Raw genomic sequence first — 115,343 nt, 5'->3', positions numbered from 1 at the left:
TGATGCGAATCTGGCAAGCGCTGGGCTTGAGCTGAAACACTATTAGGGCGGGGAGGCATAAGCCTCCCCGCATCGTTTGTGGAAACTACATGAATATTCTGATCGTTGGGCCCAGTTGGGTCGGTGACATGGTGATGGCACAGACACTGTTTCAGTGCCTGCGCCTGCGCTATCCAGACTGCCAGATCGACGTGCTCGCCCCTGAGTGGAGCCGGCCGATCCTTGAGCGTATGCCAGAGGTGCGCAAGGCCTTGAGCTTCCCGCTCGGCCACGGCGCCCTGGAGCTGGCGACCCGCCGACGCATCGGCAAATCCATGGCCGGCCAGTACGACCAGGCGATCCTGCTGCCTAACTCGCTGAAGTCGGCGCTGGTGCCGTATTTTGCCGGTATCCCCAAGCGCACCGGCTGGCGCGGCGAGTTTCGCTATGTGCTGCTCAATGACGTACGCACCCTGGATAAAGCCCGCTACCCGTTGATGATCGAACGCTTTATGGCGTTGGCCTACGAGCCGGGCGCTGAACTGCCCAAGCCGTACCCGCGCCCCAGCTTGCAGATCGACCCGGTGACCCGCGACGCGGCGTTGGCCAAGTTTGGCCTGACCCTGGATCGGCCCGTATTGGCTCTGTGCCCTGGCGCCGAGTTTGGCGAGTCCAAGCGCTGGCCGTCGGAGCATTACGCCAAAGTTGCCGAGACGAAGATCCGCGAAGGCTGGCAGGTGTGGCTGTTCGGTTCCAAGAACGATCATTCGGTGGGTGAAGACATCCGCCAGCGCCTGATTCCCGGCCTGCGTGAAGAGGCGGTGAATCTCAGTGGTGACACGTCCCTGGCCGAGGCCATCGACCTGTTGTCGTGCGCCGACTCGGTGGTGTCCAACGACTCCGGCCTGATGCATGTGGCGGCGGCGCTGAACCGTCCGCTGGTGGCCGTGTACGGCTCCACATCTCCAGGCTTCACTCCGCCGTTGGCCGACAAGGTCGAAGTGGTGCGCCTGGGTCTGGATTGCAGCCCGTGCTTTGAGCGTACCTGCCGTTTCGGCCACTACAACTGCCTGCGCCAGTTGCTGCCCCAGCCGGTCACCGATGCCTTGCAGCGTTTGCAGGGCGACGTGGTCGAGGTTCATTGAGTTGCGGGTTCTGGTAATCAAGACCTCATCCCTGGGCGACGTGATCCATGCCTTGCCGGCCCTCACCGACGCAGCGCGGGCGATTCCCGGCATTCGGTTCGATTGGGTGGTGGAAGAAGGCTTTGCCGAAATCCCCACCTGGCACCCGGCGGTGGACAAGGTCATCCCGGTGGCGATTCGCCGCTGGCGCAAGAACCTCTGGCAAACCGTCAAGAGCGGTGAATGGCGGCGCTTCAAGCAGGCGGTGCAGTCGACCAAATATGACCTGGTGATCGACGCCCAGGGCTTGCTTAAAAGTGCCTGGCTGACCCGTTATGTGCGGGCGCCCATCGCCGGCTTCGATAAAGATTCTGCGCGAGAACCTCTGGCTGCGCGCTTTTACTCCCGGCGCCTGGCTGTGGCCCGTGGGCAGCATGCGGTGGAGCGCTTGCGCCAGCTGTTCGCCGTGGCGCTGGGCTACGACCTGCCCCAACGCCTGGGTGACTACGGCCTGAGCGTTGAAAAACTGCTCGGCCTGCCGCCAAAAAAGCCGTTTGTATTGCTGCTGCACGGCACCACCTGGGACACCAAGCACTGGCCCGAAGCCTATTGGCGCGAGCTGGCCGAACGCATGGGCCGTCTGGGCGTGGATGTAAAGCTGCCGTGGGGCAACGCCGCCGAAAAGGCGCGGGCCGAACGCCTGGCCCTGGGCCTGCCCAACGCCGAAGTGTTGCCCAAGCTCAACCTGGCGGGCGTGGCCCGCATATTGGCAAGCGCCCGTGCCTGCGTGGCCGTCGACACTGGCCTCGGCCACTTGGCGGCGGCATTGGACGTGCCGACCATTTCCCTGTTCGGCCCCACCAACCCAGGCCTCACCGGCGCCTACGGCAAGGGCCAGATTCACTTGGCCAGCGACTGGCCATGTGCGCCTTGCCTGCAAAAACAGTGCACTTATCAACCCACTGCCGACGACCTGCGGCGGTTCGACATCGCGCGCGAGTCGCCCCTGTGCTTCACGCGCTTGAACCCTGAGCGTGTCGCAAGCCGGCTGAGCACGTTGTTACTGGCCGAGGAGCAGCACTGATGCAACTGGCTTTTGTTCTGTACAAGTACTTCCCTTTCGGTGGCCTGCAGCGCGACTTCATGCGCATCGCCCTGGAGTGCCAGCAGCGCGGCCACAGCATTCGGGTGTACACCCTGATCTGGGAAGGCGACATCCCGCCAGGCTTTGAGGTGCTGGTAGCGCCGGTCAAGGCCTTGGTCAACCACCGCCGCAACGAAAAGCTCTACGCCTGGATTCAGGCCGACCTGGCCAAGCGCCCGGTGGACCGTGTGGTGGGGTTCAACAAGATGCCGGGGCTGGACCTGTACTTTGCCGCCGACGGCGTGTTCGAGGACAAGGCCCAGACCCTGCGCAACCCGATGTACCGCTGGTTCGGGCGCTACAAGCACTTTGCCGAATACGAGCGCGCCGTGTTCGATAAGAACGCCAAGACGCAGATCATGGTGTTGTCCGAGCATCAGCAGCAGTTGTTCACCCAGTATTACGGCACCCAGGCCGAGCGTTTTCACCTGTTGCCACCGGGGATCGCCCGCGACCGCCGAGCGCCGCCGAACGCCGCCGAGATCCGCGCCGAGTTCCGCGCTGAATTTCGCTTGGCTGAAGATGATTTGCTGTTGGTGCAGATCGGTTCGGGGTTCAAGACCAAGGGCGTCGACCGCAGCCTCAAGGCGCTGACCGCACTGCCTTCGCGCCTGAAGAAACGCACCCGGCTATTTGTAATCGGCCAGGACGACCCCAAAGTATTCCAATTGCAGAGCGCGGCGCTGGGCCTGGGCGACCAGGTGCAGTTCTTCAAGGGCCGCAATGATATTCCGCGCTTCCTGCTGGGGGCCGACCTGTTGATTCACCCCGCGTACAACGAGGCGGCCGGCATGGTGCTGGTCGAAGCGGTGGTCGCCGGCCTCCCGGTACTGGTGAGCCAGGTGTGCGGCTATGCGTTCTACATCGACAAGGCCCAGAGCGGCCGGGTGTTGGACGAGCCGTTCGAGCAAACCCAGCTCAACCAGTATCTGGTCGATATGCTCGACGACCCACAAGCGCGTGCGACCTGGAGTCGCAATGGTCTGGCCTTCGCAGAAACGGCCGACCTCTTTAGCATGCCGCAGTACGCTGCGGACCTGATTCTGGCGGAGCCAAACCGATGAAGTTGATTCTAGCCGAACCCTTCAAGACCCTCTGGGCCGGGCGCGATGCGTTCGCCGAGGTCGAGAAGCTGGAAGGCCAGGTGTTCCGCGAGCTGGCCGCTCGCCGTACGTTGCGTACGGTGGTCGAGGGCCAGCCTTATTTTGTGAAGATCCACCGTGGGATTGGCTGGGGCGAAATCCTCAAGAACCTGGTCACTGCCAAATTGCCGGTATTGGGCGCGGGCCAGGAGTGGGTGGCGATCCAGCGCTTGCAGGCGCTTGGCGTACCGACCATGACCGCCGTGGCGTTCGGTGAAAAAGGCAGCAACCCGGCCGACCAGCACTCGTTCATCATCACCCAGGAACTGACCCCCATCATCAGCCTGGAAGACCTGACCCTGGACTGGGTCAAGCAACCGCCCGTGCCGGCCATCAAGCATGCCTTGACCCTTGAGCTGGCGCGTACCGTGGGCGCGATGCACCGCGGCGGCGTCAACCACCGTGACTGCTACCTGTGCCATTTTCTGCTGCACACCGACCGGCCCATCAGCGTCGACAATCTCAAGCTGTCGGTGATCGACCTGCACCGCGCCCAGGTGCGTGCGACGATCCCCGTGCGCTGGCGCAACAAAGACTTGGCCGGCCTGTATTACTCCGCGTTGGAGATCGGCTTGACCCAGCGTGACAAGCTGCGTTTTCTCAAGGCGTATTTCCAGCAGCCGCTGCGCCAGATCCTGGCGGAGCAAACCGCGCTGCTGTCTGCGCTGGAACGCATGGCAGCAAAGCTGTATGCGCGTAAACAACGATACGGGGATGCGATCTGATGGCGGGTTGGAACCTGGAACCTGCCTACGCCGCCCTGGCGGATGACTTTGGAAGCCTGGACGCGGTGTTCGCCCTGCAAGGCGAGCGGCTGACCCGCGACCCGTTGTCGGAAGTGATCCGGGTGGAACGTGGCGGGGTCAATTATTACGTCAAGCGCTACGTAGGCGCCGGCAAGGGCCTGCGTCGTTACCTGGGCCGGCCACGGGTGAAATCCGAATGGCAGAACCTCAAGCGCTTCGCCAAGTGGGGCATCCCCACTGCCGATGTGGTGGCCTGGGGCCTGGACCGCAAGGGCCTGGCCTATAACCGTGGCGCGATGATCACCCGCGAATTGCCCAAGACCGAAGATCTGTCGGTGCTGGCCGAGCGTCACGATGAGCGCCTCAAAGACCCCCGGTGGGTCGATGGCATCAGCCGCCAGCTCGCCGAATACACGCGCACCATGCACGATCACCGCTTCACCCATAACGACTTGAAGTGGCGCAACCTGCTGGTGGACGACCAGCGCACGCTGTACCTGATCGACTGCCCCAACGGTGATTTCTGGCGCGGTTTCTGGCTCAAGTACCGCATCACCAAAGACCTGGCCTGCCTGGACAAAGTCGCCAAGTATCACTTGTCGGCCACCCAGCGCCTGCGCTTCTACCTGCAATATCGCCAGCGCGCGCACCTGACCGCGTCGGACAAACAGCGAATTCGCCATGTGGTGAAGTTTTTCGAGGGACGCGAATGAGTGACTTCCTGGCGGCCGAAGACCGCGCTCTGCTTGAGCGCAACGGCCTGGCGACCTTCGACGCCCTGTGGGCCAAGCAACTGGATGCGGTGGACGAGCCGAACACCAGCGGCGACGGTTGGAGCAGCGTGTATCGCCTGGAGCTTGAGGGGCAGGGTTACTACCTCAAGCGTCAGAGCAACTACCTCACGCGCACCTTGCACCGCCCGTTTGGCGAGCCGAGTTTTGCCCGCGAGTTTCGCAACATCAGCCTGTATCGAAAGCTCGGCATCCCGGCCCTGCAAGCGGCGTTCTTCGGTGAGCGCAAGGTCAAGGGCGAGCGCCGGGCGATGCTGCTCACCCGTGCGCTGGATGGCTGGAATGACCTGGACTCGTTGCTGGAGCAGTGGTCGCAATTGAGCGCAGCCCAGCACAGTGCGATCCTGTTGGCGTGCGGCAAGCTGGCGCGTCATCTGCACAGCGTCGGGCAGGTGCATGGCTGTTTTTACCCCAAGCATATTTTCCTGCAGCCTGCCGGTGTGGGGTATGCCGCGCAGTTGATCGACCTGGAGAAAACCCGCCCGCTGCTGTTTGGCTGGCGTGACCGGGTCAAGGACCTGGAACCGCTGCTGCGCCGCGCGCCGCAATGGTCGGATGCGCAGGTGCGCCAACTGCTGGCGGCGTACCTTGAGCAGCCCGAGGACAGCGCCTTGGTCGCCACTTGGCACCAGCGCCTGACCGCACGCCGCAGCCACAAGGAGAACCGCTGATGCGCTTATCCGAGCTGAAAACGGCTGGGCGTACCCCCAGCCTGCCGCTGACCCTCGACCTGGCGGATGCCGCCGGCCCTGGGCAATTGCAATTGCTGAGCCTTTTGCGGGTGTTGCCGGGGCAGCGCTATGTGGGCGCCGCCGTGTGGCGTGGTCGCCCGGTGTTGGCCAAGTTGTTGGTGGGCAGCAAGGCGGCGCGGCATTTTCAGCGTGAGCTCACAGGTGTACGCCTGTTGGCTGAGCAAGGCCTGACCACGCCGTTGCTGTTGGCCGATGGCTTGCAGGACGGCGAGGGCGGTTGGCTGCTGTTTGAATTTATCGAGGGGGCCCAAAGCCTGTCCGGCGCTTGGCTCGCCGTCGAAAACCTGCCGCCATTGGCGGACGAACAAACCGCCGTGCTCGCCGAAGCGCTGGGCGCGATTGCCCAGATGCATGCCAAGGGCCTGTGGCAAGAAGACCTGCACCTGGACAACCTGCTGCGCAAAGACGGCAAGCTGTACTTGATCGATGGCGCCGGCATTCGTGTCGAAGAGGCGGGCAAGCCGCTGTCGCGCAATCGCGTGCTGGAGAACCTCGGGGTGTTCTTCGCCCAACTGCCGAAGAACCTTGAGCCGTTTACCGAAGAGTTGCTGGTGTATTACCTGCTGGCCAACGGCGAACACGCCTTGCCAATGCAAGCCCTGGAAAAGCAGGTGCATAAAGTCAGCGCCTGGCGCTTGAGAGACTACCTGGACAAGACCGGCCGCGAGTGCACGCTGTTCAGTGTGGTGCGCGGCGCTTTTGGCCTGCGTGCGATCCGCCGCGAAGAAGAAGCCGCCATGGTGCCGGTGCTGGAGCAAGCCGATGCGTTGCTCGACCAGGGTCACCTGTATAAGACCGGTGGCGCGGCGAGCGTGGCCAAGGTCGACGTGGCCGGCCGACCGCTGGTGATCAAGCGCTACAACATCAAGGGCTTTACCCACTGGCTCAAACGCTTCTGGCGCCCAAGCCGCGCCTGGCACTCCTGGCGCGAAGGCAACCGCCTAGCTTTCCTGGGTTTTGCCACACCCAAGCCGTTGGCGGTGCTGGAGAAACGGTTCCTGTGGTTGCGCAGCCGTGCCTACTTGGTCACCGAGTACCTGCCGGGGCCGGACATCATCGAGCGCTTTGCGCCGTATGTGGAAAGCGGCGATGCGCCCGAGAGCGAATTGCAGGCGCTGGACCAGTTGTTTGCCGACTTGATCCGCGAGCGCATCAGCCATGGGGATTTCAAAGGCCATAACCTGTTCTGGAACGACGGGCGCTGGGCGATGATTGACCTGGATGCCATGTGCCAGCACGCCTCGCTGTCCAGCTTCGCCCCTGCGTATGCCAAAGACCGTGCGCGATTTATGCGTAACTGGCCGCAGGGCAGTGCGCTGTACCAGGTGATTGACCAGCGCTTGCCCAAAGAGGCGGATGTCGGCAGTTAAACCTATCGCGGGCAAGCCCGCTCCCACACTTGATCTGTGAACGCAGTCAAAATGTGGGAGCGGGCTTGCCCGCGATGGCGCCCGTCCAGGCGCTGCATTCAGAACTGGTACTGCGCCCCAGCCCCCGCATACCACGAGCGCCCCGGCGCGGCTTCGTAATAGCGGCCATTGCCGTCGCCCACAATTACCGACCCTACGTACTGACGGTCCAGCAGGTTATCCAGGCGCAAGGTCTGGTGAAAGGTCCAGTGCTCGACCTTCTGCTCAAACCGTGCGCGCCAGTTGAAGACGCTGTAGGCCGGTGCGGCGTGTTGCTGGTTGGTGTCTTCCACGTAGACCTTGCTGCGGTACAGGCCTTCGATGGCCGTGCTGACCCAGTCCCGTGGTTTCCAGTTCAGTTCGGCGAACAGGGTGGTTTGTGGCACGCCGGGGAGGTAGTTGCCTTTGTCGATGGTGTTGGCGCCGCTGGCAAAATCGCTGTCGTAGGTGGCGTGCAGGCGGGTGTAGGCGAGGCTGGTGCTCCAGTGGTCGCTCAGTTGGCTTTCAACACCTAGTTCGAAGCCGCGGCGCAATGTGCGACCGGCGTTCTGGTAGCTGGTACGGCCACCGATGGATTGCTGCACCACCAGTTCGTCCTCGGTGGTGATCTGGAAAACGGCGGCGTTGATCCGTGTGTTGTTCAGTTGCGCTTTCACACCCATTTCATATTGCGTACTTTCAGACGGCTTCAAGCCGAAGTTGAAGCCCTCGGCGTTGCCCGGTGCATAGGCCAGCTCGGCCTGGGTCGGGGTTTCAAAGCCTTTGCCTGCGCTGATGTAGCCATGCAGGTCGGGGGTGAACGCATACATCACGCTCATCGATGGCGTGTTCTTCTGGTAGGTCTTGTTGCCGCTGGCGTCGCCATTGCTGAGGAACTGATCTTCAACGTCCATCTGCATCGTGCTGTGGCGCACGCCGGCTTGCAGGGTCCAGCGGTCGAGGGCCCAGTTGGCTTGGATATACGGGTCGAGGCTGCGAGCCGTGTCGATTTCGTCGCGGCGTAGTTGGCCTTTCACGCCGAGGGTGTTGCCGCTGTAGTTCTGATAACCATGGCGGCTGTCTTCGCTTTGATCGAAGTCCAGGCCGGTAATGATCATCAGCTCGCCAGGCGCGCTTTCGATGGGCTGCATCCAGCGTACGCTGCCGCCGTAGAACTTACGGTCAAATTGCACCACGCCACCGCCGCGTTCGTTGGCGGGCGTGCCCTTGGGGATCGACAGGTACTGAATCACACTACGGCGCCCGGTATAGGCATTGACCTGCAAGGTCGCGCCACCGAAGTACCGCTCGTAATTCATCCCCAATTGCTGATGATCGATACTTTTGCGCGTGTTGTAGTTCAGCGCATTGGCGCTTACCGAACGCGGGTCGGCCTTGTACGCTGCCCAGGTCTGCCCCAGTGGATCTTGCGTACCGTTCTGCTCCAGGCTGCTGTAGATCAAGGCCAGCTTGCTGTCGTCATCGGGCTGGAAATTGAGCTTGGCGAAGGTCTGGTCGCGGCGCGCGCTGCTGTGGTCGCGGTAGCCGTTGGTGTCCATGCGCGAGGCGTCGAGCACAAACCCGGCGCCGTTCGCCGCACCCTCGGCGCTCAGGTGGTTCTTGTTCAGCCCGTCGCTGCCCACCAGGGTTTCGGCGCCGATACGCGGCGGGCCTTCGCCGTCGCGGGAGAACATCTGGATCACGCCGCCGGCGTTGCTGCCATACAGCGTCGCCGCCGGACCGCGCAGCACTTCGATGCGCTCGGCGGTGTCGAGGTTGAAGGTGGCGGCCTGGCCCTGGCCGTCCGGGGTACTGGCGGGGATGCCGTCGGCGATCAGCTTGATGCCGCGCACGCCAAATGCCGAACGGGCGCCGAAGCCGCGGGAAGAAATCTGCAGGTCCTGCGCGTAGTTCTGGCGGTTCTGCACCACCAGGCCGGGTACGCGGGACAGGGCTTCGGAGGCGTTAATGCCCAGTTGGCCGTCACTGATCTGCTCGCGGCTGATGCCATCCACGGAATAGGGTAAATCAAACGTTGGGCTAGCGCTGCGCGAACCGCTGACGACGGTGGGGGCGAGGGTCAGTGGCGAATCATCGCCCTGCACGGTGCTGCTCAAGGCCAGCAGGCCAGGCAGCAAGAGGGAAAAACGAGCGTGCATTTTTTTCATAAGGCAGCCAGAGTCTTGGGCACGCATAGCGAAGGCGCGCAAAAAGTGCGCAAGTTTAAACAGTCAGGCAGGTTTTACCATTTCGGATTTTTCCTACGCAATGCAGCGGCGTCTCTCGGGTGAATGAGCCAATCTCTCGGTGCTAGCGTGGCTGATCGTTTGCGAGGCTAGGATATGACAAGAAAAATAATGGCTGCACTGGGTGTAAGTGTCGCTGTGCTGTTATTAAGCGGCTGTGGAACTGTTAATAGCGTCATGCGCAAAGAGGGCGACACGGCGCGTGAGCTCAGGCTCGCAAAAACCTATTGCCAATCCATTCCCCGCGCTTACAGCGGCGTGGCCTTTGATTTCTGCATGCTGCACGCGGCCCCGGACCCCACCGGGTTCCTCATACCCTTAGTGCTCGTAGATATTGCGGTGTCCGCGGTTGCCGATACGGTGGTTTTGCCCTATACGATTTATCGACAATCGGCCGACGGTAATATCAGCATCTATTGGCGTCCGGGCCGTTCATAAGCCTATGGGTATAAAAGCACCTGCCCAGCTCATCTACTGGGCGAAAGGAGTTGTCCGTGAGTCGTGGTTTCAAAATCCTGCTGGTTTCAACCTTGTTATTGGCCTCCGGCTGCGGAACGATCAATACCGTCTTTCGTCCGGATGCCGTGGCCAGCCAGAACCTCAAGGAGTCACGCAGCCACTGCGAAAACGTGCCGCGTATCTACAGTGGGGTGATTTACGGCTTTTGTACCCTCAATGGCGAGCCTGCACCGGACAAAAGCCTGAAGGACCAAAGCCTGCTGGATCGCCAAGGCAATGCCTTCCCGATCATCGCAATTGAATTTGTCGCCTCTGGTGTCATGGACACCCTGATGCTGCCTTATACGATCTACCGCCAGAACAAGGACGGCAGCATCGAGATCTTCCGCTAGCCCCTCTCGGCGCTTGCCGCTAACAGCTTCCCACTGCTTTTAAGCTATAATCCCGCCCTTTAGCTGTTTCCCGCCCGTGCGGGAAGCACACTTTTTTCAGGCGCGATGCGCCTGCATGCAGACTAAAAGAGGCTAGACCCCAGTGGCATTGACGATTCTTGGCCTGTCCGGCGCCCTTAGCCATGATCCTTCCGCAGCCCTGTATATCGACGGCAAGCTGATTGCGGCCGCCGAAGAAGAGCGCTTCGTACGCGACAAACATGCAAAGAACCGCATGCCCTACGAGTCGGCGAAGTTCTGCCTGGAGCAGGCCGGCATCAAGCCTTCGGACGTTGACGTGGTGGCGATCCCGTTCGCCCCGATCAGCCTGTTCGGCGAGGCGCGCTGGCACTACGCCAAGCGTTACTGGTACGCCCCGGACCGCGCCCTCGACGCGATCCTGATGGGCAACCGTCGCTACAAGCGCTATCGCAACAAGATCGTCTGGTGCCTGGAACAACTGGGCTTCGATCCGAAGAAAATCAAGATCGAACCGGTTGAACACCACCTGGCTCACGCCTCCAGTGCCTACCACTGCTCGGGCTTCCAGGAAAAAACCGCGATTCTGGGCATTGACGGCAAGGGCGAGTACGCCACCACCTTCTTCGGCTACGGCGAAAACGGCAAGATCCACAAGATCAAAGAATTCTACGATCCGGACTCCCTCGGCGGCCTGTACGGTGCTATCACCGAGTTCCTCGGTTTCGAGATGCTCGACGGTGAGTTCAAGGTCATGGGCATGGCGCCGTACGGCGATGCCAGCAAATATGACTTCTCGCGCCTGGCCTCCTTTGAGAACGGCGAGTTGGTGATCAACACCGACTACGCCAACGTCATCGGCCTGCGCCGCTACAAAGAGAAGGGCAAAGGTTTCTACTTCTCGCCAAAACTGATCGAGTGGCTGGGCCCCAAGCGCGAAGGCGACATCGCCGACGAGCCGTACATCCACTACGCGGCCAGCATGCAGGCGCTGTTCGAAAAACTGGCCTTGCAGATGATCGACCATTACCTGGGCGACATCCTCAAGGACACCGGCAAGCTGGCCTTCGCCGGCGGCTGTGCGCTGAACGTCAAGCTGAACCAGAAAATCATTGCCCGTGACGACGTCAAAGAGCTGTTCGTGCAACCGGCCTCCGGCGATGCCGGTACCGCTGTTGGCGCGGCTGCCTATGTGTCCCACGCCCGTGGCGTACCGGTCGAGAAGATGGAGCACGTTTACCTCGGCCCGTCCTACAGCAACGAAGACGTGATTGCCGCGTGCGCCAAGCACGAGAGCAAGCCGAACTGGCGCAAGATCGAGAACATGCCTAAGCGCATTGCCAAGATCATGGTCGACGGCAACCCGGTGGCCTGGTTCCAGGGCCGCATGGAGTTTGGCCCGCGTGCGTTGGGCGGTCGTTCGATCATTGGTTGCCCAAGTGCGACCGGCGTTGCAGATCGCATCAACCACCAGATCAAGTTCCGCGAGCGCTGGAGGCCTTTCTGCCCGTCGATGCTGGACACCGTGGCCCCGCAGATGATCAAGGTCGATCACCCAGCGCCGTTCATGACCTTCACCTTTGAAGTTGCCGAAGAGTGGAAGACCCGCGTACCGGAAGTGGTGCACGAAGACGGTACTTCCCGCGCCCAGGTGCTCAAGCGCGAATACAACCCGCGCTACTACGACATGATGAAAGAGCTGGAAGTGCTGACCGGCAACGGCGTGTCCCTGAACACCTCGCTCAACCGTCGTGGCGAAGCGATGATCTGCTCGCCGACCGACGCGCTGAACATGTTCTTCGGTTCGGACCTGCAGTACCTGATCATGGAAGACATCCTCGTGGTCAAAGACGGCGTAGACCCTTATGACGCCGTGGTTTAAATGCTGAACCGCTTCCAGGGCTGGCGTGAACGTGGCTGGGCGCCTGTCGAGGCCGAGGTTTACGCCCAGGCCTGGCAGCGTTACGGCGGCAGCGTGGCGACCCATCCCCAGGTGATCGAACGGCTGGCCGGCCTGGCGCAGATACCCGTGCGTTACCTGGGCTGGGAGCAAGGTGGTGAGCTCAAGGGGGCAATCGCCACCTGGGGCCGCGACCTGGCGCTGTCCAAGGACGTACTCAAGCGCAGCGGCAAGAAAGGCCTGTTTGACCTGGGCAACGCCGAGATCATCCTGCCGATTGCCGCCGATGCGCAGGTGCCGTTGCGGCATCGTGCGCGCTACCTCTCGGCGCTGAACGAGGGGCGCGTGAGCACCCTCAAGCCCCAGGCCGAGCAGTTGGCCATGGCGCGTACTCCTGAAGACCTGTCGAAGAAGTTTCGCTACAACCAGCGGCGTGAACTGCGCCTGTTGGAAGAGGCGGGCGGCGTGGTACGGGCGGTCAGTGAGTTCTCGAGCGTAGAACTGGCGGCGATTTATTGCGATCTGTTCCAGCGCCGTTGGGGCTTCCCGGCGGCGGGCGCGGCGCGCCTGGCCGAGGTGCTGGAGTTGCTCAAGGAGTTTTTGTTCGGCTCGGTGCTGTTTCTGAACGACGCGCCGATTGCGGTGCAATTGGTGTATCAGGTGCAGTCCAACGAGTGGTTCAGCGCCGAGTATGTCAACGGCGGCGTCGACCCTGAAACCCGTGCGTTCAGCCCCGGCAGCGTGCTGAGTTTTCTCAATACCCAAAGTGCCTGGGAACAGGCGCGGGCGGCGAACAAGTCGCTGCGCTTCTCCTTCGGGCGTTCCGACCGCGAATACAAAGAGCGCTGGTGCAACCCGGTGCCGGTGTTCAGTGTATGAGCCGTAAACAGCAATTGCTCAAGCGTCATCGGCGTAACAAGCGTATTGCGCTGTTGATCGGCGTGCTGGTGCTGGTCGCGACCGGCGTACTGGTGGCCTGGTGGTTGCCGCTGATCCTTGCGGTGCTGCTGTGGGCCGCCCATGAGGCCTGGTTTGCCGATCACCTGTTTTACTCGCCCAAAGACAGCTATGAGTACGCGTTCCCGGCCGGCAGCGAACAGCCCGGCTTGCGTCTGGAGGCGGGCCTGCTGCTGCTGGATGCGCCGCTGGCGGCGGATGAAACGCTGATCGTCGGCGTTGAGTTGAAAAGTACCTGGCTGGGGCGTTTCTTCGACCCTGCGGTGGACCTGTTGGGCCTGGCAAGCCCGGACCGCCAAGCCTTCGAGCGCGGCGTCGCTGGGCGGCGTTATCTGAACCTGACCGGCGCCGCCGAAGCCTTGGCCGCGGGCAAGCTCCAATTGCGCGGGCGTTTTTGCCGGATCAAGGGCCAGCCGACGCTGTGGCGCTTTCGCCAGCCGGACTATCGCCAGCAACGTGTGATGGTGATCGCGCCCCATGCCGACGATGCCGAACTGGCTGCGTTCAGCCTTTACAGCCAGGCGACTGAAAGTTGGATCGTCACGCTGACGGCCGGTGAAATCGAGGCCGAGCATTATCAGCATATGGGCCTGCCCAAGGCTGAAGCTGCGCGCCTAAAGGGCCGTTTGCGCGCCTGGGACAGCGTCGCCGTGCCGCGCTGGGCGGGCGTACCCGAGGCGCAATGCGTACAGTTGGGCTACTTCTGCATGCAGTTGCAAGCCATGCAAGCCGCGCCGGATCAGCCGCAAGCCTCCCGCGAAGCGGATTTGGCCGATACGCGGCTGTTTCGCCAGTTCAATGGTTTTGCCCTGCCTGGCGATGCTGATGGCGCGCCGACCTGGCACAACCTGATCGCCGACCTGCGGGCGCTGCTGCTCAAGGCGCGGCCCCAGGTCATCGTCTTGCCCACGCCGTTGCTGGACCCCCACGCCGACCATATCTGCGCCCACGCGGCAGTGCTGGAAGCCTTGCAGGGGCTGGCGTGGCAGCCCGACACATTGCTCGGCTACGCCAATCACCTGCATGATAACGACCGTTGGCCCATGGGCGATTCCGGCGCTGGCGTGGCGTTGCCGCCGCGTTTCGATAGCGCTGTGGAGCTGGTGCCGTGCAGTTTCGCCCTCGCCTTGAGCCAGCAGCAGGACAAGGCCATGGCCCTGGGCATGATGCACGACCTGCAGCCGCCAGCGCCGTTCAAGCGTCGAGTGCGTAGGTGGTTGCAGCAACTGCTGGCGGGCCGTAGGCCGTCGCCCTATGGCGAGAACGAATTCTTTCGCAAGGCCGTGCGCCGTCACGAGCTGTTGTGGGTCCTGAAGCAGGACTGAGAGCCGATTGAAGGCAGGCCGGTATGCGCCTGTCGCCCTTTTTACCGGGCTGCGTGCCCGTAGCCAGATCGCTGCATGGAGAGTTATGAAGCCTCGTTTCAAGGTTTTGCAGTTACAGCCGGACTACAACGTCAAGACCCATGACTTCGCGGACTTGGGTGAGCAAATCGTCAAATCCCTGCCGGCTGAGCGCTTTGAGGTGACCTCCGGATTTCTCAGCGGGCGCCCGCTGCCCGGCCAGCCCCTGAGCGTGGCCGAGCACTCGCATTATTTCGAGCTGCCGGAGAAGTCCCTCAAGGGCATTCGCTTTGGCGCCATGTGGCAGATCTACAAGTACTGCCGCGAGCAGAAGTTCGACGTGGTCATCTGTAACCGCTTCAAGTCGGTGAACATGATGCTGTCGCTCAACCGCTGGTTGAAGATCCCGCTGTGCATCGGCATCTCCCACGGCTTTGGCGAGTACGCCCGTGGTTACCGTCGACGTCAGACCCAGCGCTGGGTCAGCCCGGCGTGGCGCTTTGTCGGTGTGTCCGAAGCGGTCAAGGACTACCTGGTAGATCTCAATTGCGGCTTCACCCGTGAGAACACTACCTACGTCACCAACGCGATCGACATTCCCCAGGCAGAGGCTTTGCAACTGTCCCGCGAGGACGCGCGCAAGGCCCTGGGCCTGCCCATGGATGCACGGATGATCGGCGCACTGGGGCGCCTTGTGCCGATCAAAGGCCATACCCATCTGCTGCAAGCCTTCGCCACGCTCAAGGACAAATACCCTGAGGCGCAGGTGGGCATCATTGGTTCCGGCCGTGCCGAAGCCGACCTGCGCGCCGACATCGAGCGCCTGGGCCTGACCGGCCGTGCGCACTTGCTGGGCTTTCGCGAAGACGGCATGAAGTACGTGCGCGGCTTCGATATCTGGACCATGCCATCGCTGTTCGAAGGCCTGGGCCTGGCCCTGCTGGAAGGCATGAGCGGCCATCTGCCGGTGATTGCCTCCAACGGCCCGGCGATGCTGCCGCTGGTGCAGGGCGCGGGCGGCTTGTCCCACGACCCGGGCAACGTCGAACAACTGGCTGCAGCCCTGGACACTTACCTGGCGCTGAGCGATGAACAATTACGTGCCAAGGGTGAAGAGGTGTTCCGCTATCTGGAGGCCAACCACACCCTCGACGAGTTCAAGCACAAGTACCTGACCCTGATTGAAACCGGTTTGCGTGAAGTAGGTAGAGCATGAATCAGCCACAACCCCTGGTCTCGGTGATCATCGCCTCCTACAACCATGGCCAGTACATCGAGCAAAGCATTCTCAGCGTGTTGGGGCAGACCTACCCCAATATCGAGCTGCTGGTGGTCGACGACGGCTCCAAGGATGACAGCGTCGAACGCATCCGGCGTTTGCAGGCCGAGCACGGCTTTGATTTCCAGGTGCAGCAGAACCAAGGGCTCAGCGCCACCTTGAACGGTGCGATTGCTCGCGCCAAGGGCAGCCTGATCGCACCGTTCGGCTCGGATGACATCATGTTGCCGGACCGTCTCGCCACCCAGGTGGCGTATATGGACGGCAAGCCGAAGGTGGGCATGTGTGCCGGCAATATCGAGCTGATCGACGGGGACGGCAACCTGCACCCGGAGAAGAAACAGCGTCGCGACGTGCCGTTTCGCCGTCTGGACTTCGACGACCTGTTCCTGGACCGCAAGCCGTTCCCGCCGGCGCCGACCATGCTGATTCGTCGGGAAGTGCTGGAGGAGGTCGGCGGTTTCGATCCGCAGATTCCCCTTGAAGACCTGCTGATCCAGCTGAAGATTACCGCTGCGGGCTACACTATCGACGCCCTTGACGTGGTGATGGCCCAGTATCGCCAGCACGCCAGCAACACGTACAAGAACCACCGCTACATGATCCAGAACATCCTCAAGACCTACGCCAAGTTCAGCGAGCACCCGGCCTATGACGCGGTTCGCTACAACTTCCTGAACTCGATGTTCCTCAAGACCGCTGACCGCGACCGCCCGTTGGCGCGGGAGATTCTCAAGCAGATCCCGTTGAAGTTCTGGGGGCGCAAGACCTTGCGTGGGCTGGTGCGGTTGTATCTGGCACCGCTCAAAAACTGAATCGCCACCACACCCTGTAGGAGCGAGCTTGCTCGCGAAGAACCTCAACGATAACGCGTGATTCCTGAATAAACGCGGTGCCGGTGAGTTTTTCGCGAGCAAGCTCGCTCCTACAGAGGGTGTTTACAGGCTTTGGACCTGTTCGCGGATTTTCGCGGTGGCGGCTGGGCTTGCCACCGAGGCGTAACCCTTGACCAGTTGTTCGAAGTGCGTTTCGAACAGCCAGTTGCGGTCCTGGGGATAACGCTGCATGTGGCGCAGGTTACGCTGGCGCAGGGCGTGGCGCAGTGAAGACGGGTAGATGCGCAAGTCAGCCACGTCGATCAGGGCGAATTCACCATCGTCCATCAACAACACGTTACCCAGGTGCAGCGAACGGAAGTACACGCCGCGCTCGTGCAGTTGCGCCATGAACCGGCCAAAGCGCTCCACCAATGATTCACGCAGGCTGCTGTCCAGGCTTTGCAACGCTTGGCGCAACGTCAGGCCGGGCAATGGCGTGTAGCGCACTGCGCTGCTGGCGTCGCTCAGGCGGTAGAGCCCGAGAATGTGCGGCGTAGGAATGCCCAGGGTGCGCAATTGCTCGCTGTTGCTGGCAAAGCGCTCGGAGTACGGGTTGAAGCTGCCGGAGGTGTACCAGCGGCGTGGGCGGAACAGCTTGAGGAAGCTGCCGTCCTCCAGGCGCAGGACTTTGGGCCCCAGGCCATCGGCTTCAATCACATGGGCGTTGCTGCACAGCTGTTCAAGCGCCGCGGGCTTGAGGTTCTGCACCGGCATGCGCAGCAGGCTGCGATGGCGCTGGGCGAGGCTCAGGCCGGTGATAATTGCCAGGGGGATCCACAGCAGGAACCAATGCTCCTTGGGCCGTGACAAGATGCCGCCGCCTTCGGTCAGGCCGGCACCGATGCCATAGGCCAGCAGTGACGAAGCCAGGATGAACAGCGGCTGGGCGCGTTGCTGCAGGCCTTTATACAAGCCCCAGCCGAGCATGAAGGCCCATGGAATGAAACCGATGATGCCGACGTAATAGAGCACGCCGAGGGCGAAGCTGTGAGGTTCGCGCAGTTGATAGCCGTCTGCCAAGGTCAGGAACAACTCGGAGTCGTAACTATGGCCGATCCACGGATGCTCGGCGATAAGCTGCAAAGACATGCTCCACAGTTCCAGGCGGAACGAGCTGCCACGCATAATGATTGATTCAGGATAGAACAGGATCAGCCCGACGATGCCCAAGGCGCTGCCGGCGAGCAGTAGCATTGAGCGTCGGTTACGGCTGATAAAGCTCATCCAAAGTATGGCCAGCGTCAGCGCCACCAGCGGCGTGCGTGAGCCGGTCGCCAGCACCGCAGCGGTCATGATTGCCAGGGCCGGTACGCTGAACCACAGCACGTTGAGACGCTGGGTGGTCATGCAGACGTACAGCCAGTACACCGTGAAAAAACCGAACAGGTGCGAGCTGAGCAGCGGGTTGTCGAGGGCGCCCAGCCCGCCGATCATGCGCATGCCAGGTTGATAGCCCTTCGCGAACGCCACCAGGTTACCCAGGCTGACCACCAGCGCAATCACCGCAGCGCTGAAGAAGATCGGTTTGAACAACTCATTGCGGTAATGCAGCAACAGCCCGCAGCCACCAAACAGCATGAAGGTATTCAACGGCCGCTTGAACAGGTCGGTATCGGAACTGGGTTCAGGGCTCCAGAGCAGGCTGGTCAACGCCCAGGCGGAGAACGCCAGGAACGCGATCGCCAGGGGCTCGCGCAGCAGGTCCTTGAACTCCCGAGGGCGCATGCACAACAGAAACAAGGTTGGTACGCTGAACAGGATGTAGACAATGCGGTGCAGTACATTGCGATTGCCGACAAAGAACAGTGCACTCAGGAGCAGCAGCAAGCCAACAGGCAAAATCCATAGGACCAGGAAGTCGAAAACGCGATTTGAGCCATAGGTAAGGCGCTTGGAGTGCATACAGTAAAGCCATTCCAGAAAGAGAAAGCCGACCATCTTAAGCTAGTGGCTAAGTAATGTCGCCGGTAGGATCCAACCGGGCCGCGGCTTACGCCGGGTGCAAGTACAACAGAGAAGCTGTGCTAAAGTCAGCCTCCTTTTTCAAAACGCCGCGTGATATGACCGACTCCAGTCCGAGCGCAAGCCCTTCGAGCTTGAAAATATACTTCCGCCTGCTCAGTTACGTTAAGCCCTATATGGGCTTGTTCGCGTTGAGTATCCTTGGATTTCTGATTTTCGCGTCGACCCAACCGATGCTGGGTTACATCCTCAAGTACTTTGTCGACGGTCTCTCCAATCCGGAAGCCGTGCTGTTCCCGACCGTGCCTTTTTTGCGCGACCTGCAATTGCTGCAGGCGGTGCCGTTGCTGATCATCCTGATCGCGGCCTGGCAAGGCCTGGGCTCGTTCCTGGGCAACTACCTGTTGGCCAAGGTCTCCCTGGGGCTGGTCCACGATTTGCGGGTGCAGCTGTTCAACAACCTGCTGACGCTGCCCAACCGCTACTTCGATAACCACAACTCCGGGCATCTGATTTCCCGCATCACCTTCAACGTGACCATGGTCACGGGTGCCGCGACCGATGCCATCAAGGTGGTGATTCGCGAAGGCATGACGGTGATTTTCCTGTTCGCCTCCTTGCTGTTCATGAACTGGCGCCTCACGTTGGTGATGATCGCGATCCTGCCGTTGATTGCTGTGATGGTCAGTACCGCCAGCAAGAAATTCCGCAAGCAGAGCAAGAAGATCCAGGTGGCCATGGGCGACGTGACCCACGTGGCCTCGGAGACCATTCAGGGCTACCGCGTGGTGCGCAGCTTCGGCGGCGAAGTCTATGAACAGAAGCGCTTCTTCAAGGCCAGCCAGAGCAACACCAACAAGCAACTGCGCATGACCCGCACCGGGGCGATCTACACCCCGGCGCTGCAATTGGTGATCTACTCCGCCATGGCCGTGCTGATGTTTCTGGTGCTGTACCTGCGTGGCGACGCCTCGGCGGGTGATATGGTGGCCTACATCACCCTGGCGGGCTTGTTACCCAAGCCGATCCGCCAACTCTCGGAGGTCAGCTCGACCATCCAGAAAGGTGTGGCGGGCGCCGAAAGCATCTTCGAACAGCTGGACGAAGACGTTGAGGTCGACCATGGCACTCTCGAACGCGAAAAGGTCAGCGGTCGCCTGGAAGTGCGTCACCTGAACTTCACCTACCCTGGCACCGAACGCCATGTGCTCAAGGACATCAGCTTTACCGCCGAGCCTGGGCAGATGATTGCGCTGGTGGGGCGTTCGGGCAGTGGCAAGTCGACCCTGGCCAGCCTGATCCCGCGCTTTTACCACCATGAAAGCGGTGAAATCCTGCTCGATGGCATCGAGATCGAAGACTACAAGCTGCTCAACCTGCGCAAGCACATTGCTCAGGTTACCCAGCATGTCACTCTGTTCAGCGATACCGTGACCAACAACATCGCCTACGGCGACCTGGCCGGTGCGCCGCGTGCCGACGTTGAGGCGGCGGCGGCGGATGCCAATGCCAAGGACTTCATCGATCAGTTGCCCAAGGGCTTTGATACTCAGGTGGGCGAGAACGGTGTGTTGTTGTCCGGCGGCCAGCGTCAGCGCTTGGCGATTGCCCGTGCATTGCTCAAGAATGCGCCGTTGCTGATCCTCGATGAGGCCACCTCGGCTCTCGATACCGAGTCCGAGCGGCATATCCAGGCGGCACTCGATAAGGTCATGCAAGGTCGCACGACCCTGGTGATCGCGCACCGTTTGTCCACCATCGAGAAGGCGGACCTGATCTTGGTGATGGACGACGGGCGGATTGTTGAGCGTGGCACCCATGGCGAGTTGTTGGCGCAGAACGGTTACTACGCTCGCCTGCATGCCATGGGCCTGGATGCGCCGGTGCAGGCCGATATCACCTGATCCAACAGGTGTACACAATGCTGCTGTGGGGGAGGGGGCTTTCTACCTGACACCCCACGATCCAAATGTGGGAGCTGGCTTGCCTGCGATAGCGGCCTGACAGCCGACACTTCTCTACCTGCCACCCCGCGATCCAACTGTGGGAGCGGGCTTGCTCGCGAAGGCGGCCTGGCAGGCAACACAGTTGGATGGTGTACATATCCATTCCTGCGGTAACGGCCGCTTAGGGTTCCGCTCTGACAGCGGGTCACTTTTGGAAAAGAGCCCCAAAAGTAACCAAAAGGGCTCTTGCCCCACCACTCGGCACCTCGCCTAGGCTCGGTGTGCCCGTAATCCGCCAGTGATTTTGGGGGCCGCCGCCACGCGCCATCCATGGCGCGGGGCGGCTAAACCGGCATCCCTGCCGGTTTACCCCCCAAATCCCTGTCGAATTCCGGCCAGCGTGGTTTAACGGGGCGCCTAAGATCAAAAGCAGATCAAGATCAAGAGCGGCTCGCTTCGCATCGTGGAGTGTGTGGCCGGGCGCGGACAACTGTGGGAGCTGGCTTGCCTGCGATAGCGATGGATCAGCAGTAGAAGTGCAAGCTGATCGGCCGCTATCGCAGGCAAGCCGGCTCCCACATTTTGAGCTCGGTGCTTCAGGTAGATAGGCTTCGGCTGGAAGGCCGTCACGGGAGCAAGCGCCCTCGCCACAGATCAGTTTCGCAAGCCCCTTCCATATTTGGCCTGTGTGGATTCGACATCGCGCCAGTCGCAAGCCATCGCAAACCCTGTGCTAATATCGCGCCCCTGTTCATTTTGTATGTGGGTTGCTCCATGAAGTTGTCCATGCCGCGATTCAATCAAGCCGCTGTCTTGGTGGTCGGCGATGTCATGCTCGACCGTTACTGGCATGGTGGTACCTCACGGATTTCCCCTGAGGCTCCGGTGCCGGTCGTTAAGGTCGAGCAAATCGAAGACCGCCCAGGTGGCGCTGCCAACGTCGCGCTCAATATTGCCGCGCTCGGCGCCCCGGCTTCCCTGGTGGGGGTGACCGGTGACGACGAAGCGGCCGAAAGTCTGGCCAACAGCCTGCAGGGCGCTGGCGTGCGTGCGTTGTTCCAGCGCATTGCCCATCAGCCGACCATCGTCAAGCTGCGGGTCATGAGCCGTCACCAGCAGTTGCTGCGTATCGATTTTGAAGAACCCTTCGCCACCGACGCCCTGGCCCTCGGCGACCAGGTCGAGGCACTGCTCGAAGGTATCAAGGTGCTGGTGTTGTCCGACTACGGCAAAGGCGCCTTGCAGAATCACCAGGTGTTGATCCAGGCCGCCAAGGCTCGCAACATTCCGGTGCTGGCCGATCCCAAGGGCAAGGACTTCTCGGTTTACCGAGGCGCCAGCCTGCTCACGCCAAACCTCAGTGAGTTCGAGACCATCGTCGGCGGGTGTGCCGATGAGCACGAGTTGGTGAGCAAGGGCGCAGCATTGATGGCCGATCTCGACTTGGGCGCCTTGCTGGTGACCCGTGGCGAGCACGGCATGACCCTGTTGCGTCCGGGCCACCCGGCCATGCACCTGCCGGCGCGTGCCCGTGAAGTGTTTGACGTCACCGGTGCCGGTGACACTGTGATTTCCACCCTGGCAGCTTCCATTGCTGCTGGTGAAGAACTGCCCCACGCCGTGGCCCTGGCCAACCTGGCGGCGGGCATTGTGGTGGGCAAGCTGGGCACCGCTGCTATCAGCGCACCGGAATTGCGCCGTGCGATCCAGCGCTCCGAAGGCTCGGAGCGCGGTGTGCTGGGCCTGGAGCAATTGCTGCTGGCGATTGACGATGCCCGGGCTCACAACGAAAGCATTGTGTTCACCAACGGCTGCTTTGACATCCTGCACGCCGGGCATGTGACGTACCTGGAACAGGCCAGCGCCCAAGGTGACCGCCTGATCGTTGCGGTCAACGATGACGCGTCGGTCAGCCGCTTGAAAGGCCCGGGCCGCCCGATCAACAGTGTTGACCGGCGCATGACGGTACTCGCAGGTCTGGGCGCGGTGGACTGGGTGATCAGCTTCTCTGAAGGCACCCCGGAAAACCTGCTGGCCCAGGTCAAGCCCGACGTGCTGGTCAAGGGCGGTGACTACAGCGTCGACCAGGTGGTCGGTGCGGACATCGTCAGCGCCTACGGCGGTACGGTCAAAGTGCTGGGGCTGGTTGAAAACAGCTCGACCACGGCGATTGTCGAGAAGATCCGCAACAACGAGTGATACCCCGTGGGGCGAGCCTGCTCGCCCCTAGCTTTTCTTCGGCACGATCTTGCGCAGCATCTGCCGTGCCTTGCCGGTCAAGCGCTTGAGCTTGGAGTCTTTTTCCGGTTCTGCCAGGCCCTGCTGCCTGAGCCAGTCCTTCCAACGAATGCGCTCATCGCGCACCAGCCAGCCCTCTTGCTGGGCAAAGCTTTCCGCCAGGTACAAGCCGCGTGTGCTGGCCGGGTATAGCTGATCCTTCTTGACGGTATACAACTCTGCCAGTGGCTCGCCGTCTTTGAGCGGCATCAAGTACAGGTCCGGGCGCTGACGATCCAGGCGCGCCACCAGTTGGTCACCCTCCAAACGCTCATCCACATGAAACAAGCTGAGGGACTTGGCTTCCTTCGGCACTTCCAGGCGCAGGTCATAAATCAATTGCAGCGAGGCGGTCGGCAGGTGCACGTAGGCCCGTGGGCGCTCGATCAGTTGCATGGTGGCGCAGCGCACCGGGCGCGCGGCGCCGGACAATGGGCTGAGGCGAAACGGCAGGGCCTCGCGGTAATGCAGGGCAGCGGAGTAGGGCGCCGGCAGCCAGGTGTCGTTGAAGCGCCCGCCCAGCCAGCCTTCGGGGGTTTCGAGCAGGCACTCTTCGGCGATTTCCTGGATGGCGGTGTGCAGTGGCAGGTTCAGTTCATGGGCCGGGACGTAGCCGGAGATCAGCTTGAGCACAACGTCGCCACGGTCCTGGCGGCGTTGGCGCACCAGCACCCAGTAGTCCTTGTTTTGCCAGTGCAGGGTCAGGCGTACCGAGACGCCGAGGTTCGCCAGTTCCAGAGCGAAGCGTTCGGCATCTGGCACCTCGACCGGCTTGCGCCGTTGCAGGGTCTGGGCGAAGTTGAGCGGCATGCCGACGCTCTGGTAGCTCAGGCCTTCGGGGGTGGCTTCGACGTGCAGCGGCAGTGTCTTGAAGTTGCTGGGGTTCTTTCTTATGAGCGTTCGCGGCATGTCGGCTCCTTCTTGCGACGGGGTCGGCCGCGTGGGCGGCATCAGAGTTGACGAATGACCCGGGCAGCAGTTGCTACGTTATGGGCCAGGTGCAGCGGATTAATGGTCCCGACAATAGCACTGGCGACGCCCGTTTGCGCAAACAACAAGGTGAAACTGGCCTGAATTGGATCCATTCCCGGTTCCAGGCACACATGGCCGCTGGCCAGGGCCTTTTTCACCAGGATGCCCTTGCCGTGGGCGGCGGCATAGTCGATCACGGCCTTCTCGGCCTGTTCGTTGAGGTTGTAGGTGACCATCGCGCAATCGCCCTGTTCCAGTGCTTTCACACCGCCCTCGACGGTTTTGCCGGAGAAGCCGAAACCACGGATCTTGCCGTCTTTCTTCAACTGCTCCAGGGTCTGGTAAACCTCGCAATCATTGAGGATATGCAAGTCGTTGCCATCGGAATGCACCAGCACCAGGTCGATAAAATCCGTTTCAAGTCGTTTCAGGCTGCGTTCAATCGACATCCGCGTGTGGGCCGCGCTGAAATCGTGATGGGACACGCCGTTGGCAAACTCTTCGCCCACCTTGCTGACGATCACCCAGTCCTTGCGCTGATCACGCAGCAGTGGCCCCAGGCGCTCTTCGCTCATGCCATAGGCCGGCGCGGTGTCGATCAGGTTGATGCCCAGCTCGCGGGCCTGGCGCAACAGCATGCGCGCCTCGTCGTCGCCAGGGATCTGAAAGCCGCTGGGGTATTTAACTCCTTGGTCGCGGCCCAACTTGACGGTGCCCAGGCCCAGGGGCGACACCAGCAGGCCGGTGCTGCCCAGCGGGCGATGCAGGTCGTGCAGGGTTGGCAGGCTCATGGCAACAGTTGCTCCCAGGCGGGTTGGCCGATTGCCGGTTTTGGCAGCTCGGGCAGAGGGGCGCTGGCGCTTGGGCGGATGCCGTCGCGCTCCAGGGCGTGGAGTACGCGGTCGGCGAAGTCCGGCGCCAGGGCCAGTTTGGTCGGCCAGCCCACCAGCAGGCGGCCATCTTCGGCAAGGAACGCGTTATCGGGACGGCTCAGCCCCGATTGCAGCGGCTCGGCGCGATCCACCCGCAGGGTGGCCCACTGGGTCTGGCTCATGTCGATCCAGGGCAGCAGTTGCGCCAGCTCTTTCTGCGCGGTGGCGATCTGTTCTTCAGGCGTACGTGCCACGCCGTCAGCCTCGGCGATATCGCCGCCCATGTACCACACCCAGTTGCCATCGGCGGCCGGGTGGGTGGTGACGGTGATCCGTGGCTTGGTGCCACCCCCCAGGCAATGGGCGTACAGCGGCTTGAGGCCGGGGCCCTTGGCGATGATCATGTGCAGCGGGCGTTTTTGCATGGCCGGTTGGCTCAGGCCCAGGGCCGCGAGCAAGTCCGCCGTGCCGCCGCCAGCGCTCAGGACGATGCGCTGGGCGCGGATCTCACGGCCATCGACCTTCAAGCCCACCAGGGTGTCACCTTCCAGCAGCGGTTCGATGTGCACACCTGCGAGCAGACCGTCACCGGCCAATTGCGCCAGGCGGTTGATCAGGCTGGGCACGTCTACCACCAGCTCGGCCAGGCGGTAGACCTTGCCTTTGAAGCGAGGGTTCTGCAGCGCCAGGGGCAGTTCGTCGCCCTTGACCTGATCGACGCGGCCACGCACGGCCTTGCTGGCGAAAAAACTGGTGAGGTTGCCGGCAATCGTGCCGGGCGACCACAAGTAGTGCGCCTGGGACAGCACGCGCACGCCGGACAGGTCCAGCTCGCCGTTGCCGGCCAGGGCGTCACGCCAGCGGCGCGGCATATCGGCAATGGCTTCGGAGGCGCCGGTGAGGGCGCCGTGCAGGGCGTATTTCGCACCGCCGTGAATGATGCCCTGGGACTTCAGGCTTTGCCCGCCGCCCAGGGTGGCGCTTTCCACCAGTACCGTGGAAAACCCCTGGCTGCGCAGGCGCGCATTGAGCCAGAGGCCGGCAACCCCGGCGCCGACAATCAGAACGTCGGTGGAAATAACGGATGGCATCGGCGACCTCAGTGTTCAAGACAAGAGGCGCAGTATACAGGCTGTTGAGTGGCGGTCAGTGCCCGGCGGTTTTCGAGAACAGCTGAATCACCACCACGCCCAGCACAATCAGGCCCATCCCCAGCATCGCCGGCACATCCAGCTTCTGCCCGTAGATGAACAGCGCCGCGATGCTGACCATCACGATGCCCAACCCAGCCCATACCGCGTACGCCACACCGACCGGCACGGTACGCACCACAAGGGTCAGCATCCAGAACGCCACGCCGTAACCGACGATCACCAGCAACAACGGAATAGGGGTGCTCCAGCCTTTGATGGCTTTCATGGAAACGGTGGCGATCACTTCCGAGCAGATGGCGATGGCCAAGTAGTAGTAGGCGGCATTCATAGGGCAATCCTCGGTGTGATTTCATGAACTGTAGGAGCGAGCTTGCTCGCGAAAAACGTCAACGATAACCCGCGCTTTCTGAATGCACGCGGCGCCTGTGAGTTTTTCGCGAGCAAGCTCGCTCCTACAGTGGTCGGCATTCTAGTCGTCTGCCAGATGGGGTAAAGTCATTACCTATCGGAAATAGAGATAGGTTGAGCCATGAGCGTGCAATGGGATCTGGAGCAGATGCGCCTGTTTGTCAGCGTCGCCGAGCAGCGTTCGTTTTCTGCCGTGGCCCGTGGGCAGCGCAAGGCGCAATCGGCGGTCAGCAATGGTATTGCCATGCTGGAGGCCGACCTGGGCGTTGTCCTGTTCGAACGTAGCAGCGGCCGGCAACCGCGCCTCACCGAAGCCGGCAGTGTGTTGCTGGAGGAAGCGCGTGAGGTACTGCGCCAGTGCGAACGCCTGACGGGGCGGGCCTTGTCGTTGACCCGCGGCGAGGAAGCCTGCCTGCGCCTGGCCCAGGATGAGGCGATGTTGTTCCAGCCAGTACTCGATAGCCTGGAGGCGCTGGCTGTGCACTACCCGTTGCTGGAGGTGCAGTTGTCCAGCGCGGCCCAGGGCGATGTGGCGCGCAAGTTGGTGGAGCGCAAGGCAGACCTGGGGCTGTTGTTCTATCACGACCAGATTCCCGAAGCCCTGGAGCGTCGGGTGGTGGGCAGTGTGGAAATGGTCACGGTATGCGGTGTTAACCACCCGTTGGCCAAGGAGCAGTACGTAACGTGCCAGCACCTGGCCCAGTTTCGGCAGTTGCTGATGTCGACCCAGACCAGCGTCTACCCCGGCAGCGAGGCGGCCAGCCCCCTGGTGTGGCGCGCCGACAGCTTCTACGTATTGGCCGAATGGCTGATGAGTGGCCTGGGCTGGGCCTGGTTGCCTCGGCACATCGTGCAATACCCGACCTACCAGCAACAGATGGTCGAATTGGCCAGCGAATGGACCCCGCCCGCCCTGGTGGTGGAACTGGTGTGGCGCCGCGACGAGCACCTGGGGCCCGCCGCGCGCTTTTTGGCTAAACGTTTTGCCGAGTGCTTGCAGGCGATCGACTGAAAAAGCCGATAAACTCCGCCGCCATGAATAGAACTCTCTACAGCTGTCTGTTTTACCTGGCGCTGCCGTTGGTGGCCTTACGCTTGTGGTTGCGCGCGCGCAAGGCGCCAGCCTACGCCAAGCGTGTGGGCGAGCGGTTTTCCTATGGCTTGCCGGTGATGCGGCCCGGCGGGATCTGGGTGCACGCGGTGTCGGTGGGCGAAAGCATTGCCGCCGCTCCGATGATTCGCGGCTTGTTGGAGCGTTATCCACAGCTGCCGATCACCGTCACCTGCATGACGCCCACCGGTTCCGAGCGTATCCAGGCGTTGTTCGCCAACGAATCGCGCATCCAACACTGCTACTTGCCGTACGACTTGCCCTGCGCCGCCAAGCGTTTTCTCGACCGCGTGCAGCCCACGCTGGCGGTGATCATGGAAACCGAGCTGTGGCCCAACCATATCCATGCCTGCGCCCAGCGCGGTATCCCGGTGGCGCTGGCCAATGCACGGTTGTCGGCGCGTTCGGCCAAGGGGTACGCGCGATTTGCCAAGCTGACGGCACCGATGCTGGCAGAAATGAGCTTGTTCGCCGTACAGACCGAGACTGAGGCCGAACGTTTCCGCAGCCTGGGCGCACGCCCTGAAACCGTGGAAGTGACCGGCTCGATCAAGTTCGACCTGAGCATCGACCCCCAGCTAACGGCTCGCGCCGCCGCCCTGCGTGAACAATGGGGCGCCAGCGAGCGTCCGGTCTGGATCGCCGCCAGTACCCACGAAGGTGAAGACGAGGTGGTGCTGGCAGCCCATCGCCAGTTGTTGGCGAACTACCCCAATGCCCTGCTGATTCTGGTGCCCCGTCATCAGGAGCGCTTTGGCCCGACGTTTGAGCGCTGTGTGCAGCAAGGCTTTGCCACCGTGCGTCGCTCCAGTGGTGAGCCGGTCACCGGGCAAACCTCGGTGCTGCTTGGCGACACCATGGGCGAGTTGCTGTTTCTTTATGCCTTGGCCGACAGCGCATTCGTCGGCGGCAGCCTGGTGCCGACCGGCGGGCACAACCCGCTGGAACCGGCGGCGCTGGGTAAGCCGGTGATCATGGGCCCGCATGTCTTCAACTTCCTCGACATCACCGCGATGATGCGCGACGCCGGAGCGTTGCGCGAGGTGGACGATGCCGATGGGCTGGCCGAGGCGGTGCGACAGTTGTTTGAGTTGCCCCAGGACGCACGCAGGATGGCGCAGGCGGGGCTCAAGGTGATGCAGGCCAACCAGGGCGCGTTAAAGCGGTTGTTGGATGGTTTGGACAGACTGATCAAACACTGACAACACCCACCCAATGTAGGAGCGAGCTTGCTCGCGAAAAACGTCAACGATAACGCGTGTTTGCTGAATGAACGCGGCGCCTGTAAGTTTTTCGCGAGCAAGCTCGCTCCTACAGAGGCAAGCCAGCTCCCACATTTTAATAGCCGGGGCGGGCCTTGAGCTGTTCGGCAGCGGCTTTGGCCAAGTCCGGCGGCAGGAAGTCTTTGTCCGGGTTGTAGTCGGCCTTGAGATAGCGCGCCAGATCCTGCAAATCCCCTGGGTTGAGCGTGCCCGCCGCCTGCTTCAAACGCAGGTTGTCGAGGATGTAATCGTAGCGGCTGTTGTTGTAGTTGCGCACCGACGCGTACAGCTGGCGCTGTGAGTCCAGCACGTCGACGATGTTGCGCGTGCCCACCTGATAGCCGATTTCCGTGGCTTCCACCGCGCTCTGGTTGGAGATGATCGACTGGCGGCGTGCTTGCACCTGCTCCACATCGGTGTTGACTGCACGGTGCAGGTTGCGGGTGTTTTCCACCACCTGGCGGCGCAGGCCTTCGCGCTGTTGCTCGGTCTGGTCGAGGCGCGAATAGGATTCGCGCACTTGCGAACTGGTGAGGCCGCCGCTGTAGATCGGGATGTTCAAGCGCAGGCCGACGGTGCGTTGCGACACATCGCCGCCGTACGGGATAGGCAACTGATTCGGGTTGCTGAAGCCCAGGGCGTCGTTGTCGCCTTTTTCGTATTGCGCAACCGCGTCGAGGGTCGGCAAGTGGCCGGCCTTGCGCTGCCGAAGGGTTTCTTCGGCGGCGGTGACCGCGTAATTGCTGGCGAGCAGGTTGAGGTTCTGGCGCCCGGCGGTTTCGACCCAGGCCTTGGCGTCGTTCGGTGCCGGCGGCAGCACCGGCAGCGTGTGGACGATGCCCTGGATCGAGTTGTACTGGCGGTTGGTCAGGGTGATCAGCGCTTCGAACGCGTCGTCCACCTGGCGCTGGGCCAGGATGCGATTGGCTCGGGCGGTGTCGTAGCTGGCCTGGGATTGCAGCACATCGGTCTTGTCCGACAGGCCCACATCGAAGCGTTCGTTGGACTGGTCGAGCTGGCGCTTGAAGGCGTTTTCTTCGGCCTTGGTCGACGCCAGGTTGTCCTGGGCGCGCAGCACGGCGAAGTAGCTTTCGGCGCTTTGCAAAATCAGGTTCTGCTCGGAGGCCGACAGTTGCAGCGAGGCTTGCTCGTTGACGGCTTGGGCAGCTTGCAGCTGGAACCAGCGGTCGGCGCGGAACAGTGGCTGGCTCAAGGTGGCCCGCCAGGAGTGGGCGTCACGGTTGGCCGTGGCGGCCGGCTGGTCGATCTGGGTGCGCACGTTGTTGCTGTCGGCGCCGGCGGACAGGTTCGGCAGCAACCCTGCGCGAGCCTGGGGTACCACTTCTTTTTGCGCGCCGTATTGGGCACGGGCAGCGGCCAGGTCGGCGTTGTTGTTCGCCGCTTCCTGATACACGCTGACCAGGTCGGTGTTGGCGGACAAGGGCGCTTCAGCTGCCCAGACCAGTCCGTTGGTCGCACAAGACACGGCAACAGCCAGTGAGAGTTTGCGCAGCATGAGGCGATCCCTAGTATGAATATTACGGTGATAATTCAGCGCCCAAGGCTAAGGCTGGCCATGCCTGGCGTCAAGCCTTGAGGCCGTGCCCGAGTGTAGTGGCGGGACCTGCGCACAACAATCCCACGATCACGCCATTCATCACGCTGAATAAACCGCTATTGGCAATTTGCCCACGCCATGGTCTAGACTGGCCGCGTTCTTGTCGGGGTGCCTTGTTGGAAGGCTGAGATCGGTAAATACCGGATCCCGTTGAACCTGATCAGGTTAGCGCCTGCGTAGGGAACAAGATTTCTCGTCACCCGGCGAGTCCTCTTGTGCTTCGTCCGGGATGTTGTTCGACAATCGAACAGCCCTCGTGCGCCAAGCACAGCACTGGTTCCAGTGCGTCCGTCCGTCACAGGTTCGCTCCGACAAAAATCCACCGCCTGGATAAGTTGGAGAGCCTGTGATGAGCACTGAAATAAAAAGTACAAAACTAAAAAATACCGTGCACCTGAGTGAATCGGCCAAGGTCGACTCCGGCTCCGTGCAGCCGTTTACCCGCTCGCAAAAAATCTACGTGCAGGGCTCCCGCCCGGACATTCGCGTGCCGATGCGCGAGATCAGCCTGGACGTGACCCCTACGGAGTTTGGTGGCGAAATCAACGCCCCTGTAGTGGTCTACGACACCTCGGGCCCCTATACCGACCCCAATGTCATCATCGACGTGCGCAAAGGCTTGGCCGATGTGCGCTCGCCGTGGATCGAAGAACGTGGTGATACCGAGCGGCTGGCCTGCTTGAGTTCACGCTACGGCCAGGAACGTCTGGATAACCCCGAACTGGCCTACCTGCGCTTTGCCCACCTGCAAAACCCGCGTCGGGCCAAGGCTGGCGCCAACGTCAGCCAGATGCACTACGCGCGCAGAGGCATCATCACGCCAGAAATGGAATACGTGGCGATCCGCGAAAACATGAAGCTTGAAGAGGCCCGCGCCAGCGGCCTGCTCAAGCAACAACATGCCGGGCACAGCTTCGGCGCCAGTATTCCGAAAATCATCACCCCCGAGTTCGTGCGCGAAGAAATCGCCCGCGGCCGTGCAATCATCCCCGCCAACATCAACCACACCGAGTTGGAACCGATGATTATCGGCCGTAACTTCCTGGTGAAGATCAACGGCAACATCGGCAACAGCGCCCTGGGTTCGTCCATTGAAGAAGAAGTGGCGAAGATGACCTGGGGCATTCGCTGGGGCTCGGACAACATCATGGACCTGTCCACTGGCAAGCATATCCATGAAACCCGCGAGTGGATCATCCGTAACTCGCCCGTGCCGATCGGCACCGTGCCTATCTACCAGGCCCTGGAAAAAGTCGACGGCGTTGCCGAAGACCTGACCTGGGAGCTGTTCCGCGACACCCTGATCGAACAGGCCGAGCAAGGCGTGGACTACTTCACCATTCACGCCGGCGTACTGCTGCGCTACGTGCCGCTGACCGCCAATCGCGTCACCGGCATTGTCAGCCGTGGCGGCGCGATCATGGCCAAGTGGTGCCTGGCCCACCACAAGGAAAACTTTGCCTACACGCACTTTGAAGAAATCTGCGAAATCATGAAGGCCTATGACGTCAGCTTCTCCCTGGGAGATGGCCTGCGTCCGGGGTCGGTGGCCGATGCCAACGACGCAGCGCAATTCGGTGAACTGGAAACCCTGGGCGAGCTGACCAAGATCGCCTGGAAGCACGACGTGCAAACCATGATCGAAGGCCCTGGCCATGTGCCGATGCAACTGATCAAGGAGAACATGGACAAGCAACTGGAGTGCTGCGACGAGGCGCCGTTCTACACCCTCGGCCCGCTGACCACCGACATTGCACCAGGCTACGACCACATCACGTCGGGTATCGGTGCGGCGATGATCGGCTGGTTCGGTTGCGCCATGCTCTGCTACGTCACGCCCAAGGAACACCTGGGCCTGCCGAACAAGGATGACGTGAAGACCGGGATCATCACCTACAAGATCGCGGCCCACGCGGCCGACCTTGCCAAAGGCCACCCTGGCGCGCAGATTCGCGATAACGCCTTGAGCAAGGCACGCTTCGAATTCCGCTGGGAAGACCAGTTCAACCTCGGCCTGGACCCGGATACCGCGCGGGCCTTCCACGATGAGACGCTGCCCAAGGAGTCGGCCAAGGTCGCGCACTTCTGCTCCATGTGCGGGCCGAAATTCTGCTCGATGAAAGTTACCCACGAGGTGCGTGAGTACGCAGCCAACCAGCGCATTGATGCGGTGGATGTGGATGTGGCAAAGGGCTTGGCCGAGCAGGCTGAGCGGTTCAAGCAGGAAGGTAGCCAGCTCTACAAGAAGGTCTGATCCGGGATCGTCGGCGCTTGTACTGGCCTCTTCGCGAGCAAGCCCGCTCCCACAGTTGGAATGCATTGCAACTGTGGGAGCGGGCTTGCTCGCGAAGGCGATCGCCTAAACAACCACTACCCCTCAGAGATCACGCCGTTGCGATACCCGACTGTTAGCGGCGTGCTGGCACCAGCTCAGGCTTGATCACACCGGTGAGGCGCGTATAGGGCAGGGTGATTTCGATCAGCCCCTGTGCGTAAGGGGCGATGGTGCTGACGTTGTACTTGAGCACCACGCCGCCGCTGGTCAGGGCCACGTTCGGGGTTTTCTGGAACGGCCAGCTCTTCACGAACTCCGGATCGCGGTCCATCTTGGTGCTGATCAACCAACTGTTGTGGGCGACTTTCGCAGTATTCCAGAAGGCCTGCTCCTGGCCGGGCAGCAGCATGTCGGCCAGGGTCAGTTCCTTATGCAGAATCCGTGAATAGTTGATAAACCCGCGGCCTGGCTCGCCGTGGGCGACACCGGTGTCCAGGTAGCTGGACACTTCAACGATCACCAGTCCGTCATGCTGGTCACGTACCTTGGCTTGCAAGTACATGCCGTGGCGGTCCGGCGACTCACGCAGGAAGGTGTTGCGGTAGGCGTTCAGGCTCGCCGGTACACTGGCGCCAGGCGTGGTGCGGGTCATTTGCAGCAGGCGCTGTTCCACCAGGCTGTCCAGTTGTGGCTCGGCGGGGAAATGCACGGTGTCGATGTTCACCAGCGGGCAGGCCGGGCTGTCACAGCCGGGCTTGATCTGCTCCGATTTGTCGGTGGTAACGTCCAGCGGCTTGAGATAGGCCGGTTGGAACAGGCTCTGGCAAGCACCCAGGGTCAAGGCAATACAGGCCACGGAGGCGATTTTTAAAAGCGACATGTGTGTCCTTCGTAAATCGATGGAAAGCGAAAAGAGTAGCGCTTGGACTGCCAACGTGGCCGCCAGTTCGCCACTAAACTGATTGCAGTGAGTTTGACGCTCGCCGCCTCTGCCGGCAACCGCAAAGGGGCTGCATCAACGGGCGTCGGCGCGTTAGGATGGCGCCCATTGCACGAGCTTAACGAGGGACACCATGACGGACATCGCGAAGTCGACGCCGAACAAAATCGAGATTGTTCAGCGTGACAATGCCTATAAAGGCTTCTACAAGCTCGATCGCGTGCAACTGCGCCACGAGAAATTCGACGGCGGCATGAGCCGGGTGATCAACCGCGAAGTGTTCGTGCGTCATGACGCGGTGTGCGTGCTGCCCTACGACCCGCTGCGCGATGAGGTGGTGCTGATCGAACAGTTCCGCGTCGGCGCCATGGGCCGTGCCGATAACCCCTGGCTGGTGGAGATGGTCGCCGGCCTGATTGACAAGGATGAGCAACCCGAGGAGGTTGCACACCGCGAGGCCGAGGAGGAAGCTGGGCTGACGTTCTCCGCGCTGTGGCCGATCACCAAGTATTTCCCGTCACCTGGCGGCAGTACCGAATTTGTCCACCTGTACCTGGGCCGGTGCGACAGCTCGGGGGCGGGTGGGGTCCATGGATTGGAAGAAGAAGCAGAAGATATCCGCGTCACCGCTTGGGCCTTCGAAGATGCCTTGCAGGCGGTGCGCGACGGCAAGATTTCCAACGCAGCCAGCATTATCGCCCTGCAATGGCTTGCGCTTAATCGCGCGGAAGTGAGGGGGTTATGGCAGTAAAGGCACGGGAACGTTATCGAGTTGACCTGATCGGGCTGCAAGCGGCCTGCGAGGCCAACTATGCGCGGCTGATGCGCCTGCTCCCAGACATGCGCCACGCTCCCCAGGCGCGGCGCATCGCTGTCACCCATGGCGACCAGATGCTCGGCGTGCTGACCCTGGAAGTCATTCTCACTTGCCCGTACACCACTACCCTGCGGGTACGCCAGGAGCACAGCCTGCCGTGGTTGCCGGTGCCGCAATTGGAAGTGCAGGTGTACCACGACGCGCGTATGGCCGAAGTGATCAGCGCCGAACATGCGCGACGCTTTCGCAGCATCTATCCTTACCCGAATGTGTTCATGCACCAGCCCGATGAGAAAGCACAGCTCAATGTGTTCCTCGGCGAATGGCTCAGCCACTGCCTGGCCTTGGGCCATGAGTTTGAAGTGGTGCGGTAGATGTGAACTGCGTCTGCTTCCTTGGGTTTCCTCTTTGTGTTCTGCCCCAGCATAATCGCGCCAACTATCCATTCCTGTGATTGCCAGGGAGAGCGCCTTGCCGAGCGTATCCGCCGTGAATCCTGATGCCGTGTTGCTGGTGCAGTTGTCCGACAGCCATCTGTTTGCCGACGCTGACGCCACATTGTTGGGCATGAACACCCGTGAAAGCCTGCAACGGGTAGTCGAGCTGGTGCGCGCGCAACAGCCGGCCATCGACTTGATACTGGCGACCGGCGACCTGTCCCAGGATGGCACGCTTGAGTCCTATCAGCAGTTTCGCGATTTGACCGCCTCCCTTGGCGCTCCGGCGCGTTGGATTCCTGGCAACCACGACGAGCCGCAGGTCATGGCCCAGGCTGCCATGCACAGTGATTTGCTCGAGCCGGTGGTGGATATCGGCAACTGGCGTATCACTCTGTTGGATTCGGCGGTACCTGGTTCGGTGCCGGGCTACCTGCAAGACGCGCAACTGCAACTGCTGGCGCAGGCCTTGAGCGAAGCGCCGGGCCGCCATCACCTGGTGTGTTTCCACCATCATCCGGTGCCCATCGGCTGTGAATGGATGGAGCCAATTGGTCTGCGCAATCCCGAAGCGCTGTTTGCCGTGCTTGAGCGTTTCCCGCAGACCAAGGCATTGCTGTGGGGGCATGTGCATCAGGAGATCGACAGCGAGCGCGACGGTGTGCGGCTGCTGGCTTCGCCGTCTACCTGTATCCAGTTTGCGCCGGGGAGTGAGGACTTTCAGGTCAGCGAGCAGGCGCCGGGGTATCGCTGGTTGCGTTTGCATGGCGACGGACGGTTGGAGACGGGGGTGGAGCGTTTGGTTGGCTTTGCATTCACCATCGATTACGGCAGCAACGGCTATTAGGACCTGTTAACACTGATCAAAATGTGGGAGCTGGCTTGCCTGCGATGGCAGCCTGACAGCCGACGCCTATCTACCTGACACCCCGCACTCCAAATGTGGGAGCGGGCTTGCTCGCGAAGGCGGCCTGGCAGGCAACACAGTTGGATGGTGTACATATCCATTGCTGCGGTAACGGCCGCTTAGGGTTCCGCCCTGACGGCGGCTCACTTTCGAAAAGCGCGAAAGTAAGCAAAGCGCTCTTGCCCCACCACTCGGCACCTCGCCTAGGCTCGGTGTGCCCGTAATCCGCCAGTGATTTGGGGGGCCGCCGCCACGCGCCATCCATGGCGCGGGGCGGCTAAACCGGCATCCCTGCCGGTTTACCCCCCAAATCACTGTCGAATTCCGGCCAGCGTGGTTTGACGGGGCGCCTAAGATCAAGATCAAAAGCAGATCAAGAGCGGCTCGCTTCGCATCGTGGTTACCGTCTGCGGCTACAGCCCACAAAGTTATGTAGATACCTATGGTGATCGCAGGCAAGCCAGCTCCCACAATGGGTCCGCTTCTGCCTGCATTCCCTGTAAACTGCGCCTCTTTGGCCCCCGCACGGAGAGCCCGGCATGTCCGCTTCGATCCTGTATATCCACGGTTTCAACAGTGCGCCGGCTTCCAACAAGGCCAGCCAGTTGACTACTGTGATGGATGCCCTTGGCCTGTCCGACCAGTTGCGTGTGCCGGCGCTGCATCACCACCCTCGTCAGGCGATTCTTCAATTGGAGCAAGCGATTGCGCAACTGGGCCGGCCACTGCTGGTCGGCAGCTCACTCGGCGGCTACTATGCAACCCATCTTGCCGAACGCCATGGCCTCAAGGCGCTGCTGGTCAACCCGGCGGTCAGCCCCCATCGGATGTTTGACGGTTATCTGGGCACCCAGAAGAACCTCTACACCGATGAGACCTGGGAATTGACACAGGACCACGTCACGGCGCTGGCCGAGCTGGAAGTACCGGCGCCCCAGGATGCCGGGCGTTATCAGGTGTGGTTGCAGACCGGGGACGAAACCCTGGATTATCGCCTGGCCCAACAGTATTACCGGGCCTGTGCCTTGCGCATCCAGGCCGGTGGCGACCATGGTTACCAGGGGTTCGCCCAGCAATTGCCGGCACTGTTGTGCTTTGCCGGTATTGGCGCAGATCAGTTTCAATCCTTCGATTTTTCGTCACTGTAGAAAATCGCAGGTCACTTTTTAATCGAACGACTCACGACGAGACCCCATGGCCACTCCCAGCGCTAGCTCTTATAACGCCGACGCCATCGAAGTCCTCTCGGGCCTCGACCCGGTGCGCAAACGCCCCGGCATGTATACCGACACCAGTCGGCCGAACCACCTTGCCCAGGAAGTCATCGACAACAGCGTCGACGAAGCCTTGGCCGGGCACGCCAAGTCGGTGCAAGTCATCCTTCACGCCGACCATTCCCTGGAAGTGTCCGACGATGGTCGTGGCATGCCGGTGGACATTCACCCCGAAGAGGGTGTGCCGGGCGTTGAGCTGATCCTCACCAAGCTGCACGCCGGCGGCAAGTTCTCCAACAAGAACTACCAGTTCTCCGGCGGTTTGCACGGCGTGGGTATTTCTGTGGTCAACGCGCTGTCGACCCTGGTGCGGGTCAAGGTCAAGCGCGACGGCAACGAGTACCAGATGACCTTCGCCGATGGCTACAAAGCCACCGATCTGGAAGTGATCGGCACCGTGGGCAAGCGCAACACCGGCACCAGCGTGTACTTTGCGCCGGACCCCAAGTATTTCGATTCGCCCAAATTCTCCATCAGCCGTCTCAAGCACGTGCTCAAGGCCAAGGCGGTGCTGTGCCCGGGGCTGCTGGTCAGCTTTGAAGACAAAGGCACCGGCGAGAAGGTCGAGTGGCACTACGAAGACGGCCTTCGCTCTTACTTGGAGGATTCGGTCAGCGACTTCGAACGCCTGCCCAACGAGCCGTTCTGCGGCAGCCTGTCGGGTAATAAAGAAGCGGTGGACTGGGCGCTGCTGTGGTTGCCCGAAGGTGGCGACAGTGTGCAGGAAAGCTACGTCAACCTGATTCCTACGGCCCAGGGCGGTACCCACGTCAACGGTTTGCGCCAAGGCTTGCTGGATGCCATGCGTGAATTCTGCGAATACCGCAGCCTGTTGCCGCGCGGCGTGAAGCTGGCGCCGGAAGACGTGTGGGAGCGCATCGCGTTCGTGCTGTCGATGAAGATGCAGGAACCGCAATTCTCCGGCCAGACCAAAGAGCGCCTGTCGTCCCGCGAGGCGGCGGCGTTTGTCTCTGGCGTGGTCAAGGACGCTTTCAGCCTGTGGCTCAACGAGCACCCCGAGCTGGGCCTGGCCCTGGCGGAGCTGGCGATCAACAACGCCGGCCGTCGCTTGAAAGCCAGCAAGAAGGTCGAGCGCAAGCGCATCACCCAGGGCCCGGCATTGCCCGGCAAACTGGCCGATTGCGCCGGGCAAGACCCGATGCGTTCCGAGCTGTTCCTGGTGGAGGGTGACTCCGCAGGCGGTTCCGCCAAACAAGCGCGGGACAAGGAGTTCCAAGCGATCCTGCCGTTGCGCGGCAAGATCCTCAACACCTGGGAAGTCGATGGCAGCGAAGTGCTCGCCAGCCAGGAAGTGCACAACATCGCCGTGGCCATTGGCGTAGACCCAGGCGCGGCGGACATGAGCCAGTTGCGCTACGGCAAGATCTGCATCCTCGCCGACGCCGACTCCGACGGCCTGCACATCGCCACCTTGCTGTGCGCGTTGTTCGTCCAGCATTTCCGCCCGTTGGTGGACGCCGGTCACGTCTACGTCGCCATGCCGCCGCTGTACCGCATCGACTTGGGCAAGGAAATTTTCTATGCCCTGGACGAAGCCGAGCGCGATGGCATCCTCGACCGCCTGGTGGCCGAGAAGAAACGCGGCAAGCCACAGGTCACGCGATTCAAGGGCCTGGGTGAAATGAACCCGCCGCAACTGCGCGAAACGACCATGGACCCGAACACCCGGCGCCTGGTGCAGTTGACCCTGGAAGACTTCGCCGCCACCTCGGAAATGATGGACATGCTGCTGGCGAAGAAACGCGCCGGCGACCGTAAGACCTGGTTGGAATCCAAAGGCAACCTGGCCGAGGTGCTGGGCTGATGCGCACAGGCTTCGCCCTGGCGATCCTGATGTTGAGCGGGCTGGCGGTCACCCAGGTGGCTGCCGCCAGCGTGGCAGAGCTCAAGCTGGTCTCGGAACACCCGGTGGACGGCATGCGCGGTGGGAACCTGTCGGGCCTGGCGTTGTGTGGCAACGAGCTGTGGACGGTTTCGGACCGCGATGACGACCAGATCTACCGCCTGGATACCCGTGCGCCGACCTGGAGCGCCGAGGCGCTGAAGATCGACGTGCCGCCCGTGCCCGAGTCCGGCCTGCCTTGGGGCTTGCGTTCGCGTACCAAGGCCGCTTCGTTCATACGCGGCGGTGACCTGGACTTTGAAGGCATCAGCTGTGATGCCGCAGGCAACCGCTACATTGTCAGCGAAGCCCATGCCGCGGTGTTGCAGGTGCCGGCGGCGGGCGCGCCTGAATGGTTGAAAATCGCGCCAGGCATGGTGCGTGAAGCCAGGGCCAGTGGCATGTTGCTGCACTTTAATGCCTTGTTCGAAGGCCTGGCGGTAAACCCTGAAGGCAATCAGATCTGGCTGGCTGCCGAGCGCGAACGCCGTGGCCTGGTCTCGATCAAGCGTGGGCAGAGCGTATGGGATTGCGATGGGCGTTGTGTATTGTTGAGCGAGGCCGGCCAGGAAGTGCAACCGGCGCAGTTCCCCAATGCCAAGGCCGTGTCCAAGGACTTTGCCGACTTGTCGCTGTTCAACGGCAAGCTGTTTACCCTGGAGCGCAATGCGTTCCAGATCTGCCGGCGCGACCCGCTCACGGCCAAGGTTGAGCGGTGCTGGTCGTTTGCCGACGAAGCCTTGACGCCGCAGCGACGTTACCCACAGTCGTATGGCCTGGCTGAAGCCCTGTTGGTGGATGCCGACGGTGCCTGGGTCGGGATCGACAACAATTTCGGCCCGCGTGCCGATGGTGAAAAGCGTCCGATGGTCTATCGTTTCGCCGCCCCGGACGGCGGTTGGAGTGCCCAGCCATGAAACGAGATTTTTTTGAATTGAATCAGCGCAGCGGCAGTTCCACTGCGCCTTACCCCATGATGAGGCCCGCATGAGTGACATCCTCGCAGACAGTTTAGATGGCGTAGAACGCCGGTCGCTGGCTGAATTCACCGAAAATGCCTACCTCAACTACTCCATGTACGTGATCATGGACCGTGCCTTGCCGCATATCGGCGACGGCCTGAAACCCGTGCAACGGCGCATCATCTACGCCATGAGTGAGTTGGGCCTGGACGCCGATTCCAAGCACAAGAAATCGGCGCGTACCGTCGGTGACGTGCTGGGTAAATTCCACCCCCACGGCGATTCGGCGTGCTATGAAGCCATGGTGCTGATGGCCCAGCCGTTCAGCTACCGCTACACCCTGGTGGACGGCCAGGGTAACTGGGGTGCCCCGGATGACCCCAAATCCTTCGCCGCCATGCGTTACACCGAGGCGCGGCTGTCGCGTTATTCCGAAGTGCTGCTCAGCGAGCTGGGCCAGGGCACGGCCGACTGGGGGCCGAACTTTGACGGCACCCTCGACGAACCCCTGGTGTTGCCGGCACGTTTGCCGAATATCCTGCTCAATGGCACCACCGGTATTGCGGTCGGCATGGCCACTGACGTGCCGCCGCATAACCTGCGCGAAGTCGCCACCGCCTGCGTGCGCTTGCTCGATGAGCCCAAGGCTACGGTCGAGCAGCTGTGCGAGCATATCCAGGGCCCGGATTACCCGACCGAAGCAGAAATCATCACGCCGCGCGCTGACCTGCTGAAGATGTACGAAACCGGCAAGGGCTCGGTGCGTATGCGCGCCGTGTACCACATCGAAGACGGCGACATTATTGTGACCGCGCTGCCGCACCAGGTATCAGGTGCCAAGGTGCTGGAGCAAATCGCCGCGTTGATGCAGGCCAAGCCGTCAAAGTTGCCGCAAGTGGCCGACCTGCGTGACGAGTCCGACCACGAGAACCCGTGCCGCATCGTGATCATCCCGACCAACAGCCGGGTGGATCATGAAGTGCTGATGCAGCACTTGTTTGCCAGCACCGACCTGGAGTCCAGCTACCGGGTCAACGTCAACATCATCGGCCTGGACGGCAAGCCGCAGCTCAAGAACCTGCGCAACCTGCTGGTGGAATGGCTGGAGTTCCGCGTACAGACCGTGCGCCGCCGCCTGCAATTCCGCCTCGACAAGGTTGAGCGCCGCTTGCACCTGTTGGATGGCTTGCTGATCGCCTACCTCAACCTGGATGAAGTGATCCATATCATCCGTACTGCCGAGCATCCGAAGGCCGAGCTGATCGCGCGTTTCGAGCTGAGCGAGATCCAGGCGGACTACATCCTCGACACCCGCTTGCGCCAGTTGGCACGCCTGGAAGAAATGAAGCTGCGCGACGAGCAGGATGCGCTGCTCAAGGAACAAGCCAAGCTGCAAGCCCTGCTGGGCAGCGAAGCCAAGCTCAAGAAGCTGGTGCGCAGCGAACTGATCAAAGACGCCGAAACCTATGGCGATGACCGTCGCTCGCCTATCGTCGAGCGCGCTGAAGCCAAGGCTTTGACCGAAACCGAGCTGTTGCCCAACGAGAAAATTACCGTCGTTCTGTCGGAAAAGGGTTGGGTTCGCTCCGCCAAAGGGCATGATATTGACGCCACCGGCCTTTCGTACAAAGCCGGTGATGGCTTCAAGACCGCTGCCGCCGGGCGTTCCAATCAGTTTGCGGTGTTTATCGACTCGACCGGGCGCAGTTATTCGGTGCCGGCCCACACCCTGCCGTCTGCACGGGGGCAGGGCGAGCCGTTGACCGGGCGCCTTACGCCGCCACCGGGGGCTAACTTCGAGTGCGTGCTGTTGCCGGATGACGATTCGCTGTATGTCATCGCCTCCGACGCCGGTTACGGCTTCGTGGTCAAGGGTGAAGACCTGCAGGCCAAGAACAAGGCGGGCAAGGCGCTGTTGAGCCTGCCGAACAACGCCAAGGTGATTTTGCCAAGGCCGGTGGAGGATCGTGAAAGCAACTGGCTGGCGTCGGTGACCACCGAAGGGCGCTTGCTGGTGTTCAAGATCAGCGACTTGCCGCAGTTGGGCAAGGGCAAAGGCAACAAGATTATCGGGATTCCCGGTGACCGGGTGGCCAGTCGCGAGGAGTATGTGACTGACATCGCCGTGGTCCCGGAAGGCTCTACCCTGGTGCTCCAGGCCGGCAAGCGCACGTTGTCATTGCGTCCTGACGACCTTGAACACTACAAGGGTGAGCGTGGCCGGCGGGGTAACAAACTGCCGCGAGGCTTCCAGCGAGTGGATGCCTTGCTGGTCGAAACGCCGGTTTAAGCGGTACTAGAGGCCTCGATCTACGATTTAACGCGTAGATCGATGCTTTCGCGCTGGAGTCATGGCGCATATTCACGGATGATATGGCCTTTCCAGCGCCGGCGTGGCCGAGCGTGTTCAGGTTATTTTTAGTATTACATTGTGGTTCGCCTTGTGGCAGCCACTTGGATGGGATGATGACTGCTCCACGCCTTCCTCTATTTTTGATGCTCGCTGGCCTTTTGGGGTTGGCGGGTTGCAGCACACACCAACCGGTGTCGCTGTACCAGCTGGACAGCGGAAGTCCGGCTCAGCCAGCTCAAACCGCTGGCATGGCAGTATTGCTGGGGCCGGTAGTCGTTGCCGACTACCTGCAACGCGAAACCCTGCTTCAACGTCAGAACGACGGTAGCCTGCAAGGTTCCACTGATGGTCGTTGGGCGGGTAGCCTGTCGTCGGATATCAACCAGTTGATGTTGCGTCAGGTCGCCGGCCAGCTAGACAGCCAGCGTGTGGTCCTGGCACCGGGACCGTCCGGGTTCACCCCGGATGTACAGGTGTTGCTGACTATCACGCGGTTGGACTCCGGCAAGTCGCAACCGGCGATCCTGGACGCACAGTGGCGCCTGATCGACCGTCGCGGGCAAGTGCGGGACAACCGCATTGTGCACCTGCAGGAAGAACATGCCGGCACCACCGCGTCCCAGGTCCAGGCCCAGGGTGTGCTGTTGCAGCACCTGGCACAGCAGTTGTCGGTGGCGCTCAAGCCATTGGCCAACCAGCCGCCGATTGCCGAAGCGCAGCCGCGTAAGCAAGCCCCGGCCCAGGCCAAGCCTGCGGCCCCGGAAAAACCGAAGATGCCGATGGCCACGCCGATTCGCACGGACTTGGAAGTGTTCAGGTTCTGATCTGAATAGCGCACAAACAAAAGGCCCGCTGAATAAGCGGGCCTTTTTATTGGGCTGTTCTGTAGGAGCGAGCTTGCTCGCGAAAAGCGTCAACGATAACGCGTGCTTTCTGAATAAACGCGGCGTCTGTGAGTTTTTCGCGAGCAAGCTCGCTCCTACAAAAAGCCTTAGCCTTAGGGCTTGCGGGTCTCATGCATCCGCGCCAACTGCCGTTCCAGCATCGACGGATACGGCTCCATCAACCGCTCCACACAGCTGGCCCCTTCAGGGCTGGCAATCGGGCGGATACGTGCGCGTTGGCGGATCAGCGTGTCTTCACTGATCTTGCGCTCCACCAGCAGCAGGTTGCGGCTGTGCTGGGACAGGGCCAGGGCATCCTGGGCGATTTCGGTGAGCAGCAGGTCGATCTGGCTCATGCCAAACAGGTCGTCACCCACGGTTAGGCCCAGCTGCAGTTGCAGGGTAATGCCGCTGTCGGCCACTTCGATCTGCAGGGCGTGGCCCAGGGCGCGCAACAGCTCGCCGCAGCAGATGGCATTGGTCAGGTAGTCTTCGCCGCTGTCTTCGCTGTGGAACAGCATCAACGTGCTGCCATCGTTCAGGGTATGCAGTTCGCTCTGGTAGAGCGAGGCGGCCTGGTCGAGGCAGTCGCGGTAGCGTTCGAGCAGTTCGGTCAGGCGGGCACGGGGCAGGCGGCGCAGTTGCTCCTGGGCACCCAGTTGCACGGCGAGTACGGCGCTGTGCTGCGGCTCGGCGTTCTTGACCGCAACCGGTTTCGGTGCGGCAGCCGGTGCTACTGCCGAGGTGTCGCGCAGGTCGGCGAACGGGTCTTCGTCGTCCAGCTCGTCTTCCTCGGCCTTGATCACATGGCGCGGCGCAGGCTTGAGGCCGGCCACCGGGGCGCTGTCGTCGAAGCCTGGGTCGCGCAGGTCGCGCACTTCAAACTCAGGCTCGTCGGTGTAGTCCTCGGTGTCGTCGTACTCAGGCTCGGGCTCGACTTCAGGCGCTTTGGGCTCCGGGGCAAAGCTGGCGTGGAGCTGGCGCGCGAGGTCGCCGATTTCGTCCTGGCGATCGGTAGCCGGGGTGTGTTCGTCGATATCCCGCAGCCAGATGCGCAGTTGCATCAACGGCGTGGAGATATGCCGACCCAGGCGCAGGCTCAAGGCCAGGGCCAAAGCCAGCAGAATCGCGCTCAGGATGCCCATGCTTTGCAGGCTGATGGTCATCGGCTGCTGGAACTGCTGCATGTCGAGGCTGATACGCAGTTGGCCGGCCTTCACGTCCTGGAACGTAATATTGCTCTGGTACAGGCCTTCGGCCTCACCGAGCAGGCCGTTTTTCGGGCGCTGCCCGGCCTCGGCCATGATCCGGTTGTCCACGCTATAGATAGCGGCGTGGGCCACCAGCGGGTTCTTGGTCAGGTTGTTGAGCAGCACGTTGAGGCTGAGGATGTCGTTGGACACCAGCAACTCAGTCGCCGAAGTGGCAGTCTGGGTTGTCAGGCTCGCGCCCAGGGCATCAGCTTGCTCGTGCATGGCCTGCTTGAACTGCAAACCCATCACGCAGGCGTAGATCACCAGGGCCAGAGCGACCAGGATCACGTTATGGCTGGCAATGCGCAATGCAATCGGTACACGGCGATAGCGCAGTGCCCGGAAGATCAGCAGGAAGAAGTTATCGGTTTTTACTGGCGTGGGCCGGTTCACTTGCGCTCGGCTCTTGGTCCGTGAAGTTGACGCGCAGTATAGCGACAGGCCCATGGCCGGCAAAGCGCTGGCTGTGCCCGATGGTCACTGAAAGTGGGTAGAATGCGGTTTTTTTCCAGCCTGGGGGTGCGCTTTGCGCGAAATTGTCCTGATCAACATCACGGGTGAAGACCGACCGGGTCTCACCGCAGCCATTACCGGCGTCCTGGCCCAGGGTGGTGTGAACATTCTCGACATCGGCCAGGCGGTGATCCACGACACCTTGTCGTTCGGCATCCTGGTGGAAATCCCCAGCACCGAACAGGCCTCCTCGGTACTCAAGGACATCCTGTTTACGGCGTATAAGCTCGATCAACAGGTACGTTTCACCCCGGTGTCCGAAGCCGATTACCAACATTGGGTCGAAGGCCAGGGCAAAAAGCGCCATATCGTCACCCTGTTGACCCGCAAGGTAACGGCTGAACAGTTGCAGCGCGTCAGCTCCATTACCGCGCAGTACGGATTGAATATCGACCATATCGACCGTCTGTCGGGTCGCATGCCATTAGACACTCCGGCCGACAAGGGCAAGGGCTGCATCGAGTTCTCCGTGCGCGGCGAACCGGCTGACGCGCAAGCGCTGCGCGCCGACTTCCTGAGCGTGGCCCAGGAACTGAATGTCGATATCGCCTTCCAGGAAGACTCCCTGTTCCGTCGCAACCGCCGCTTGGCGGTGTTCGACATGGACTCCACCTTGATCGAAGCCGAAGTCATCGACGAGCTGGCCAAGGCGGCCGGTGTGGGCGAGCAAGTGTCTGAGATTACCGAGCGGGCGATGGCCGGCGAGCTGGATTTTCGTGCCAGCTTCAAGGAACGTCTGGCGTTGCTCAAGGGCCTGGACGTGGGCGTGCTGGATTCGATCGGCGCGTCGTTGCGCCTGACGGAAGGCGCCGAAACCCTGTTCGCCGAACTCAAGCGCCTGGGCTACAAGACCGCCATCCTGTCCGGCGGCTTCACTTACTTCGCCAAGCAGTTGCAGGCCAAGCTGGGCATTGACTATGTATTCGCCAACGAGCTGGAAGTGGTGGATGGCAAAGTGACTGGCGTGGCGGTGGAGCCAATTGTCGACGCGCAACGCAAGGCCGACCTGCTCAAGGAGTTGGCCCACAAGGAAGGCTTGCGCCTGGAGCAGACCATCGCGGTCGGCGACGGCGCCAATGACCTACCGATGCTGGCGATTGCCGGGTTGGGCGTGGCGTTCCGTGCCAAGCCGTTGGTCAAGCAATCGGCCAAGCAGGCGATTTCGACCTTGGGGTTGGATGGCGTGCTGTATCTGCTGGGCTTACGTGACCGCGACGGTCAGCTATAACCCCACAGCTGATCGTTCCCACGCTCCGCGTGGGAACGATCAACTGCAATATCAGGCTTTAGGCAAGGCGATACCCTGGCCCATCTGCACCGGTGTACCCGCTGCCAATTCTTCAGCCCACTTCACCTGGTCTGGCCCGAACAGCACGATGGCGGTGGAGCCCAGTTTGAAACGACCCAGTTCCGCACCTTTTTCCAGATGAATCGGCGCGCGGGCCGCTTCGTCGTAGCGGAAGGTTTTCAGCTCGCGCTTGGGCGGCGTTACCAAACCGGCCCACACGGTTTCAATCGACGCAACGATCATCGCACCCACCAACACCACGGCCATCGGGCCGCGTTCGGTGTCGAACAGGCAGACAGCGCGCTCGTTACGGGCGAACAACTCCGGCACGTTTTCGGCGGTGGTCTGGTTGACCGAGAAAATCCGACCCGGCACATACACCATCTCGCGCAGGGTACCGGCCAATGGCATGTGCACCCGGTGGTAGTCCTTGGGCGACAGGTAAATAGTCGCGAACTCGCCGCCCATGAACGGCGCAGCCATTGCCGCATCGCCACCGAGCAGTTCCAGTACGCTGAAACTGTGGCCCTTGGCCTGGAAGATACGACCATGTTCGATCGGGCCCAGTTGGCTGACCGCGCCATCGGCGGGGCTCAGTACTGCGCCTGGGGTTGGATCCAACGGGCGGGCGCCGTCTTTCAGCGCGCGGGTGAAGAAGGCGTTGAAGTGCTCGTAGGCGCTCAGGTCTTCCACCAGGGCCTGGGACATGTCCACCTGGTAGCGCTTGGCGAACCAGGCAGTGAAGGCGTTCTTGAACCAGCGCACGCGGCACTCGGCGATACAGCCGGCCAGGCGCGACAGCAAGTGGTGCGGCAGCAAGTACTGGCTGAGGATAAACAACTGCTTTTTCATAACTGTCCTTAAACCTTAAATCTCAACGGGGGTGTCGGGGTGGTTGCCCCATTCGCCCCAGGAACCGGCATAACCTTTGACTCGCGGATAACCGAGCGCCTTGGCCACCAGGTAGGTGAAGCCAGAGCGGTGGTGAGTCTGGCAGTGGGTGATGATTTCTTTGTCTTTGGTCAGCCCGAGGTCTTCGAGGATCTGCGGCATGTCACGGCGGATACGCAGGTTGCGCGCCTTGTCCATGCCGGCGGTCCATTCGAAGTTCACCGCGCCGGGAATGTGGCCGCCCTTGGCTGCGAGCACTTTCTCGCCGGAATACTCCAGCGGGCCACGGGCGTCCCAGATCCCCAGGTCGGCCGCGCCGAGACGGCTTTGCAGGTATTCGCGGGTGGCGGTAGGGCCATCGTGCAGCGTGAGGCTGACCGGGCCGCCGGCTGCTGGGGGTGCATCGGTGGAAAGCGGGCGCTTTTCCTCCAGCCATGCCAGCAGGCCGCCGTCGAGGTAGTGGTATTTCTGGTGGCCGATCACGTCGAGCATCCAGATAAAACGCCCAGCCCAACCGCCGCCTTCGTCGTCATAGACCACATAGGTAGCGTCCGGGGTGTGGCCCAGTTCGCCGAACAGTTTTTCCAGGTCGGCCTTGCTCGGCAGCAGGCCGGGTGCCGGAGGCTGGCCCAGTTGAGTGCGCTTGGGGTCAACGAAATGCGCGCCGGGGATATGCCCTTCGGCGTAGCGGGCAGCACTGGTGAGGTCCACCAGTATCAAGTGCTTGGAATCGAGGCGACTCGACAGGTCGGCGGATTCGATCACCAGCGGCAAGCCAGAGAAGTCAGGCATGTGAGGTCTCCTGGGCACAAATGTTGGCGATAAAGGCCGGTGATTGTAGCGCAAGCATCAGGCGCTGCGGTTGGTAAAGCTGTGCAGGGCTTTCTCGATGCATTGGGCGGTTTTGCCGAACGCTTGCACGGTGGTTTCCGAGAACGGCCCGCCGCCCTGGTCCGCCACGATCAGCATGACCACGCGGCCGTTGCAGCTCAGTGAGCGCAGCAGCAGGTGCTCGCCAATAAACAGACGACGCAGGATCGGTGGCAGCAAGGCGGAAAACTGCGCATGGTTGTCGGGGTTCAGGCGTACCTGGGCGGACTTTTCCAGCAGGCGTTGCAGCAACGTGCTGTTGACCACATCCAGGCTCAGGTGAGCCGCGTCCTTGGGCAGACCGTCGGCCTGGTGCACACGCAAGGTGCTCAAGGCGCGATCGGCCATGAATATCAGTACCCGCTGCATGCCACTGGCCACCAGGGCTTCCTTGGCGCAAGTGGTCAGGTGCATGGCGTTGGCAAAGCGGCTCGGTTCCACCAGCAACTCGGTGCAACGCGTGCGCCACACGGCCAAGGCTTCGGCAGTCGGAGGCGGTGCAGGCAGCAAACCGCGATGGACTTTCTGCACATGCCACGGCCAGATCAGTGACAGCGCCGGGTGCCAGAGGTCGGGCATCAAGGTGGTGCGAGCGCTGGTCACCGCTTGCTGGTGGGCTTGCTGTTGCACATCGCTCAATGGCGTTTGCAGGTACAGCGCCGTCAGGTATTGCCAGCGCTCGGTGTGCGGGCAGGTCCAGGATTCCTGGGCCGACATCGCCAGGCCATTGGCCAGCAGCACGGTGTTGGCCGGCTGGTTCAGCCAGCGCCGCAGGTTGGGCTCGGCATCGAGCAATTGCTGGTGGCGCAGGGCGTCGTCTTGACGGGCAATGTGCAGCGCCTTGACCAGCAGGCGTTGCTCGGCCAGCAGCAACTTGTAGCCCTGTGAAACCCAGATCGGCAAATGCCAGGCTTCGGTCAGGCCCAGGCACAGGTCGAGCAAGCGCACGCCGAACAGCTGTTGCTCGACCTGGCGCGCCGATTGGCCTTTATGGATTACCCGCAATTCCCATTCTTCCAGGAGCTTGGGGTAGGCGACGGCCATTGGCCACAGTGGCGACAAAAACAGCAGGCTGCCCCAGTGGATGTCCTGCCATAACCGCGCCAGGCGACTGCCGAACAAACCGTTGGCTTGCTGGGATGCGTGCTGGCTGATCAGCAGCAGCTGACGCAAGGCCACGGGGATTTCGCGGGCGGGTACCGAAGGCAGGCGCGCCAACAACTCCTCGGCACGTTTGAGGCCCAGGCGGTTAAGCGCGACTTCAAGGTTTTCCGCAGGTTCGGCCAGGCTGCCGTGGGCTTGGCTGTTGGCTTCGCGCATCACGCTCAACACCAGGGCCGGGCTGTTGTGCATCAGCTCAGCAATATCTCGCAATGAACTGCGGCTATCGCGAATGGCTTTGCACACGCGCTCATGACTGGCCTGGGGCACGGGCAGCAGCACATCGTCCAGGCACTTGATCCAAGCGGCGAGGGTAGTGGGGCGGTTCGTTGGGACTGTCGGTTCAATTGCCATGATTGGGGCGCGATCATCACTTGCGTTCAACACGCCCGGAACGGGCCTAATTGGCTTTTCGCCTTAACGGGCTATAGTCTGGCGCAGTTTTGCCGATAAGTAGAACAAGAGTTTTGTGCAACACCCCCCTATGTCCATGAACCCGACGGCGCAAGTACCCCTCTCCTATGGCTAAAATTATCGGCATCATTGTCGTCATCGCAAGTGTGCTCGGAGGGTACGTCCTCTCCCACGGTAAAATCGCCGCACTGATCCAGCCTTTCGAAGTGCTGATTATCGGCGGTGCCGCGTTCGGCGCATTTTTGCAGGCCAACCCAGGCTATATGACCATGCACGTGGTCAAGAAGTCCCTGGGCATGTTCAGCTCGCGCTTCTCCCACACGTTTTATCTGGAAGTGCTGGGGCTGATCTACGAGATCCTCAACAAGAGCCGCCGTGAAGGCATGATGGCGATCGAGGGTGATATCGAAGACGCCGCAGCCAGCCCGATTTTTGCCAAGTACCCGGCCGTGCTCAAAGACGAGCGCATGACGGCGTATATCTGCGATTACCTGCGCATCATGTCCTCCGGCAACATGGCACCCCACGAACTGGAAGGCCTGTTCGACATGGAATTGTTCAGCCTCAAGGAAGAGCTGGAGCATCCGTCCCACGCCGTGACCGGCATCGCCGACGGCATGCCCGGTTTCGGTATTGTCGCGGCGGTACTGGGCATCGTGGTGACCATGGCGTCCCTGGGCGAGGGCGATCAGGCGGCCATCGGCATGCACGTAGGTGCGGCGCTGGTGGGCACCTTCTTCGGTATTCTCGCCGCCTATGGTTTCTTCGGCCCGCTCGCCACTTCCCTGGCCCACGATGCCAAGGAAGAGATCAACCTCTACGAAGCGATCAAGGCGTGCCTGGTGGCATCGGCGTCGGGCATGCCGCCGTCGTTGGCCGTGGAGTTCGGGCGCAAGGTGCTGTACCCGAAACATCGCCCGAGTTTCTCCGAGCTGGAACAAGCGGTTCGCGGTCGCTAAGCCATGGAAAACAACCAGCCGATCATCATCAAGCGCGTCAAGCGCTTCGCTGCGGGGCACCATGGCGGTGCCTGGAAAATCGCCTTCGCCGACTTTGCCACGGCGATGATGGCGTTCTTTCTGGTGCTGTGGCTGATGTCCACCGCTACGCCAGAACAGAAGATCGCCATCGCCGGCTACTTCAAAGACCCGATTGGCTTTTCGGAAAGCGGCACGCCGTTTGTCATTGACCTGGGCGGCTCGCCGGAACTGGCGCCCGAGCGCACCATCAACCCGGAAGTGCAAACGGAGTCGCCCCAGGAAAAAATTCCGATTGAGCGCGACACTGTCGAGTCCATGGCCGAACAGGTCGAACAGGAGCGTCTGGAACTGTTGCTGCAGGAATTGCAGAACAAGGTGGAAGAAAACCCACAGTTGCTGAAGTTCAAGGACCAGATTTCCTTCGAAATCACCCCCGAAGGGCTGCGCATCCAGATTACCGATGCGGCCAACCGGCCGATGTTCGACTCTGGCAGTGCGCGCTTGAAGCCGTACTTTGAAGACATCCTGCTGGCCATGGCTGACACCATCAAGGCGGTGCCGAACAAGATCAGCATCAGCGGGCATACCGACGCCAAGCCCTACGCGGGCCAGGGCGATTTTGGCAACTGGGAACTCTCGGCCAACCGCGCCAACGCCGCCCGGCGTGCGCTGGTGGCCGGCAGCTACCCGGACCCGCAAGTAGCGCGCGTGGTGGGCTTTGCCTCCTCGCAGCTGTTTGATCCCAAAGACCCGTTCAACCCGGTCAACCGCCGTATCGACATCGTGGTGCTGACCAAAAAAGCCCAGCGTGCGATTGAAGGCGATCAACCACCGCCACCGGCACCGACCCAGGGCGAGGGCGCGCCTGGCGAAGTGCCGGCCGACCCGAACGCGCTGCCGCCGGAGCAGGAACCGCTGCCGGCCCATGAGCTGCGCCAGAAGCTGAACCTGTTTGATGATGGGGGCGTCAAGGACCCTACGGCGCCTGCGCCGAAGCCGTAAGCTCCAGATACAACAAGGCCGCGATGATCGCGGCCTTGTTGTATCTGCATTGTAGGAGCGAGCTTGCTCGCGAAAAACGTCAACGATAACGCGTGTATCAAGGATGCCCGCGTTGCGCTTGAGGCCTTCGCGAGCAAGCTCGCTCCTACAGAGGTGGGGGCAGCTTAGTAGCTGCTCTCAGGCAAGCTCGCAATAATCGACCGATAGCTGTTCATCCGCTGCTGCTGCACGCGCCCATCTTCCAGTGCCTTGAGCAACGCACAACCCGGCTCGCGGTCGTGTTTGCAGTCACGGAAGCGGCAGGTGCCGATCAGGTCGTTGAACTCGATGAAGCCCGCTTCCACATCGCTGCGGCTGACGTGGCCCAAGCCGAATTCACGAATACCCGGTGAGTCGATCAACTCGCCGCCGCCCGGGAAGTGGAACAACCGCGCGGTGGTGGTGGTGTGGGTGCCCTGGCCGGACAGCTCCGACAGCGGGCCCACGCGAGTTTCGACTTCCGGCAACAGGCTGTTGACCAGCGACGACTTGCCCACGCCAGACTGGCCGACGAACACGCTGATCCGCCCGTCCAACTGCTGTTGCAGCTGTTCCATGCCGTTGCCGTGGTGAGCCGACACTTCCAGCACCGGGTAGCCCAGGGTGCGGTAGACCGCCAGCAACGCATTGAGCGCCGGGGCGTTCTGCTCGTCGATCAGGTCGAATTTGTTCAGCAGCAGCAACGGGCGGATACCAGCATGCTCAGCCGCGACCAGGTAACGGTCGATCAGGTTGGCATGGGGCTCGGGCAGCGGCGCGAACACGATTACGATCATGTCGACGTTGGCCGCCACCGGCTTGAGCTGGCCACGGCTGTCGGGGCGGCGCAGTTCGGTGCTGCGCGGCAACTGGGCGACGATGACGCCGATGCCCTGGTTGCCGGCACGCCACACCACCTTGTCGCCGGTGACCAGCGCAGGCAGGTTGGCGCGCAGGTGGCAACGGAACACCTGGCCTGCGAGTTCGCCTTCGAGCGCCTCGACTTCGACCTGCACACCAAAGTGCGCGATCACCAGGCCCGTTTGTTCGGGGCCCAGGTCGCCGCCCTCGAGCGCTTCCACGGCGGAGGATTCACGTTTGGCGGCGCGGGCGGCGCGTTCACCTTGAATCTTTTCGATGCGCCAGTTTTGGCGACGGTTGAGCTGGCGTTTGGCCATTGGTGTTCCGTGTCGATAATGCAAAAGTTGGGTAAAACGGTCGCGAGTCTAGCACGCCCCCGCCTGCTAAACTGCCCGGCTACGCCAAGGTGCCAAGAGAATCAAGCCATGCAAAACCCACAGAACCTGATTTGGATCGATCTGGAAATGACCGGTCTGAACCCCGACACCGACGTCATCATCGAGATGGCGACCATTGTCACCGACAGCAACCTCAACACCTTGGCCGAAGGCCCGGTGATCGCCATCCACCACAGCGACGCCGTACTCGCCACCATGGACGAGTGGAACACCCGCACCCACGGTAACTCCGGGCTGACCCAGCGCGTGCGCGACAGCCGCATCAGCATGGCCGAAGCCGAAGCCCAAACCATCGCCTTCCTGGAAAAATGGGTGCCCAAGGGCAAGTCGCCGATCTGCGGCAACAGCATCTGCCAGGACCGTCGCTTCCTTTATACGCACATGAAGGGGCTGGAAAGCTACTTCCACTACCGCAACCTCGACGTGTCGACCTTGAAAGAACTGGCGGCGCGCTGGGCGCCGGAAGTCAAAGACAGCTTCCATAAAGGCAGCACGCACCTGGCGCTGGATGATATTCGCGAGTCGATTGCCGAGTTGCAGCATTACCGCAAGCATTTCATCAAGGCTTGATTCTGCGGCGGCATTGGAGGCGCCATCGCAGGCGACGCGGTTTATCGCTAAGTGCCCCCTTTTGGTGCCCTCGGCAAATGATTAGACTGCCGGCCTCTCTGTCAGGATCGCCATCATGTTGCTGATGCTCTACCTCGTCGCCATCACCGCCGAAGCCATGACTGGCGCCCTATCCGCGGGTCGGCGTGGCATGGACTGGTTCGGCGTGGTGCTGATCGCTTGCGTGACGGCCTTGGGCGGCGGTTCGGTGCGCGATGTGTTGCTCGGCCACTACCCGCTGACCTGGGTCAAGCACCCGGAGTACCTGGTGCTGACCTCTGTTGCGGCGTTGGTGACGATCTTTATCGCACCCTTGATGCGCCACCTGCGCTCGCTGTTCCTGGCGCTGGATGCGGTGGGGCTGGTGGCCTTTACCCTGATCGGCTGCATGACCGCCCTGGAAATGGGCCACGGCATGTTGGTGGCGTCGGTCAGCGGGGTCATCACTGGGGTATTCGGCGGTATCCTGCGGGATATCTTCTGTAACGACATCCCGCTGATCTTCCGCCGCGAGCTATATGCCAGCGTGTCTTTCCTGGCCGCGTGGTTCTACCTGCTGTGCCTATATCTGGAGCTGCCCAGCGAGCAAGCGATTCTGTTGACGCTGTTCAGTGGCTTCCTGTTGCGTCTGCTGGCGATCCGTTTTCACTGGGAAATGCCCAAGTTCGTCTACAACGACGACGTTCACTAGCGCGCAGCGTGTTGCTCCAGCGCCCATTCCACGTGTTCGCGCACCAACTCAGACGGGTAGTCCCGCCGCGCCTTCAAGGCTTCCAACACTGGAATGCTGGAGGGCGCATTGCCCAGGCCCACCGCCAGGTTGCGTAACCAGCGCTCATAACCGGCGCGGCGCAGGGGCGAGCCCTCGGTGCTGCTGAGGAATTTATCCTCGTCCCACATAAACAATTCGGCCAGTTCAGCGTTATCCAGATTGTGCCGTGGCTTGAAATCGCTTTCGGCGGTGGGGCGGGCGAAACGATTCCACGGGCAAACGATCTGACAGTCATCGCAGCCAAACACGCGGTTGCCGATCAGTGGACGCAGGTCTTCGGGGATGGCGCTCTTGAGTTCGATGGTCAGGTACGAAATGCAGCGTCGCGCGTCCAGCACGTAAGGGCCGACGAAAGCGTTGGTGGGGCAGATGTCCAGGCACGCCGTGCAACGGCCGCAGTGTTCGGTGGTGTGAGGTGGGTCGACCGGCAACGGCAAATCCACAAACAGTTCGCTCAAGAAGAAGTAACTGCCGGCCTTGCGGTTGAGGACCAGGGTGTTTTTACCGATCCAGCCCAGGCCCGCTTGTTCGGCGATGGCTTTTTCCAGAACGGGCGCGCTGTCGACGAAGGCGCGAAAGCCGAATGGCCCGATCTGCGTCTGGATACGGTCGGCCAGTTGCTGCACGCGCTTGCGGATCAGCTTGTGGTAATCGCGGCCCAGGGCGTAGCGCGAGATGTAGGCTTTTTCTGGCTCGGCCAGCAATTGCGCCATTTGGGTGTCGCCGGGCAGGTAGTCCATGCGCAGTGACACCACGCGCAAGGTACCGGGCACCAGCTCGTCCGGGTGCGAGCGTTTGCTGCCGTGGGCGCCCATGTATTCCATCTCGCCGTGGTAGCCCGCGTCGAGCCAGCGTTGCAGGTGCTGTTCATGCTCAGCCAGGTCGAGGCCGCTGATGCCCACTTGTTGAAAGCCCAGCTCGCGGCCCCAGTCTTTGATCGATTGGGCGAGGGCGGGCAGATCGGAGGTAATAGCAGGCATGAGACACGGGAAACCACAGGTTAGATGCGTATAATTCTGCCAGACATCGGAGCTTGAAGACGCATGCCTCAGACAAAACACCCAATTACCGACGTTCAGCTGTTGTTGCCCGGCCATTTGCCGCAACTGGCTGCGCGTTCCCCGGACGCCCATAAGGGCCAGTTCGGCCACTTGCTGGTCATCGGTGGTGACCGTGGCTTTGGCGGCGCGGCGTTGCTGAGCAGCGAAAGTGCCCTGCGCAGCGGCGCCGGCATGGTCTCGCTGGCGACGCGGCCGGACCATGTGCCGGCCGCCCTGGCTCGGCTGCCGGAGGTCATGGCCGTTGGCGTGAGCTCGGCCAACCAGTTGATGGGCCTGCTGGAAAAAATCTCGGTGATCGTCATCGGCCCAGGCCTGGGCGATGCCGCCTGGGGCAAGAGCCTGTTGTCGGTCGCGGCCAATGCCAGCCAGCCGCAGGTGTGGGATGCCGATGCGCTCAATCAGCTCGCCACCGGCAGCGTCAGCCTTCCGGCCAATAGTGTGATTACCCCGCATCCGGGCGAAGCTGCGCGTTTGTTGGGGTTATCGACAGCCGAGGTTCAGGCTGATCGCCTTAAGGTGGCGCGCGCGTTGAGCCAGAAATTCAATGCAGTGGCTATCCTCAAGGGTGCTGGCAGTTTGATTGCCAGCCCAGATGGGCGCGTGTCGCGGTGTGATCAAGGCCACCCGGCGATGGCAGCAGCGGGGCTCGGCGATGTGTTGGCCGGCCTGGTCGGCGCACTATTGGCTCAGGGTATGCCCGCGTACGAAGCAAGCTGCCTGGCCGTGTGGTTGCACGCGACCGCCGGAGACCGCCAGGGCAGTTTTGGTCGCGGCTTGGCTGCCAGCGACCTGATCCCCGCCATTCGTCAATTGCTGGAGGAGCAGTCGCCGTGCCTGAAGTAATTCTTTTTTTGGCAGATGAAGAGGCCATGGTCGCGTTGGGTCAGCGTATTTCGCAGGTCACGCAAGGGGCCGGGTTGATCTTTCTCGAGGGCGACCTGGGCGCAGGTAAAACCACACTGTCCCGGGGGATTATTCGCGGCCTGGGCCATACTGGCGCGGTAAAAAGCCCGACGTTCACGCTGGTCGAGCCCTACGAGATCGGGGATGTGCGCGCCTTCCACTTCGACCTCTATCGCCTGGTCGATCCGGAAGAGCTGGAGTTCATGGGCATCCGTGATTACTTCGACGAGGATGCGTTATGTCTGATCGAGTGGCCAAATAAAGGCACAGGCTTTTTGCCAAAGCCGGACCTGACCATTACCATTACGCCGCATGAGCACGGACGTCAGCTGAAGTTGTTGCCCCAGAGCCCACGCGCTGAGTCGTGGTGTGCTGCTCTGGCATTGGAATTCAAATAATTGGTGGGGTTAGGTATGCGCTTTCGCGCGTTGGTTGCTGTCGTGGGGGTGTTGCTTGCGGCAATGACTGTCAATGCTCTGGCTGCTTCACAGGTGAAAAGTGTTCGCCTGTGGCGAGCGCCGGATAACACGCGACTGGTGTTCGACCTGTCTGGCCCGGTCCAGCACAGCGTCTTTACCTTGACGGCGCCTGATCGCCTGGTGATCGACATCAACGGTGCCAGCCTGGCCGCGCCGCTGAAAGTCTCCACCGCCAACACGCCCATTACCGCCATGCGCTCGGCCCAACGTACGCCGACCGACCTGCGTGTGGTCATCGACCTGAAAAAGGCCGTGACCCCCAAAAGCTTCTCCCTGGCCCCCAACGCCCAGTACGGCAACCGCCTGGTGGTCGACCTGTTCGACAACCCCGCCGACGCCGCACCGCCGCCTGCGCCAACGCCGAGCGTGGCGACGGTGCCTGCGGTGCCGGTCAACCCTTCGCAGCCCCAGGTCAAGCTGCCACCGCCACCGCCCGCCCCGGCAGGCAAGCGCGACATCATCGTGGTGATCGACGCCGGCCACGGTGGCGAAGACCCAGGGGCTTCCGGCTCCCGCGGCCAGCATGAGAAAGACGTGGTGCTCGCCATTGCCCGTGAACTGCAGCGCCAGGTCAACGGTATGAAAGGCTACCGCGCCGAACTGACTCGCACCGGTGACTACTTCATTCCGTTGCGTGGCCGTACCGAAATTGCCCGCAAGAAGGGCGCCGACCTGTTCGTATCCATTCACGCCGACGCCGCGCCTTCAACCGCTGCGTTTGGCGCCTCGGTATTTGCCCTGTCGGATCGCGGCGCTACCTCCGAGACCGCGCGCTGGCTGGCCGACAGCGAAAACCGTTCCGACTTGATCGGTGGCGCGGGCAACGTGTCTCTTGATGACAAGGACAAGATGCTCGCAGGCGTACTGCTCGACCTGTCGATGACCGCCTCGTTGACCTCCAGCCTCAACGTGGGCCAGAAAGTCCTGAGCAATATCGGCCGTGTGACCTCGCTGCACAAACAGCGCGTGGAACAAGCCGGGTTCATGGTGTTGAAGTCGCCGGATATTCCGTCGATCCTGGTGGAAACCGGGTTTATCTCCAACGCCAACGAAGCGTCGAAACTGGCCAGCGCCAGCCACCAGCAAGCGTTGGCGCGCTCGATCAGCGCCGGTGTGCGCCAGTTCTTCCAGCAGAACCCGCCGCCGGGCACCTATATCGCCTGGCTGCGCGACTCCGGCAAAATCGCTCAGGGCCCGCGTGACCATCGTGTGCAGCCCGGTGACACCGTTGCCATGCTGGCGGTACGTTTCCAGGTCACGCCTGCAGCGTTGCGCAGCGCCAATAACCTGAAAACCGATGAGTTGAAGATTGGCCAGGTGTTGACCATCCCCGGAACTTCATTGGCGGCGCAGTGATGAGCGAATCCACCTTGAACAGCGGCTCGCGCATTGAATTGCTCAGCCCGCGCCTTGCCAACCAGATCGCCGCGGGTGAGGTGGTTGAGCGCCCGGCGTCGGTGATCAAGGAATTGCTGGAAAACAGCATCGACTCGGGTGCCAAACGCATCGATGTCGACGTAGAGCAGGGCGGCGTCAAGCTGCTGCGGGTACGTGACGATGGCAGCGGCATCTCTTCGGATGACCTGCCCCTGGCCCTGGCCCGTCACGCCACCAGCAAGATCCGCGACCTGGAAGACCTGGAGCGGGTCATGAGCCTGGGCTTTCGCGGTGAGGCCCTGGCCTCCATCAGCTCCGTGGCCCGTCTGACCTTGACCTCCCGCACCCGTAGCGCCGAGCAAGCCTGGCAAGTGGAAACCGAAGGCCGCGACATGGCGCCTCGAGTCCAGCCGGCGGCGCATCCGGTGGGTACCTCGGTGGAAGTGCGCGACCTGTTCTTCAATACCCCGGCGCGGCGCAAGTTCCTCAAGGCCGAGAAAACCGAATTCGATCACCTGCAAGAAGTCATCAAGCGCCTGGCCTTGGCGCGTTTCGATGTGGCCTTTCACCTGCGCCACAATGGCAAGACCATCCTCAGCCTGCACGAAGCCAACGACGACGCCGCGCGTGCTCGGCGGGTGGCGGCGGTGTGTGGCAGCGGGTTCCTGGAGCAGGCGCTGCCGATTGAGATCGAGCGCAATGGCTTGAGGCTGTGGGGCTGGGTCGGGTTGCCGACGTTCTCCCGCAGCCAGGCCGACTTGCAGTATTTCTTTGTAAACGGCCGGGCAGTACGCGACAAACTGGTGGCCCACGCGGTACGCCAGGCTTATCGCGATGTGTTGTTTAACGGGCGCCACCCGACGTTTGTGTTGTTCTTTGAGGTTGACCCTTCGGTGGTCGACGTCAACGTGCACCCGACCAAGCATGAAGTGCGCTTCCGTGACGGGCGCATGGTGCATGACTTCCTCTATGGCACACTGCACCGCGCCCTGGGCGACGTGCGTCCGGATGATCAACTGTCCGCGCCGATTGTCACAGCGGTGGTGCGGCCGAGCGGTCCGGAAGCCGGCGAGTTCGGCCCCCAGGGTGAGATGAGCCTGGCGGCCAACCTGCTGCAATCGCCACAGGCGCAGCCAGCCTACACCGCGCCAAACTCGGGTGCCGGTGCGGGTTATCAGTATCAATACACGCCGCGCCCGCAATCGACGGTGCCGGTGGCCGAGGCCCAGGCGGCGTACCGTGAGTTTTTTGCGCCGCTGCCGGGTGCCGAGCCGGGCGCTGCTGTGGCGTTGCCCGAAGGCGGTGGTGATATTCCGCCGCTGGGCTATGCCCTGGCGCAGCTCAAAGGCATTTATATCCTCGCCGAAAACGCCCATGGCCTGGTGCTGGTGGACATGCACGCCGCCCATGAGCGGATCATGTACGAGCGCCTGAAGATCGCCATGGCCAGCGAAGGCCTCAGCGGCCAGCCGCTGCTGGTGCCTGAATCCCTGGCGGTGAGCCAGCGTGAAGCCGACTGCGCAGAAGAACATCACAGTGTGTTCCAGAAGCTGGGCTTCGAGCTGCAACGCCTGGGCCCGGAAACCCTGGCGATCCGCCAGATTCCCGCGTTGCTCAAGCAGGCCGAGGCCAACCGCCTGGTGGCCGACGTGCTGGCAGACCTGATGGAGTACGGCACCAGTGACCGTATCCAGGCGCATATCAACGAATTGCTTGGCACCATGGCCTGCCACGGCGCCATCCGCGCCAACCGCCGCCTGGCCCTGCCGGAAATGAACGGCCTGCTGCGCGACATGGAAAACACCGAGCGCAGCGGCCAATGCAACCATGGCCGACCGACCTGGACCCAGATGGGCCTGGACGATCTGGACAAACTGTTCTTGCGCGGCCGCTGATGAGCGCCTTGCCCCCCGCCATCTTCCTGATGGGCCCCACGGCCGCCGGCAAGACCGACCTGGCCATCGAGCTGACCAAGGTGCTGCCCTGCGAGCTGATCAGCGTCGACTCTGCCCTGGTTTACCGGGACATGGATATCGGCACCGCCAAACCGTCGAAAGCGCTATTGGCCCAATATCCGCACCAGTTGATCGACATTATCGACCCGGCGCAGAGCTATTCGGCGGCGGATTTTCGCACCGACGCCCTGGCGGCCATGGCCGAGATCACCGCACGGGGCAATATCCCGCTGCTGGTGGGCGGCACCATGCTCTACTACAAGGCGTTGCAGGAAGGCCTGGCCGATATGCCGCCTGCCGATGCCCAGGTGCGCGCCGAACTTGAAGAAGAGGCTGCGCGCCTTGGCTGGCAGGCCCTGCACGACCAGTTGGCGGCGGTAGACCCGGTGTCTGCGGCACGTATTCACCCCAATGACCCCCAGCGGCTCACCCGCGCGCTGGAAGTCTGGCGTGTCAGCGGCCAGACCATGACTGAACATCGGCTGAAACAAAGTGCGCAAAGTGCTGATGCAGGCGCATCTGGACAGTCACAATTGCCCTATACTGTGGCGAATCTGGCCATCGCTCCGGCAAACCGCCAGGTGTTGCATGAACGAATTGCACAAAGATTCACACTAATGTTGGAACAGGGGTTTGTGGACGAGGTCGTAGCATTGCGTTCAAGAGGTGGCCTGCATGCAGGGCTGCCTTCGATACGTGCTGTAGGCTACCGCCAAGTCTGGGATCATCTGGATGGCAAGCTGACGTCAGCCGAAATGCAGGAGCGCGGCATCATTGCCACGCGCCAATTGGCGAAGCGCCAGTTCACCTGGTTGCGCAGCTGGAGCGAGTTGCACTGGTTGGACAGCCTGGACAGCGACAATCTGTCACGCGCCTTGAAATACTTGGGAACGGTCTCCATATTGAGCTGAGTCCTTGCAATTGCCGTCTATCCTTGGGGGTGTGACGGCCATAAGCTATCTATTTTCCGATTTTTATTATTGATCCTTAAAGGAGTGCGGCACATGTCAAAAGGGCATTCGCTACAAGACCCTTACTTGAATACTTTACGTAAAGAGAAAGTTGGGGTTTCCATCTATCTGGTCAACGGCATCAAACTGCAAGGTACGATCGAGTCGTTTGACCAATTCGTTATCCTGCTGAAAAACACCGTCAGCCAGATGGTTTACAAGCACGCTATCTCGACAGTCGTTCCAGTTCGTCCAATCCGTCTGCCTAGCGCAGCAGGTGATGAACAGGGTGACGCTGAGCCAGGTAACGCCTGATAGGAGTCTCCTTTGTTCTTTGAGCGCCACGGTGGTGGTGAGCGAGTAATCCTCGTTCACTTGGATGGACAGGACCCTGAGGCGCGCGAAGATCCGCAGGAGTTTCAGGAGTTGGCAAATTCGGCCGGCGCCGAGACCGTTGCGTTTTTTAACGTACCGCGTCATCGGCCAACCGCCAAATACCTGATTGGCAGCGGCAAGGTCGAGGAACTGCGCGACCTGGTTCATGCCGAAGAAGCCGATCTGGTGATCTTCAATCACACCCTCACGCCCAGTCAGGAACGTAACCTCGAACGTGTTTTCGAGTGTCGCGTGATCGACCGTACCGGTCTGATTCTCGATATTTTCGCCCAACGCGCCCGCACCCATGAAGGCAAGCTCCAGGTTGAACTGGCCCAGCTTGACCACATGAGCACGCGCCTGGTTCGCGGCTGGACTCACCTTGAGCGCCAGGGTGGCGGTATCGGCATGCGTGGCCCGGGTGAAACCCAGTTGGAAACCGACCGGCGTCTGCTGCGGGTTCGCCTGCGCCAGATCAAGGGCCGCCTGGAAAAAGTACGCAGCCAGCGTGAACAGTCGCGACGTGGCCGTTCCCGTGCGGATATCCCGACGGTGTCGTTGGTGGGCTACACCAACGCCGGCAAATCCACATTGTTCAATAACGTGACCAAGTCGGACGTGTACGCGGCCGACCAACTGTTCGCCACCCTCGACCCGACCCTGCGCCGTCTGGATATCGACGACCTGGGGCCGATTGTGCTGGCCGATACCGTGGGTTTCATTCGTCACCTGCCCCACAAGCTGGTCGAGGCATTTCGGTCTACGCTCGAAGAGTCGAGCAATTCCGACCTGCTCTTGCACGTGATCGATGCGGCCGAACCGGATCGCATGCTGCAGATTGAACAGGTGATGGTGGTGCTGGGCGAGATTGGTGCCCAGGACTTGCCGATCCTCGAGGTCTATAACAAACTCGATTTGCTTGAGGGCGTTGAGCCACAGATCCAGCGCGACGAGAACGGCAAGCCCCAGCGGGTCTGGCTGTCGGCGCGAGATGGCAGCGGCCTGGAGCTGCTGGAACAAGCCATTGCCGAATTGCTCGGCAGCGATTTGTTCGTCGGCACCTTGCGCTTGCCGCAGCGTTTTGCTCGACTGCGTGCACAGTTTTTCGAGCTGGGCGCGGTACAGAAAGAAGAACACGACGAAGAAGGTGTCAGCTTGCTGGCTGTTCGATTGCCACGCTCGGAACTCAATCGGCTGGTCAGCCGAGAGGGTGTTGTACCGGCAGAGTTCATCGAACAACACACTTTGCAATAAAAGCCTGAGAAAGCGGTTGTGCCGCAGTAGCAGGCATTCTGTAGCATTGGTCGGCGCGCCGTGGGTGCGTCTTTGCTTTATCAGATGGAGAGCGCTATGGCTTGGAATGAGCCGGGTGGCAACTCGAATAATCAGGATCCTTGGGGTGGTAAGCGCCGCAATAATGGCGACCGCAAGGGGCCACCGGATCTCGACGAGGCCTTCCGAAAGCTGCAGGAAAGCCTGAATGGGTTGTTCGGTGGTGGGAAAAAACGTGGTGGTGACGACGGCGGTCGCACAAGCAAGGGCGGTGGCTATGGCCTGCTGGGCCTGGGTCTTGTCGTGCTGGCGGCCGTATGGCTCTACAGCGCCGTGTACGTGGTGGACGAGCAGGAGCAAGCCGTGGTGCTGCGCTTCGGCAAGTACTACGAGACTGTCGGCCCGGGCCTGAATATCTATTTCCCGCCGATCGACAAGAAGTACATGGAGAACGTGACGCGTGAGCGTGCGTACACCAAGCAGGGCCAGATGCTGACCGAAGACGAGAACATCGTCGAAGTGCCGCTGACCGTGCAGTACAAGATCAGCAACCTGCAAGACTTCGTGCTGAACGTTGATCAGCCGGAAATCAGCCTGCAACACGCAACCGAAAGTGCCCTGCGCCACGTGGTGGGTTCTACCGCCATGGACCAGGTGCTCACCGAAGGTCGTGAGTTGATGGCCAGCGAAATCAAGGAGCGTCTGCAACGCTTCCTCGACACTTACCGTACCGGTATCACCGTTACCCAGGTGAACGTACAGAGCGCAGCGGCACCGCGTGAAGTGCAGGAAGCCTTTGACGACGTGATCCGTGCCCGTGAAGACGAGCAGCGTTCGCGCAACCAGGCTGAAACCTATGCCAACGGCGTTGTGCCGGAAGCCCGTGGTCAGGCCCAGCGCATCCTTGAAGATGCCAACGGTTACCGCGATGAAGTGGTCTCCCGCGCCAAGGGTGAGGCAGATCGTTTCACCAAGCTGGTCGCCGAGTACCGCAAGGCGCCGGAAGTCACGCGTGAGCGTCTGTACCTGGACACCATGCAGGAAGTCTTCAGCAACACCAGCAAGGTTCTCGTGACCGGCAGCAAAGGTGGGCAGAACAACCTGCTGTACCTGCCGCTGGACAAGATGATCGAAGGTGGTCGTAGCGGCACTGGCGCACCGTCCACCGGTTCGAATGCCGCTGCCAACGAAGCGAGCGCCCGTGCGGCCGCTGACTTGCTGCAACAGCAAACACGTACCAGGGAGAGCCGTTGATGAGCAATAAATCGCTGACCGCCCTGATTGTGGGCGTCGTCGTGGTCATCGCTGCCTGGAACTGCTTCTACATCGTCGCTCAGACCGAGCGTGCGGTGCTGCTGCAATTCGGTCGCGTGGTCCAGGCGGATGTCCAGCCGGGCCTGCATGTGAAAGTCCCCTACGTCAACCAGGTGCGCAAGTTCGACGCCCGCCTGATGACCCTGGATGCACCGACACAGCGCTTCCTGACCCTGGAAAAGAAAGCCGTGATGGTTGACGCCTACGCCAAGTGGCGCGTCAAGGATGCCGAGCGCTTCTACACTGCGACTTCCGGCCTCAAGCAGATTGCCGACGAGCGTTTGTCCCGTCGTCTGGAATCGGGCCTGCGTGACCAGTTTGGTAAGCGCACCCTGCACGAGGTGGTATCCGGTGAACGTGATGCGCTGATGGCGGACATCACCCGTTCGCTGAACACCATGGCGGAAAAAGAATTGGGTATTGAAGTGGTCGACGTTCGCGTCAAGGCCATTGACCTGCCCAAGGAAGTGAACCGCAGCGTGTTCGAGCGTATGAGCACCGAGCGTGAGCGTGAAGCGCGTGAGCACCGCGCCAAGGGTAACGAGTTGGCTGAAGGTATCCGTGCCGATGCCGACCGTCAGCGTCGTGTACTGCTGGCAGAAGCCTACCGTGAGTCTGAAGAGGCGCGTGGTGATGGCGATGCTCAAGCTGCGGCGATCTACGCCAAGGCCTACGGCCAGGACCAGGAGTTCTACGCGTTCTACCGTAGCCTGCGCGCCTACCGTGAAAGCTTCGCGAACAAAACCGACGTACTGGTACTGGACCCGAGCAGCGACTTCTTTCGCTACCTGGAAAAGTCCAAGTAACCAGCCCGTGATTCTGTAAGGCGCACTCCGTCGGGCGGCTAAAATGCCTGGCGGGGTGATCCTTTCAGAAAACGGGTGTATGATGCGGCAGCCGGGAAATTCCCGGCTTTTTTGCGTCTGCATGTTTGATTCGGCAGGCGTGACAGGTTTTTCGAGGAAAGTGCCCGACGAGGCCGTTTGCAGGCCGTTCGTCACGTCGCTCTTGCGCGTGGTTTATGCAAGGGGCGGGTATTTTCTGCTTCACTCAAGGCTCGGCCGAGGGCTGGCCGCCCGGATCAAAGGGGAATGGCGTAATGGCAACGGTAGACCGCTGGCTGCTGCCAGATGGCATCGAAGAAGTACTGCCACCAGAAGCTGCGCGCATTGAAGTAGCGCGTCGCCAGGTGTTGGATCTGTTCCAGAGCTGGGGTTACGAGTTTGTCGTGACTCCCCATATCGAGTACCTGGAATCCCTGCTGACCGGCGCGGGCCAGGACCTGGATCTGCGCACCTTCAAGGTCATCGACCCGCAATCGGGCCGGCAAATGGGGTTCCGTGCCGACATCACGCCGCAAGTGGCGCGCATCGATGCGCACACCCTGCGTCGCGAAGGCCCGAGCCGCCTGTGCTATGCCGGCAGCGTACTGCATGCCCAGCCACGCGCTTTGTCGTCTTCCCGTAGCCCGATCCAGTTGGGCGCCGAGTTGTACGGCGATGCCAGCCCGAGCAGCGATGTTGAAGTGATCAGCCTGATGCTGGCCATGCTGCAACTGGCAGATGTGCCGGATGTGCACATGGACCTGGGCCACGTCGGTATCTACCGTGGCCTGGCGCGCGCCGCCGGGTTGTCCGGTGAAGTGGAGCAACAGTTGTTCGATGCCCTGCAGCGCAAGGCGATCGATGAAGTGATCGCCCTCACCGAGGGTGTGCCTGCTGAGCTGGCTGGCATGCTGCGGGCGCTGGTAGACCTGTGCGGCGGTCGTGAAGTGCTGGTGGCTGCGCGTGAGCGCCTGGCCAATGCGCCGGCACCGGTATTGGCGGCACTGGATGACGTGCTGGCGATTGCCGAGCGCTTGTCGGCGCGGTTCCCGGAGCTGCCGCTGTATTTTGATCTGGGTGAATTGCGCGGCTACCACTACCACACCGGTGTGGTGTTCGCGGTGTTCGTTCCGGGTGTTGGCCAGGCCATCGCCCAAGGTGGTCGCTATGACGATATCGGCGCCGACTTCGGTCGTGCGCGTCCGGCCACTGGTTTTTCCACCGATTTGAAAACCCTGGTGACCCTGGGGCGTGCTGAGGTCGAGCTGCCGTCTGGTGGCATCTGGATGCCCGACAGTACGGACGCAGCGCTCTGGCAGCAGGTTTGCCAGTTACGCCGTGAGGGTCAGCGTGTAGTCCAGGCCTTGCCTGGGCAGCCATTGGCCGCCGCCCGTGAAGCGGACTGCGACCGGCAATTGATTCAGCAGAACGGGCTTTGGCAAGTATCGCCACTGGCTTCTTGAGTTTTCCTGCCGGCCATCGCCGGCACCAAGTTTGCGCGAATGAGGACAAGTGTTATGGGTAAGAATGTCGTAGTCCTGGGCACCCAATGGGGTGATGAGGGCAAAGGCAAGATCGTTGATCTGCTGACCGAACATGCTGCCGCCGTAGTGCGCTACCAAGGTGGCCACAACGCTGGCCACACCCTGGTCATCGATGGCGAAAAAACCGTCTTGCACCTGATCCCGTCGGGTGTCCTGCGCGAAGGCGTGCAGTGCCTGATCGGCAACGGCGTGGTGGTCGCACCTGACGCCCTGCTGCGCGAGATCACCAAGCTGGAAGAGAAAGGCGTACCGGTGCGCGAGCGCCTGCGTATCAGCCCGTCCTGCCCGCTGATCCTGTCCTTCCACGTTGCGCTGGACCAGGCCCGTGAAAAGGCGCGTGGCGAGCTGAAGATCGGCACCACCGGTCGCGGCATCGGCCCGGCCTACGAAGACAAGGTTGCACGTCGTGGCCTGCGTGTGGGCGACCTGCTCAACATGCCGCGCTTTGAAGACAAACTGCGTGAACTGGTGGATTACCACAACTTCATGCTGGTGGGTTACTACAAAGAGCCCGCCATCGAGTTTGAAAAGACCCTGGCCGAGTGCAAGGAATACGCTGAGCTGCTCAAGCCGCTGATGCTGGACGTGACGGCCGAGCTGCACGACCTGCGTCGCGCTGGCAAAGACATCATGTTCGAAGGCGCCCAGGGTTCGTTGCTGGACATCGACCACGGTACCTACCCGTACGTGACCAGCTCCAACACCACCGCTGGCGGCGTTGCCACCGGTTCTGGCGTTGGCCCGATGTTCCTGGACTACATCCTGGGTATCACCAAGGCCTACACCACTCGCGTAGGTTCGGGCCCGTTCCCGACTGAACTGTTCGACGACGTCGGTGCGCACCTGGCCAAGCAAGGTCACGAATTCGGCGCCACCACTGGCCGTGCTCGTCGTTGTGGCTGGTTCGATGCCGTTATCCTGCGTCGCGCTATCGATGTGAACAGCATCTCGGGCATCTGCCTGACCAAGCTGGACGTACTCGACGGCCTGGAAACCATCAACATCTGCACCGGCTATAAAGATGCTGAAGGTAACGACGTTGCCCCGACCGACGCTGACAGCTACGTGGGCCTGCAGCCTGTGTACGAAGAAGTGCCGGGCTGGACTGAATCGACCGTGGGCGCCAAGACCCTGGAAGAGCTGCCGGCCAACGCTCGTGCCTACATCAAGCGCGTCGAAGCGCTGATTGGCGCACCGATCGACATTATTTCGACGGGCCCGGACCGCAACGAGACCATCGTTCTGCGTCACCCGTTCGCGTAATAAGCTGTTGATGTAACAGGCAAAGGGCTCCTCAGGGAGCCCTTTGTCGTTTCTGCCTGGCAGGCGGCACGACCCTTGCTGTGTTTCCCTCTTTCGAGGTGCTATCAAATTAGTGGCACCCGTGGTGGAGGGATTTCCAGTGTCTGCCGTTCTCTCGTTGTTACAAAGCCGTCTGTTGCGGCCGGTGTTCGTTACCCTTGGTATCGCTCTTTTGGTGCAAGTGCTGGTGGCCGTCGCGCTGACGCGGAGCACGGTGACGGCACTGGAGGCCGATTTGGGCAATCGCCTGGGCATTGATAGCCAGAAGTTGTCTGGCGAGCTGGCCCAGGCTGGCAAGGAAGTCACCTCCAGCCTGGACAGCCTGTCTGCCAGCACGCGCCAGCGTCTGACGGCCGGGCTTTCCACGCGCTTGCAGGAAGAGCAAAAGCAGTTGCGTGCGACGTTGGAAAAAGACCTGCAGGACTCCGCCAATGACATGGCGCAACTGCTAGCGTCGGTCGCGCCCCGTGCCATGTGGGACAGCGATGTTCCCACGTTGTCGGAGTTCGCCCGCCGGGCCCAGCGCAACCCCAATGTGCTGTTCGTGGTGTACGACGACGCCGCAGGCGAGCACCTGACCCGATACCTGAACCGAGAAAACCCGATCAACCAGGCCCTGCTGGCAAAGGGTGCGGGGGAGCGTGCCTTGGATAAGGTGCTGGACGCGGCCAAGACAGACCCGTCCGTGTATTACGTCGAAGCCTCCATCAGCCCCAACGGTGTGGAAATCGGCAAAGTGCGCATGGGTGTGTCGACCGCAGCGGTTGAGGCCGACCTGCAAGCCTTGGATAAGCGCTTTGCCGCGCTGATCGCCAGCGGTGACCAACTGGTGGGTGACAGCCTCAAGGGCGCCGCAGCTGACAGCGCCAGCGCCATGGGCGCCCGGCTGCAATCGGCGCAAGCCACTGCCACGCAAATGACAGCCAATACCGCCAGCGCCGTGCAAGACGCGGCGGGCACCCTGCGCTGGCGCATCGGCATGGGCCTGGCACTGGTGGGGCTTGGCGTATTGCTGTTGATCGCTATCGTGCTGGGCCGGCGCGTGGTCAATCGCCTGAAGCTGCTGATTGCCGCTATGGATGACCTGGCGGCCGGCGAGGGCGACCTCACCAAGCGCGTGCAGATCAACAGCAAGGACGAAATCGGCGATATGGCCTCGGCGGTCAATCGCTTTGTGGATAAGTTGCAGCCCATCGTGCGCGAGGCTGGCGACGTGGCCCAGCGTACCGGCGTGGAAATCGGCGCCATGACGTTGCGCAATGCCGGCGCCGATGCGGCGGCGGGCTTGCAGCGTGATGAAGTGGCCGAGAGTCTGCGCGCCTTGTCGCAAATGGCCGACGAGGCCCAGGCCGAAAGCCACGCCATGCAGGCGGCCTTGCAGCAGGTGGTGGATATTCGCCAGGCCACGGATGAAAACTCACGGACCTCGGCCGAAGTCGGCAGCTTGATCGAGGCGTTGGCGGGGCAAGTGCAGGCCGGTTCCCAGGTGATCGAACGGCTGGCGCAGCAAAGCGAACAGATTGAAGTGGTGTTGACCGTGATCCACGGCATCGCCGAGCAAACCAACCTGCTCGCCCTCAACGCGGCCATCGAAGCGGCGCGGGCTGGTGAGACTGGGCGCGGCTTTGCGGTGGTGGCCGATGAAGTGCGGGCGCTGGCCAGCAAGACTCAAAGCTCTACGGGCGATATCCAGGCGCATATCGTCGCGTTGCAGCAGGGCGCGCGTGAGGCCGTGGAAACCATCGGCAAGGCCGGGCGTCAGGCCAATGAGGGGCTGCTGGTGCTGCGCGACAGCGTGCGCTTGCAGCAGACGGTACAGGCTTCGGTGGAGCAGGTGCATGCTGCCATCGGCCTGGCGACGCGTGCGGCTGAGCATCAGGCTCAGGGCGCGCATGCGGTGCGTGGGCGCGTGGAGGTGATCCATGCCCAGGCCGAGCGTGCGGCGCAGGCGGTGGTGGAGACGACGGCCAGTGGCAAGGTGCTGGATGGGTTGGCGGCGCAGTTGAAGGCGAGTTTGGGGCAGTTCAGGGCTTGAGGTTGCCTGGACTGGCCTCATCGCAGGCAAGCCAGCTCCCACATTCAACTGCATTCCAAAGTTGGAGCGCGGTCAACTGTGGGAGCTGGCTTGCCTGCGATAGCTGTTTCAGCGGCTCAAATACATCCGCGTCGTAAGCAGATACACCGGCAACCCCGACACCACTATCAACAACGCCGCATACGGCGCCGCCGCTGCAAATTCCACATTCGAGGTATGCGCCCAGACGGCCGTCGCCAAGGTATTCAACCCGGTCGGGCTCAGCAGCAGCGTGGCCGTCAGTTCCTTCATCGCATCCAGGAACACCAACGCAAACGCCGCACCCAATGCCGGGAATATGATCGGCAGGGTGACTCTGCAAAACGCACTGAACGACGATGCGCCTAATGTGCGCGCAGCCTCTTCCAGTTGTGGAGCCGCCTTGTTCAGCGCTGTACGAATCGGCGCCTGTGCCAACGGCAAAAACAGCAGCGCATAAGCAATCAGCAACAACGCCGAGGTTTGGTACAGCGCCGGCACGTAATGCAGGGCGAAATACACCAGGGTCAACGCAATCACTAGGCCGGGCAGGGCATGCAGTAGGTACGGCAAACGTTCGGCCCAGATCGCCAGTTGGCCTTTGTAGCGCACCACCAGCAACCCCACCGGCACGGCCAGTACCAGGCACAGTGCGGCGCCGCCCAGCGAGAGCGCCAGGGATGACAGCAGTGCCTCACCGATCTCGGCCATCGGAAACGCTGCCGACGAACCGACTGCCAACCAATACCCGAGCATCCCCAGCGGAATGCCGCTGCCAATGATCGCCAGCGCCAGGCAATACACCTGGCCCAATGGCGCCCACTGGCCCAGTCGAACCTGCTCGGCGTGTCGCGCCGCGCCCTGGCCGATCCGCACGTGCCGGCCTTTGCCGCGTACGCGCAGCTCCAGCCACAGCAGCGTCAGGCACATCAGCAGCAGCACTGCCGAGAGCATCGCCGCATTGGCATTGCTGAATTCCAGTTCGAACTGCTGATAGATCGCAGTGGTGAAGGTCTGTAAGCCGATGATCGACAGCGCGCCGAATTCCACCAGCATGTGCAGTGCGATCAATAGTGAGCCAGCCAGCAGCGATGGCCACAACAGTGGGAGTGTGATGCGAAAGAACACGCCCCAGCGGTTGAGCCCCAGCGTGCGGGCCGATTCTTCCAGGGAGGGGTCAAGATTGCGCAGCGTTGCCGCCACCGGCAGAAACACCAGCGGGTATTTGGACAGGCTCATCACCAGAATCGCGCCGCCGAGCCCCTCGAACTGGGCACTCAGCGACACCCAGGTAAAACTGCTGACAAACGCCGGCACCGCAAACGGCAGACAAAGAATCACGCCCCAGAGGCGCCGACCTGGCAGGTTGCTGCGTTCCAGCAGCCAGGCCAGGGACAGGCCGATCACGCCGCAGGTCAGGGTCACGCCGACCATCAGCGCCAGGGTGTTGCGCAGCAGCCCGAACACATAAGGCCGCCACAGTAGATGCACCGCCTCCGTCCAGCCCGCCTGCCAGGCTTTGAGCCCGACATAGGCGAGTGGCAACAGGCTCAGGCCAACCAGCAACAGCACGGGCAGCAGCAGCCAGATCGACGGGCGTTTGCGACGGGGGGTGAACCCCGCGACGGAAAGCGATGGGTTCATCAGTTCAGGCCAACGTCACGTTCCAGTTCCAGAGCTTCTTCGGCGTTACCCAGGTCTGCGGGGGTGACTTTCGGCGGCTGCAACTCGCTAAATGGCTTGAGGCCACGGTTCGATTCCATACCCTTGCGCAGCGGGTACTCGGCCGAGGTGTTGGTGATCACGCGCTGGCCTTCTTCGCTGGCCATAAATGCCAGCAATTGCTGAGCTTCTTTGGGATGTTTGCTGGATTTGAGTGCGGCAGCGGAGGACACGGTGATCAGGCCGCCGGCATCGCCATCGGTGAAGTAATGCAGCTGGGAGTCCAGATTGGTTTTTTCCTTTTTCAGGGCAAACCAGTAGTAGTTGTTCACCAGCACGGTGGCCACTTCGCCGTTTTCCACGGCCTTGAGGGCTACCATATTGTTGCTGTACACCTTGCCGAAGGCGCGCAGGCCGGTCAGCCATTCTTCGGCGGCTTCGCGACCGTGCAGCTTGATGATCGCCACGGCTTGTTCCTGGAACGCGCCGCTGGTGGGCACGAAGCCGACCTTGCCTTGCCACTCGGGGTCAGCGAAATCCAACACCGATTTGGGCAAGTCTTTTTCAGCAACCAGTTTCGGGTTGAAGGCCACGACGCGGGTGCGTGCGGTCACGCCCATCCAATCGCCGTTTTTGCCCACGTAATCCTTGGGTAGAACATCGAGGGTGCTGGCATCGATTTTTGCCAACAGGCCTTGCTCGCCGAGTTTATTCAGGGGCGGTGATTCTTCGGTGTAGATGACGTCGGCAGGGGAGCGCTCACCTTCTTCGACGACCTGGCTGGCCAGCTGGTTGCTGCTGCCTTTGCGCACGTTGACGTGGATGCCGGTCTTGGCTTCGAAGGCCTTGGCGAGTTCATCGCCGACTTCTTTGTGTTGGCCGTTGTATAAGGTCAGGGAGACCTTGTCGGCAGAATGGGCGGCGGGCGAGAGCAGGGTCAGGCTGAGTAGGGTGAGGGTCAGGCCGCGCAGAAGGGATGTCTTGAGTCGGTTGTCACGGATCATCATCCGAAGTGTTCCTCGCTTATATGCAACAAATCATTGCAAGGATAAACGATAAATCTTCTCAAGTGCGGATGAGGGGGAAATCACCGGTGAAGTTTTCAAACCCCGGAAACGAAAAAACCCGCTTTCGCGGGTTTGATCTGAATTTGGTGCCCAGGAGAAGACTCGAACTTCCACGACCTTGCGATCACCAGCACCTGAAGCTGGCGTGTCTACCAATTTCACCACCTGGGCATTATCTAACAACGTTGCCGCTGTTGATGGGGCGAACTATACGGCGGGGCTTTTGATCTGTAAACCCCTGATTCGAAAAATATAAATCAATTTTTCCGTTAAAAATCAAAGGCCTGAAACGAAAAAACCCGCTTTCGCGGGTTTGATCTGAATTTGGTGCCCAGGAGAAGACTCGAACTTCCACGACCTTGCGATCACCAGCACCTGAAGCTGGCGTGTCTACCAATTTCACCACCTGGGCAGCATCAACAACGTTGCCGTCGTCGATGGCGCGCACTATACGGAGCGATATTTGAGCTGTAAACCCCTGCCATGAAAAAAGCCTGGAAAATTTCGCCAGTGGTCGTGCAAGGTGCGCGCCGGGGGTCGCAAAGGGCTTTTAAACGCTTGTTGATACCTGAAATTTCCCGTTTCAATACGCGTATGCCAAACTAACCCGCATATAGACAAGGTGAAAACTCTCTAATGGCCGATTGGCAGTCCCTCGATCCCGAGGCCGCTCGTGAAGCGGAAAAATATGAAAACCCTATTCCTAGCCGCGAACTGATCCTGGCGCACCTCGCCGATCGTGGTTCGCCTGCTAGCCGCGAGCAGTTGGTTGAAGAATTCGGTCTGACCACCGAAGACCAGCTCGAAGCCCTGCGCCGCCGTCTGCGTGCGATGGAGCGCGATGCTCAATTGATCTACACCCGTCGTGGCACTTACGCGCCGGTCGACAAGCTGGACCTGATCCTGGGTCGCATTGCCGGCCACCGTGATGGCTTCGGCTTCCTGATCCCGGACGACGGCAGCGACGACCTGTTCATGAGCCCGGCGCAAATGCGCCTGGTGTTCGATGGCGACCGTGCCCTGGCGCGGGTTTCTGGCCTGGACCGCCGCGGCCGCCGCGAAGGCGTGATCGTCGAAGTGGTGTCCCGTGCCCATGAGTCCATCGTCGGCCGTTACTTCGAAGAAGGCGGCATCGGCTTCGTTGTGCCGGATAACCCGAAGGTCCAGCAGGAAGTGCTGATCACCCCGGGCCGCAATGGCGCAGCCAAGGTCGGCCAGTTCGTCGAGGTGAAAATCACCCACTGGCCGACTGCGCGCTTCCAGCCCCAGGGCGATATCGTTGAAGTGGTCGGCAACTACATGGCGCCGGGCATGGAAATCGACGTTGCCTTGCGCACCTACGATATTCCTCACGTCTGGCCTGAGGCTGTGCTCAAAGAAGCCGCCAAGCTCAAGCCGGAAGTCGAAGAGAAAGACAAAGAAAAACGCATCGACCTGCGCCATCTGCCGTTCGTCACCATTGACGGCGAAGATGCACGCGACTTCGACGATGCGGTGTACTGCGAAGCCAAGCCAGGCAAGCTGCGCCTGTTCTCCGGCGGCTGGAAGTTGTACGTGGCGATTGCCGACGTCTCCAGCTACGTGAAGATCGGTTCGGCCCTGGATAACGAAGCCCAGGTGCGCGGCAACTCCGTGTATTTCCCTGAGCGCGTGATCCCGATGCTGCCTGAGCAGCTGTCCAACGGCCTGTGCTCCCTGAACCCGAAAGTCGACCGTTTGGCCATGGTGTGCGAGATGACCATCTCCAAAACCGGCGAAATGACCGACTACCAATTCTACGAAGCGGTGATCCACTCCCAGGCGCGCCTGACCTACAACAAGGTCAGCACCATCCTGGAAACGCCGAAGACCAGCGAAGCCAAGGCCCTGCGTACCGAATACGCTGGCGTGGTACCGCACCTCAAGCAGCTTTACTCGCTGTACAAGGTGTTGCTGGGTGCCCGTCATACCCGTGGCGCGATCGATTTCGAAACCCAGGAAACCCGGATTGTCTTCGGCTCCGAGCGCAAGATTGCGGCGATCACCCCGACCACTCGCAACGACGCGCACAAGCTGATCGAGGAATGCATGCTGGCGGCCAACGTGGCCACTGCCGAGTTCCTCAAGAAGCACGAAATTCCTGCGTTGTACCGTGTGCACGACGGCCCGCCGCCGGAGCGCCTGGAAAAGCTGCGCGCCTTCCTCGGTGAGCTTGGCCTGTCCCTGCACAAAGGCAAGGACGGCCCGACGCCGAAGGATTACCAGGCCCTGCTGGCCAGCATCAAAGACCGTCCGGATTACCACGTGATCCAGACCGTGATGCTGCGCTCGCTGAGCCAGGCGGTGTACAGCGCCGATAACCAGGGCCACTTCGGCCTGAATTACGAGGCGTACACCCACTTCACTTCGCCGATTCGTCGTTACCCGGACTTGCTCACGCACCGGGCGATCCGCAGCGTGATCCATTCCAAGCAGAACACCCCGCACGTCAAGCGCGCTGGTGCCATGACCATTCCGAAAGCACGGATCTATCCGTACGACGAAGCGGCCCTGGAACAGCTGGGCGAGCAGTGTTCCATGAGCGAGCGCCGTGCTGACGAAGCCACCCGCGACGTGGTGAACTGGCTCAAATGCGAGTTCATGAAGGATCGCGTGGGCGAGTCGTTCCCGGGTGTGATCACCGCCGTGACCGGTTTTGGCCTGTTCGTCGAGCTGACCGACATCTACGTCGAGGGCCTGGTGCACGTCACCGCATTGCCGGGTGACTACTACCACTTCGATCCTGTGCATCACCGCTTGGCGGGCGAGCGCACCGGTCGCAGCTTCCGCCTGGGCGATACCGTTGAAGTGCAGGTCATGCGTGTCGACCTCGACGAGCGCAAGATCGACTTCGGCATGCCTGACAAACCAGCTGAGCCTGCGGGTCGCAAAAAGCGTGGTGAAACCACAGCGCCTGCGTCCAAAGGCAAAACGGCTGCGGCGAAAACCACCGCTGAGCCTGCACCTGCCAAGGCCGGTCGTCGCTCTTCCGCCAAGGACAAGGCCCCTGAAGCCTACCGCCCAAGCGACGCCGCGGCGAAAAACGCCGAGCTGCGCAAGAGCCGCGAGTTGAAGCAGCAGTTGCTCAACGAAGCCAAAAGCGGTGGTAAAGCGGCGTCTGGGGGAAAGTCCCAAGGGGCGGAAAAACCGTCGAGCAAGCCAAGTAAACACCGTAAAGGCCCGCCAAAAGCGGGTTCGGCTCCCGCAAAAAGCGGCGGGTCGCGCAAACCTAAGGCCAAGTCATGAGTCTGGAAAAAATCTACGGCGTGCACGCCGTAGAAGCACTGCTGCGTCACCACCCCAAGCGCGTTAAGCAGGTGTGGTTGGCCGAAGGTCGCAGCGAGCCGCGCGTACAGGCGCTGGTCGAGTTGGCTACGCAAAACAAGGTTGCCATCGGCCAGGCCGAACGTCGTGAAATGGACGTGTGGGTCGAAGGCGTTCACCAGGGCGTGGTTGCCGACGTCAGCCCGAGCCAGGTGTGGGGCGAGGCGATGCTCGACGAGCTGCTCGACCGTACCGAAGGCGCGCCGTTGCTCTTGGTGCTGGACGGCGTGACCGACCCGCACAACCTCGGCGCCTGCCTGCGCTCGGCGGATGCTGCCGGTGCGCTGGCCGTGATCGTGCCCAAGGACAAGTCCGCGACCCTGACGCCGGTGGTGCGCAAGGTCGCCTGCGGTGCGGCGGAAGTGATTCCGCTGGTGGCCGTGACCAACCTCGCGCGTACCCTGGAGAAGCTCCAGCAACGCGGCCTGTGGGTCGTGGGCACGGCGGGGGAGGCCGAGGTCAGCATCTATGACCAGGACCTCACCGGCCCGACTATCCTGATCATGGGCGCCGAAGGCAAAGGCATGCGTCGTCTGACCCGTGAGCATTGCGATTACCTGGTACACCTGCCGATGGCCGGTAGCGTCAGCAGCCTCAATGTGTCGGTTGCGACGGGTGTTTGCCTGTTTGAAGCCCAGCGTCAGCGTGGTGCCAAGGCTAAGGCCAAGCCCAAGAAGTAATTGCAGTGTGGGGCATGCCTCAATCTTAATGTAGGAGCGTGCTTGCTCGCGAAAAACGTCAACGATAACGCGGGTTTCCTGAATGAGCGCGGTGTCTGTGATTTTTTCGCGAGCAAGCTCGCTCCTACATTTGTTTTTGTGGTGCTTGGGGTTGTTCAAATAATCACCAATTACCTTGCGCCGCTTCTCCCCCTTCTCTACAATTGCGCCCCTTGCCTTCCTGGCAGGCACCGATGTGCCTCCCCTGCGGCAAGATCCATAAGTGTCATTCACTCCTTGTCTGACCGTTTTTGAGCGGCAGGCTACAACCCGTAAGGAGCATTCATGCGTCATTACGAAATCATCTTTTTGGTCCACCCGGATCAAAGCGAGCAAGTCGGCGGCATGGTTGAGCGTTACACCAAGCTGATCGAAGAAGACGGCGGCAAAATCCACCGTCTGGAAGATTGGGGCCGTCGTCAACTGGCCTACGCAATCAACAATGTTCACAAGGCTCACTACGTGATGCTGAACGTTGAGTGCACTGGCAAGGCCCTGGCCGAGCTGGAAGACAACTTCCGCTACAACGATGCAGTGATCCGTAACCTGGTCATCCGTCGCGAAGAAGCCGTTACCGGCCAATCCGAGATGCTCAAGGCTGAAGAAAACCGCAGTGAGCGCCGTGAGCGTCGCGATCGTCCTGAAGAAGGTGCTGATGATAGCGCTGATGACAGTGACAGCAGCGATAACGCTGACGAGTAATCCACGGACCTTATTAAGGAGCCTATCAAATGGCACGTTTCTTCCGTCGTCGTAAATTTTGCCGCTTCACCGCTGAAGACGTGAAAGAGATCGATTACAAAGATCTCAACACTCTGAAAGCCTACGTATCCGAGACCGGCAAAATCGTTCCAAGCCGTATCACCGGTACCAAAGCACGTTATCAGCGTCAGCTGGCCACCGCTATCAAGCGTGCCCGCTTCCTGGCCCTGCTGGCCTACACCGACAGCCACGGCCGCTGAGACCGGGCAGTCGACAAGTAGTAAGGGATTGAATGCATGCGCGCCTTAGCTGAGTTCATCATGCGCGGTCGCGTGCAGGCCACTCTGGTAGTGGCTGGATGTGCGGCATTGCCGTTGCTTTATTGGTTGGGTGCTGCCGCAGGTTGCCTTGTGCTGCTGCGGCGCGGTTTGAAGGACGCCCTTGGCGTTCTTGCCCTGGGTTTGTTGCCGGCCTTGATCTGGTGGCTGCAAATGGGTGATCCACGGGTACTTCTGGTACTGCTGGGGTCATCGAGCCTTGCGTTGGTTTTGCGCGCAAGTGAGTCCTGGGTCCGTACGCTGCTGGTCAGCGTGGCATTGGGGTTGGTGTACTCAGTGATGCTTGGCGCGGCTTTCCGCCCGCAAATCGAGGCGCTGGCGCAGGAGATCGTCAAGATCCTGCCGTTGGCCCTCGGGGATCTCTACCAGCAGTTGTCGGTAGATGAGCGAGCGCGGTTTGCGTCACTGATTGCTCCGGTCCTGACCGGCCTGATTGCGGCTTTGTTGCAGGTCGTCAGCGTGCTGAGCCTGATTCTTGGGCGTTATTGGCAAGCGTTGTTGTACAACCCGGGTGGTTTTGGTCGCGAGTTTCGCAGTATCAGAATCCCAGCGGGGCCGGCGATGTTGCTGCTGGCGTGCATGGTTGTCGGGCCGAACTTCGGCCCACAGATGGCCTTGCTGGCGCCGATTTGCAGCGTACCGCTGGTGTTTGCCGGGCTGGCCCTGATTCATGGGCTTGCTGCGCAAAAGCGACTGGCCAAGTTTTGGCTGGTGGGGTTGTACGTCACGCTGGTGCTGTTCATGCAGCTGATCTATCCGTTACTCGTGGTCTTGGCCATTGTTGACAGCCTGATTGATTTTCGCGGTCGTCTGGCGTCGAAAGACGCCGATAACGCGAACGGTGAAGGTTAAAAGTTAGAGGATTTTCACATGCAACTGATCCTTCTGGAAAAAGTCGCCAACCTGGGCAACCTGGGCGACAAAGTGAACGTTAAGGCCGGCTACGGTCGTAACTACCTGCTGCCATACGGCAAAGCCACCGCTGCAACCGCTGCCAACCTGGCTGCGTTTGAAGAGCGTCGTGCTGAGCTGGAAAAAGCCGCAGCAGACAAAAAAGCGTCGGCCGAAACTCGCGCTGCCCAACTGGCTGAGCTGGAAGTGACTATCACTGCCACCGCTGGTGACGAAGGCAAGCTGTTCGGTTCGATCGGCACCCACGACATCGCTGATGCACTGACCGCCTCCGGCGTTGAAGTGCAGAAGAGCGAAGTTCGTCTGCCGAACGGCACCATCCGCAACGTAGGCGAATTCGACGTAGCCGTGCACCTGCACGCCGAAGTTGAAGCCACCGTACGCGTTGTCGTGGTAGCAGCTTAAGTCGCACCTAACTGACTGGCACCTCGCGTGTCAGCCGGTTAACATCGGGCACGATCCTGTTTACAGGTCGTGCCTTTTGTTTTTCTACACACCCCAAATTCCAAGTGGCCATGAACGAAATCTCCGCTCCTGAGCAATACGATCTGCAAACCGCTGCCCTGAAGGTGCCGCCGCATTCCATCGAGGCCGAACAGGCCGTGCTCGGTGGTTTGATGCTGGACAACAACGCCTGGGAACGCGTGCTGGATCAAGTCTCGGACGGTGATTTCTATCGCCATGACCACCGCCTGATCTTCCGCGCCATCGCCAAGCTGGCCGACCAGAACTCACCGATCGACGTGGTCACCCTGGCCGAGCAGCTGGACAAGGAAGGCCAGACCTCCCAAGTGGGCGGCCTGGGCTACCTCGGTGAGCTGGCGAAAAACACGCCGTCCGTCGCCAACATCAAGGCCTACGCCCAGATCGTCCGCGAGCGCGCTACGTTGCGCCAGTTGATCGGCATCAGCACCGAAATCGCCGACAGCGCCTTCAACCCCGAAGGCCGCACTGCCGCCGAGATCCTTGACGAAGCCGAGCGCCAGATCTTCCAGATCGCCGAAGCCCGCCCGAAAACCGGCGGGCCGGTCAGCGTCAACGACCTGCTGACCAAGGCCATCGACCGCATCGACACCTTGTTCAACACCGATGCCGCGATTACCGGTATTTCCACCGGTTACACCGACCTCGACGAAAAGACCAGCGGCCTGCAGCCGTCCGACTTGATCATCGTCGCCGGCCGTCCGTCCATGGGTAAGACTACTTTCGCGATGAACCTGGTGGAAAACGCCGTGTTGCGCAGCGATAAGGCGGTGCTGGTGTACTCCCTCGAGATGCCAGGCGAATCGCTGATCATGCGTATGCTTTCGTCCCTGGGCCGTATCGACCAGACCAAGGTGCGTTCCGGTCAGTTGGAAGACGACGACTGGCCGCGCCTGACCTCGGCGGTCAACCTGCTCAACGACCGCAAGCTGTTCATCGATGACACCGCGGGTATCAGTCCGTCCGAAATGCGCGCACGCACCCGGCGCCTGGTGCGTGAGCATGGCGACATCGCCCTGATCATGATCGACTACCTGCAGTTGATGCAGATCCCCGGTTCCAGCGGCGACAACCGTACCAACGAGATTTCTGAAATCTCCCGTTCCCTGAAAGCCCTGGCCAAGGAATTCAACTGCCCGGTGGTGGCGCTGTCCCAGCTCAACCGTTCCTTGGAACAACGTCCCAACAAGCGCCCGGTGAACTCCGACTTGCGGGAATCCGGAGCGATCGAGCAGGACGCCGACGTGATCATGTTCGTGTACCGCGACGAGGTGTACCACCCCGAGACGGAACACAAAGGCATTGCCGAAATCATCATCGGCAAGCAGCGGAACGGCCCGATCGGGTTTATCCGTTTGGCGTTCATCGGCAAGTACACGCGTTTCGAGAACCTGGCGCCGGGTAGCTACAACTTCGACGACGACGAGTAGTTTCAAGCACCTGTAAGGGCCTCATCGCAGGCAAGCCAGCTCCCACATGTGGACTGCGTTCTCCTGTGGGAGCTGGCTTGCCTGCGATGGGGTCACCACAATTCCGACTACTGCCGTCGGAATTGGTCAAATTTTGTGCTATATTCCGCGCCCGCGATTTTTCATCTTCACACCGGTCACCGTCATGCAAACAGCCAAGCCGTTATTTGACTATCCCAAGTACTGGGCCGAATGTTTCGGTCCTGCGCCATTCCTGCCGATGAGCAGGGAGGAGATGGATCAGCTTGGCTGGGATTCGTGCGACATCATCATCGTCACCGGTGATGCCTATGTTGACCACCCCTCGTTCGGCATGGCGATCATCGGCCGGCTGCTGGAGTCCCAGGGCTTTCGCGTCGGGATCATCGCGCAACCGAACTGGCAGTCCAAAGACGACTTCATGAAGCTCGGCGAGCCGAACCTGTTCTTCGGCGTCGCGGCCGGCAACATGGACTCGATGATCAACCGCTACACCGCCGACAAGAAAATCCGCTCCGACGACGCCTACACCCCTGGCGGTATGGCCGGCAAACGCCCGGACCGTGCGAGCCTGGTGTACAGCCAGCGTTGCAAGGAAGCCTACAAGAACGTGCCGATTGTACTCGGCGGCATCGAAGCTTCCCTGCGCCGCATCGCCCACTACGACTACTGGCAAGACCGCGTGCGCAACTCGATCCTGATCGACGCCACCGCCGATATCCTGCTGTACGGCAACGCCGAGCGGGCCATCGTCGAGGTTGCCCAGCGCCTGTCGTGGGGCCACAAGATCGAAGACATCACCGATGTGCGCGGCACCGCGTTCATCCGCCGCGATACCCCAGCCGGTTGGTACGAAGTGGATTCCACGCGCATCGACCGTCCGGGCAAGATCGACAAGATCATCAACCCGTACGTGAATACCCAGGACACCCAGGCCTGCGCCATTGAGCAAGAAAAAGGCCCGGTGGACGATCCGGAAGAAGCCAAGGTTGTGCAGATCCTGGCCAGCCCGCGCATGACCCGTGACAAAACTGTGATCCGCCTGCCCTCGGTGGAAAAAGTCCGCGGCGACGCGGTGCTCTATGCCCACGCCAACCGCGTGTTGCACCTGGAAACCAACCCAGGCAACGCCCGCGCCCTGGTGCAGAAGCACGGTGAAGTGGACGTGTGGTTCAACCCGCCGCCCATTCCCATGACCACCGAAGAAATGGACTACGTGTTCGGCATGCCCTACGCCCGCGTACCGCACCCAGCGTATGGCAAGGAGAAGATCCCGGCCTACGACATGATCCGTTTCTCGGTGAACATCATGCGTGGCTGCTTCGGCGGCTGCACCTTCTGCTCGATCACCGAGCACGAAGGCCGCATCATCCAGAACCGTTCCGAAGAGTCGATCATTCGCGAAATCGAAGAGATCCGCGACAAAGTGCCGGGCTTCACTGGCGTGATCTCCGACCTGGGCGGCCCGACCGCCAACATGTACCGCATCGCCTGCAAGAGCCCGGAGATCGAATCCGCGTGCCGCAAGCCATCGTGCGTGTTCCCTGGTATCTGCCCGAACCTGAACACCGACCACTCGTCGTTGATCCAGCTGTACCGCAGTGCCCGTGCGTTGCCGGGTGTGAAGAAGATCCTGATCGCTTCTGGCCTGCGCTACGACCTGGCCGTCGAGTCGCCGGAATACGTCAAAGAGCTGGTCACCCACCACGTCGGTGGCTACCTCAAGATCGCCCCGGAACATACCGAGGAAGGTCCGCTCAACCAGATGATGAAGCCGGGCATTGGCAGCTATGACAAGTTCAAGCGCATGTTCGAGAAGTACACCAAGGAAGCGGGCAAGGAGCAGTACCTGATCCCGTACTTCATCGCCGCGCACCCTGGCACCACCGATGAAGACATGATGAACCTGGCCCTGTGGCTCAAGGGCAATGGCTTCCGTGCCGACCAGGTGCAGGCGTTCTACCCGTCGCCGATGGCCACCGCCACCGCGATGTACCACTCGGGCAAGAACCCGCTGCGCAAGGTCACCTACAAGAGCGACGCGGTAACCATCGTCAAGAGCGAGGAGCAGCGCCGCCTGCACAAGGCGTTCCTGCGTTACCACGACCCGAAGGGCTGGCCGATGCTGCGTGAAGCATTGACCCGCATGGGCCGTGCCGACCTGATCGGGTCGGGCAAGGACCAGTTGATCCCGCTGCACCAGCCGTCCACCGACAGCTACCAGAGTGCCCGGCGCAAGAACTCGACGCCGGCGGGCAGCCATAAGGTCGCCAAGGAAACCACCACCAAGATCCTCACCCAGCACACCGGCCTGCCACCCCGTGGCAGCGACGGCAGCAACCCGTGGGACAAGCGCGAACAAGCCAAGGCTGCGGCCCAGGCGCGCAACAAGCAGGCGGCCAAAGAGCGCAGTGATGCGGCCAAGGGCAAGGGCGGCAAGCCTACGCGCAAGCCGGTAGTGCCGCGTTGATCGACGCCTGAAATGCAAAACGCCAGCCTCGTGCTGGCGTTTTGCTTTCTGGTCGGTGCTGAGTCTGTTTGGTAAGGTGGCGCCCATTAGATTGCTATCGCAGGCAAGCCAGCTCCCACACTTGGAATGCATTCCCCTGTGGGGCTGGCTTGCCTGCGATGAGGCTGGTCTGGGCACTCTCAATTTCAAGGAAGAACACTTATGGGCAACCCCTTGCTCAATATCGGCATGGACTCCAACCGCTCCCAATTCATGGCGCGCCAGCGCATTGAAAGCCAGATCAACCTGCCACGGCTGTTCGCCGTCATCGACGCCGACCCCAGCATCGTCGGTGCTGGCGTGGTGTATATCGACGCCGACTTCAACGTAATCACCCTGCGCGAATTCAAGCCCATCTGCAGCATCAAGCCCAAGCGCGTCATTTTGCGCGAGGCGCAGAAGTACATCTCGCCGGCGCAGTTTGTCGAGCAGGTGAAGACCGACCCCCGTGAAGGACGACTCCAGAAGGAGGCCTTTGATATGGGCCTTTCCTGCGGCGCGGCAGTCATTGGTTGGATCGTGGTGTTCAGTGGCAGCGTCGCCGTCCCGTTCACTGCCGGTGCCAGTGCTTTTGTGGTGGGCATTGGCGTCACGGCCGCGCTGGCCAGCAGTGCTCAGTGCGGATTTGGCGTGGCCCGTACCTATAACGAGATCCTTGACCCGGAGGCCAACGACCGCATGGACGACGCCCAGTGGTACGGCGCGGTGTCACCGATTCTCGATGCCGCGTCGTTGGTGGGGATCGGAACGGGTGCCTTCACCACATTAAGGCTGCTCAAAGCCAAAAAAGCCGCTGCGTTGGGCAAGAGTTGGTATGAGTTGCTCAAGGGCTTGAATCGCCAGGAACGCAAGAAGTTGACCCAGGAATTGCTCAGCCTCAAAGACCCGAGCCTGACCCCCAAGTTGCTCAAGTTGCAGCAGCGCGCCGGCACGTTGCCCAAGCGCTATAGCTCCACGGAAATCCGCCATGCCACGCTCACCCAACTCAAGGACGCCTTGGGCGGCATGTTGGGTATTTGGGGCAGCTATCGAACCGGCCATGTCGGCTCGGCGTCGACGCTTGCCATAGGCCTGTATGAGGAACTGACGGAATGAAGGGGTTTCCCGATAGGCGCAGTTTCCTTGCGCGTTATTTTCCGGTGTTCATGGGCACCATCTTCATGGCGATCTTTTCCGGCTCAGTGGCGGTCTCCACGGCGGGCGTGACCTATTTGCGCGGGGTTGAACCGGCGCTCAAGGCCAACTACTCCGGGGCTGCAATCCTGGTGCTGGTGGCGGTGCTGGTGTTTGGCAATGTGATGATTGCACGCGGGTACCCCTGGGCGACCCGGCTGGTGGCGGGCTACCTGGTGTGTTGCCTGCTGTTCGTGTTGCCGATGATTCAATACGGCCTCAACACCCTGGTGTACGGCTCGGCGGTGTTGTTTCCGCTGCTGGGTTTGTTGCTGCTCAACAGCAAGCGCCATCGTGAAATGCGCCAGCGATTACTCGAAATACGTCACCTGCGTCGGGCGGCGATTGCGCAACGCAAGGCCCGTTGATTAGGTAGGTTTATTGGCGGTCGGTGGCCTGTTTGTTAGGGTGGCGCCCATCAGATTGCTATCGCAGGCAAGCCAGCTCCCACAGAGGAATGCATTTCAAGTGTGGGAGCTGGCTTGCCTGCGAAGACGGCCTTGCAGTCAACACAGTTGGCTTGTGTACATATCCATTGCTGCGGTAGCGGCCACTTAGGGTTCCGCCTGACGGCGGGTCACTTTGGAAAAGAGCCCCAAAGTAACCAAAGGGCTCTTGCCCCACCACTCGGCACCTCGCTTAGGCTCGGTGTGCCCGTAATCCGCCAGTGATTTGGGGGGCCGCCGCCACGCGCCATCCATGGCGCGGGGCGGCTAAACCGGCATCCCTGCCGGTTTACCCCCCAAATCCCTGTCGAATTCCGGCCAGCGTGGTTTAACGGGGCGCCTGAGATCAAAAGCAGATCAAGATCAAGAGCGGCTCGCTTCGCATCGTAGTTACCGTCTGCTGCTACAGCCTACAAAGTTGTGTAGATACCTATGCTGCGATGAGGCCGGTCGGGGCACTCTAAATTTCAAGGAAGAACCTTATGGGCAACTCCTTGTTCACCATCGGCATGCATTCCAACCGCTCTCAGTTTATGGCGCGCCAGCGCATCGAGAGCCGGATCAACTTGCCACGGCTGTTTGCGGCCATCGATGCAGAAAGAGAGGGCCAAGCTGACCAAGGAACTACCGAGTATCAATGATTCAGTACAACCCACACAGGGTTCTCTATAGTCTGTCGCTGACTTTCCCGCTGTTTGGCCTGCTGGTACTCAACAGCAGCGGGCAGCGAGAAATGCGGGCAAAACTTGTGCAAATTCGCCAACTGCGCCAAGCCCGAATACCAGGCGTACCACGCGTTAACTGGGTAGATTCACCACCTGCACTCAGCCCGGCGCTACAAATGTGTGCAGCGCCTGCACCATAGCCACAACGTTGGCGCCGTTTTGGTGCTGTACTGCACCGGGCCCGACGTTTTAGTGCAATGACTGCTGCTGTGGCATAAGTCTTGCGCGCGTTGTGCTTATGCCCTGGCTCGCAGGAGGCCGCCGTGTCGATTCATGTCGCGTTGCACCACGTTACGCATTACCGCTACGACCGTGCTGTCGAACTTGGCCCGCAGATCGTGCGGCTACGCCCGGCGGCCCATAGCCGTACGCGGATACTGTCCTACGCGCTGAAGGTGCTGCCCGAGCAGCATTTCATCAACTGGCAGCAAGACCCGCAGGGCAATTACCTGGCGCGCCTGGTGTTCCCGGAAAAGACTGACGAGTTGCGCATCGAAGTCGACCTGGTCGCCGAGATGGCGGTGTTCAATCCGTTCGATTTTTTCCTGGAGCCCTACGCCGAAAATATCCCGTTCAGCTACGCCGCCGATGAGCAGCGCGAGCTGGCGCCGTACCTGGAAACCTTGCCGCTGACGCCAAGGTTGGCTGCGTACCTGGCGGGTATCGACCGCACGCCGCTACCCGCCGTGGATTTTCTCGTGGGCCTCAACCAGCGCCTGGCCGCCGATATCGGTTACCTGATTCGCATGGAGCCGGGCGTGCAAACGCCGGAATTCACGCTGGAAAATGCGTCCGGCTCCTGCCGCGACTCGGCCTGGTTGTTGGTGCAATTGCTGCGCAACCTCGGGTTGGCGGCGCGATTTGTCTCCGGTTACCTGATTCAGCTCACCGCTGACGTCAAAGCCCTCGATGGCCCGTCCGGTACCGAGGTGGACTTCACCGACCTGCACGCCTGGTGTGAAGTGTATTTGCCTGGCGCGGGCTGGATTGGCCTGGATGCCACGTCCGGGTTGTTTGCCGGTGAAGGGCATATCCCTTTGGCCTGCAGTCCCGATCCATCGTCCGCCGCGCCGATCAGTGGGTTGGTGGAGCCGTGCGAGTGCGAATTTACCCACGAGATGTCGGTGGAGCGCATCTGGGAAGCGCCACGGGTGACCAAGCCCTATACCGAAGAACAATGGCTGGCGATCCAGGCCCTGGGCCGGCAGATCGATGGCGACCTGCTCAAGGACGACGTACGCCTGACCATGGGCGGCGAGCCCACCTTCGTTTCTATCGACGACCCCGACGGCGCCGAGTGGAACACCGCTGCCCTGGGCCCGGACAAGCGACGCCTGTCGGCCGAGCTGTTCCAGCGCCTGCGCCAGCACTATGCGCCCAAGGGCCTGGTGCATTTCGGCCAAGGCAAGTGGTACCCCGGCGAGCAATTGCCGCGCTGGTCGCTCAATTGCTACTGGCGCCGCGATGGCGTGCCGATCTGGCACAACAGCGCGCTGATCGCCGATGAGCAAGAGGACTATGGCGCCGATGGGGTGATGGCCGGGCGTTTCCTGGCCAGCGTCGCCGAGCGCCTGAAACTGCCGGCGCGCTTCGTATTCCCGGCGTTCGAGGACAATTTCTACTACCTGTGGCGCGAAGGGGCGCTGCCCCAGAACGTCACTGCCCAGGACCCGCGCCTGAGCGACGACCTGGAGCGTGAGCGCCTGCGCAAAGTGTTCAGCCAGGGCCTGGATAAAGTCATCGGCCAGGTGCTGCCGCTGGCACGCACGGCGGCCAATGACCGCTGGCAGAGTGGGCGTTGGTACCTGCGCGACAACCATTGCCGCCTGGTGCCGGGGGATTCGCCGCTGGGCTATCGCCTGCCGCTCGCTTCCCAGCCCTGGGTGACGGCGGCGGAGTATCCGTTTGTGCACCCGACCGACCCTAACCAGGATCAGCCGGAGCTACCGACCAGTGCCCAGTTGCAAAACCATGGCGAGCCCGCGCGCAGTGATGAGCGTGTGCCCAAGGTGGACGAGTCCGCCGACTGGCTGACCCGTACCGCGCTGTGCGCCGAAGCCCGCGAAGGGCGCCTGTACCTGTTTATGCCGCCGCTGGAGCGCGTCGAGGATTACCTGGAACTGGTGACCGCCATCGAGGCCACCGCCGAAGAGCTGCATTGCCCGGTACTGCTCGAAGGCTACGAGCCGCCAGCGGATACGCGCCTGAGCAATTTCCGGGTCACGCCAGACCCTGGTGTCATCGAGGTCAACGTACAGCCGTCCGCCACCTGGGACGAGTTGGTGGAACGCACCGAATTCCTCTACGAAGAGGCCAGGCAAACCCGCCTGACCACCGAGAAGTTCATGATCGACGGGCGCCACACCGGTACCGGCGGCGGTAACCACTTCGTGCTGGGCGGCGCGACGCCCAAGGACTCGCCGTTCCTGCGCCGTCCGGACCTGCTGCGCAGCCTGATCAGCTACTGGCACAACCACCCGTCGTTGTCCTACTTGTTCTCCGGCCTGTTTATCGGCCCCACCTCCCAGGCGCCCAGGGTAGATGAGGCGCGCAACGATGCGCTGTATGAACTGGAGATCGCCTTTGCGCAGATGCCTGAGCCAGGCGAGGAGTGCCCGCCTTGGCTGGTGGACCGCCTGTTGCGCAACCTGCTGATCGACGTGACGGGCAATACCCATCGCGCCGAATTCTGTATCGACAAGCTCTACTCACCCGACGGCGCCACGGGCCGCCTGGGCCTGCTGGAACTGCGCGCCTTTGAAATGCCGCCCCATGCACGCATGAGCCTGACCCAGCAGTTGTTGCTGCGGGCGCTGGTCGCGCGGTTCTGGCGCGAGCCCTATGCGCCGCCGAAGCTGGCGCGCTGGGGCACTGAACTGCATGACCGTTTCCTGTTGCCGCACTTTATCGAGCAGGACTTTGCCGACGTGATCGTCGAGCTGAACGCGGCCGGCTACCCATTGCGGGCCGAATGGTTCGCGGCGCATCTGGAGTTCCGTTTCCCCAAGGTGGGCGACTACGCCGTCAGCGGTATCGAACTGGAACTGCGCCAGGCCTTGGAGCCTTGGCATGTACTGGGCGAAGAAGGCGCGGTGGGGGGCGCGGTGCGCTATGTGGATTCGTCCCTGGAGCGCCTGCAAGTGAAGTTGAGCGGGTTGCCGCCGCAACGCTACCTGCTGACCTGCAATGGTGTGCCGGTGCCGCTGCAACCCACCGGCCGCGTCGGCGAGTTCGTGGCGGGCGTGCGTTACCGCGCCTGGCAACCGGCCAACTGCCTGCAACCGACCATCCCCGTGCATGCGCCGCTGGTATTTGACCTGCTCGACACCTGGATGCAGCGCTCGTTGGGCGGCTGCCAATACCACGTGGCGCACCCGGGCGGGCGCAATTACGACAGCCTGCCGGTGAATGCCAATGAGGCGGAGAGCCGGCGCATGGCGCGGTTTTTCCGCTTGGGGCACAGCCCAGGCAAGCTGGCAGTGCCGACTGTAACGGTAAACGATGAGTTGCCAATGACCCTGGATTTGCGGCGTTTCACAAAAAATAAGGAATGAACATGATCCAAGTGTGGGAGCTGGCTTGCCTGCGATAGCGGTGGTTTAGTCGATAGTTCTGGTGACTGACACACCGCTATCGCAGGCAAGCCAGCTCCCACATTGGATCGTAGTGAATTTGAGTTAACCTGACTTCCCTTGCCTCTGCCGAGCGTTCCATGTCCGACTTGCTCGACCGTTACCCGCTCACCGCGGGCACCTATCACGAACTGCTGGATGCCAGCGGCGCGGTGCGTGCCCATTGGCGACGCTTGTTCGATCACCTGCAACGCAGCACGCCCGCACAACTGGCCCAGCGCCAGGCGTTGTTGACGCGCCAGATCCAGGAAAACGGCGTGACCTACAACGTCTACGCCGACCCCAAGGGTGCCGACCGCCCCTGGGAGCTGGACCTGTTGCCCCATGTGCTGGCGGCCGAGGAGTGGCAGCAACTGTCGGCCGGCATCGCCCAGCGTGCGCGTTTGCTCAATGCGGTGCTGGCCGACCTGTATGGCCCGCAACGCCTGATTAAGGAAGGCTTGCTGCCGGCCGAATTGGTGTTCGGGCATAACAATTTTCTGTGGCCGTGCCAGGGTATCCAGCCGCCTGACGGTGCGTTCCTGCATCTGTACGCAGTCGACCTGGCGCGCACCCCGGATGGCCGCTGGTGGGTCACCGCCGACCGCACCCAAGCCCCGTCGGGCGCCGGCTATGCCCTGGAAAACCGCACCATCGTGTCCCGCGCCTTCCCGGACCTGTACCGGGATATGCAGGTGCAGCACCTCACCGGGTTCTTTCGCACGTTGCAGGAAACCCTGGCGCGCCAGGCCCCTGGCGATGACCAGCCGCCACTGATCGTGTTGCTCACGCCGGGGCGTTTCAACGAAAGCTATTTCGAACACCTGTACCTGGCGCGCCAGCTCGGCTACCCCTTGGTCGAGGGCGGCGACCTCACCGTGCGCGACAGCACCGTGTTCCTGAAAACCCTCAGCGGCCTGCGCCGGGTAAACGCAATCATGCGTCGCCTTGATGATGATTTCTGCGACCCGCTGGAGCTGCGCACCGACTCGGCGCTGGGCGTGCCGGGCCTGCTCGATGCCGTGCGCCAAGGCAATGTGCTGGTGGCCAATGCCTTGGGCAGCGGTGTGCTGGAGTCGCCGGGGTTGCTGGGCTTTTTGCCCAAGATCAACGAATTTTTATTCGGTGAAGCCTTGATCCTGCCGTCGATTGCCACCTGGTGGTGCGGCGAAGCGCCGGTGCTTGCCGAAGCTTTGGAAAAACTCCCGGAGCTGCTGATCAAACCGGCATTCCCCTCGCAAAGTTTCGCCCCGGTGTTTGGTCGCGACCTTGATGACGAACAGCGCCAGGCCCTGGCCGAACGCATGCGTGCGCGGCCCTATGCCTATGTCGCCCAGGAGCTGGCGCAACTGTCTCAGGCGCCGGTGTGGCACACCGTGGATGACCATCTGCAACACCGCGCCATCGGCATGCGCGTCTACGCCGTGGCCAGTGATGACGGTTATCGGGTGCTGCCCGGCGGCCTGACCCGCGTGGCGGCCGACGCCGATGCCGAGGTGGTGTCGATGCAGCGCGGCGGGGCGAGCAAGGACACCTGGGTGCTCGGCGAACGCGCGCCGGGTGGCGAGCAGTGGCGCGCCCAACGCACCATTGGCGCCTATGACCTGGTGCGCCGCGATCCCTATCTGCCCTCGCGCGTGGTGGAAAACCTGTTCTGGTTCGGGCGTTACTGCGAGCGCTGCGATGACAGTGCGCGCTGGCTGCGCGTGGTGTTGGCGCGGTATGTCGATGGCGATGATCCGCTGGCGCTGCAGGCCGCCGTCGAACTTGGCGAAAGCCTGCGCCTGTTGCCGGAAGAGGGCGAGCTGCCGGAGCGTCTGCTCGCGGCCTTGCTGGGTGATGACTGGCCTTCAAGCCTGCGCGCCAATTTGCAGCGCTTGCAGTGGGCGGCGTCCCAGGTGCGCGGCAAGTTGTCCCGGGAAAACTGGCAGGCCCTGGTGGAGCTGCAGCGTGAAGCCATGGAGCTGGAAAGCGACACTGCGGACTTTGGCGAGCTGCTCGACTTTCTCAACCGCCTGGTGATGTCCCTGGCGGCGCTGTCCGGGTTTGCCCTGGACGACATGACTCGCGATGAAGGCTGGCGCTTCTTGATGATGGGTCGGCGCATCGAGCGTCTGCAGTTTCTGAGCAGCAGCCTTGCGGCGTTCCTGCGTGGTGTGGCGGTGTTCGATCAGGCCGGGCTGGAATGGTTGCTGGAGCTGGGCAATAGCAGCATCACCTACCGTTCGCGCTACCTGGCGGTGCCGCAGTTGATCCCGGTGCTCGACCTGCTGCTGCTCGACGAGCAGAACCCCCATGCGGTGCTGTTCCAGCTCAAGTTGGTGAGCCGCACCTTGCGCCGTCTCAATGATGATTTTGGCGTGCCTCGTGAAAACGGGCTGGCGCCGTTGGTCGAGCGCCTGGCGCATTTTGACCTGGGTTGCCTCGAGAACGGCCTGTTTGGCGAAACCAGCGTGCGTGCCGCCCTGGACGGCCTGGCCGACTTGCTGCAAGCGGTGGCCGATGAAAGCGGGCAAGTGTCGGATCGCTTGGCGTTGCGCCATTTTGCCCACGTGGATGATGTCAGCCAGCAGACGGTGTCGGTGTAATGAGCGCGCGCTACCAGATTTTCCACGATACCCATTACCACTACGACAGCCCGGTGTCCCTGGCCCAGCAACTGGCGCACCTGTGGCCACGGCCGTGCGCCTGGCAGAAGTGCACCTGGCAGCAGTTGGATATTAGCCCGGAACCCACCTCGCGCCGCGACGAACTGGACGTGTTCGGCAACCCGATCACCCGTCTGGCGTTCGAACGGCCCCATGATGAATTGCTGGTGAACGCCGGGCTCACCGTGGAAGTGCTGGCGCGGCCTGTTCTGGATTTCCAGCGCTCGCCGCCCTGGGACCACACCCGCGACAGCCTGACCTACAGCAGCCAGGCCTTGAGCGCCGAGCTGATCGAAGCCTGCCGTTATCGCTTCGAATCTCCTTATGTCCATCTGAAGAAAACCTTCGTCGAGTTCTCAGAAAGCTGCTTCCCGCCCGGCGAGCCTTTACTGCTGGGCACGCAGGCATTGATGGAGAAGATCTTCAGCGAATTTACCTTCGATGCCGAAGCCACCCAGGTCGCCACACCGCTGGTGGAAGTGCTGGAGCGCCGTCGCGGCGTGTGCCAGGACTTCGCTCACCTGATGCTTGCCTGCCTGCGTTCCCGTGGCCTGGCGGCGCGCTATATCAGCGGCTACCTGCTCACCCAGCCACCGCCCGGCCAGCCACGGCTGATCGGCGCCGATGCTTCCCATGCGTGGGTTTCGGTGTTTTGCCCGGTATCAGGCTGGGTGGATTTTGACCCGACCAACAATGTGCAGCCGGCGCTGGAGCACATCACCCTGGCCTGGGGCCGGGATTTCTCTGATGTGTCGCCGTTGCGGGGGGTGATTCTGGGGGGAGGCAGCCACGACCCGGAGGTGCGGGTGACGGTGATGCCGCTGGAATAAAAAACGATGATTCCCACGCTCCGCGTGGGAATGCCTGCTGTGACGCTCTGCGTCACCCTTGCGCCGGCTTCAAGCCTGGTGCGGGACGCGGAGCTTCCGGGGATGCATTCCCACGCGGAGCGTGGGAACGATCAGCGTGGGAACGATCATTCTGCGGGGTCTTTCGGGGTTTCGGTCTCGTCAGTTGCCGCTTCACCTTCGGCATCCGGGTTCAGCGCGCCGGCTTCTTCGTCTGCAGCGGCTTTCTTGCGTTGCAGCTTTTCCTCTTTCTTCTGTTCCTTGGCCAAGTCTCTCTGACGTTTGGCGAAGGAGTAATTAGGTTTGGCCATGGGCGATCCTCTAGGGTCGAAGGTGAGGGTGGGCGGCGCGCAGCTGCCTTGGGTCGTCATGGTAGCAGCTTCGTGGTGCCCTTTGCTTTCACTTACCGCAGGCGTAGGCAGCCAGAAGGCCGTTGAACAGGTGATTAAGGTGCATGGCATGAACTCCCGTGAGTGGTGGGCCGATCATAGGCAGGGTGCGGCAGTTTGGCTGGTTGATTGTGTTGATGAAGCTGATAGCCTAAAGTTGTATACAATCTGTTGATTCAGATCATAAGAACTCAAGCCTGATTGAGGCACCCTTACCGCAATCCGCGTTTTTAAAACCCTGCCTTGGAGATTCACATGTTTGCCAAACTCGTTGCTGTTTCCCTGCTGACTCTGGCGAGCGGCCAGTTGCTTGCTGCAGAGTGCAAGGTCACTGTCGACTCCACTGACCAGATGTCTTTCAACACCAAAGAAATCACTATCGACAAGAGCTGCAAGCAGTTCACCGTCGAGCTGACTCATTCGGGCAACTTGCCAAAGAACGTGATGGGCCATAACTGGGTGCTGACCACCGAAGCCAATATGCAGCCTGTGGCTACCGAAGGTATGTCTGCTGGTATCGAGAAGGATTACCTCAAGCCAGGCGACGACCGTATCATCGCCCACACCAAGATCATCGGCGCTGGTGAGAAAGACTCGGTGACCTTCGACGTCTCCAAGCTGAAGGCTGATGAGAAGTACAGCTTCTTCTGCTCGTTCCCAGGCCACATCTCGATGATGAAAGGTGCTGTGGTTCTGAAGTAAGACCGCGTTATCGTTCTTCGCGAGCAAGCCCGCTCCCACACTTGACCGAGTTCCAGCATGAGAATGCGGTCGAATGTGGGAGCGGGCTTGCTCGCGAAGGCGATCTGACAATCAATGCAAAACGATCAGGTTCACCTCAAGGCGCAAACGGCATCACCCGCTTGTGCTCAGTCTTGCGATAGGTCTCGCAGATAATCCTGAACGCCTCCTCACGCACCGGCTCACCCTGCAGGAACGCATCGATCTCGGCATAGGTCACGCCATGTGACGCTTCGTCCGGCTTGCCCGGCGACAGGTCTTCCAGGTCGGCGGTCGGCACCTTCTCCACCAGCGATTCCGGCGCGCCAAAGTGGCGGGCAATGGCACGCACCTGGTGCTTCACCAGCCCGCTCAACGGCGCCAGGTCACAGGCCCCGTCACCGAACTTGGTGAAAAAGCCCATCACCGCTTCTGCCGCATGGTCGGTGCCGATCACCAAGCCTCCGGCCGCGCCGGCGATGGTGTACTGGGCCACCATGCGCATGCGCGCCTTGGTGTTGCCCAGCACGAAGTCACGGGACGCTGCGGCCTTGCCTTCAAAGGCAGCCACTTCATTGGCCAGGGCTTTTACTGCCGGGCCGATATTCACGGTGTGGCGTTCGTCCGGCTCGATAAAGTCCGCGCAAGCCTGGGCGTCGTGTTCGTCGAACTGGGTTTCGTAGGGCAGGCGCACGGCGATAAAACGATAAGCCTCATCGCCCGTGCTGGCGCGCAGCTCCTGCATCGCACGTTGGGCCAACAGGCCTGCGGTCAGGGAATCGACACCGCCACTGATGCCGAGCACCAGGGTCTTGAGCCCGGAATTGCGCAGGCAGTCCTGGATAAAGGCCACGCGCCGGGCAACTTCGGCTTCAAGGGCGGCCTGGTCTTTGAACGGGGCTTGCACCTTTAGCTGTTGCGCAATCTCACGCTGTACGGCTTGCATGATTCACTCCTTGCTGGATAGGGCAGGTACTTTGAAAACGTGACGCAAATAGGCGACAAAATTCGGATCGGTGCAATGGGTCTTGCCCGCTTCATCGGAGATCTTCGCGACGGGCTGGCCATTGCAGGCGGTCATTTTAAGCACGATGCTCATCGGTTCCACCCCTGGAATATCACAGGTCAGGTTAGTGCCGATGCCAAAGCTCACATTAATGCGACCACGCAACGCCCGGAATATTTCCAACGCCTTGGGCAATGTCAGACTGTCGGAGAACACCAAGGTCTTGCTCATCGGTTCGATGCCCAGCTTGTGGTAGTGAGCGATGGCTTTTTCTGCCCACTGGATTGGATCACCGGAGTCATGGCGCAGGCCGTCGAACAGCTTGGCGAAGTACAAGTCGAAGTCGCCCAGGAACGCGTCGGTGGTGATGCAATCGGTGAGGGCGATACCCAGCAGGCCACGGTACTCGCGCACCCAGCAATCAAGGGCGGCGATCTGGCTGTCGATCAGGCGTGGGCCGAGTTGCTGGTGGGCCATGATCCATTCATGGGCCATGGTGCCCAGCGGCTTCATATCGAACTCACGGGCCAGGTGCACGTTGCTGGTGCCGACAAAACGCCCCGGGAAATCGTGCTTGAGCACGCTGACCACTTCCTCTTGCACCCGGTAGGAGAAGCGCCGGCGTGTGCCGAAGTCCGCCACTTGCAGCTCCGACAGCTCGTCGCTGCTGGCATTGGCGGTCAGCCAGTCGAACTTGCGGTACAGCTGCTCGCGGGCCTGTTCAAGGATCACGGTCTGGTAGCGGTAGCGGTTACGCACCTCGCTGACGATGGCCAGCATCGGCACTTCAAACAGGATCACATGCAGCCACGGCCCGCGCAGGCGGATAAACAACTCGCCGTTCTCGATGCCGGTTTGCACATACCGCAGGTTGAAGCGAAACAGCCCGAGGAAGCGTAAAAAGTCCGGCTTCATAAAGCTGATGCGTTCCAGGAAGCCCAGTTGATCGGGGCTCAGGCTCAGCTCGGCGAGGCGCTCGATCTGGTAACGGATCTCCGCCAGGTAAGGGCGCAGGTCTTCACTGTTACGGCAACGAAACTCCCATTCAACTTCCACGTTCGGGTAGTTGTGCAGCACCGCCTGCATCATGGTCAGCTTGTAGAAGTCGGTGTCGAGCAGGTTCTGCACGATGCGATCGGCAAACACACTCTCGCTCATAACGGGAATCTCCAGACGGGTCGGCGATGGAGGCCGGCCTTTACGCACAATTGAGGAAGGGGGTTAGTGGCGCATAGACCTGTGGGGGATTGCCAGTGATTTTTTTGCCAAGGCCACTGGCGCTTTCGCGAGCAAGCCCGCTCCCACACTTGGAATGCACTTCAAATGTGGGAGCGGGCTTGCTCGCGAAAGCGATATGTCAGGCACTAAATAACCTGCTCCATCATCCACTTCACAAATTCGCGCACCTTGGGCACCTCCGCAGAATGCTCAGGATACGCCAGGTAATAAGCATCCTGGCTTGGCATCCCATACTGCCAGGGAATCACCAACTTGCCCTCGGCCAATTCTTCCTCCACCAGAAAACGCGGCAACAACGCCACGCCACACCCCACCTGCGCCGCACGGATGCACATGTAGAACGTGTCGAACCGCGGCCCATGGTAGCTGTGCTCGGTATGAAAGCCCTGGCTGGCGAACCAGTCATGCCAACCCTGAGGCCGCGAGGCGTTTTGCAGCAGCACCAACTCGCTCAGTTGCGTGGGGTCGGTGAAGGGTTCGGCGGGGAGGCTCTCGGGCGCACACACCGGTACCAGCTCTTCACTGAACAATTTCAGGCTCTCGGTACCGGGGCGTGCGCCTTGGCCGAAGTAGAACGCCATGTCGGCCTTGCCTTGCAGCAACTCGTCCGGGTCCTGCTCGTTGCACAGGTCCAGGTGGATCTGCGGATGGCGCAAACGCCAACCCTTGAGGCGCGGCACCAGCCAGCGTGCGCCGAAGGTGTAGGGCGTGGACACGCGCAGCACTTCGGTTTCGCCGCCGTAGGAGCGCAGGTAGTGGGTGGACATTTCCACCTGGGTGAGGATCTTGCGCACTTCCACCAGGTACAGGTCGCCCGCCGGGGTCATCTGCAAGCGCCGGCGCACGCGGCGAAACAGCAGGTGTTGCAACAGTTCTTCCAACTGCGCCACCTGTTTGCTCACCGCGCTTTGGGTGAGGTTCAGTTCCTCGGCGGCGCGGGTGAAGCTCAGGTGGCGGGTGGCCGCTTCGAAACACTGCAGGGCGGTGATCGAGGGCAAATGTCTTTTGTTCAGCACGGCAGGCCTCTTTTTATTCTTTGCATGAATAAAGGGAATGATATCTCGCCTAATCGTCGTTTGTTGGCAAGTCTTGGGCCAGCTACAAATAGGGCCAGGATCGCCGTGCGTATTGCGGTGCGAATTTTTGTATGCAGATTGAAGGAGTGACCCATGGTTGCCGCATTGCTTGATCGTCTCGGGGTAAACCCGGCGCTGTACCAGGCCGGGAAACAACCCGTGCATTCACCGATTGATGGCAGCCGTATCGGCAGTGTCCATTGGGAAGGGGCCGCCGAGGTGGAGCAACAGGTCAGTCGCGCCGAGCATGCATTCGAAGCCTGGCGCAAGGTGCCGGCACCGCGACGTGGCGAGCTGGTGCGCCAGTTCGGTGATGTATTGCGCGAATACAAGGCCGACCTGGGTGAACTCGTTTCCTGGGAAGCCGGCAAGATCACCCAGGAAGGCTTGGGGGAAGTGCAGGAAATGATCGACATCTGCGACTTCGCCGTCGGTCTGTCGCGCCAGCTCTACGGCTTGACCATCGCCTCCGAGCGCCCAGGCCACCATATGCGTGAAACCTGGCACCCGCTGGGCGTGGTCGGCGTGATCAGCGCCTTCAACTTCCCCGTGGCCGTGTGGGCGTGGAACACTGCGCTGGCCTTGGTGTGCGGCAACGCGGTGATCTGGAAACCGTCGGAAAAGACCCCGCTCACCGCACTGGCCTGCCAAGCCCTGTTCGAGCGCGTGTTGAAAAAATTCGACGGTGCCCCCGAGTACCTCAGCCAAGTGATCATCGGCGGCCGCGACGCTGGCGCTGCGCTGGTGGATGACCCGCGCGTCGCCCTGATCAGCGCCACCGGCAGCACGCGCATGGGCCGTGAAGTGGCACCCAAAGTCGCCGCGCGTTTCGCCCGCAGCATTCTTGAGCTGGGCGGCAACAACGCGATGATCCTCGGCCCAAGCGCCGACCTGGACATGGCCGTACGCGCCATCCTGTTCAGCGCAGTGGGCACCGCCGGCCAACGCTGCACCACCCTGCGCCGGCTGATCGCCCATGAGTCGGTCAAAGAAGAAATCGTCACCCGCCTCAAGGCCGCCTATTCCAAGGTGCGCATCGGCCACCCGCTGGAAGGCAACCTGATCGGCCCGCTGATCGACAAGCACAGCTTCGACAACATGCAGGACGCCCTTGAGCAAGCCTTGAGCGAAGGCGGCAAGGTGTTCGGCGGCAAGCGCCAACTGCAAGACACATTCCCCAACGCCTATTACGTATCGCCGGCCATCGTGGAAATGCCCGAGCAAAGCGACGTGGTGTGCAGCGAAACCTTCGCGCCGATTCTTTACGTGGTCGGCTACACCGACTTCGCCGAAGCCCTGCGCCTGAACAACGCCGTGCCGCAAGGCTTGTCGTCCTGCATCTTCACCACCGACGTGCGTGAGGCCGAGCAGTTCATGTCGGCGGTGGGCAGCGACTGTGGCATCGCCAACGTCAACATCGGCCCGAGCGGTGCAGAGATCGGTGGCGCGTTCGGGGGTGAAAAAGAGACCGGCGGCGGGCGTGAATCGGGCTCGGATGCGTGGCGCGGGTATATGCGCAGGCAAACCAATACTGTGAACTACTCGCTGGAACTGCCGTTGGCACAAGGCATCACGTTCGACTGACCAGACTGATCGTTCCCACGCTCTGCGTGGGAACGCATTCTGTGACGCTCCGCGTCACGACAATGCGGACGCGGAGCGTCCAAGGCTACATTCCCACGCAGAGCGTGGGAACGAGCGGTGGTGAATTCATCCCGGAGTCTGGCAATGGCACTGCGCGAAACATGTTTATGGGAACACCTCACTCCAGGCCGCCCGGACCGAGCCGCGCTCAAGGGCGCGGTCAAGGTGGATGTGTGCGTGATCGGCGCCGGCATCACCGGTTTGTCGGCGGCCATTCATTTGCTGGAACAGGGTAAAAGCGTCGCCGTACTGGAGGCCCATCGCACCGGCCACGGCGGTTCGGGGCGCAACGTCGGGCTGGTCAATGCCGGCCTGTGGATTCCACCGGACGAGATCGAGGCCGGTTTCGGTACGGCGGTGGGCAGCCAGCTCAACCGCATGTTGGGTGCGGCGCCGTCCCTGGTGTTCAGCCTGATCGACAAGTACAACATCGACTGCCAATTGCGCCGTGAAGGCACCTTGCACATGGCGCACAACGCCCGTGGCGAGGCGGACTTGCGCAGCCGTGAGCAGCAGTGGAAACGCCGTGGCGCGCCGGTTGAGTTACTCACCGGCCAGGCCTGCGAGCACGCCACCGGTACCCGCAAAATCGCCGCCGCATTGCTGGATCGGCGCGCCGGCACCTTGAACCCGATGGCCTATACCACGGGGTTGGCGAATGCCGCCGTGGGGCTGGGCGGGCAATTGTTCGATCATTCGCCGGTCACCCAGCTTGAGCGCCAAGGCGCCGATTGGTCGGTGCAGACTGCCGAGGGCGCGGTGCAGGCCGCCCAGGTGGTGATCGCCTCCAATGCTTACACCGAAGGCGAATGGACCGAGCTGCGGCGTAACTTCTTCCCCGGCTATTACTACCAGGTGGCCTCGGCGCCGCTGACCGATGACGCGGCCAAGCAAATCCTCCCCGGCGGCCACGGCTCATGGGACACCCGCCAGGTCCTGAGCAGTATTCGCCGCGATGCCGATGGCCGCCTGTTGCTCGGCAGCCTGGGCAATGGCAACCAGAAACCGGCATGGTTTCTCAAAGCGTGGGCCGATCGGGTGCAGCAACACTACTTCCCGTACCTCAAACCGGTGCAATGGGAATACACCTGGACCGGCTGCATCGCGTTCACCCCTGACCACTTGATGCGCCTGTTCGAACCGGCCCCCGGCCTGGTGGCGGTTACCGGTTATAACGGGCGCGGGGTGACCACCGGCAGCGTGGTGGGCAAGGCGTTTGCCGACTACCTGTGTCACCAGGATCCCCAAGCCTTGCCGATCCCCTTTGCCCGCATGCAGCCCCTGGCCGCCGTGGGCCTGCGCAGTTGCCTGTATGAAGCCGGTTTCTCGCTCTATCACGCCGGACAATGCCTGAGGATCGTGATCTGATCAGCGAAATACCCCTCAGAAGCCTGCATTTTCTTAGCAGGCTACCCATCTGTATTGGTGCAAGTCGTAGCAATCACGCACTGTAAATGTGCAGTTCCGTTACGCACGTTGTTACAGCTGTAGGAACTGTCGTTTATGCCTGTGGTTGCAGGTGCGACCTGCCAGGGTTGTACTTTTTTGCAGTGTTGGTTGCACCTGTAGACGCTAGACGGTTGCACGTCCTGGCAAAAGGCGTCGAAACGCCTGTAATAACAATGACACCGTGTCTTTTTGAAGAATAAAAACGTAATGGCACGCGGCTTGCTCTGAGCTTTCAGTGAAAGGTTTGAATGCAAGTTGTCGTGCCAAAAATCAAAAATATCGGAGCACCACTCATGTCCCAGACGTTTTACAAGAAAGGTTTTCTGGCCCTCGCCGTTGCTGCGGCGCTGGGTGTTTCTACGTTTGTTCAAGCTGATGTGAAAATTGGTGTGGCGGGCCCGATGACGGGTGCCAACGCCGCTTTCGGTGAGCAGTACATGAAGGGTGCCCAGGCGGCAGCCGACGTTATCAACAAGGCCGGCGGCATTAACGGCGAGCAGATCAAGCTGGTGGCCGGCGACGACGCCTGTGAACCCAAGCAGGCCGTGGCCGTGGCCAACCGCCTGGCCGACCAGGACAAAGTGATCGGCGTGGTCGGGCACTTCTGCTCATCCAATACCATCCCGGCGTCTGAGGTTTACGACGAAGCGGGCATCATCGCCATCACCCCAGGCTCCACCAACCCACAAGTGACCGAACGCGGCTTGGGCGCCATGTTCCGCATGTGCGGGCGTGACGACCAGCAAGGCATCGTCGCCGGCGATTACATCGTCGATGTGCTCAAGGGCAAGAAAGTCGCGGTGATCAACGACAAAGACACCTACGGCAAAGGCCTGGCCGACGCCACCGCTGCGCAGTTGACCAAGCGCGGCGTCAAGCCGGTGCTGGAAGAGGGCCTGACCCGTGGCGAGAAAGACTTCAGCGCCCTGGTCACCAAGATCCGCTCCCTGGGCGCCGACGTCGTGTACTTCGGCGGCCTGCATCCGGAAGCCGGCCCACTGGTGCGCCAGATCCGTGAAGCGGGCTTGAAAGACGTCAAGTTCATGTCCGATGACGGCGTGGTCACCGACGAACTGGTAGCCACCGCCGGCGGCGCGCAGTACGTCGATGGCGTGTACATGACCTTCGGCGCCGACCCGCGCCTGCTGCCAGACAGCAAGACGGTCGTGGAAGAGTTCCGCAAAAACGGCACCGAGCCAGAAGGCTACACCCTGTACGCCTACGCCTCGATCCAGGCCCTGGCCGCCGGCTTCAACGGTGCCAAGTCCAACAAGGGCGAAGACGCTGCCAAGTGGCTCAAGGCCAACCCGGTTAAAACCGTCATGGGCGAAAAAGCCTGGGATTCCAAGGGCGACCTGAAAGTCTCTGACTACGTGGTTTACCAGTGGGACAAAGACGGCAAATACCATCAGTTGGAAAAGCAGAAGTAAGTACAAGCACCACGGACTCAATGTGGGAGCGGGCTTGCTCGCGAAAGCAGAGTGTCAGTCGCCGAATGTGTTTATGACACACCGCATTCGCGAGCAAGCCCGCTCCCACATAAGGGCTGTGTTTTGACCCCGATCTGTCTTTTCCTCCAGAAGCGCCGCACACCCACCGGTGTGCAGGTGCTCACCGCGTGAGATTGCGTTATGGATGGTATTTTCCTGCAGCAACTGGTCAACGGCCTGACCCTCGGGTCGGTCTATGGCCTGATCGCCATCGGCTACACAATGGTCTATGGCATCATTGGCATGATCAACTTCGCCCACGGCGAGGTTTATATGATTTCCGCTTACCTCGCGGCGATCAGTCTGGCACTGCTGGCTTACTTTGGCATCGAATCCTTCCCGCTGCTCATTCTCGGTACCTTGATCTTCACCGTGGTCGTCACTGGCGTGTACGGTTGGGTGATTGAACGTGTCGCCTACAAACCCCTGCGTAACTCCACGCGCCTGGCACCGCTGATCAGCGCCATCGGTATCTCGCTGATTCTGCAGAACTACGCGCAGATCGCCCAGGGCGCCAAGCAACAAGGGATTCCCACCCTGCTGGCCGGCGCCTGGCGCGTCGATATCGGCACCGGGTTTGTGCAACTGACCTACACCAAAGTGTTCATCCTGGTCGCCGCTTTTGCCGGCATGGCCTTGCTCACCTACATCATCAAATACACCAAGCTGGGCCGCATGTGCCGAGCTACCCAGCAAGATCGCAAGATGGCCTCGATCCTGGGCATCAACACCGACCGCGTGATCTCCTACGTGTTTGTCATCGGTGCTGCCATGGCCGCCCTGGCCGGCGTGCTCATCACCCTCAACTACGGCACCTTCGACTTCTATGCCGGCTTCATCATCGGCATCAAGGCGTTTACCGCAGCGGTACTCGGCGGCATCGGCTCCCTGCCTGGGGCGATGCTCGGCGGGATCATCCTCGGTATTTCCGAGTCGCTGTTCTCGGGGTTGATCAACTCTGACTACAAAGACGTGTTCAGTTTCTCCCTGCTGGTGGTGATTCTGATTTTCCGTCCCCAGGGCCTGCTTGGTCGCCCACTCGTGGCTAAGGTGTAAACATGTCTGCTGCCAAATCCATTGATATCAAGAAAAGTGTGGTCGATACGGTGCTCGCGGGGCTGATTTCGCTGATCGTGTTCGGCCCGATTGTCGGCGTGGTGCTCGACGGCTACAGCTTCAACCTGGAACCTGCGCGGGTTGCCGTGCTGGTCGCCATCGTCATGGCCGGGCGCTTTGCCCTGAGCCTGTTCCTGCAAACCCCCAAGGGCGTGAAGATCCTGCAAGGGTTTGAGAGCAGCGGCTCCGGCGTGCACGTGCTGCCACCGGACTACAAGTCGCGGCTGCGCTGGATCATCCCGGCGCTGATCGTGATCGCCATCGTGTTCCCGATCTTTGCCAACAAGTACCTGCTCACCGTGGTGATCCTGGGGCTGATCTACGTGTTGCTCGGCCTGGGCCTGAACATCGTGGTGGGCCTGGCGGGCCTGCTCGACCTGGGTTACGTGGCCTTCTACGCCATCGGTGCCTACGGCTTGGCGCTGGGTTATCAATACCTGGGCCTGGGCTTCTGGACGGTGCTGCCACTGGCGGCCATCGCGGCGGCGTTGGCGGGATGCATACTCGGTTTCCCCGTGCTGCGAATGCACGGTGACTACCTGGCCATCGTGACCCTGGGTTTTGGTGAAATCATTCGCCTGGTGCTCAACAACTGGCTGTCGTTTACCGGCGGCCCGAACGGTATGCCCGTGCCGTCACCGACCTTCCTGGGCCTGGAGTTCGGCAAGCGTGCCAAAGATGGCGGCATTCCGTTTCACGAGTTTTTCGGCATCGATTACAACCCCAACATCAAGTTCATGTTCATCTACATCGTGCTGTTTCTGGTGGTGCTGGCCGTGCTGTACATCAAGCATCGCTTGACGCGCATGCCGGTCGGTCGCGCCTGGGAAGCCCTGCGCGAAGATGAAATCGCCTGCCGTTCCATGGGCCTGAACCATGTGCTGGTCAAACTCTCGGCCTTCACCATTGGCGCGTCCACCGCCGGTTTGGCCGGGGTGTTCTTTGCCAGCTACCAGGGCTTCGTCAACCCGTCGTCGTTTACCTTCTTTGAGTCAGCGTTGATCCTCGCCATCGTGGTGTTGGGCGGCATGGGCTCGACGGTCGGCGTGGTGATTGCCGCGTTTGTGCTGACCGTGGCGCCTGAATTGCTGCGCAGCTTCTCTGAATACCGCGTACTGCTGTTTGGGGTGCTGATGGTGGTGATGATGATCTGGAGACCGCGCGGCTTGATTCGCATCAGCCGTACCGGCGTGACGCCACGTAAGGGGGTAGCGCCATGAGCAAGGAAGTCGTGCTGTCCGTCGAACACCTGATGATGCACTTCGGGGGCATCAAGGCCCTCAGTGATGTGAGCCTGCAGGTCAAACGCAACTCGATCTTCGCCCTGATCGGCCCCAACGGCGCCGGCAAGACCACGGTGTTCAACTGCCTCACCGGCTTCTACAAAGCCAGTGGCGGCAAGATCGAACTCAACGTGCGAGGCAAGCAAACCAACGTCATTCAGTTGCTGGGTGAGCGCTTTGAGGCCACCGACTTTGTGTCGCCCAAAAGCTTCCTCAGCCGTGTGTACTACAAGATGTTCGGCGGCACCCACCTGGTGAATCGCGCGGGCCTTGCGCGCACCTTCCAGAACATTCGTCTGTTCAAGGAAATGTCGGTGCTGGAAAACCTGCTGGTGGCTCAGCACATGTGGGTCAACCGCAACATGCTCGCCGGCATCCTCAATACCAAGGGCTACCGCAAGGCCGAAAGCGATGCGCTGGATTGCGCGTTCTACTGGCTGGAAGTGGTCGACCTGGTGGACTGCGCCAACCGCCTGGCCGGCGAGCTCTCCTACGGCCAGCAGCGCCGCCTGGAGATCGCCCGCGCCATGTGCACGCGGCCGCAGATCATCTGCCTGGATGAACCGGCAGCGGGCCTCAACCCTCAGGAAACCGAAGCCCTCAGCGCGATGATTCGCCTGCTGCGCGACGAACACGACCTCACGGTGGTGCTGATCGAACACGACATGGGCATGGTGATGAGTATTTCCGACCACATTGTGGTGCTGGACCACGGCAACGTGATCGCCGAAGGCGGCCCCGACGCGATCCGCAACGACCCGAAAGTGATCGCCGCCTACCTGGGCGCGGACGAAGAGGAGCTGGTATGAGTGCACCTATCCTCGAAATGAAGGACCTGGACGTGTTCTATGGCCCGATCCAGGCCCTGAAAAAAGTCTCGCTGCACATCAACGAAGGCGAAACCGTCAGCCTGATCGGCTCCAACGGCGCGGGTAAATCCACGCTGCTGATGTCGATCTTTGGCCAGCCTCGAGCCGAGTCGGGGCAGATTCTGTACAACGGCGTCGACATTACTCACAAGTCGTCTCACTACATCGCTTCCAACGGCATTGCGCAGTCGCCGGAAGGGCGGCGGGTGTTCCCCGACATGACCGTCGAGGAAAACCTGCTGATGGGCACCATCCCCATTGGCGACAAGTTCGCCAGCGAGGACATGCAGCGCATGTTCGAGCTGTTCCCCAGGCTCAAGGAGCGGCGCAACCAGCGGGCGATGACCATGTCCGGTGGTGAGCAGCAAATGCTCGCCATCGCCCGTGCGCTGATGAGCCGGCCCAAGCTGTTGCTGCTCGATGAGCCAAGCCTGGGGTTGGCGCCGATTGTGGTGAAGCAGATCTTTTCCACCCTGCGCGAGCTGGCGTCCACCGGGATGACCATCTTCCTGGTGGAGCAGAACGCCAACCATGCGCTGCGCCTGTCGGACCGGGCCTATGTGATGGTCAATGGTGAGATTCGCCTGACAGGCACGGGCAAGGAGTTGCTGGTGAACGAGGACGTGCGCAACGCCTACCTGGGTGGTCACTGACCTAAGATCCAGGCGCATCAACCCTGTGGGAACCGGGCCTTATGTGGGAGCCGGGCTTGCCCGCGATAGCATCACCTCGGTTTAGCTGACATACCGAGGTGGCCGCATCGCAGGCAAGCCAGCTCCCACCCAAAGCCGGTTCCCACATTTGTTTTTGCGATGTCCACAAGCGCTCAACCAAATTGTGGAAAACAAATCCAGCCCACCTCAAAAGCGCGACATATAGCCGCCGCAAATCCCTGTTTTGTCACAGTTTTGACTTGTCCCCATCCACTGTGGAACCGGCTGTGGGTAACGTGGGAGTAGCTGGCTGAAAGCCTTTAAATACGTGGCTTACAGCTCTGTGGTTGTTTTTTGATCAGCGTGTTTTTCACGAGCGCCCCAGGGGTTTGTCAACCTGTTTAAAGACACAGGTATATGAACGAAATAAGTCATTCCTGCCTGTGGATAAGTCTGTGACTAAACTCTGGAAAGACGCGCGCAGGGGCCGGAATGACTGGCCTGGAGCCATCGTTGTGTTTTTCTGCATTTGTCAGCGCCTACATAGGCGCTCCCCCAGGTCAAGAAAAAAACTTTCTAAAACCGCCTGCAACCCTTGTACACAGCGGCTTTGAGCCATTTGCACTTGCCCCCAAAGACTGTGGGCGCAGTTGTGGATAACCTGCGCGCATATGGCTGCAAGCCACGGTTTATAAGGCTTTAATAGTGTTGGTTAAAAAATGACCAGTTGCGCAGGCATGTGCGTGCATAGCGGTTGCCGCAACGGCGGCGTAAGGGCATTCTGCTGGCTGTTTTTTTCCCGATGCCCGTAAGGAGAACACCATGTCCGACACGCTGTTTATCACTGGCGCCACTTCAGGTTTCGGCGAAGCCTGTGCCCGTCGTTTTGCCGAGGCCGGCTGGAAACTGGTGCTCACCGGTCGTCGTGCCGAGCGCTTGAACGCCTTGGTCGAAGAGCTTTCCAAGCAGACCGAAGTGCATGGCCTGGTGGTGGATGTGCGCGACCGTAAAGGCATGGAGGAGGCCATCGCCAACCTGCCGCCGTCGTTCGCCAAGCTGCGTGGCCTGATCAACAACGCAGGTCTCGCCGTGGGCACCGACCCGGCACCCAAGTGCGACCTCGACGACTGGGAAACCATGGTCGATACCAACATCAAGGGCCTGCTGACCACCACCAATCTGCTGTTGCCGCGCCTGATCGCCCATGGCCGTGGCGCCGGGATCATCAACCTGGGCTCCATCGCCGGTAACTACCCGTACCCGGGCAGCCATGTGTATGGCGGTTCCAAGGCGTTCGTGAAGCAGTTCTCGTTGAACCTGCGCTGCGACTTGCAAGGCACCGGCGTGCGCGTGACCAATATCGAGCCGGGCCTGTGTGAGAGCGAGTTCTCCCTGGTGCGCTTCGGCGGTGACCAGGCGCGTTACGACGCCACCTATGCCGGGGCCGAGCCGATCCAGCCGCAGGATATTGCCGATACGATTTTCTGGGTGATGAATACCCCGGCCCACGTGAACATCAACCGCCTGGAGCTGATGCCGGTGAGCCAGACCTGGGCTGGGTTTGCGATTGAGCGTGGGGCCAAGGGCTAAGCACCTGCGCGACACACGCTGATCGTTCCCACGCTCCGCGTGGTAATGCCGCCGGGGGCGCTCTGCGCCCCGCTTTCAGTGGCGGCAAATCGGCCAAAATGCGGCATAAGGTACACTGCCGGCCTGAAAACCCCACCGCACCCAGCGGTTTAAAGGTTTTGACAGGAGGCAATGTGAGTAACCGAGGTGAGCAGGCACTGCTCAAACAATCGACCATCCTGATGTTCGCAGTCGCGATCGCCGGGATTGTCACGGGTGTGATATCCGGCGCCCAATCCATTCTGTTCGACGGCTTTTTCTCGCTGATCGCCACCGCCATCAAGGTGTTGATGCTGATCACGGCCAAGCTGATCGCCAAGAAAAGCAACGAGCGCTTCCAGTTCGGCTATTGGCACCTGGAGCCGATGGTGTTGTTGATAGAAGGCAGTTTCCTGCTGTTGATCGCCATCTACGCGTTCCTCAATGGCGTGTTCGGCATTATCAATGGCGGGCGCGAAATCGAGTTGGGGCTGGTGATCATTTATGCGGCGGTGTTTACCGTCGTGGAGTTCGCCTACTTCTTCTACGTGCGCTATCGCAATCGCACACTCAAATCGTCATTGATCCAGTTCGACAACATCAGCTGGCTGGTGGACGCGATGCTGTCGGTGGGCTTGTTGATCAGCTTCCTGGCGGCGCTGTTGCTCAAGTCCCAGGGCTATGGCGAGTGGGCAGTCTACGTGGACCCGTTGATCCTGATCCTGCTGGCCCTGAGCATGCTGGCGCCGGCATTCAAGATTTTGCGCCCGGCGTTGCGCGAAGTATTGGGCATCGCGCCGGATCACTTGGACGACAAGGTCCGCGAAGTGATGGACGCGGCGCAGGCCAAGCATGGTTTCGACGACTACGTGTCCTATGTGCAGAAGCACGGGCGCGCGCGGTTTATCGAGATTCATGTGGTGCTGCCGGCGGATTACCCGGTGGATAACGTCGCCACCCTTGATGGGCTGCGTGAGGAGATATCCACAGGGCTGGGGGCGGCGGATGCGGCGCGGTGGTTGACGATCAGTTTTACCGGGGATCGCAAGTGGATTGCGTGAGGTCAGTTAGACCGAGGTGAGGCTATCGCAGGCAAGCCAGCTCCCACAGTTGATAGTGTTCGCACATTCAAGTGTGGGAGCCGGCTTGCCTGCGATGGGGCCCTGCTGGTCAGCCCAGATGCCGGATCAAACCCTGATAGCAAGTCGCCAAGTGATAAGGCGTAGTCGAAGGCATATCCCGTCGGCTCACCTTACCCTCGGCATCCAGGCATTCATGCCAACCCTTTGCATGCAAAAAGCGCTGTTGCAGCGCCTGCAACTGACGCAGCAGCACTGCTTCGCTACCTGGCCGCAAGGTCAGCGCCCGCAGGTACTCCGCCTGCGCCCAGATCCGTTGGGTGCCGTCGCGCACCGTGCCATCCAGCGCGAGCATGCCGCTGACCGCGCCGCTTAACTTATCCACACCCTTTTGCTCGGCATAGGCAAATGCCCGTGTCAGCGAGCCATGCAACGCGGTGCCGCGCAGCACAGCTGAAGATTCGAGCAAAAAGAACCATTCGAACTGGTGCCCCGGTTCAAACCAGTTATCCACAGCACCCAGCGGTTTCTCCATCATCACGCCGTGCTCGCGGTCGATGAAGCGTTGCTGCATGGCCGTCGCCAATGCCAGCAGGGCCGCTTGTACCTCGGCATCCTCACGCACCGCGAGGGTGGCCAGGAAACCTTCAGCCAGGTGCATCAACGGGTTTTGCAAGGGGCCCGCGTTGAGCGAGGCCCAATTGCGCTCCAGTACCGCTTCGTACAAGCCGTCGCCGGTGGCAAAGCGTTGGGCGACGACTTCCAGGGCGGCGTTGAGCACCGACTCTACCAACGGCTCACGCACCTTGGCCCAGTAATGGGCGCAGGCAAAAATAATGAAGGCGTGGGTGTAGAGGTCTTTGCGCTTGTCCAGCGGTTGGCCGGCGGGGTCGATGCTGTAGAACCAGCCACCGTGTTCGGCATCATGAAAGTGCCGTTGCAGGGAGCGAAACAGCGCCGCCGCACGTTCTTCGGCGAACGCCGCGTCGGGTTCGCCGATCAGGCTGGCGAACAGGTACAACTGCCGGGCGCAGGCCATGGCGCGATAGCGCTGTGGGGGCAGAGGCTGGTGGTCGGCGTCCAGGGCCTCAAAGGGCAGTGCCAGGTCGGCATTCCAGCCCGGGCCTTGCCAGAGCGGCACGATCAGGTCATGGAAGTGCGTGAGCACAGGCGTCAGGGAAGAGGGGGAAGCGATGGGCATTGGCTGGCGTCGTCACGGCAGGGGTGTAGGCGCGCATGGTAGCAGGCTGATCGTTCCCACGCTCTGCGTGGGAACGCATTTTATGACGCTCTGCGTCATGCTTTGGGACGCAGAGCGTCCTCGGCTGCGTTCCCACGCGGAGCGTGGGAACGAGAGGCCCTCAGCAGTGCCGCAAATCAGCCCGCCAGCAACCAAACCCCAGTCGCCGCCGAAGCCGCCCCGGCCACTCGCACCAGTGGCGCTGCAGCTGCTGGTAAAAAGCGCACCACCGCATAACCCGCAGCGTGCAACACGGCAGTCGCCCCCACAAACCCAGCCGCATACGCCCAAGGGCTGGTCATATCCGGCAGTTCCAGGCCATGGGCCACGCCGTGAAACAACGCAAACAAGGCCGTGGCGCCCACGGCCACGAACAGCGGTGGCCGCACCGCCAATGCTACCGCCAGGCCCAGGGCGAGCACGGAAGCAGCAATCCCGCTTTCCAGTGCCGGCAGTTGCAGCCCTTCAAAACCCAGCACGCCGCCGATCAGCATGGTGCCGACAAAGGTACACGGCAGCGCCCAGCGCGCGGCGCCTTTTTGCTGGGCAGCCCAGAGGCCCACCGCAACCATGGCCAGCAAGTGATCGAGGCCGCCCAAGGGGTGGCTGATACCGGCCACCAGGCCATTGTCGCCATGGCCCGGATGGGCGAAGGCCAGGGCCGGGGCGAGCAGCAGCGCGGCGGCGGCGAAAAGTCTGTTGAGTCTCATGGACAGGTTCCTTATGGGTTGATCAGGCGGCGGTCAGCAGGCCCTGGCGTTCGATGAAGGCGACAATGTCATCCAGGCCGACCCCGGTTTTCTGGTTGCTGAACACAAAGGGTTTGCCGTTGCGCATGCGCTGGGTGTCGCTGTTCATCAGTTCCAGCGAGGCGCCGACCAGCGGGGCCAGGTCGATCTTGTTGATCACCAGCAGGTCGGATTTGCAAATACCGGGCCCGCCCTTGCGCGGCAGCTTGTCGCCCGCAGACACATCGATCACATAGATGGTCAGGTCCGACAGTTCCGGGCTGAAGGTGGCCGACAAGTTGTCGCCGCCGGACTCCACCAGAATCAGGTCCAGGCCGGGAAAACGGCGGTTGAGCTGGTCCACGGCCTCCAGGTTGATCGAGGCATCTTCGCGAATCGCCGTGTGCGGGCAGCCACCGGTTTCCACGCCAATGATGCGCTCCGGCGCCAGGGCCTGGTTGCGCACCAGGAAGTCGGCGTCTTCGCGGGTGTAGATATCGTTGGTGACCACCGCCAGGTTATAGCGATCGCGCAGCGCCAGGCACAGGGCCAGGGTCAGGGCGGTCTTGCCCGAGCCTACCGGGCCGCCGATACCGACGCGCAGGGGTTGTGTGTTCATGTGCTTCTCCACAATCAGGAACGGAACAGGCGGCTGTACTGGCGCTCATGGGCCATGCACGCCAGGGACAGGCCAAAAGCGGCGCTGCCCAAATGGTTAGGGTTAATGCGCTCGGCATCCTGCTGGGCTTGTTGCAGCAACGGCAGCAGTTCGCTGGTCAACCGCTGGGCCGCTTGCTGGCCCAGTGGTAGGGTTTTCATCAGCACCGCTAGTTGGTTTTCCAGCCAGCTCCACAGCCAGGCGGCAAGGGCGTCGTCGGCGCTGATGTGCCAGGCGCGCGCGGCCAGGGCCCAGCCAAGGGCCAGGTGCGGTTCGTCGCGTTGGGCGAGAAAGTCACGGGCGCTGTCGTCCAGTTCCGGCAAGCCGTTGAGCAGTTGTTGCAATGAGTAGCCCATCTGGCGGCTCTCCTGATACAGCTCGCGGGTCTCACGACTGGCACGGTGCTCGTCGCACAACTGCGCCAGTTGCGCCCAGTCCTGCTCAGCGGCGGCGCGGCAATGGGCGAGCAACAGCGGCGCTTCGAAACGCGCCAGGTTGAGCAGCAACTGGTCACTGATCCAGCGTCGGGCGCTCGCGGCGTCCTGCACGCGGCCGTTGTCCACCGCCATTTCCAGGCCCTGGGAATAGCTGTAGCCGCCAATCGGCAATTGCGGACTGGCCAGGCGTAGCAGCGCCCAGGCTGGGTTCATAGACGCACGCCGAACTGATGCAGCTTGGGCGCGTAGTTGAAGTCTTCATCGCCATGGCGTGAATGATGATGGCCACCGCCATAGGCGCCGTGCTCGGGTTGAAACGGCGCTTCTATGGTCTGCGCATCGGCGCCTAGCTGTTCAAGCATGGCCTTGAGCACGTAGTCATCGAGCAGGCGCAGCCAGCCGTCACCGACTTGCAGGGCCACATGGCGGTTGCCCAGGTGATACGCGGCGCGGGTCAGCTCAAAGGCATTGCGGCAGGTGACGTGCAGCAGTTGTTCAGGACGGGCGCACACCCGTACGACGCGTCCGTCTTCTGCCTGTAGGAATTCGCCATCGTGCAAGGGCGGCTGGCCCCGCTCCAAAAACAGGCCGACATCTTCACCGTCGGCACTGAAACAGCGCAGACGGCTTTTGCTGCGGGCTTCGAAGTTGAGCAGCAACTCGGCGGCCCAGAGGGCTTGGGGGGCGATTCGGCGGTGTATCACCAGCATCAGAGAGCTTCCAGCTGTGAGCGATGAAAGACCTAGAGCAAGGGGCTTGCCAATCATGGAATTGAGTAGGAATTCCCTGTAGTCAGGCAGGCATGCTGCTCAATAGGGCGTCGGATAATTCGGCGCGTGTATCAATTTGGTGCGTGTCGGATGTTTATAGCACCGGCGAAGGGCGTTTTGCGTTGATGGTGGCGCTCAGCTTGATGAAATTTCTTTCATCTTTTTCTCGGTAGGCGGTTTTTAGGATTTTTCCTACGAATCATGAGGATTTGGAGTTCATGAGATTACCTGCGGGTTCTTTAGGCTATGCGCCCTGTTTAATGCCACCGCGACGTTTATCATGCTTCGATCAATTTTCTGTATATGCCTGGTCAGCCTGACCTTCTTTATTTCATCGGCATCGGCCAACTTTCAGCCCCGCGCCACCTTCGGTTCGTCGCTGCACAGTATCAAGCCAGCTTCTATCGACGACGTGATCGATCGCGCCCATGAGTTGCTGGGCACGCCCTACAAGTGGGGCGGCACTTCTGCAGAGCAGGGCTTTGATTGCAGCAGCTTCCTGGTGTACCTGTTCAAGACCCAGGCCAATATCCAGATACCGCGCACCACCACGGCCATGCACCGCTCATCGGCGGCGACCATCAAGCGCAATGCGTTGAAGCCAGGGGATGCGGTGTTTTTCAAAGGCAACGGGCGCGGCCAGGTCAGCCATGTCGGCCTTTATATCGGCCAAGGCAAATTCATCCATTCGCCGCGCACCGGAAAAACCATTCGTATCGATTCATTGAACAATAGCTATTGGAACAAGCACTACACCACGGCCAAGCGTTTCCACACGGCGGGTTGATTGCTTTATTCGGTGCTGCCCAGCCCTTGCCAATGCTTGAGGCCGATAAAGATAAAGCGCAGTTGCTGGGTGATTTTCGCCTGGGGCGTGAGGTGGGCCGGCAAGGCGTGGGCCGGTGGGTCGATGATATCGGGCAGGGTGGCGAACACGCTCTTGACGATCAGGTCGGCCATCACATGCAAACCTTCCGCATCCAGGTGCTGGAGTTTGGGCATCAGTGTCAGGTCGGCGGCCAAATCGCGGGTGATGTCTTCGCGCAGGGCGGCGATGGCTTGGCGCACGGCCAGGCAGCCGCCGTACTGTTCGCGGGCCAGAAACAGAAATTGCGAGCGGTTGGCCGAGACCACATCGAGAAAGATGCGTACCGAGGCATCGATGATGCCGCCCATCACGAATTCGTTGTGGCGCACCAGGCGGATCGTGGCGCGGAAGGTCTGGCCGACTTCGCTGACCAATACAAGCCCGAGCTGGTCCATATCGGCGAAATGGCGATAGAAACCGGTGGGCACGATACCCGCGGTCTTGGCCACTTCGCGCAGGCTCAGGCTGCCAAACCCACGGCCACACTCCATCAGATGGCGGGCTGCGTCCATCAGGGCGAGGCGGGTTTGTTGCTTTTGTTCGGCGCGGGGCAGCATGAGCGGATGAGCTTTGTCGGCAAGTACAGCGACGCACTCTAGCAAAAGCGCTTTGCCGGCGTCGAACTTGGCAGGGGCGGGGCGTGACGCGGTCTATATAAAAGCAAAAGCCCGATCGGCAGATCGGGCTTTTTTCTGGGCCACCACAGGCTTAGCTCTGTGCTTGATGCAGTTCTTGCAGACGGTCGGCACCGCCTTCAGCAACGCCTTCGGTGTAGGCGCGTTTGTTGGCTTGTTCAGCACCGCCTTCAACCAGACCTTTCTCTTGCAGGCGGTTGTAGCCATTTTCAGCCACGGCGCCTTTGGCGTAATCACGGTTTTCGTCTTCTTGCGAACCGCTGCGAGCTACGGTTTGGCTGGTTTGCACGGCTTGGGCTTTGTTCTGTGGGGTGGCCTGTTCGGCGGCTGGCAGGGCAAAAGCGCTGGAAGCCAGGACAGATAACAGAACAGTAGCGAGTAATTGGCGTTTCATGATGGTTGCTCCTTGGGAGGGCGATAAAGTGGGTACAGGGCTAATGTTACCCTTGATAAGTCGATATAAAAGTTCATAAACACAATGGTAATAATCAACAGAATTGATTGTTCTCGCCGGAGGCTCTAGATCGAGCCTCTCAAGCCCGCGGCTTTGCACCGATGTGGGTATTTTCGACACGAACCTGGGTAACAATGGTGCGTCGTCGATGGGGAAAATGGTCTGGTTGATCAGGAAAATCGCTTTTTTCGGCTAAATCCGCCGTTGCGTTAAACCCCCAGGCACTTTGCCAGTCGTAGTCCTATAAGCTGTTTAAAAGGCTGTTGCCCAGCCAGTCGTATTCAGGAGTCCTGTGCAATGACGCGCACTCGTAAAATTGTCGCTTGGAGCTGCGCCAGCTTCGTTCTGTTAATGGCCATCGTGGTACTGGTGTTGGTGTTCTTCGACTGGAACCGCATCAAGCCGCCCCTCAATGCCAAGGTCTCCGAAGAGCTGCATCGCCCGTTCGCCATTAACGGCAACCTCGCCGTGGTGTGGCAGCGTGAGCCCGATGAAGGCGGCTGGCGCGCCTGGGTGCCGTGGCCCCATGTGATTGCCGAAGACCTGACACTGGGTAACCCCGATTGGTCGAAACAACCGCAGATGGTCACGCTCAAGAAGGTTGAGCTGCGCATATCGCCCCTGGCCTTGCTGGTGCAGCGTGTGGTGATCCCGCGCATCGACCTCACTGAACCCAGTGCCCAGTTGCAGCGCCTGGCGGATGGCCGCGCCAACTGGACCTTCAAGTTCGACCCCAAGGACCCCAACGCCGAACCGTCCAACTGGGTGGTGGACATTGGCGCCATCGGCTTCGACAAAGGCCATGTGACCCTCGACGATCAAAGCCTCAAGACCCAGCTGGATGTGATCATCGACCCGCTGGGCAAGCCGATTCCCTTCGGTGAAATCGTCGGCGACGCCGATGCCAAAAAGGCCCTGGAAAAAGGCTCGGCGCCCCAGGACTACGCGTTCGGCCTCAAGGTCAAAGGCCAGTATCATGGCCAGAAGCTTGCGGGCACGGGCAAGATCGGTGGCTTGCTGGCCTTGCAGGACGCGGCCAAGCCGTTCCCGCTGCAAGCCCAGGTCAAGATCGCCGACACCAGCATCGCGCTGGCCGGTACCCTGACCGACCCGCTGAACCTCGGCGCCCTGGACCTGCGCCTGAAACTGTCGGGCAGCAGCCTGGGCAACCTGTACCCGCTGACCGGCGTGACCCTGCCGGACTCGCCGGCCTATTCCACCGACGGCCATCTGATCGCCAAACTGCATGAAGCCAGCGGCGCCTCCTTCCGCTACGAGAACTTCAACGGCAAGATCGGCAACAGCGACATCCATGGCGACCTGGCCTATGTCGCCAGCCAGCCACGGCCCAAGCTCAGCGGCGCGCTGGTGTCCAATCAGTTGCTGATGGATGACCTGGCGCCTTTGATCGGCGCGGACTCCAACGCCAAGCAAAAAGCCCGTGGTGGTGAAAGCAAACAGCCGGCGACCAAAGTGCTGCCGGTTGAAGAGTTCCGCACCGAGCGTTGGCACGATATGGATGCTGACGTCGAGTTCACCGGCAAGCGCATCGTGCACAGCGCCGATTTGCCCTTTACCGACCTCTACACCCACCTGATACTCAACGACGGCCAACTGAGCCTCGAACCCCTGCGCTTCGGCGTGGCCGGTGGCAAGCTCGATGCGCAGATTCGCTTGAACGGCCGCACCACACCGATGGAGGGCCGCGCCAAACTCACGGCGCGTAACTTCAAGCTCAAGCAGTTGTTCCCCACCTTCGAACCGATGAAAACCAGCTTTGGTGAACTCAACGGCGATGCCGATATTGCCGGGCGCGGTAACTCGGTGGCGGCACTGTTGGGCACCTCCAACGGCGACCTGAAGATGCTCATCAACGATGGCGCCATCAGCCGTAGCCTGATGGAAATCGCCGGGCTCAACGTGGGTAACTACGTGGTAGGCCGCCTGTTCGGCGACGAGGAAGTGAAGATCAATTGCGCGGCGGCGGA

General features: G+C 61.3%; 97 protein-coding genes, 2 tRNA genes, 1 pseudogene and 1 riboswitch (2 of these 101 running past the window's edge). Of the genes and pseudogenes, 71 read left to right on the top strand and 29 right to left on the bottom strand.

All coding sequences use genetic code 11. The annotated features are described in order from the left end of the window. The 8 genes in view from glnE to CRN80_RS06020 are tightly spaced (at most 54 nt apart) and all read left to right on the top strand, a layout consistent with a single transcriptional unit that may run on beyond the window. A protein-coding gene (gene glnE, locus CRN80_RS06055; protein WP_098949751.1) for a bifunctional [glutamate--ammonia ligase]-adenylyl-L-tyrosine phosphorylase/[glutamate--ammonia-ligase] adenylyltransferase crosses the window boundary here: on the top strand, positions 1-35 show its final stretch. It extends 2,905 nt beyond the left edge of the window; 35 of the gene's 2,940 nt are visible here — the last part of the coding sequence; its start codon lies off the left edge, out of view; the stop codon is at positions 33-35. A gap of 54 nt (positions 36-89) precedes the next feature. Continuing rightward, positions 90-1,124: a lipopolysaccharide heptosyltransferase II gene (gene waaF, locus CRN80_RS06050; protein ID WP_032893896.1), complete on the top strand. Its 1,035-nt coding sequence runs from the start codon at positions 90-92 to the stop codon at positions 1,122-1,124. 1 nt (position 1,125) lies between these two features. Beyond that, on the top strand, positions 1,126-2,187 hold the full coding sequence (waaC, locus tag CRN80_RS06045) for a lipopolysaccharide heptosyltransferase I (RefSeq protein ID WP_032893895.1): 1,062 nt from the start codon (positions 1,126-1,128) through the stop codon (positions 2,185-2,187). After that, positions 2,187-3,311, top strand: coding sequence for a glycosyltransferase family 4 protein (locus tag CRN80_RS06040; protein ID WP_098949750.1), 1,125 nt, complete (start codon positions 2,187-2,189; stop codon positions 3,309-3,311). The genes waaC and CRN80_RS06040 overlap by 1 nt, the downstream gene beginning before the upstream one ends. Beyond that, positions 3,308-4,114, top strand: coding sequence for a lipopolysaccharide core heptose(I) kinase RfaP (rfaP, locus tag CRN80_RS06035; protein WP_014716628.1), 807 nt, complete (start codon positions 3,308-3,310; stop codon positions 4,112-4,114). The genes CRN80_RS06040 and rfaP overlap by 4 nt, the downstream gene beginning before the upstream one ends. Then, a complete protein-coding gene (locus tag CRN80_RS06030; protein ID WP_003187993.1) occupies positions 4,114-4,848 on the top strand; it encodes a lipopolysaccharide kinase InaA family protein in 735 nt (244 codons plus the stop codon). The genes rfaP and CRN80_RS06030 overlap by 1 nt, the downstream gene beginning before the upstream one ends. Continuing rightward, the gene (locus CRN80_RS06025) at positions 4,845-5,597 is read left to right on the top strand and encodes a lipopolysaccharide kinase InaA family protein (RefSeq protein ID WP_098949749.1); all 753 of its coding nucleotides are present in this window, start codon (positions 4,845-4,847) and stop codon (positions 5,595-5,597) included. Before CRN80_RS06030 ends, CRN80_RS06025 begins: the two co-directional genes overlap by 4 nt. After that, complete coding sequence (locus tag CRN80_RS06020) at positions 5,597-7,048, top strand: lipopolysaccharide kinase InaA family protein (protein WP_098949748.1); 1,452 nt, start codon at positions 5,597-5,599, stop codon at positions 7,046-7,048. The genes CRN80_RS06025 and CRN80_RS06020 overlap by 1 nt, the downstream gene beginning before the upstream one ends. Before the next feature lie 98 nt (positions 7,049-7,146). Here CRN80_RS06020 and CRN80_RS06015 read toward each other — a convergent pair whose 3' ends face one another. Continuing rightward, positions 7,147-9,234: a TonB-dependent receptor gene (locus CRN80_RS06015; protein ID WP_098949747.1), complete on the bottom strand. Its 2,088-nt coding sequence runs from the start codon at positions 9,232-9,234 to the stop codon at positions 7,147-7,149. A 189-nt stretch (positions 9,235-9,423) separates the two neighbouring features. Here CRN80_RS06015 and CRN80_RS06010 point away from each other — a divergent pair, with 189 nt between their 5' ends. The 7 genes from CRN80_RS06010 to CRN80_RS05980 all read left to right on the top strand — a co-directional run bounded on the left by CRN80_RS06010 (position 9,424) and on the right by CRN80_RS05980 (position 16,475). Further along, positions 9,424-9,750: a YceK/YidQ family lipoprotein gene (locus tag CRN80_RS06010; protein WP_098949746.1), complete on the top strand. Its 327-nt coding sequence runs from the start codon at positions 9,424-9,426 to the stop codon at positions 9,748-9,750. Positions 9,751-9,806: 56 nt separating this feature from the next. After that, positions 9,807-10,163 carry a YceK/YidQ family lipoprotein gene (locus tag CRN80_RS06005; RefSeq protein ID WP_032893888.1) on the top strand — a complete coding sequence of 119 codons (357 nt, stop codon included), beginning with the start codon at positions 9,807-9,809 and terminating at the stop codon, positions 10,161-10,163. Between the two features lie 142 nt (positions 10,164-10,305). Continuing rightward, on the top strand, positions 10,306-12,063 hold the full coding sequence (locus CRN80_RS06000) for a carbamoyltransferase (protein ID WP_014716634.1): 1,758 nt from the start codon (positions 10,306-10,308) through the stop codon (positions 12,061-12,063). After that, the gene (locus CRN80_RS05995; protein WP_032893887.1) at positions 12,064-12,960 is read left to right on the top strand and encodes a GNAT family N-acetyltransferase; all 897 of its coding nucleotides are present in this window, start codon (positions 12,064-12,066) and stop codon (positions 12,958-12,960) included. Continuing rightward, positions 12,957-14,363 (top strand): PIG-L family deacetylase, encoded by a 1,407-nt coding sequence (locus CRN80_RS05990; RefSeq protein ID WP_098949745.1) that lies wholly within the window; start codon positions 12,957-12,959, stop codon positions 14,361-14,363. Before CRN80_RS05995 ends, CRN80_RS05990 begins: the two co-directional genes overlap by 4 nt. 85 nt (positions 14,364-14,448) lie before the next feature. Continuing rightward, positions 14,449-15,597, top strand: coding sequence for a glycosyltransferase family 4 protein (locus CRN80_RS05985; RefSeq protein ID WP_014716637.1), 1,149 nt, complete (start codon positions 14,449-14,451; stop codon positions 15,595-15,597). Further along, complete coding sequence (locus CRN80_RS05980) at positions 15,594-16,475, top strand: glycosyltransferase (protein WP_098949744.1); 882 nt, start codon at positions 15,594-15,596, stop codon at positions 16,473-16,475. The genes CRN80_RS05985 and CRN80_RS05980 overlap by 4 nt, the downstream gene beginning before the upstream one ends. A 123-nt stretch (positions 16,476-16,598) precedes the next feature. Here the strand turns inward: CRN80_RS05980 and CRN80_RS05975 are convergent, their stop codons facing one another. Beyond that, on the bottom strand, positions 16,599-18,440 hold the full coding sequence (locus tag CRN80_RS05975) for a bifunctional O-antigen ligase/aminoglycoside phosphotransferase family protein (protein WP_098949743.1): 1,842 nt from the start codon (positions 18,438-18,440) through the stop codon (positions 16,599-16,601). Between the two features lie 158 nt (positions 18,441-18,598). On the opposite strand from CRN80_RS05975, the gene msbA reads away from it, so the two are divergent. Together msbA and hldE are read left to right on the top strand one after the other, a co-directional pair. Further along, positions 18,599-20,404: a lipid A export permease/ATP-binding protein MsbA gene (gene msbA, locus CRN80_RS05970; RefSeq protein ID WP_098949742.1), complete on the top strand. Its 1,806-nt coding sequence runs from the start codon at positions 18,599-18,601 to the stop codon at positions 20,402-20,404. Between the two features lie 816 nt (positions 20,405-21,220). Then, positions 21,221-22,645: a bifunctional D-glycero-beta-D-manno-heptose-7-phosphate kinase/D-glycero-beta-D-manno-heptose 1-phosphate adenylyltransferase HldE gene (hldE, locus tag CRN80_RS05955; protein WP_098949740.1), complete on the top strand. Its 1,425-nt coding sequence runs from the start codon at positions 21,221-21,223 to the stop codon at positions 22,643-22,645. Positions 22,646-22,672: 27 nt separating this feature from the next. On the opposite strand, the gene CRN80_RS05950 is transcribed toward hldE, so the two are convergent. Genes CRN80_RS05950 through CRN80_RS05935 form a run of 4 tightly spaced genes read right to left on the bottom strand, consistent with a single transcriptional unit; the run spans position 22,673 to position 26,049 of the window. Further along, a complete protein-coding gene (locus CRN80_RS05950; RefSeq protein ID WP_003188010.1) occupies positions 22,673-23,632 on the bottom strand; it encodes a hypothetical protein in 960 nt (319 codons plus the stop codon). A gap of 41 nt (positions 23,633-23,673) precedes the next feature. Then, a complete protein-coding gene (locus tag CRN80_RS05945) occupies positions 23,674-24,486 on the bottom strand; it encodes an aldo/keto reductase (protein WP_032893881.1) in 813 nt (270 codons plus the stop codon). Further along, entirely contained in the window at positions 24,483-25,658 is a 1,176-nt protein-coding gene (locus CRN80_RS05940) for an FAD-binding oxidoreductase (protein WP_098949739.1), read from the bottom strand. Before CRN80_RS05940 ends, CRN80_RS05945 begins: the two co-directional genes overlap by 4 nt. A 55-nt stretch (positions 25,659-25,713) precedes the next feature. Beyond that, positions 25,714-26,049 (bottom strand): multidrug efflux SMR transporter, encoded by a 336-nt coding sequence (locus CRN80_RS05935; RefSeq protein ID WP_098949738.1) that lies wholly within the window; start codon positions 26,047-26,049, stop codon positions 25,714-25,716. A gap of 201 nt (positions 26,050-26,250) precedes the next feature. Here CRN80_RS05935 and CRN80_RS05930 point away from each other — a divergent pair, with 201 nt between their 5' ends. Together CRN80_RS05930 and waaA are read left to right on the top strand one after the other, a co-directional pair. After that, positions 26,251-27,141, top strand: a complete 891-nt coding sequence (locus CRN80_RS05930) for a LysR family transcriptional regulator (RefSeq protein WP_098949737.1) — start codon at positions 26,251-26,253, stop codon at positions 27,139-27,141. A gap of 23 nt (positions 27,142-27,164) precedes the next feature. Beyond that, complete coding sequence (gene waaA / locus CRN80_RS05925; protein ID WP_098949736.1) at positions 27,165-28,442, top strand: lipid IV(A) 3-deoxy-D-manno-octulosonic acid transferase; 1,278 nt, start codon at positions 27,165-27,167, stop codon at positions 28,440-28,442. Between the two features lie 136 nt (positions 28,443-28,578). Here the strand turns inward: waaA and CRN80_RS05920 are convergent, their stop codons facing one another. Beyond that, positions 28,579-30,018 carry a TolC family outer membrane protein gene (locus CRN80_RS05920; protein WP_032893875.1) on the bottom strand — a complete coding sequence of 480 codons (1,440 nt, stop codon included), beginning with the start codon at positions 30,016-30,018 and terminating at the stop codon, positions 28,579-28,581. A gap of 196 nt (positions 30,019-30,214) precedes the next feature. Then, a riboswitch (TPP riboswitch) is annotated at positions 30,215-30,320 on the top strand. A 149-nt stretch (positions 30,321-30,469) separates the two neighbouring features. Between CRN80_RS05920 and thiC the strand changes: the two genes are divergently transcribed. Beyond that, positions 30,470-32,374 (top strand): phosphomethylpyrimidine synthase ThiC, encoded by a 1,905-nt coding sequence (gene thiC, locus CRN80_RS05915; RefSeq protein ID WP_098949735.1) that lies wholly within the window; start codon positions 30,470-30,472, stop codon positions 32,372-32,374. A 154-nt stretch (positions 32,375-32,528) separates the two neighbouring features. Here the strand turns inward: thiC and CRN80_RS05910 are convergent, their stop codons facing one another. Beyond that, positions 32,529-33,275 carry an RsiV family protein gene (locus CRN80_RS05910; RefSeq protein ID WP_032893871.1) on the bottom strand — a complete coding sequence of 249 codons (747 nt, stop codon included), beginning with the start codon at positions 33,273-33,275 and terminating at the stop codon, positions 32,529-32,531. Positions 33,276-33,468: 193 nt separating this feature from the next. On the opposite strand from CRN80_RS05910, the gene CRN80_RS05905 reads away from it, so the two are divergent. The 8 genes from CRN80_RS05905 (at position 33,469) to CRN80_RS05865 (ending at position 42,812) form a co-directional block, all read left to right on the top strand. After that, positions 33,469-34,086 carry an NUDIX domain-containing protein gene (locus CRN80_RS05905; RefSeq protein WP_032893869.1) on the top strand — a complete coding sequence of 206 codons (618 nt, stop codon included), beginning with the start codon at positions 33,469-33,471 and terminating at the stop codon, positions 34,084-34,086. Further along, on the top strand, positions 34,077-34,526 hold the full coding sequence (locus CRN80_RS05900; RefSeq protein ID WP_003188022.1) for a DUF1249 domain-containing protein: 450 nt from the start codon (positions 34,077-34,079) through the stop codon (positions 34,524-34,526). The genes CRN80_RS05905 and CRN80_RS05900 overlap by 10 nt, the downstream gene beginning before the upstream one ends. 97 nt (positions 34,527-34,623) lie before the next feature. Beyond that, on the top strand, positions 34,624-35,436 hold the full coding sequence (cpdA, locus tag CRN80_RS05895; protein WP_098949734.1) for a 3',5'-cyclic-AMP phosphodiesterase: 813 nt from the start codon (positions 34,624-34,626) through the stop codon (positions 35,434-35,436). Positions 35,437-36,035: 599 nt separating this feature from the next. Next, the gene (locus CRN80_RS05885; RefSeq protein WP_047712437.1) at positions 36,036-36,644 is read left to right on the top strand and encodes a YqiA/YcfP family alpha/beta fold hydrolase; all 609 of its coding nucleotides are present in this window, start codon (positions 36,036-36,038) and stop codon (positions 36,642-36,644) included. A gap of 46 nt (positions 36,645-36,690) precedes the next feature. Next, positions 36,691-38,595: a DNA topoisomerase IV subunit B gene (gene parE, locus CRN80_RS05880; protein WP_003188026.1), complete on the top strand. Its 1,905-nt coding sequence runs from the start codon at positions 36,691-36,693 to the stop codon at positions 38,593-38,595. Continuing rightward, complete coding sequence (locus tag CRN80_RS05875; RefSeq protein WP_032893864.1) at positions 38,595-39,590, top strand: esterase-like activity of phytase family protein; 996 nt, start codon at positions 38,595-38,597, stop codon at positions 39,588-39,590. The genes parE and CRN80_RS05875 overlap by 1 nt, the downstream gene beginning before the upstream one ends. Before the next feature lie 70 nt (positions 39,591-39,660). Continuing rightward, positions 39,661-41,925, top strand: coding sequence for a DNA topoisomerase IV subunit A (gene parC / locus CRN80_RS05870; RefSeq protein ID WP_020301636.1), 2,265 nt, complete (start codon positions 39,661-39,663; stop codon positions 41,923-41,925). A gap of 173 nt (positions 41,926-42,098) precedes the next feature. Beyond that, positions 42,099-42,812 carry a membrane integrity-associated transporter subunit PqiC gene (locus CRN80_RS05865; RefSeq protein ID WP_032873461.1) on the top strand — a complete coding sequence of 238 codons (714 nt, stop codon included), beginning with the start codon at positions 42,099-42,101 and terminating at the stop codon, positions 42,810-42,812. 173 nt (positions 42,813-42,985) lie between these two features. On the opposite strand, the gene CRN80_RS05860 is transcribed toward CRN80_RS05865, so the two are convergent. Next, positions 42,986-44,518, bottom strand: coding sequence for a HAMP domain-containing protein (locus CRN80_RS05860; RefSeq protein ID WP_098949732.1), 1,533 nt, complete (start codon positions 44,516-44,518; stop codon positions 42,986-42,988). A 133-nt stretch (positions 44,519-44,651) separates the two neighbouring features. Between CRN80_RS05860 and serB the strand changes: the two genes are divergently transcribed. Continuing rightward, positions 44,652-45,866 (top strand): phosphoserine phosphatase SerB, encoded by a 1,215-nt coding sequence (gene serB / locus CRN80_RS05855; protein WP_003188034.1) that lies wholly within the window; start codon positions 44,652-44,654, stop codon positions 45,864-45,866. A gap of 51 nt (positions 45,867-45,917) precedes the next feature. On the opposite strand, the gene asd is transcribed toward serB, so the two are convergent. The 3 genes from asd to CRN80_RS05840 are packed head-to-tail and all read right to left on the bottom strand — an operon-like array spanning position 45,918 to position 49,202. Beyond that, a complete protein-coding gene (asd, locus tag CRN80_RS05850) occupies positions 45,918-46,778 on the bottom strand; it encodes an archaetidylserine decarboxylase (protein ID WP_003188035.1) in 861 nt (286 codons plus the stop codon). Positions 46,779-46,793: 15 nt separating this feature from the next. Then, positions 46,794-47,609, bottom strand: coding sequence for a rhodanese-like domain-containing protein (locus tag CRN80_RS05845; RefSeq protein ID WP_098949731.1), 816 nt, complete (start codon positions 47,607-47,609; stop codon positions 46,794-46,796). A gap of 57 nt (positions 47,610-47,666) precedes the next feature. Beyond that, positions 47,667-49,202, bottom strand: a complete 1,536-nt coding sequence (locus CRN80_RS05840; RefSeq protein ID WP_032893857.1) for an HDOD domain-containing protein — start codon at positions 49,200-49,202, stop codon at positions 47,667-47,669. 167 nt (positions 49,203-49,369) lie between these two features. On the opposite strand from CRN80_RS05840, the gene motA reads away from it, so the two are divergent. Next, positions 49,370-50,221, top strand: coding sequence for a flagellar motor stator protein MotA (gene motA, locus CRN80_RS05835; RefSeq protein WP_003188041.1), 852 nt, complete (start codon positions 49,370-49,372; stop codon positions 50,219-50,221). A gap of 3 nt (positions 50,222-50,224) precedes the next feature. After that, positions 50,225-51,244, top strand: coding sequence for a flagellar motor protein MotB (gene motB / locus CRN80_RS05830; RefSeq protein ID WP_098949730.1), 1,020 nt, complete (start codon positions 50,225-50,227; stop codon positions 51,242-51,244). Positions 51,245-51,408: 164 nt separating this feature from the next. On the opposite strand, the gene rsgA is transcribed toward motB, so the two are convergent. Next, positions 51,409-52,440 carry a small ribosomal subunit biogenesis GTPase RsgA gene (gene rsgA / locus CRN80_RS05825; protein WP_003188044.1) on the bottom strand — a complete coding sequence of 344 codons (1,032 nt, stop codon included), beginning with the start codon at positions 52,438-52,440 and terminating at the stop codon, positions 51,409-51,411. 108 nt (positions 52,441-52,548) lie between these two features. On the opposite strand from rsgA, the gene orn reads away from it, so the two are divergent. After that, positions 52,549-53,091 (top strand): oligoribonuclease, encoded by a 543-nt coding sequence (orn, locus tag CRN80_RS05820; protein ID WP_003188046.1) that lies wholly within the window; start codon positions 52,549-52,551, stop codon positions 53,089-53,091. Between the two features lie 112 nt (positions 53,092-53,203). Beyond that, positions 53,204-53,821 carry a trimeric intracellular cation channel family protein gene (locus CRN80_RS05815; RefSeq protein ID WP_169913170.1) on the top strand — a complete coding sequence of 206 codons (618 nt, stop codon included), beginning with the start codon at positions 53,204-53,206 and terminating at the stop codon, positions 53,819-53,821. Here CRN80_RS05815 and queG read toward each other — a convergent pair. Then, positions 53,818-54,882, bottom strand: a complete 1,065-nt coding sequence (gene queG, locus CRN80_RS05810; protein WP_032893850.1) for a tRNA epoxyqueuosine(34) reductase QueG — start codon at positions 54,880-54,882, stop codon at positions 53,818-53,820. The two genes, CRN80_RS05815 and queG, sit on opposite strands and share 4 nt — an antisense overlap. Positions 54,883-54,945: 63 nt before the next feature. Here queG and CRN80_RS05805 point away from each other — a divergent pair, with 63 nt between their 5' ends. The 12 genes from CRN80_RS05805 to CRN80_RS05750 all read left to right on the top strand — a co-directional run bounded on the left by CRN80_RS05805 (position 54,946) and on the right by CRN80_RS05750 (position 69,293). Next, positions 54,946-55,806, top strand: coding sequence for an NAD(P)H-hydrate dehydratase (locus CRN80_RS05805; protein ID WP_098949729.1), 861 nt, complete (start codon positions 54,946-54,948; stop codon positions 55,804-55,806). Continuing rightward, positions 55,794-56,264 (top strand): tRNA (adenosine(37)-N6)-threonylcarbamoyltransferase complex ATPase subunit type 1 TsaE, encoded by a 471-nt coding sequence (gene tsaE, locus CRN80_RS05800; protein ID WP_032893846.1) that lies wholly within the window; start codon positions 55,794-55,796, stop codon positions 56,262-56,264. Before CRN80_RS05805 ends, tsaE begins: the two co-directional genes overlap by 13 nt. Positions 56,265-56,279: 15 nt before the next feature. Continuing rightward, positions 56,280-57,701, top strand: coding sequence for an N-acetylmuramoyl-L-alanine amidase (locus tag CRN80_RS05795; protein ID WP_003188054.1), 1,422 nt, complete (start codon positions 56,280-56,282; stop codon positions 57,699-57,701). Beyond that, on the top strand, positions 57,701-59,617 hold the full coding sequence (gene mutL, locus CRN80_RS05790) for a DNA mismatch repair endonuclease MutL (RefSeq protein WP_032893843.1): 1,917 nt from the start codon (positions 57,701-57,703) through the stop codon (positions 59,615-59,617). Before CRN80_RS05795 ends, mutL begins: the two co-directional genes overlap by 1 nt. Continuing rightward, a complete protein-coding gene (miaA, locus tag CRN80_RS05785; RefSeq protein WP_098949728.1) occupies positions 59,617-60,588 on the top strand; it encodes a tRNA (adenosine(37)-N6)-dimethylallyltransferase MiaA in 972 nt (323 codons plus the stop codon). Before mutL ends, miaA begins: the two co-directional genes overlap by 1 nt. Before the next feature lie 93 nt (positions 60,589-60,681). Beyond that, positions 60,682-60,942, top strand: a complete 261-nt coding sequence (gene hfq, locus CRN80_RS05780; protein WP_003188059.1) for an RNA chaperone Hfq — start codon at positions 60,682-60,684, stop codon at positions 60,940-60,942. 12 nt (positions 60,943-60,954) lie between these two features. After that, positions 60,955-62,256, top strand: coding sequence for a ribosome rescue GTPase HflX (gene hflX, locus CRN80_RS05775; protein WP_003188061.1), 1,302 nt, complete (start codon positions 60,955-60,957; stop codon positions 62,254-62,256). A gap of 96 nt (positions 62,257-62,352) precedes the next feature. Then, entirely contained in the window at positions 62,353-63,528 is a 1,176-nt protein-coding gene (gene hflK / locus CRN80_RS05770) for an FtsH protease activity modulator HflK (RefSeq protein ID WP_032893838.1), read from the top strand. Next, on the top strand, positions 63,528-64,394 hold the full coding sequence (gene hflC, locus CRN80_RS05765; RefSeq protein WP_003188064.1) for a protease modulator HflC: 867 nt from the start codon (positions 63,528-63,530) through the stop codon (positions 64,392-64,394). The genes hflK and hflC overlap by 1 nt, the downstream gene beginning before the upstream one ends. A 293-nt stretch (positions 64,395-64,687) precedes the next feature. Continuing rightward, a complete protein-coding gene (locus CRN80_RS05760) occupies positions 64,688-65,875 on the top strand; it encodes an ATP phosphoribosyltransferase regulatory subunit (RefSeq protein ID WP_003188066.1) in 1,188 nt (395 codons plus the stop codon). Positions 65,876-65,929: 54 nt separating this feature from the next. Beyond that, positions 65,930-67,219: an adenylosuccinate synthase gene (locus tag CRN80_RS05755; protein ID WP_003188067.1), complete on the top strand. Its 1,290-nt coding sequence runs from the start codon at positions 65,930-65,932 to the stop codon at positions 67,217-67,219. A 139-nt stretch (positions 67,220-67,358) separates the two neighbouring features. Beyond that, positions 67,359-69,293: a methyl-accepting chemotaxis protein gene (locus CRN80_RS05750; protein ID WP_032893836.1), complete on the top strand. Its 1,935-nt coding sequence runs from the start codon at positions 67,359-67,361 to the stop codon at positions 69,291-69,293. Positions 69,294-69,401: 108 nt separating this feature from the next. On the opposite strand, the gene CRN80_RS05745 is transcribed toward CRN80_RS05750, so the two are convergent. From CRN80_RS05745 to CRN80_RS05730, 4 genes are all read right to left on the bottom strand, one after another. Then, positions 69,402-70,955 (bottom strand): iron ABC transporter permease, encoded by a 1,554-nt coding sequence (locus CRN80_RS05745; protein ID WP_098949727.1) that lies wholly within the window; start codon positions 70,953-70,955, stop codon positions 69,402-69,404. Then, entirely contained in the window at positions 70,955-71,980 is a 1,026-nt protein-coding gene (locus tag CRN80_RS05740) for an iron ABC transporter substrate-binding protein (RefSeq protein WP_098949726.1), read from the bottom strand. Before CRN80_RS05740 ends, CRN80_RS05745 begins: the two co-directional genes overlap by 1 nt. Positions 71,981-72,124: 144 nt before the next feature. Beyond that, positions 72,125-72,211, bottom strand: a tRNA-Leu gene (locus CRN80_RS05735). A 154-nt stretch (positions 72,212-72,365) separates the two neighbouring features. After that, a tRNA-Leu gene (locus tag CRN80_RS05730) sits at positions 72,366-72,452 on the bottom strand. Positions 72,453-72,676: 224 nt separating this feature from the next. On the opposite strand from CRN80_RS05730, the gene rnr reads away from it, so the two are divergent. From rnr to CRN80_RS05655, 14 genes and pseudogenes are all read left to right on the top strand, one after another. After that, positions 72,677-75,304 (top strand): ribonuclease R, encoded by a 2,628-nt coding sequence (gene rnr / locus CRN80_RS05725; RefSeq protein WP_003188072.1) that lies wholly within the window; start codon positions 72,677-72,679, stop codon positions 75,302-75,304. Next, on the top strand, positions 75,301-76,062 hold the full coding sequence (gene rlmB, locus CRN80_RS05720; RefSeq protein ID WP_003188074.1) for a 23S rRNA (guanosine(2251)-2'-O)-methyltransferase RlmB: 762 nt from the start codon (positions 75,301-75,303) through the stop codon (positions 76,060-76,062). Before rnr ends, rlmB begins: the two co-directional genes overlap by 4 nt. Positions 76,063-76,386: 324 nt before the next feature. Continuing rightward, positions 76,387-76,803 (top strand): 30S ribosomal protein S6, encoded by a 417-nt coding sequence (gene rpsF / locus CRN80_RS05715; protein ID WP_098949725.1) that lies wholly within the window; start codon positions 76,387-76,389, stop codon positions 76,801-76,803. 29 nt (positions 76,804-76,832) lie between these two features. Continuing rightward, positions 76,833-77,063, top strand: coding sequence for a 30S ribosomal protein S18 (gene rpsR, locus CRN80_RS05710; RefSeq protein WP_002551829.1), 231 nt, complete (start codon positions 76,833-76,835; stop codon positions 77,061-77,063). 36 nt (positions 77,064-77,099) lie between these two features. Further along, positions 77,100-77,993 carry a hypothetical protein gene (locus CRN80_RS05705; protein WP_032893827.1) on the top strand — a complete coding sequence of 298 codons (894 nt, stop codon included), beginning with the start codon at positions 77,100-77,102 and terminating at the stop codon, positions 77,991-77,993. 18 nt (positions 77,994-78,011) lie between these two features. After that, positions 78,012-78,458, top strand: a complete 447-nt coding sequence (rplI, locus tag CRN80_RS05700) for a 50S ribosomal protein L9 (protein WP_003171376.1) — start codon at positions 78,012-78,014, stop codon at positions 78,456-78,458. Positions 78,459-78,568: 110 nt separating this feature from the next. After that, positions 78,569-79,966, top strand: coding sequence for a replicative DNA helicase (gene dnaB / locus CRN80_RS05695; RefSeq protein WP_003188079.1), 1,398 nt, complete (start codon positions 78,569-78,571; stop codon positions 79,964-79,966). 184 nt (positions 79,967-80,150) lie between these two features. Beyond that, positions 80,151-82,454, top strand: a complete 2,304-nt coding sequence (locus tag CRN80_RS05690; RefSeq protein ID WP_003188080.1) for a YgiQ family radical SAM protein — start codon at positions 80,151-80,153, stop codon at positions 82,452-82,454. 201 nt (positions 82,455-82,655) lie between these two features. Further along, positions 82,656-83,588, top strand: coding sequence for an NAD synthetase (locus CRN80_RS05685; RefSeq protein WP_078802395.1), 933 nt, complete (start codon positions 82,656-82,658; stop codon positions 83,586-83,588). Beyond that, complete coding sequence (locus tag CRN80_RS05680) at positions 83,585-84,034, top strand: hypothetical protein (protein WP_047712445.1); 450 nt, start codon at positions 83,585-83,587, stop codon at positions 84,032-84,034. Before CRN80_RS05685 ends, CRN80_RS05680 begins: the two co-directional genes overlap by 4 nt. A gap of 560 nt (positions 84,035-84,594) precedes the next feature. After that, positions 84,595-84,711, top strand: a pseudogene (locus CRN80_RS05670) (NAD synthetase); the annotation flags it as partial. A gap of 389 nt (positions 84,712-85,100) precedes the next feature. Beyond that, on the top strand, positions 85,101-88,391 hold the full coding sequence (locus tag CRN80_RS05665; RefSeq protein ID WP_098949724.1) for a DUF2126 domain-containing protein: 3,291 nt from the start codon (positions 85,101-85,103) through the stop codon (positions 88,389-88,391). A 158-nt stretch (positions 88,392-88,549) separates the two neighbouring features. After that, on the top strand, positions 88,550-91,036 hold the full coding sequence (locus CRN80_RS05660; RefSeq protein WP_098949723.1) for a circularly permuted type 2 ATP-grasp protein: 2,487 nt from the start codon (positions 88,550-88,552) through the stop codon (positions 91,034-91,036). Beyond that, positions 91,036-91,926, top strand: coding sequence for a transglutaminase family protein (locus CRN80_RS05655; protein ID WP_032893813.1), 891 nt, complete (start codon positions 91,036-91,038; stop codon positions 91,924-91,926). Before CRN80_RS05660 ends, CRN80_RS05655 begins: the two co-directional genes overlap by 1 nt. Positions 91,927-92,072: 146 nt before the next feature. Here CRN80_RS05655 and CRN80_RS05650 read toward each other — a convergent pair whose 3' ends face one another. Then, positions 92,073-92,255 carry a hypothetical protein gene (locus CRN80_RS05650; protein WP_005784271.1) on the bottom strand — a complete coding sequence of 61 codons (183 nt, stop codon included), beginning with the start codon at positions 92,253-92,255 and terminating at the stop codon, positions 92,073-92,075. 333 nt (positions 92,256-92,588) lie between these two features. Here CRN80_RS05650 and azu point away from each other — a divergent pair, with 333 nt between their 5' ends. Beyond that, positions 92,589-93,035, top strand: coding sequence for an azurin (gene azu / locus CRN80_RS05640; protein ID WP_098949721.1), 447 nt, complete (start codon positions 92,589-92,591; stop codon positions 93,033-93,035). A 136-nt stretch (positions 93,036-93,171) separates the two neighbouring features. On the opposite strand, the gene nadE is transcribed toward azu, so the two are convergent. The 3 genes from nadE to CRN80_RS05625 all read right to left on the bottom strand — a co-directional run bounded on the left by nadE (position 93,172) and on the right by CRN80_RS05625 (position 96,314). Continuing rightward, the gene (gene nadE / locus CRN80_RS05635; RefSeq protein WP_098949720.1) at positions 93,172-93,999 is read right to left on the bottom strand and encodes an ammonia-dependent NAD(+) synthetase; all 828 of its coding nucleotides are present in this window, start codon (positions 93,997-93,999) and stop codon (positions 93,172-93,174) included. 3 nt (positions 94,000-94,002) lie between these two features. Further along, entirely contained in the window at positions 94,003-95,217 is a 1,215-nt protein-coding gene (pncB, locus tag CRN80_RS05630) for a nicotinate phosphoribosyltransferase (protein WP_003188094.1), read from the bottom strand. A gap of 206 nt (positions 95,218-95,423) precedes the next feature. Continuing rightward, on the bottom strand, positions 95,424-96,314 hold the full coding sequence (locus CRN80_RS05625) for a LysR family transcriptional regulator (protein ID WP_098949719.1): 891 nt from the start codon (positions 96,312-96,314) through the stop codon (positions 95,424-95,426). Positions 96,315-96,467: 153 nt separating this feature from the next. Here CRN80_RS05625 and CRN80_RS05620 point away from each other — a divergent pair, with 153 nt between their 5' ends. From CRN80_RS05620 to CRN80_RS05575, 9 genes are all read left to right on the top strand, one after another. Continuing rightward, positions 96,468-97,958 carry an aldehyde dehydrogenase family protein gene (locus CRN80_RS05620; RefSeq protein WP_003188096.1) on the top strand — a complete coding sequence of 497 codons (1,491 nt, stop codon included), beginning with the start codon at positions 96,468-96,470 and terminating at the stop codon, positions 97,956-97,958. Between the two features lie 144 nt (positions 97,959-98,102). Next, positions 98,103-99,386, top strand: coding sequence for an FAD-binding oxidoreductase (locus CRN80_RS05615; protein ID WP_098949718.1), 1,284 nt, complete (start codon positions 98,103-98,105; stop codon positions 99,384-99,386). Positions 99,387-99,760: 374 nt separating this feature from the next. Beyond that, positions 99,761-100,897, top strand: coding sequence for a branched-chain amino acid ABC transporter substrate-binding protein (locus CRN80_RS05610; RefSeq protein ID WP_098949717.1), 1,137 nt, complete (start codon positions 99,761-99,763; stop codon positions 100,895-100,897). 201 nt (positions 100,898-101,098) lie between these two features. Next, positions 101,099-102,013, top strand: a complete 915-nt coding sequence (locus tag CRN80_RS05605; RefSeq protein WP_003188099.1) for a branched-chain amino acid ABC transporter permease — start codon at positions 101,099-101,101, stop codon at positions 102,011-102,013. 2 nt (positions 102,014-102,015) lie between these two features. After that, positions 102,016-103,293, top strand: coding sequence for a high-affinity branched-chain amino acid ABC transporter permease LivM (livM, locus tag CRN80_RS05600; protein ID WP_003188100.1), 1,278 nt, complete (start codon positions 102,016-102,018; stop codon positions 103,291-103,293). Beyond that, positions 103,290-104,165 (top strand): ABC transporter ATP-binding protein, encoded by an 876-nt coding sequence (locus CRN80_RS05595; protein ID WP_003188102.1) that lies wholly within the window; start codon positions 103,290-103,292, stop codon positions 104,163-104,165. Before livM ends, CRN80_RS05595 begins: the two co-directional genes overlap by 4 nt. Then, complete coding sequence (locus CRN80_RS05590) at positions 104,162-104,878, top strand: ABC transporter ATP-binding protein (protein ID WP_003188103.1); 717 nt, start codon at positions 104,162-104,164, stop codon at positions 104,876-104,878. Before CRN80_RS05595 ends, CRN80_RS05590 begins: the two co-directional genes overlap by 4 nt. An 822-nt stretch (positions 104,879-105,700) precedes the next feature. Continuing rightward, positions 105,701-106,468, top strand: coding sequence for an SDR family oxidoreductase (locus CRN80_RS05580; protein WP_005784288.1), 768 nt, complete (start codon positions 105,701-105,703; stop codon positions 106,466-106,468). Positions 106,469-106,641: 173 nt separating this feature from the next. Continuing rightward, positions 106,642-107,547 (top strand): cation diffusion facilitator family transporter, encoded by a 906-nt coding sequence (locus CRN80_RS05575; RefSeq protein ID WP_003188105.1) that lies wholly within the window; start codon positions 106,642-106,644, stop codon positions 107,545-107,547. Positions 107,548-107,656: 109 nt separating this feature from the next. Here the strand turns inward: CRN80_RS05575 and CRN80_RS05570 are convergent, their stop codons facing one another. The 5 genes from CRN80_RS05570 to ureE all read right to left on the bottom strand — a co-directional run bounded on the left by CRN80_RS05570 (position 107,657) and on the right by ureE (position 111,338). Continuing rightward, on the bottom strand, positions 107,657-108,766 hold the full coding sequence (locus tag CRN80_RS05570) for an AGE family epimerase/isomerase (RefSeq protein WP_098949716.1): 1,110 nt from the start codon (positions 108,764-108,766) through the stop codon (positions 107,657-107,659). A gap of 176 nt (positions 108,767-108,942) precedes the next feature. Further along, on the bottom strand, positions 108,943-109,515 hold the full coding sequence (locus CRN80_RS05565; protein ID WP_003188108.1) for a HupE/UreJ family protein: 573 nt from the start codon (positions 109,513-109,515) through the stop codon (positions 108,943-108,945). 22 nt (positions 109,516-109,537) lie between these two features. Beyond that, entirely contained in the window at positions 109,538-110,152 is a 615-nt protein-coding gene (gene ureG, locus CRN80_RS05560; protein ID WP_003188109.1) for an urease accessory protein UreG, read from the bottom strand. A 14-nt stretch (positions 110,153-110,166) separates the two neighbouring features. Continuing rightward, positions 110,167-110,841: an urease accessory protein UreF gene (locus tag CRN80_RS05555; RefSeq protein ID WP_098949715.1), complete on the bottom strand. Its 675-nt coding sequence runs from the start codon at positions 110,839-110,841 to the stop codon at positions 110,167-110,169. After that, the gene (gene ureE / locus CRN80_RS05550; protein WP_003188112.1) at positions 110,838-111,338 is read right to left on the bottom strand and encodes an urease accessory protein UreE; all 501 of its coding nucleotides are present in this window, start codon (positions 111,336-111,338) and stop codon (positions 110,838-110,840) included. The genes CRN80_RS05555 and ureE overlap by 4 nt, the downstream gene beginning before the upstream one ends. A gap of 340 nt (positions 111,339-111,678) precedes the next feature. Between ureE and CRN80_RS05545 the strand changes: the two genes are divergently transcribed. Continuing rightward, the gene (locus CRN80_RS05545) at positions 111,679-112,185 is read left to right on the top strand and encodes a C40 family peptidase (protein ID WP_098949714.1); all 507 of its coding nucleotides are present in this window, start codon (positions 111,679-111,681) and stop codon (positions 112,183-112,185) included. Positions 112,186-112,190: 5 nt separating this feature from the next. On the opposite strand, the gene CRN80_RS05540 is transcribed toward CRN80_RS05545, so the two are convergent. Further along, a complete protein-coding gene (locus tag CRN80_RS05540; RefSeq protein ID WP_003188114.1) occupies positions 112,191-112,823 on the bottom strand; it encodes a TetR family transcriptional regulator in 633 nt (210 codons plus the stop codon). Between the two features lie 151 nt (positions 112,824-112,974). Continuing rightward, positions 112,975-113,295: a hypothetical protein gene (locus tag CRN80_RS05535; RefSeq protein WP_003188116.1), complete on the bottom strand. Its 321-nt coding sequence runs from the start codon at positions 113,293-113,295 to the stop codon at positions 112,975-112,977. 357 nt (positions 113,296-113,652) lie between these two features. Here CRN80_RS05535 and CRN80_RS05530 point away from each other — a divergent pair, with 357 nt between their 5' ends. Then, positions 113,653-115,343: the 5' portion of an AsmA family protein gene (locus CRN80_RS05530; protein WP_098949713.1), read on the top strand. 376 nt of this gene lie beyond the right edge of the window; 1,691 of the gene's 2,067 nt are visible here — the first part of the coding sequence; the start codon lies at positions 113,653-113,655; its stop codon lies beyond the right edge, outside the window.

The sequence above is a fragment of the Pseudomonas sp. FDAARGOS_380 genome (genome assembly GCF_002591235.1).
Taxonomy (GTDB): Bacteria; Pseudomonadota; Gammaproteobacteria; order Pseudomonadales; family Pseudomonadaceae; genus Aquipseudomonas; species Aquipseudomonas salmasensis.
The sequence above is the reverse complement of the archived record's forward strand: the minus strand, read 5'-3'. Positions and strand labels throughout refer to the sequence as shown.

What these genes read in the sequence shown, in the direction of transcription:
- waaF (WP_032893896.1), top strand. Translation starts at nt 90, where the DNA reads ATGAATATTCTGATCGTTGGGCCCAGTTGGGTCGGTGACATGGTGATG.
- CRN80_RS06040 (WP_098949750.1), top strand. Translation starts at nt 2,187, where the DNA reads ATGCAACTGGCTTTTGTTCTGTACAAGTACTTCCCTTTCGGTGGCCTG.
- rfaP (WP_014716628.1), top strand. Translation starts at nt 3,308, where the DNA reads ATGAAGTTGATTCTAGCCGAACCCTTCAAGACCCTCTGGGCCGGGCGC.
- CRN80_RS06030 (WP_003187993.1), top strand. Translation starts at nt 4,114, where the DNA reads ATGGCGGGTTGGAACCTGGAACCTGCCTACGCCGCCCTGGCGGATGAC.
- CRN80_RS06025 (WP_098949749.1), top strand. Translation starts at nt 4,845, where the DNA reads ATGAGTGACTTCCTGGCGGCCGAAGACCGCGCTCTGCTTGAGCGCAAC.
- CRN80_RS06020 (WP_098949748.1), top strand. Translation starts at nt 5,597, where the DNA reads ATGCGCTTATCCGAGCTGAAAACGGCTGGGCGTACCCCCAGCCTGCCG.
- CRN80_RS06015 (WP_098949747.1), bottom strand. Translation starts at nt 9,234, where the DNA reads ATGAAAAAAATGCACGCTCGTTTTTCCCTCTTGCTGCCTGGCCTGCTG.
- CRN80_RS06010 (WP_098949746.1), top strand. Translation starts at nt 9,424, where the DNA reads ATGGCTGCACTGGGTGTAAGTGTCGCTGTGCTGTTATTAAGCGGCTGT.
- CRN80_RS05995 (WP_032893887.1), top strand. Translation starts at nt 12,064, where the DNA reads ATGCTGAACCGCTTCCAGGGCTGGCGTGAACGTGGCTGGGCGCCTGTC.
- CRN80_RS05990 (WP_098949745.1), top strand. Translation starts at nt 12,957, where the DNA reads ATGAGCCGTAAACAGCAATTGCTCAAGCGTCATCGGCGTAACAAGCGT.
- CRN80_RS05985 (WP_014716637.1), top strand. Translation starts at nt 14,449, where the DNA reads ATGAAGCCTCGTTTCAAGGTTTTGCAGTTACAGCCGGACTACAACGTC.
- CRN80_RS05980 (WP_098949744.1), top strand. Translation starts at nt 15,594, where the DNA reads ATGAATCAGCCACAACCCCTGGTCTCGGTGATCATCGCCTCCTACAAC.
- CRN80_RS05975 (WP_098949743.1), bottom strand. Translation starts at nt 18,440, where the DNA reads ATGCACTCCAAGCGCCTTACCTATGGCTCAAATCGCGTTTTCGACTTC.
- msbA (WP_098949742.1), top strand. Translation starts at nt 18,599, where the DNA reads ATGACCGACTCCAGTCCGAGCGCAAGCCCTTCGAGCTTGAAAATATAC.
- hldE (WP_098949740.1), top strand. Translation starts at nt 21,221, where the DNA reads ATGAAGTTGTCCATGCCGCGATTCAATCAAGCCGCTGTCTTGGTGGTC.
- CRN80_RS05950 (WP_003188010.1), bottom strand. Translation starts at nt 23,632, where the DNA reads ATGCCGCGAACGCTCATAAGAAAGAACCCCAGCAACTTCAAGACACTG.
- CRN80_RS05945 (WP_032893881.1), bottom strand. Translation starts at nt 24,486, where the DNA reads ATGAGCCTGCCAACCCTGCACGACCTGCATCGCCCGCTGGGCAGCACC.
- CRN80_RS05940 (WP_098949739.1), bottom strand. Translation starts at nt 25,658, where the DNA reads ATGCCATCCGTTATTTCCACCGACGTTCTGATTGTCGGCGCCGGGGTT.
- CRN80_RS05935 (WP_098949738.1), bottom strand. Translation starts at nt 26,049, where the DNA reads ATGAATGCCGCCTACTACTACTTGGCCATCGCCATCTGCTCGGAAGTG.
- CRN80_RS05930 (WP_098949737.1), top strand. Translation starts at nt 26,251, where the DNA reads ATGAGCGTGCAATGGGATCTGGAGCAGATGCGCCTGTTTGTCAGCGTC.
- waaA (WP_098949736.1), top strand. Translation starts at nt 27,165, where the DNA reads ATGAATAGAACTCTCTACAGCTGTCTGTTTTACCTGGCGCTGCCGTTG.
- CRN80_RS05920 (WP_032893875.1), bottom strand. Translation starts at nt 30,018, where the DNA reads ATGCTGCGCAAACTCTCACTGGCTGTTGCCGTGTCTTGTGCGACCAAC.
- thiC (WP_098949735.1), top strand. Translation starts at nt 30,470, where the DNA reads ATGAGCACTGAAATAAAAAGTACAAAACTAAAAAATACCGTGCACCTG.
- CRN80_RS05910 (WP_032893871.1), bottom strand. Translation starts at nt 33,275, where the DNA reads ATGTCGCTTTTAAAAATCGCCTCCGTGGCCTGTATTGCCTTGACCCTG.
- CRN80_RS05905 (WP_032893869.1), top strand. Translation starts at nt 33,469, where the DNA reads ATGACGGACATCGCGAAGTCGACGCCGAACAAAATCGAGATTGTTCAG.
- CRN80_RS05900 (WP_003188022.1), top strand. Translation starts at nt 34,077, where the DNA reads ATGGCAGTAAAGGCACGGGAACGTTATCGAGTTGACCTGATCGGGCTG.
- CRN80_RS05885 (WP_047712437.1), top strand. Translation starts at nt 36,036, where the DNA reads ATGTCCGCTTCGATCCTGTATATCCACGGTTTCAACAGTGCGCCGGCT.
- parE (WP_003188026.1), top strand. Translation starts at nt 36,691, where the DNA reads ATGGCCACTCCCAGCGCTAGCTCTTATAACGCCGACGCCATCGAAGTC.
- CRN80_RS05875 (WP_032893864.1), top strand. Translation starts at nt 38,595, where the DNA reads ATGCGCACAGGCTTCGCCCTGGCGATCCTGATGTTGAGCGGGCTGGCG.
- parC (WP_020301636.1), top strand. Translation starts at nt 39,661, where the DNA reads ATGAGTGACATCCTCGCAGACAGTTTAGATGGCGTAGAACGCCGGTCG.
- CRN80_RS05865 (WP_032873461.1), top strand. Translation starts at nt 42,099, where the DNA reads ATGATGACTGCTCCACGCCTTCCTCTATTTTTGATGCTCGCTGGCCTT.
- asd (WP_003188035.1), bottom strand. Translation starts at nt 46,778, where the DNA reads ATGAAAAAGCAGTTGTTTATCCTCAGCCAGTACTTGCTGCCGCACCAC.
- CRN80_RS05845 (WP_098949731.1), bottom strand. Translation starts at nt 47,609, where the DNA reads ATGCCTGACTTCTCTGGCTTGCCGCTGGTGATCGAATCCGCCGACCTG.
- CRN80_RS05840 (WP_032893857.1), bottom strand. Translation starts at nt 49,202, where the DNA reads ATGGCAATTGAACCGACAGTCCCAACGAACCGCCCCACTACCCTCGCC.
- motA (WP_003188041.1), top strand. Translation starts at nt 49,370, where the DNA reads ATGGCTAAAATTATCGGCATCATTGTCGTCATCGCAAGTGTGCTCGGA.
- motB (WP_098949730.1), top strand. Translation starts at nt 50,225, where the DNA reads ATGGAAAACAACCAGCCGATCATCATCAAGCGCGTCAAGCGCTTCGCT.
- rsgA (WP_003188044.1), bottom strand. Translation starts at nt 52,440, where the DNA reads ATGGCCAAACGCCAGCTCAACCGTCGCCAAAACTGGCGCATCGAAAAG.
- orn (WP_003188046.1), top strand. Translation starts at nt 52,549, where the DNA reads ATGCAAAACCCACAGAACCTGATTTGGATCGATCTGGAAATGACCGGT.
- queG (WP_032893850.1), bottom strand. Translation starts at nt 54,882, where the DNA reads ATGCCTGCTATTACCTCCGATCTGCCCGCCCTCGCCCAATCGATCAAA.
- CRN80_RS05805 (WP_098949729.1), top strand. Translation starts at nt 54,946, where the DNA reads ATGCCTCAGACAAAACACCCAATTACCGACGTTCAGCTGTTGTTGCCC.
- CRN80_RS05795 (WP_003188054.1), top strand. Translation starts at nt 56,280, where the DNA reads ATGCGCTTTCGCGCGTTGGTTGCTGTCGTGGGGGTGTTGCTTGCGGCA.
- mutL (WP_032893843.1), top strand. Translation starts at nt 57,701, where the DNA reads ATGAGCGAATCCACCTTGAACAGCGGCTCGCGCATTGAATTGCTCAGC.
- miaA (WP_098949728.1), top strand. Translation starts at nt 59,617, where the DNA reads ATGAGCGCCTTGCCCCCCGCCATCTTCCTGATGGGCCCCACGGCCGCC.
- hfq (WP_003188059.1), top strand. Translation starts at nt 60,682, where the DNA reads ATGTCAAAAGGGCATTCGCTACAAGACCCTTACTTGAATACTTTACGT.
- hflK (WP_032893838.1), top strand. Translation starts at nt 62,353, where the DNA reads ATGGCTTGGAATGAGCCGGGTGGCAACTCGAATAATCAGGATCCTTGG.
- hflC (WP_003188064.1), top strand. Translation starts at nt 63,528, where the DNA reads ATGAGCAATAAATCGCTGACCGCCCTGATTGTGGGCGTCGTCGTGGTC.
- CRN80_RS05760 (WP_003188066.1), top strand. Translation starts at nt 64,688, where the DNA reads ATGGCAACGGTAGACCGCTGGCTGCTGCCAGATGGCATCGAAGAAGTA.
- CRN80_RS05755 (WP_003188067.1), top strand. Translation starts at nt 65,930, where the DNA reads ATGGGTAAGAATGTCGTAGTCCTGGGCACCCAATGGGGTGATGAGGGC.
- CRN80_RS05745 (WP_098949727.1), bottom strand. Translation starts at nt 70,955, where the DNA reads ATGAACCCATCGCTTTCCGTCGCGGGGTTCACCCCCCGTCGCAAACGC.
- CRN80_RS05740 (WP_098949726.1), bottom strand. Translation starts at nt 71,980, where the DNA reads ATGATGATCCGTGACAACCGACTCAAGACATCCCTTCTGCGCGGCCTG.
- rnr (WP_003188072.1), top strand. Translation starts at nt 72,677, where the DNA reads ATGGCCGATTGGCAGTCCCTCGATCCCGAGGCCGCTCGTGAAGCGGAA.
- rlmB (WP_003188074.1), top strand. Translation starts at nt 75,301, where the DNA reads ATGAGTCTGGAAAAAATCTACGGCGTGCACGCCGTAGAAGCACTGCTG.
- rpsF (WP_098949725.1), top strand. Translation starts at nt 76,387, where the DNA reads ATGCGTCATTACGAAATCATCTTTTTGGTCCACCCGGATCAAAGCGAG.
- rpsR (WP_002551829.1), top strand. Translation starts at nt 76,833, where the DNA reads ATGGCACGTTTCTTCCGTCGTCGTAAATTTTGCCGCTTCACCGCTGAA.
- CRN80_RS05705 (WP_032893827.1), top strand. Translation starts at nt 77,100, where the DNA reads ATGCGCGCCTTAGCTGAGTTCATCATGCGCGGTCGCGTGCAGGCCACT.
- rplI (WP_003171376.1), top strand. Translation starts at nt 78,012, where the DNA reads ATGCAACTGATCCTTCTGGAAAAAGTCGCCAACCTGGGCAACCTGGGC.
- dnaB (WP_003188079.1), top strand. Translation starts at nt 78,569, where the DNA reads ATGAACGAAATCTCCGCTCCTGAGCAATACGATCTGCAAACCGCTGCC.
- CRN80_RS05690 (WP_003188080.1), top strand. Translation starts at nt 80,151, where the DNA reads ATGCAAACAGCCAAGCCGTTATTTGACTATCCCAAGTACTGGGCCGAA.
- CRN80_RS05685 (WP_078802395.1), top strand. Translation starts at nt 82,656, where the DNA reads ATGGGCAACCCCTTGCTCAATATCGGCATGGACTCCAACCGCTCCCAA.
- CRN80_RS05680 (WP_047712445.1), top strand. Translation starts at nt 83,585, where the DNA reads ATGAAGGGGTTTCCCGATAGGCGCAGTTTCCTTGCGCGTTATTTTCCG.
- CRN80_RS05660 (WP_098949723.1), top strand. Translation starts at nt 88,550, where the DNA reads ATGTCCGACTTGCTCGACCGTTACCCGCTCACCGCGGGCACCTATCAC.
- CRN80_RS05655 (WP_032893813.1), top strand. Translation starts at nt 91,036, where the DNA reads ATGAGCGCGCGCTACCAGATTTTCCACGATACCCATTACCACTACGAC.
- CRN80_RS05650 (WP_005784271.1), bottom strand. Translation starts at nt 92,255, where the DNA reads ATGGCCAAACCTAATTACTCCTTCGCCAAACGTCAGAGAGACTTGGCC.
- azu (WP_098949721.1), top strand. Translation starts at nt 92,589, where the DNA reads ATGTTTGCCAAACTCGTTGCTGTTTCCCTGCTGACTCTGGCGAGCGGC.
- nadE (WP_098949720.1), bottom strand. Translation starts at nt 93,999, where the DNA reads ATGCAAGCCGTACAGCGTGAGATTGCGCAACAGCTAAAGGTGCAAGCC.
- pncB (WP_003188094.1), bottom strand. Translation starts at nt 95,217, where the DNA reads ATGAGCGAGAGTGTGTTTGCCGATCGCATCGTGCAGAACCTGCTCGAC.
- CRN80_RS05620 (WP_003188096.1), top strand. Translation starts at nt 96,468, where the DNA reads ATGGTTGCCGCATTGCTTGATCGTCTCGGGGTAAACCCGGCGCTGTAC.
- CRN80_RS05615 (WP_098949718.1), top strand. Translation starts at nt 98,103, where the DNA reads ATGGCACTGCGCGAAACATGTTTATGGGAACACCTCACTCCAGGCCGC.
- CRN80_RS05610 (WP_098949717.1), top strand. Translation starts at nt 99,761, where the DNA reads ATGTCCCAGACGTTTTACAAGAAAGGTTTTCTGGCCCTCGCCGTTGCT.
- CRN80_RS05605 (WP_003188099.1), top strand. Translation starts at nt 101,099, where the DNA reads ATGGATGGTATTTTCCTGCAGCAACTGGTCAACGGCCTGACCCTCGGG.
- livM (WP_003188100.1), top strand. Translation starts at nt 102,016, where the DNA reads ATGTCTGCTGCCAAATCCATTGATATCAAGAAAAGTGTGGTCGATACG.
- CRN80_RS05595 (WP_003188102.1), top strand. Translation starts at nt 103,290, where the DNA reads ATGAGCAAGGAAGTCGTGCTGTCCGTCGAACACCTGATGATGCACTTC.
- CRN80_RS05590 (WP_003188103.1), top strand. Translation starts at nt 104,162, where the DNA reads ATGAGTGCACCTATCCTCGAAATGAAGGACCTGGACGTGTTCTATGGC.
- CRN80_RS05580 (WP_005784288.1), top strand. Translation starts at nt 105,701, where the DNA reads ATGTCCGACACGCTGTTTATCACTGGCGCCACTTCAGGTTTCGGCGAA.
- CRN80_RS05570 (WP_098949716.1), bottom strand. Translation starts at nt 108,766, where the DNA reads ATGCCCATCGCTTCCCCCTCTTCCCTGACGCCTGTGCTCACGCACTTC.
- CRN80_RS05565 (WP_003188108.1), bottom strand. Translation starts at nt 109,515, where the DNA reads ATGAGACTCAACAGACTTTTCGCCGCCGCCGCGCTGCTGCTCGCCCCG.
- ureG (WP_003188109.1), bottom strand. Translation starts at nt 110,152, where the DNA reads ATGAACACACAACCCCTGCGCGTCGGTATCGGCGGCCCGGTAGGCTCG.
- CRN80_RS05555 (WP_098949715.1), bottom strand. Translation starts at nt 110,841, where the DNA reads ATGAACCCAGCCTGGGCGCTGCTACGCCTGGCCAGTCCGCAATTGCCG.
- ureE (WP_003188112.1), bottom strand. Translation starts at nt 111,338, where the DNA reads ATGCTGGTGATACACCGCCGAATCGCCCCCCAAGCCCTCTGGGCCGCC.
- CRN80_RS05545 (WP_098949714.1), top strand. Translation starts at nt 111,679, where the DNA reads ATGCTTCGATCAATTTTCTGTATATGCCTGGTCAGCCTGACCTTCTTT.
- CRN80_RS05540 (WP_003188114.1), bottom strand. Translation starts at nt 112,823, where the DNA reads ATGCTGCCCCGCGCCGAACAAAAGCAACAAACCCGCCTCGCCCTGATG.
- CRN80_RS05535 (WP_003188116.1), bottom strand. Translation starts at nt 113,295, where the DNA reads ATGAAACGCCAATTACTCGCTACTGTTCTGTTATCTGTCCTGGCTTCC.